The 83,424-nt window shown below is 71.6% G+C and carries 63 protein-coding genes, 2 tRNA genes, 1 pseudogene and 1 riboswitch; of the genes and pseudogenes, 20 read left to right on the top strand and 46 right to left on the bottom strand.

Features of this window, described 5'->3' with window-relative positions; genetic code table 11:
* Positions 1–242: 242 nt before the first annotated feature.
* On the top strand, positions 243–1,340 hold the full coding sequence (locus ACFWU9_RS13390) for a hypothetical protein (RefSeq protein ID WP_384317508.1): 1,098 nt from the start codon (positions 243–245) through the stop codon (positions 1,338–1,340).
* Here the strand turns inward: ACFWU9_RS13390 and ACFWU9_RS13395 are convergent.
* The gene (locus ACFWU9_RS13395) at positions 1,324–1,656 is read right to left on the bottom strand and encodes a hypothetical protein (protein ID WP_384317510.1); all 333 of its coding nucleotides are present in this window, start codon (positions 1,654–1,656) and stop codon (positions 1,324–1,326) included. The genes ACFWU9_RS13390 and ACFWU9_RS13395 overlap by 17 nt on opposite strands.
* Before the next feature lie 103 nt (positions 1,657–1,759).
* Here ACFWU9_RS13395 and ACFWU9_RS13400 point away from each other — a divergent pair, with 103 nt between their 5' ends.
* Positions 1,760–1,990: a DUF4287 domain-containing protein gene (locus ACFWU9_RS13400; protein WP_384317513.1), complete on the top strand. Its 231-nt coding sequence runs from the start codon at positions 1,760–1,762 to the stop codon at positions 1,988–1,990.
* Positions 1,991–2,067: 77 nt separating this feature from the next.
* Here the strand turns inward: ACFWU9_RS13400 and ACFWU9_RS13405 are convergent, their stop codons facing one another.
* The 4 genes from ACFWU9_RS13405 to ACFWU9_RS13420 form a co-directional block, all read right to left on the bottom strand.
* Positions 2,068–2,949, bottom strand: a complete 882-nt coding sequence (locus ACFWU9_RS13405) for a Bax inhibitor-1/YccA family protein (RefSeq protein ID WP_384317515.1) — start codon at positions 2,947–2,949, stop codon at positions 2,068–2,070.
* Positions 2,950–3,100: 151 nt separating this feature from the next.
* On the bottom strand, positions 3,101–4,129 hold the full coding sequence (locus ACFWU9_RS13410) for a hypothetical protein (RefSeq protein WP_384317518.1): 1,029 nt from the start codon (positions 4,127–4,129) through the stop codon (positions 3,101–3,103).
* Positions 4,130–4,133: 4 nt separating this feature from the next.
* A complete protein-coding gene (locus ACFWU9_RS13415) occupies positions 4,134–7,310 on the bottom strand; it encodes a hypothetical protein (protein ID WP_384317521.1) in 3,177 nt (1,058 codons plus the stop codon).
* Between the two features lie 1,343 nt (positions 7,311–8,653).
* Positions 8,654–8,737 (bottom strand) — tRNA-Leu (locus ACFWU9_RS13420).
* Positions 8,738–9,173: 436 nt separating this feature from the next.
* Here ACFWU9_RS13420 and ACFWU9_RS13425 point away from each other — a divergent pair.
* A complete protein-coding gene (locus ACFWU9_RS13425) occupies positions 9,174–9,935 on the top strand; it encodes an ABC transporter ATP-binding protein (protein WP_384317690.1) in 762 nt (253 codons plus the stop codon).
* 180 nt (positions 9,936–10,115) lie between these two features.
* Positions 10,116–12,656: an ABC transporter permease gene (locus ACFWU9_RS13430; protein WP_384317523.1), complete on the top strand. Its 2,541-nt coding sequence runs from the start codon at positions 10,116–10,118 to the stop codon at positions 12,654–12,656.
* Positions 12,657–12,805: 149 nt separating this feature from the next.
* On the opposite strand, the gene ACFWU9_RS13435 is transcribed toward ACFWU9_RS13430, so the two are convergent.
* The 12 genes from ACFWU9_RS13435 to ACFWU9_RS13490 all read right to left on the bottom strand — a co-directional run bounded on the left by ACFWU9_RS13435 (position 12,806) and on the right by ACFWU9_RS13490 (position 25,193).
* Complete coding sequence (locus ACFWU9_RS13435; protein WP_384317526.1) at positions 12,806–14,098, bottom strand: class I SAM-dependent methyltransferase; 1,293 nt, start codon at positions 14,096–14,098, stop codon at positions 12,806–12,808.
* Between the two features lie 272 nt (positions 14,099–14,370).
* Entirely contained in the window at positions 14,371–15,816 is a 1,446-nt protein-coding gene (locus ACFWU9_RS13440) for an NAD(P)/FAD-dependent oxidoreductase (protein WP_384317529.1), read from the bottom strand.
* A 443-nt stretch (positions 15,817–16,259) separates the two neighbouring features.
* Positions 16,260–17,186 carry an exopolyphosphatase gene (locus tag ACFWU9_RS13445; RefSeq protein ID WP_384317531.1) on the bottom strand — a complete coding sequence of 309 codons (927 nt, stop codon included), beginning with the start codon at positions 17,184–17,186 and terminating at the stop codon, positions 16,260–16,262.
* Positions 17,183–17,767 carry a DUF501 domain-containing protein gene (locus ACFWU9_RS13450; RefSeq protein ID WP_384317533.1) on the bottom strand — a complete coding sequence of 195 codons (585 nt, stop codon included), beginning with the start codon at positions 17,765–17,767 and terminating at the stop codon, positions 17,183–17,185. The genes ACFWU9_RS13445 and ACFWU9_RS13450 overlap by 4 nt, the downstream gene beginning before the upstream one ends.
* A gap of 23 nt (positions 17,768–17,790) precedes the next feature.
* Complete coding sequence (locus ACFWU9_RS13455) at positions 17,791–18,264, bottom strand: septum formation initiator family protein (RefSeq protein WP_384317535.1); 474 nt, start codon at positions 18,262–18,264, stop codon at positions 17,791–17,793.
* A 144-nt stretch (positions 18,265–18,408) separates the two neighbouring features.
* Positions 18,409–19,695 (bottom strand): phosphopyruvate hydratase, encoded by a 1,287-nt coding sequence (gene eno, locus ACFWU9_RS13460; protein WP_189109532.1) that lies wholly within the window; start codon positions 19,693–19,695, stop codon positions 18,409–18,411.
* 261 nt (positions 19,696–19,956) lie between these two features.
* Positions 19,957–20,682, bottom strand: a complete 726-nt coding sequence (locus ACFWU9_RS13465) for a transglycosylase family protein (protein WP_384317538.1) — start codon at positions 20,680–20,682, stop codon at positions 19,957–19,959.
* 3 nt (positions 20,683–20,685) lie between these two features.
* Positions 20,686–20,860, bottom strand: a riboswitch (cyclic di-AMP (ydaO/yuaA leader).
* A gap of 258 nt (positions 20,861–21,118) precedes the next feature.
* Positions 21,119–22,078: a transglycosylase family protein gene (locus tag ACFWU9_RS13470; RefSeq protein WP_384317540.1), complete on the bottom strand. Its 960-nt coding sequence runs from the start codon at positions 22,076–22,078 to the stop codon at positions 21,119–21,121.
* Positions 22,079–22,218: 140 nt separating this feature from the next.
* A complete protein-coding gene (locus tag ACFWU9_RS13475; RefSeq protein ID WP_384317543.1) occupies positions 22,219–23,475 on the bottom strand; it encodes a cytochrome P450 in 1,257 nt (418 codons plus the stop codon).
* Between the two features lie 111 nt (positions 23,476–23,586).
* On the bottom strand, positions 23,587–24,429 hold the full coding sequence (locus tag ACFWU9_RS13480) for a helix-turn-helix domain-containing protein (RefSeq protein ID WP_384317546.1): 843 nt from the start codon (positions 24,427–24,429) through the stop codon (positions 23,587–23,589).
* Positions 24,430–24,448: 19 nt separating this feature from the next.
* Positions 24,449–24,964 (bottom strand): DUF6879 family protein, encoded by a 516-nt coding sequence (locus ACFWU9_RS13485; protein ID WP_384317549.1) that lies wholly within the window; start codon positions 24,962–24,964, stop codon positions 24,449–24,451.
* Positions 24,936–25,193: a hypothetical protein gene (locus tag ACFWU9_RS13490; RefSeq protein WP_384317551.1), complete on the bottom strand. Its 258-nt coding sequence runs from the start codon at positions 25,191–25,193 to the stop codon at positions 24,936–24,938. Before ACFWU9_RS13490 ends, ACFWU9_RS13485 begins: the two co-directional genes overlap by 29 nt.
* Before the next feature lie 307 nt (positions 25,194–25,500).
* Here ACFWU9_RS13490 and ACFWU9_RS13495 point away from each other — a divergent pair, with 307 nt between their 5' ends.
* Positions 25,501–26,634: a methyltransferase domain-containing protein gene (locus ACFWU9_RS13495; protein ID WP_384317554.1), complete on the top strand. Its 1,134-nt coding sequence runs from the start codon at positions 25,501–25,503 to the stop codon at positions 26,632–26,634.
* Here the strand turns inward: ACFWU9_RS13495 and ACFWU9_RS13500 are convergent.
* Positions 26,617–27,306 (bottom strand): TetR/AcrR family transcriptional regulator, encoded by a 690-nt coding sequence (locus tag ACFWU9_RS13500; protein ID WP_384317557.1) that lies wholly within the window; start codon positions 27,304–27,306, stop codon positions 26,617–26,619. The two genes, ACFWU9_RS13495 and ACFWU9_RS13500, sit on opposite strands and share 18 nt — an antisense overlap.
* Before the next feature lie 101 nt (positions 27,307–27,407).
* Here ACFWU9_RS13500 and ACFWU9_RS13505 point away from each other — a divergent pair, with 101 nt between their 5' ends.
* Positions 27,408–27,974 carry a hypothetical protein gene (locus tag ACFWU9_RS13505; RefSeq protein ID WP_384317560.1) on the top strand — a complete coding sequence of 189 codons (567 nt, stop codon included), beginning with the start codon at positions 27,408–27,410 and terminating at the stop codon, positions 27,972–27,974.
* Here ACFWU9_RS13505 and ACFWU9_RS13510 read toward each other — a convergent pair.
* From ACFWU9_RS13510 to ACFWU9_RS13525, 4 genes are all read right to left on the bottom strand, one after another.
* On the bottom strand, positions 27,971–28,960 hold the full coding sequence (locus ACFWU9_RS13510) for a nucleoside triphosphate pyrophosphohydrolase (RefSeq protein ID WP_384317563.1): 990 nt from the start codon (positions 28,958–28,960) through the stop codon (positions 27,971–27,973). The genes ACFWU9_RS13505 and ACFWU9_RS13510 overlap by 4 nt on opposite strands.
* Before the next feature lie 76 nt (positions 28,961–29,036).
* Complete coding sequence (locus tag ACFWU9_RS13515) at positions 29,037–29,696, bottom strand: SurA N-terminal domain-containing protein (protein ID WP_384317566.1); 660 nt, start codon at positions 29,694–29,696, stop codon at positions 29,037–29,039.
* A gap of 136 nt (positions 29,697–29,832) precedes the next feature.
* Complete coding sequence (locus ACFWU9_RS13520; protein WP_384317568.1) at positions 29,833–30,255, bottom strand: GtrA family protein; 423 nt, start codon at positions 30,253–30,255, stop codon at positions 29,833–29,835.
* A complete protein-coding gene (locus tag ACFWU9_RS13525; RefSeq protein ID WP_384317693.1) occupies positions 30,252–31,238 on the bottom strand; it encodes a glycosyltransferase family 2 protein in 987 nt (328 codons plus the stop codon). Before ACFWU9_RS13525 ends, ACFWU9_RS13520 begins: the two co-directional genes overlap by 4 nt.
* A 124-nt stretch (positions 31,239–31,362) precedes the next feature.
* Here ACFWU9_RS13525 and ACFWU9_RS13530 point away from each other — a divergent pair, with 124 nt between their 5' ends.
* On the top strand, positions 31,363–33,849 hold the full coding sequence (locus tag ACFWU9_RS13530; RefSeq protein ID WP_384317571.1) for a YfhO family protein: 2,487 nt from the start codon (positions 31,363–31,365) through the stop codon (positions 33,847–33,849).
* On the opposite strand, the gene ACFWU9_RS13535 is transcribed toward ACFWU9_RS13530, so the two are convergent.
* The 3 genes from ACFWU9_RS13535 to ACFWU9_RS13545 form a co-directional block, all read right to left on the bottom strand.
* Positions 33,793–35,361: a protein kinase gene (locus ACFWU9_RS13535; protein ID WP_384317574.1), complete on the bottom strand. Its 1,569-nt coding sequence runs from the start codon at positions 35,359–35,361 to the stop codon at positions 33,793–33,795. The two genes, ACFWU9_RS13530 and ACFWU9_RS13535, sit on opposite strands and share 57 nt — an antisense overlap.
* Positions 35,358–35,918: a hypothetical protein gene (locus ACFWU9_RS13540; protein ID WP_384317577.1), complete on the bottom strand. Its 561-nt coding sequence runs from the start codon at positions 35,916–35,918 to the stop codon at positions 35,358–35,360. The genes ACFWU9_RS13535 and ACFWU9_RS13540 overlap by 4 nt, the downstream gene beginning before the upstream one ends.
* Before the next feature lie 488 nt (positions 35,919–36,406).
* Positions 36,407–37,816, bottom strand: coding sequence for a glycoside hydrolase family 6 protein (locus ACFWU9_RS13545; protein WP_384317579.1), 1,410 nt, complete (start codon positions 37,814–37,816; stop codon positions 36,407–36,409).
* A 496-nt stretch (positions 37,817–38,312) separates the two neighbouring features.
* On the opposite strand from ACFWU9_RS13545, the gene ACFWU9_RS13550 reads away from it, so the two are divergent.
* Positions 38,313–39,260, top strand: a complete 948-nt coding sequence (locus ACFWU9_RS13550; protein WP_384317582.1) for a lytic polysaccharide monooxygenase — start codon at positions 38,313–38,315, stop codon at positions 39,258–39,260.
* Between the two features lie 105 nt (positions 39,261–39,365).
* Here ACFWU9_RS13550 and ACFWU9_RS13555 read toward each other — a convergent pair whose 3' ends face one another.
* Positions 39,366–40,088 carry an HNH endonuclease family protein gene (locus ACFWU9_RS13555; RefSeq protein ID WP_384317696.1) on the bottom strand — a complete coding sequence of 241 codons (723 nt, stop codon included), beginning with the start codon at positions 40,086–40,088 and terminating at the stop codon, positions 39,366–39,368.
* Positions 40,089–40,144: 56 nt separating this feature from the next.
* Complete coding sequence (mfd, locus tag ACFWU9_RS13560) at positions 40,145–43,696, bottom strand: transcription-repair coupling factor (protein ID WP_384317585.1); 3,552 nt, start codon at positions 43,694–43,696, stop codon at positions 40,145–40,147.
* Between the two features lie 696 nt (positions 43,697–44,392).
* Here mfd and ACFWU9_RS13565 point away from each other — a divergent pair.
* The gene (locus ACFWU9_RS13565) at positions 44,393–45,373 is read left to right on the top strand and encodes a helix-turn-helix transcriptional regulator (RefSeq protein WP_384317699.1); all 981 of its coding nucleotides are present in this window, start codon (positions 44,393–44,395) and stop codon (positions 45,371–45,373) included.
* 80 nt (positions 45,374–45,453) lie between these two features.
* On the opposite strand, the gene ACFWU9_RS13570 is transcribed toward ACFWU9_RS13565, so the two are convergent.
* A complete protein-coding gene (locus ACFWU9_RS13570) occupies positions 45,454–45,735 on the bottom strand; it encodes a hypothetical protein (protein ID WP_384317587.1) in 282 nt (93 codons plus the stop codon).
* 2 nt (positions 45,736–45,737) lie between these two features.
* Positions 45,738–47,066 carry an amidohydrolase gene (locus tag ACFWU9_RS13575; RefSeq protein WP_384317590.1) on the bottom strand — a complete coding sequence of 443 codons (1,329 nt, stop codon included), beginning with the start codon at positions 47,064–47,066 and terminating at the stop codon, positions 45,738–45,740.
* 212 nt (positions 47,067–47,278) lie between these two features.
* Here ACFWU9_RS13575 and ACFWU9_RS13580 point away from each other — a divergent pair, with 212 nt between their 5' ends.
* Positions 47,279–47,455 (top strand): thiazolylpeptide-type bacteriocin, encoded by a 177-nt coding sequence (locus tag ACFWU9_RS13580; protein WP_189109547.1) that lies wholly within the window; start codon positions 47,279–47,281, stop codon positions 47,453–47,455.
* 123 nt (positions 47,456–47,578) lie between these two features.
* Here ACFWU9_RS13580 and ACFWU9_RS13585 read toward each other — a convergent pair whose 3' ends face one another.
* The 13 genes from ACFWU9_RS13585 to ACFWU9_RS13645 all read right to left on the bottom strand — a co-directional run bounded on the left by ACFWU9_RS13585 (position 47,579) and on the right by ACFWU9_RS13645 (position 68,143).
* Positions 47,579–49,594 carry a TOMM precursor leader peptide-binding protein gene (locus tag ACFWU9_RS13585; protein ID WP_384317593.1) on the bottom strand — a complete coding sequence of 672 codons (2,016 nt, stop codon included), beginning with the start codon at positions 49,592–49,594 and terminating at the stop codon, positions 47,579–47,581.
* Positions 49,591–50,415: an ABC transporter permease gene (locus ACFWU9_RS13590; protein WP_384317596.1), complete on the bottom strand. Its 825-nt coding sequence runs from the start codon at positions 50,413–50,415 to the stop codon at positions 49,591–49,593. The genes ACFWU9_RS13585 and ACFWU9_RS13590 overlap by 4 nt, the downstream gene beginning before the upstream one ends.
* Before the next feature lie 46 nt (positions 50,416–50,461).
* Positions 50,462–51,388: an ABC transporter ATP-binding protein gene (locus ACFWU9_RS13595; protein WP_384317598.1), complete on the bottom strand. Its 927-nt coding sequence runs from the start codon at positions 51,386–51,388 to the stop codon at positions 50,462–50,464.
* 39 nt (positions 51,389–51,427) lie between these two features.
* Positions 51,428–52,549: a site-2 protease family protein gene (locus ACFWU9_RS13600; protein ID WP_384317600.1), complete on the bottom strand. Its 1,122-nt coding sequence runs from the start codon at positions 52,547–52,549 to the stop codon at positions 51,428–51,430.
* Positions 52,546–53,583 carry a lantibiotic dehydratase C-terminal domain-containing protein gene (locus ACFWU9_RS13605; RefSeq protein WP_384317603.1) on the bottom strand — a complete coding sequence of 346 codons (1,038 nt, stop codon included), beginning with the start codon at positions 53,581–53,583 and terminating at the stop codon, positions 52,546–52,548. The genes ACFWU9_RS13600 and ACFWU9_RS13605 overlap by 4 nt, the downstream gene beginning before the upstream one ends.
* The gene (locus ACFWU9_RS13610; RefSeq protein WP_384317605.1) at positions 53,580–56,396 is read right to left on the bottom strand and encodes a lantibiotic dehydratase; all 2,817 of its coding nucleotides are present in this window, start codon (positions 56,394–56,396) and stop codon (positions 53,580–53,582) included. The genes ACFWU9_RS13605 and ACFWU9_RS13610 overlap by 4 nt, the downstream gene beginning before the upstream one ends.
* Positions 56,397–56,425: 29 nt before the next feature.
* On the bottom strand, positions 56,426–58,021 hold the full coding sequence (locus tag ACFWU9_RS13615; protein ID WP_384317608.1) for a nitroreductase family protein: 1,596 nt from the start codon (positions 58,019–58,021) through the stop codon (positions 56,426–56,428).
* 62 nt (positions 58,022–58,083) lie between these two features.
* Positions 58,084–60,000 (bottom strand): TOMM precursor leader peptide-binding protein, encoded by a 1,917-nt coding sequence (locus ACFWU9_RS13620; protein ID WP_384317611.1) that lies wholly within the window; start codon positions 59,998–60,000, stop codon positions 58,084–58,086.
* Positions 59,990–62,362 carry a TOMM precursor leader peptide-binding protein gene (locus ACFWU9_RS13625; protein WP_384317614.1) on the bottom strand — a complete coding sequence of 791 codons (2,373 nt, stop codon included), beginning with the start codon at positions 62,360–62,362 and terminating at the stop codon, positions 59,990–59,992. Before ACFWU9_RS13625 ends, ACFWU9_RS13620 begins: the two co-directional genes overlap by 11 nt.
* A 5-nt stretch (positions 62,363–62,367) precedes the next feature.
* Entirely contained in the window at positions 62,368–64,209 is a 1,842-nt protein-coding gene (locus tag ACFWU9_RS13630) for a BTAD domain-containing putative transcriptional regulator (protein WP_384317617.1), read from the bottom strand.
* Between the two features lie 10 nt (positions 64,210–64,219).
* The gene (locus ACFWU9_RS13635) at positions 64,220–64,543 is read right to left on the bottom strand and encodes a hypothetical protein (protein WP_384317620.1); all 324 of its coding nucleotides are present in this window, start codon (positions 64,541–64,543) and stop codon (positions 64,220–64,222) included.
* 238 nt (positions 64,544–64,781) lie between these two features.
* On the bottom strand, positions 64,782–67,358 hold the full coding sequence (locus ACFWU9_RS13640; protein ID WP_384317623.1) for an ABC transporter permease: 2,577 nt from the start codon (positions 67,356–67,358) through the stop codon (positions 64,782–64,784).
* Complete coding sequence (locus tag ACFWU9_RS13645) at positions 67,355–68,143, bottom strand: ABC transporter ATP-binding protein (protein ID WP_384317626.1); 789 nt, start codon at positions 68,141–68,143, stop codon at positions 67,355–67,357. The genes ACFWU9_RS13640 and ACFWU9_RS13645 overlap by 4 nt, the downstream gene beginning before the upstream one ends.
* A gap of 579 nt (positions 68,144–68,722) precedes the next feature.
* Here ACFWU9_RS13645 and ACFWU9_RS13650 point away from each other — a divergent pair.
* Positions 68,723–70,345: an MFS transporter gene (locus ACFWU9_RS13650; RefSeq protein ID WP_384317702.1), complete on the top strand. Its 1,623-nt coding sequence runs from the start codon at positions 68,723–68,725 to the stop codon at positions 70,343–70,345.
* 48 nt (positions 70,346–70,393) lie between these two features.
* Here ACFWU9_RS13650 and ACFWU9_RS13655 read toward each other — a convergent pair whose 3' ends face one another.
* The 3 genes from ACFWU9_RS13655 to ACFWU9_RS13665 all read right to left on the bottom strand — a co-directional run bounded on the left by ACFWU9_RS13655 (position 70,394) and on the right by ACFWU9_RS13665 (position 74,736).
* Positions 70,394–71,290, bottom strand: a complete 897-nt coding sequence (locus ACFWU9_RS13655) for a cellulose-binding protein (RefSeq protein WP_384317628.1) — start codon at positions 71,288–71,290, stop codon at positions 70,394–70,396.
* Between the two features lie 255 nt (positions 71,291–71,545).
* Positions 71,546–73,762 (bottom strand): SUKH-4 family immunity protein, encoded by a 2,217-nt coding sequence (locus ACFWU9_RS13660; protein WP_384317631.1) that lies wholly within the window; start codon positions 73,760–73,762, stop codon positions 71,546–71,548.
* On the bottom strand, positions 73,759–74,736 hold the full coding sequence (locus ACFWU9_RS13665; protein ID WP_384317633.1) for an SMI1/KNR4 family protein: 978 nt from the start codon (positions 74,734–74,736) through the stop codon (positions 73,759–73,761). The genes ACFWU9_RS13660 and ACFWU9_RS13665 overlap by 4 nt, the downstream gene beginning before the upstream one ends.
* Positions 74,737–75,156: 420 nt before the next feature.
* Here ACFWU9_RS13665 and ACFWU9_RS13670 point away from each other — a divergent pair, with 420 nt between their 5' ends.
* Together ACFWU9_RS13670 and ACFWU9_RS13675 are read left to right on the top strand one after the other, a co-directional pair.
* Positions 75,157–75,618, top strand: coding sequence for a YwqJ-related putative deaminase (locus tag ACFWU9_RS13670; protein ID WP_384317705.1), 462 nt, complete (start codon positions 75,157–75,159; stop codon positions 75,616–75,618).
* 7 nt (positions 75,619–75,625) lie between these two features.
* The gene (locus tag ACFWU9_RS13675) at positions 75,626–76,114 is read left to right on the top strand and encodes an SUKH-3 domain-containing protein (RefSeq protein ID WP_384317636.1); all 489 of its coding nucleotides are present in this window, start codon (positions 75,626–75,628) and stop codon (positions 76,112–76,114) included.
* Positions 76,115–76,138: 24 nt separating this feature from the next.
* Here ACFWU9_RS13675 and ACFWU9_RS13680 read toward each other — a convergent pair whose 3' ends face one another.
* Positions 76,139–77,482 carry a sensor histidine kinase gene (locus ACFWU9_RS13680; RefSeq protein ID WP_384317639.1) on the bottom strand — a complete coding sequence of 448 codons (1,344 nt, stop codon included), beginning with the start codon at positions 77,480–77,482 and terminating at the stop codon, positions 76,139–76,141.
* A 157-nt stretch (positions 77,483–77,639) separates the two neighbouring features.
* Between ACFWU9_RS13680 and ACFWU9_RS13685 the strand changes: the two are divergent.
* The 7 genes and pseudogenes from ACFWU9_RS13685 to ACFWU9_RS13715 all read left to right on the top strand — a co-directional run bounded on the left by ACFWU9_RS13685 (position 77,640) and on the right by ACFWU9_RS13715 (position 83,358).
* A pseudogene (locus ACFWU9_RS13685) lies at positions 77,640–78,499 on the top strand (hypothetical protein).
* Between the two features lie 20 nt (positions 78,500–78,519).
* A tRNA-Gln gene (locus ACFWU9_RS13690) sits at positions 78,520–78,590 on the top strand.
* 118 nt (positions 78,591–78,708) lie between these two features.
* Complete coding sequence (glmU, locus tag ACFWU9_RS13695; RefSeq protein ID WP_384317642.1) at positions 78,709–80,157, top strand: bifunctional UDP-N-acetylglucosamine diphosphorylase/glucosamine-1-phosphate N-acetyltransferase GlmU; 1,449 nt, start codon at positions 78,709–78,711, stop codon at positions 80,155–80,157.
* Between the two features lie 110 nt (positions 80,158–80,267).
* Complete coding sequence (locus ACFWU9_RS13700; RefSeq protein WP_384197005.1) at positions 80,268–81,245, top strand: ribose-phosphate diphosphokinase; 978 nt, start codon at positions 80,268–80,270, stop codon at positions 81,243–81,245.
* Between the two features lie 219 nt (positions 81,246–81,464).
* Complete coding sequence (locus ACFWU9_RS13705) at positions 81,465–82,055, top strand: 50S ribosomal protein L25/general stress protein Ctc (protein WP_384317644.1); 591 nt, start codon at positions 81,465–81,467, stop codon at positions 82,053–82,055.
* Positions 82,056–82,176: 121 nt separating this feature from the next.
* Complete coding sequence (pth, locus tag ACFWU9_RS13710; protein WP_384317647.1) at positions 82,177–82,773, top strand: aminoacyl-tRNA hydrolase; 597 nt, start codon at positions 82,177–82,179, stop codon at positions 82,771–82,773.
* 114 nt (positions 82,774–82,887) lie between these two features.
* Positions 82,888–83,358: a hypothetical protein gene (locus tag ACFWU9_RS13715; protein WP_384317649.1), complete on the top strand. Its 471-nt coding sequence runs from the start codon at positions 82,888–82,890 to the stop codon at positions 83,356–83,358.
* The last annotated feature ends 66 nt before the right edge of the window (positions 83,359–83,424 follow it).

Below are 83,424 nucleotides of genomic sequence, written 5' to 3' on the forward strand. Positions count from 1 at the left end.
GGGGCCGAGCGGCTGAGCTGAACCCGGTCGAGCCCCAGTCGTGACTCAATCTCCCCCAGGATGTGACCTACCTGCTGGGGGAGACCCATTTACGCTGTTCACGGCGGTAATGGGGCTGATCGTAAGGTCGAAAGACCTGTCCAATTCATGACGTAATGCACTGCCGACGTGCGCGCCCCCACGACAAGCTGATGTAGGAAGTCGGGGGACCATTGAAGACCGGGAGTAAGTCAGTGAGCGCCATGTCTATTGCCCTGCTGCTCACCACGGCCGCCGCCACGGCCGTGGGCGTCGCCGCCCTGCACGCCGCACACGGGCTGCGGCGGGAGGTCACCGCCCTGCGCGGCGAACTGTCCCTGGCCGGCCGGGACCGCGAGAGCGCGGCCGTACCGCACGCACGCTCCGGCGAACCGGTGCCTTCCACCGCCACGTCCACCGAGGACATACGGCTCGCGGTGGCCGAGGCCCTGGCCGAGGAGCGCGAGCGGGAGCTGGCCGAGGCGCGTGCCTTCTGGGCCGCGCAGGAGGCCCGCGACGCGACCGACGCGCCGTCGCTGCTGAGCGGACTCACCGGTCCCGGCGCCGACGACGGCCCCTTCTACGTACCGCGCCAGGCCGACTTCGTGGGTCTGGAGGCGCTGGACCTGGACGCCCTCGACCGCGCCGACCGGGCCCGCCGTGCCAGGGACGACGACTACGACGACCTCGCGGAGCTGGCGGAACTGGCCGAGCTGCGCGAGCGCGACGAGCTGGACGACAGCGCGGACTCCGACGCCGACGCCACGGGTCTCGCGGAGTACGACGACCTGGAGGACTCCGGGGAGTACGGACCCTTCGACGGGCTCCCGGGGCTGAGCGAGGTCAGTGAGGTCAGCGAGGTCGGTGAGTTCGCAGAGGACTCCCCTGAGCTGGCCGCCGCCCGCCGCAGGCACCCCTCGCACCCGGACTTCGTACCGGTCCGCACGCCGGTCGTCACCGACCACGAGCGCACGGTCGCCCGCCTCGAGGAGCTGGCCGACGCCCGTACCGCCCTCGCCGACGTCCGCCCCGGCCCGCTGGGCACGCTGGACGTGTACGTCTTCACGGACGGTACGACGCTCTGCATGACCCCGGGCCACCGGGAGACCGCCGAACGCCTCGCGGGCGCCCTGCGCGACGGGGGTACACCGTTCCTGCTGGGGGGCTCGGGCATCTCCGGGGCGTACGCCCTCACGTTCTCCTGCGGCGCGCCCGCCGGAGCGTGCGGGGCCGACGCGCGGGACGCGGACACGGCGGACGAGGACGCTCCCGTCGGCGACCACATCTACATCCTCGCCGACCGGGTCATAGCTTCGCTCTAGCCACGGCCCGCTCGACGGCCCGCACGGCCTCGTCCAGTTCCACGACGGACGGGGCCGTTCTCAATGCCTCGGCCAAGTCACCCGCCGCGACCGTGAGTTGATCGGCGACGGCGAAGACGCCGGCGTCCGGCATGATCCGCGGGGGCCTCGGCGGTTCGCCGTCCGGGGTCTCGATGCGCTGGGCGGTCACGGACAATTCCCTGGCCAGGGCCAGTCCTTCGGCCGCGGCACCGCGCTGCAACCTGCTCTGCGGGGCGGCCCGCAGTCGGTCGGCGAATCGGTCCACGGCGGCGGTGAGGCGCGTCGTATCAAGCACGCCGCGACCCTACGCGCCTCCCCGGAACTGTTGCCAACGGGCGAACGCTCAGGCACGGTGACGTGAAGGACCAGTACGCGCGAAGCTGCCTCCGGAGGCGCCGATGTCCCTTGTTTTCTCCGAAGAGACCCACCGCAACCTGCTGTCCCGTATCCCACAGTGCACCGGCCGCGAGATCTCCGACTGGCTCCGCGCGGTCGACGACGGTCCCGCCCTCGTGCGGTTCGACGAGAAGGTCGCCTGGCTCCGCGGCGAGCACGACCTCGCGTACGGACACGCCAAGGCGATCATCCACGAGCACGACCTGAGGCGGGCCGCCCGCCGTCTGGGCTGACCACCGACCCGGTACGTACGCCGAAGGGGTCCACGGGCTTTCGCCGATGGACCCCTTCGTCGTACCGGTCAGCTGTCCTAGTCGTTGCCGCTCAGGATCGAGAAGAGCCGCAGCATCTCCAGGTAGATCCAGACCAGCGTCATGGTGAGGCCGAAGGCCGCCATCCAGGACTCCTCGCGCGGCGCGCCGTACGTCACACCGTCCTCGACCTGCTTGAAGTCGAGCGCCAGGAAGCAGGCGCCGAGGATGATGCCGAGCACACCGAAGAGGATGCCGAGGCCGCCGCTGCGGAAGCCGAGACCGTCGCCGCCGCCGAAGACGCTGAACAGCAGGTTGGCGACCATGAGGAGCACGAAGCCCATCGCGGCGGCCATCACGAAGCCGTAGAAGCGGCGCGTGACACGGATCCAGCGCATCTTGTACGCGAACAGCACACCGGCGAAGACCGCCATCGTGCCCATCACGGCCTGGACGACCACGCCCGGCGAGAGGTACGTGCTCACCGCGCTGCTGATCACGCCGAGGAAGACGCCCTCGAACGCGGCGTACCCGAGGATCAGCGCCGGGACCGGCGTGCGCTTGAACGACTGGACCAGGGCGAGCACCAGGGCCACGAGGGCCGCGCCGATGGCGATGCCGTACGACTTGCCGAGGTTGCTCTCGTCGACCGGGAGCAGGACCCAGGCCAGGACGGCCGTGAGGACGACGGTGCCGAGCGTGGACGCGGTGCGCGTCACCACGTCGTCGATCGTCATGACCCCGGCGCGGGCGGGCGCCTGGGGGCCGCCGTGCTGACCGTCCGTCTGCGGGGCGTAAGGGTTGGCGGCGTACGGGTTGGTCGCGTACGGGTTCTGCGTGCCTACGGCGGGGCCCCCGGCCTGCGGCGCCGCGTGGAAGCCCGCTTGGCCGTTGTCGCGACTGAAGCCCCGTCGCGAGAAGACCGGGTTGCTGCTCCTCATCTCACTCCTCCATGGCGGCCGCCCTGCGCGGCCTTGAGCACAAGAGTAATGCGGGAGCAAAAGGAACACCCTAGTGCCCTGGGAGGATCTTTCCGCGATCGTGACGTCGGCGGGGCCCGGCCGTGGGCGGAATCAAACGGCCGTGCGGCGATCAGGTGAACGCCGGATCGTAGGCGCCGTATCCCCTGCGCTCGGGGTCGAAGCCGAAGCCGAAGTAGTTCCGGTAGAAGGTGAAGTGCCTGGTGAAGCGGCCGTTGACGCGCATCAGCGGGCGGGGGGCGCCGTCGGGCTCCGAGAAGGTGCCGATCAGACCGCCGAACGTGATCCGTCCGGAGGCGACCGCCAGCGCGTGGCTGTAGGAGTCCAGGATGTGCCTGCGGAAGAAGAGCTTCAGCTCACCGAAGGGGAGCTCCACCTTCCGGTGGTCGGGGAACCTCGTTCCCAGCATCAGCGAGAGGTTGGCCACGTTCGCCCGGGTGAGGTTGTCGAAGAGCAGGATCTTGGTGTCGGGCAGGCCCGCGGAGCGGTAGTCGGGGTGGTGCTCCATCTTGTGCAGGATCTCGTTGACCTGATGGTTGAAGGCGCATCCCCAGCTCCAGTTGAAGCCGTCGGGATGGTAGGCCGCGCGGAAGGCGGCGAACTCCGCGGGGCGCATGTTCACCTCGCGGAAGTCCTTCACGCGCGGGTCGTGGTCGTCGGGGTCGCGCCGGTCGCCCAGATCGAGGATGAGCTGTCTGACCCCGGCGGAGTCGGCCCGCTCCACCTGTCCGTCGTCGGTGCTGTCCACCAGGACCGGGCCGCCCGCGTAGCCGTGGGAGAGGAAGCTCAGCTCCATCAGGGTGCCGGGGGCGGCCCGTCCGATCGCCTGGACGGCCGCGTAGACCTCCAGGACCGACATCACACCGTCCTGCTCGTCCTTGAAGGCGTTCCCGTCGTAGTGGGCGCGGGTGATCCGCTCGAAGGAGCGGACCGCGGCCACCGTCTCGGTCTGCCGGCCTCCCGGGTAGGTGAACCTCCTGATGACCACCTCCCCTTTGCCCACGTCGAAGATCTGGAACACCAGGTCCTCCTTTGCCTTGTTGGCCACGAGATGCTGCCTGACCCGGTTCTCGCAGTACGCCCGGAACGGAAGTTGCTTGGGCGGCTTCTCGTACCCGGCCACCAGGACGAATTGCTTCACCGGCTCAGGCCTCGATCCACTCGCCGTCGGCGTTCTGTACCCAGCGCGGCAGGTCGTCGTCGGGGCGGAGCCGTACCAGATTGGTCGGGACGCGTACGGTCCACTGCTCGCCCTGGGGGATCTCGTCGCCCGGGCGGTCGAGACGTTCGGCGATCTCGTCGGCGATCGGCAGGAAGAGGGGGCTGGAGACGGTCGGGAGGGGGCCGCCGTTCCAGAGCTCGCCGAAGTTCATGAAGTGGTCGATGGCGCCCTCGAAACCGAGGCGGGCGGGGACCGAGACCCGGCAGTACCCGGCCTTGAGGAACTGGTTGAACTGCGGGTCGGGGTCGTCGTACGCCAGACGCTCGTCCCACTGGCTCTTACGGCCCCAGAAGTACGGATACGCGACCCATGTCAGATGCTCCCACTCGAAGGCCTGCTCGAAGAAGCGGACGTAGGCGCCCTCCGCCGCGGCCTCGTCGATGTCCATCTGCGGGGCCTCGCCGAGGCGTTCGCGCATCGCGTCGAAGAGGTCGAAGTGCTGCCTGCTCAGGATGGAGACGCAGCTCTTGCGCAGTTCCTGGGAGATCAGCTCCTGGTTGGCCAGGGGGTTGCGGCCCTCGATGGCGACACCGGCGGCGAAGGTGAGCGCGGCGACCTTCTCCTCGTAGTCCCCGAGGCGGGCGCGGTAGGCGGTGGTCAGCTTGGCGTGCGTCTCCGCCCGCCACTTCTCCATCGCGCGCTCGGTGCGCATGCACTTGATCTCGACGGCGACCGCCACCTGGGAGAGCCGGAAGCTGTCGACGGCGACGGGGATCGAGCCCTGCTCCTCGTCGAGCATGGTGATCCACACCCAGGGGTCCTCCGGGTGGAACCGGTGGGTCCTGCGGCCCACCGCGACGTCCAGGGAGTGCCGGCCCTCCCAGATGTTGCAGAGATGGGCGACCGAGCCCTGGAGCGCCTGGTAGCCCTCGTCGATGGTGACCTGACCCGAGTGGTTGTAGTTGGTCTTGCTGTCCCCGCCGCCCGCCTTGAAGTCGAAGGACTTGGTCAGATACATCTCGGGCGGCGGCAGGACGTCGGTCGCCTGGTAGAGCCGCACCCAGTACTGGTAGTTGATCTCGTTGATCTGGTCGGACCGGAGGGTGAAGGCCGGCGGTTTCTCCACCTGGACGGCGCCGGCGTGGGCCGACTGGAGGGTGTGGATGAGGAACGCGGCGGGCTCGGGGATCATGAAGTCGAACATCGTGCGCAGCCCGTAGTTGAACATCTGTGCCCGGTAGACCTTGTTCACCCACTGGTAGACGCCGGAGATGTGCTCGACGCCGGGGTTGTTGTCGAGCGTGTGGGTGTTCTTCTCGGTGACCTCGGTGGTGATCCGCAGGGTGGTGCGCTGGAGCACCCGCTCGGAGATCTTGCTGGCGCTGCGCTGGGTGACGTCCTGGGAGAAGGTGGACGCCGACTTGGTCGCCTCCTCCTTCGACCGGGAGACGGAGCCCTCGGCGGAGGCCGAGAACTCCACCGTGGGGCCGTACTTGCCGGTGACCGTGAGTCCGGCCTTCAGCGACGCGTCCTCCTTGATGACGGCGCTCGCCTCGCGGCTCATCTCGAAACGGTCGGTCGACTCCAGCTCGCGCTCCTCCGAGGTGGTCGTCTCCGTCTCGGTCACGGTGATCTGTTCGGTCTCCTCGCGCCGGGTGTGCTCCCGGAGTTTGGTCTCGCCCTTGAGGACGTTCTCGATATGGGCGATGTCGGCGCCCTCGTAGCCGATCAGCTGCTGGCGGACCACGAGGAGATCGGCGACGCCGGACGGCTTCACGCTGCCCCGGGTGGCCGGGACGGAGCCCGTCTCCAGCGGGATCTCCTCGACCGGGTCCAGGGCCCCGATGGTCAGGGCGTTCCAGACGGACGGCAGGGGTGTGGAGGTGGTGACGAGCGTGTCGCCGATCCGCCGCACACTGCGCTTGACGGGCTTGCCGAACAGTTTCTCCAGCTCGGTGGCCGTCCGGTCGGCCTCGCCCTGGAGGAGCGCGACGATCCGGTCCAGCGGCTGGGCCGAGACGACGATGCCGCGGGCCGTCAGCAGGGCGCGGGTGGCCTCCGACAGCTGCTCTACGGCGTCCGGGCCGAGGCGGAACCCCAGTTCGCCGAGGACCGCCGGGACGAAACCGGGGGTGCCGGCGAGCAGGTCCGGTCTGGCGCCGAAGACCTGCCCGGCGAGTTCCGCGGCGCCGGCCACGGGGATCTCCGGGGGCGTGGGGGTCGGTTCCTCGGCGGCGGCGCCCGGGGCCGCGCCGCCCGTTCCCGTACCTCCTCCGGCGAGGGCCCGCAGGTTGGCCTCCGAGAGGCGGCTGTGGAAGCTGATCTGCCGGGCCAGTTCGGCGTGGGGGGTGTACTCGGCCGGCGGCAGCACCTGTTCGGAGCCGCTCTGTGCGGAGATGCTGAAGTGCTCGCCGCCGAGGCCGGTGAGTTCGACGACCGCTCTGCGCAACTGCTGGTAGAGGCCGAGCAGTTGTTCGGCGCGCTCGCGGCGGATCCTGGCCGCCTCGGCCTCCTTCTCGCGCCGCACGCGCTCGGCCTCGACGGTGGACGTCACGGCTTCGAGGCCCGTCTCGTACGGCAGGCGGAGGGGACGTCTGCGGGCGCGCCGCAACTCCTGCGCGCCGGAGGGGAAGGCGGTCTGCGTCACCAGACGGGAGACGATCTCCAGGTGCCGGAGCTGGCGTACGAGTTCCTCCAGGGCGCGGGCGTGCTCCGACGGCAGGTACTTGATGGCCAGCACGCTGTCCCGGAGCCGGGCGACGGAGGTCTTGTACGGGGCGCTCTGCACGACGTCCGCGGGCGGGGCGCCGAACGCGTCCCGTACGGCCGCGATCACCGTGTCGCGCAGCGAGGGCGGGGCGGCGGCGGGTGCCGCTCCGGCCGCGGTCCGTGGTGAGCGGGGCGCGAGCAGCCGGTCCAGCGCGGCCACGAACTTCGCCGTCTCCCTCGCGAGCGGAGTCTGCTCGGGCCGGGCGATGAACAGCGGGCCCGCGACGTATCCGCCCACCACGCGCCGCAGTTCGGCACGTGGATCGACGGCACTCGACGCGGCGGCCAACGCCTGCTGGAAGTCGGTCTGTTGGGCCAGTTCGACGCTGGGGTTGTCGGGGTCCTGGGTGATGGCGGGCCGTAGCAGGGCAAGGCGGAAGAGCGGCTCCATGGTGAGCTCCTGTGGGAGATGACCGGCACGGTCGACGTCCCAACTCCGCGCCTACCGCTCTCCACAACTATGGAGCGTGCGCACCGCCGTGCCCAGAGCGGAATTTCACTCTTTCGGGTGATTCATCCCTCCGGGGGGAGGTGGCGTGCCCCCTGGCGCCCGCCGGGACGGGGCGTCGCCCTGCGGGGCGAGGCGCGGCCCCCGGGGGGCTCAGCCCGGGCCGGGTGTCGCCCCCCCGGAGGGAGTTCAACCCGGACGGATGCCCCCCTCCGGGCTGGGAGGAGCCACCCTCCCGACGGAGCGTCGCCCCCCCCGGGAGGGGGGCTCAGCCCTGGCTGGGGGAGGCGCCTCCCACCGGGAGGGAGTCCCGCCCGCCGGGCGGAGGTGTGCCGCCCTCCGGACGGAGTGCCACCACTGGAAGGGAGTTACAGCCCGGACGATGTCGCCCTCCCGGGGGAGGGGCCGCCCCCGGGAGGAGGGACGCGGACGGAAGCAGGGAGGCTTCTCAGCGACTTCGAGCTCGGCCGCACGCACCGGTCGGGGCGCGGAGCCTCCGGGGCCCCGGAGGCTCCGGGCAGGAAGTTCAGCCCTCCGGACGGGAGCTCAGCCCGGACGGATGTCGCCTCTGGGGCGAGGTGCCGCCCCCCTGGACGGGGCGTCGCCGCGAGGGAGGGGGCTCAGCCCGGGCAGGGGGAGGTGCCTCCCGCCGGGAGGAGTCCCGCCCCCGGAAGGGAGTTACAGCCCGGACGATGTCGCCCCCCCGGGGAGGCGCCGCCCTCCCGAAGGAAGCCCCGCCCGGACGGATGTCGCCCTCCCGAAGGGAGCGCAGCCCGCCGGGAGGAACTGCCGTCCGCCGGGGGGTAGGTGCCACCCTCCGGACGGAGTGCCGCCCCTGGAAGGGAGTTCAGCCCGGACGGGGCGTCGCCCCCACCCCGGAGGGAATCCCGTCCGTCGGAAGGCGGAGGCCCGTCGGGCGATGGGGAGGGTTTCGACGTGGTTTCGGGGGCGGTCGCGTGCGGGCGGTGGGGTGGGGTTCGTTCGTTCCCGGCGGTGGCCGGTTCACCGCCCGTCCGGGGGGCTCGCGGGGGCGCCCGGAGAGGGCCTCCGCGGCCGTTCGCCGGAAGCCTTGATTCAGGTGTTTGACGCGCACTCGACAACGTGATCATGGGCCCTGAGCTGCGGATTCATCGCCTCTTTGAGCTGACTATTCGTCAAGAAAGGTTCTTCGGAGCCGAGTTGGCCGTTCCGCTCGCCCTGCAGGCACGTTTCCGCAATACTGTGCCTCAGAGGCAAAAAATGGGGGGCGAATCGATCTTCGCAGGTCAGCACAGGTTCAGTGGGAGTGCCCGGAACCGGACTTGAACCGGTACGCCCCAATTGGGGCAGCGAGGTTTAAGCTCGCCGTGTCTGCATTCCACCATCCGGGCGTACGCGGCTCCGCGTCGGCTCACGAGCCTATCCGGGAGGACCCCTCGGACGGCCGAGTACTCAGCCGATCCTGTCTGATTTTATTGGCACCTGAGGGAGTGTCAGCCCTGGTAACACGCCGTCGGCACATGCCGGAAGCAGGACGAAGGTCTTGATACGGACCTTGGGATATGACGGAAACTCGCCGCTCTCTGTCTACTATTCGCCACTCCCCGCACACGGATCGCCCAGAGGCGTCGACGGTGCGACCGCCGGGTGACGGCAGTACTTGAGTCAGGGTCGACGTCATACCGGAGGAGGACGGCGGGGCTTTCCGGTCCGACCCGAGAGGGCCCCGGGAACGGGCATGCGGGCTGACGACCCGGAGCCGTACGGCGGAGAGGATGAAGTCAATCCACCGTCCACTCCTCGCAAGGAGCCCCGCCCGTGACGACCATGTCCCTCCTCCACCGCGCCAGCGCCGTGGCCGCCCACGCCTCCGGCTTGTCCAAGGTCTACGGGCAGGGCGAGACGCAGGTCGTCGCCCTCGACCAGGTCACCGTCGACTTCCGGCAGGGTGAGTTCACCGCGATCATGGGCCCCTCCGGGTCCGGCAAGTCGACCCTGATGCACTGCGTCGCCGGGCTGGACAGCTTCACCAGCGGCTCGGTACGCATCGGCGACACCGAGCTCGGCGACCTCAAGGACAAGCAGCTCACCCAGCTCCGCCGGGACAAGATCGGCTTCATCTTCCAGGCGTTCAACCTGCTCCCGACGCTGACGGCCCTGGAGAACATCACCCTGCCGATGGACATCGCGGGCCGTAAGCCCGACAAGCAGTGGCTCGACAACGTGATCTCGATGATCGGCCTCAAGGACCGGCTCCACCACCGTCCCACCGCCCTCTCCGGCGGTCAGCAGCAGCGCGTGGCCGTGGCCCGCGCCCTGGCCTCGCAGCCCGAGATCATCTTCGGTGACGAGCCGACCGGAAACCTCGACTCCCGGGCCGGCGCCGAGGTGCTGGGCTTCATGCGCAACTCCGTACGGGAGCTGGGCCAGACCGTTGTCATGGTCACGCACGACCCGGTGGCCGCCTCCTACTCCGACCGGGTCATCTTCCTGGCGGACGGACGCATCGTCGACGAGATGCAGAGCCCGTCCGCCGAAGGCGTGCTCGACCGGATGAAGGCCTTCGACGCCAAGGGCCGCCGGAGCTGACCTCCGCCGCCCGGCCGAGCTGACCACCCCTTCCGCCCCGCCCACCGCGGCCCCCGGCAGACCCGCCCCGCCCGCCGCACCCTCGGCAACACGCCGCCCCTCCCGGCCCCCGGTCCGTCCGCAGCGACGCCTCCGGTCGAGCCGTCCGTTCGCCCTGCCCACTTCGTCTGGACTCCCACCATGTTCCGTACCGCCCTGCGCACTGTGCTCGCGCACAAGGCCCGGCTGCTGATGACCGTGCTCGCCGTGATGCTCGGCGTGGCCTTCGTCTCCGGCACCCTGGTCTTCACCGACACCCTCGGCAACGCCTTCAACAAGCAGTCGGCCAAGAGCTACAAGGACGTGGCCGTCTCCGTCTCCACCTACGAGACCGACAAGCCGGGGCCCGACGGGAAGAAGCCGGAGCCCGGACTCGGCCCGAAGACCCTCGACCGGATCGGCGCCGTCGACGGGGTCAAGACCGTCACCGCGCGGGTCGACGGCTTCGCGGGCGTGGCCGACCCGGACGGCAAACTCATCGGCAACGGCTGGTCCAACACCGGCACGAACTTCTCCCCCGCCGAGAACGGCAAGGACGCCGCGTACGACTTCACCGAGGGCGCGGGCCCCACCGAGGCCGGCCAGGTCGCGCTCGACAGGTCCACCGCGTCCAGGGGTGAGTACAAGGTCGGCGACCGCGTACGGGTCTCCACGAACGGACCGGTGAAGGAGTACACCCTCTCCGGTGTCTTCACCACCGAGGACGGCGCGGTCAACGCGGGCGGCAGCCTGGTTCTCTTCGAGACCGCCGTCGCCCAGAAGCTCTACCTGGAACCGGGCTACTTCCAGAGCGCGACCATCACCGCCGAGCCCGGCGCCTCCGACAAGGCGATCCTCGCCGATGTCGAGGCGCTGCTGCCCGAGGACGCCGACGCCCAGACCGGCGCGCAGCTCGCCGACGAGCAGGCCAGGCAGATCGAGAGCAGCCTCAGCGGTATCAACCAGATGCTGCTCGCCTTCGCCGCCATCGCGCTCTTCGTCGGCATCTTCCTGATCTCCAACACCTTCACGATGCTGGTCGCCCAGCGCACCAAGGAACTGGCGCTGCTGCGCGCCGTCGGTGCCTCACGCCGCCAGGTCAAGCGCTCGGTGATGGCCGAGGCGCTGGTCGTGGGCCTCGTCGCCTCCGCGATCGGCTTCGTCCTCGGTGTCGGTCTCGCGGTCGCGTTGCGCTCGGCCATGAGCTCGTTCGGCGCGAAGGTGCCCGCGGGACCGCTGGTGATCAGCCCGGTCGCCGTGGCCGCCGCCTTCGGTGTCGGTGTCGTGATCACCCTGATCGCCGCCTGGCTGCCCTCCCGCAGGGCCGCGAAGATCCCGCCGGTCGCCGCCATGAGCAGCGTGCACGCCGTGGCGACCATGAAGTCGCTCGTCCTGCGCAACTCCATCGGCGCCGTGCTCACGCTCATCGGCGCGGCGGGGATCATCGCGGGCGCGGGGGTCGGGAAGGACGGCAAGCTGATCATCGGCGCCGGCGCCTTCTTCTCGCTCGTCGGCGTCATCGTGCTGATCCCGCTGCTCTCGCGCCCGGTCATCGCGCTCGTGCAGCCGCTGCTGAACCGGCTCTTCGGCGTCGCGGGCAAGCTGGCCGGGCTCAACTCGGTGCGCAACCCGCGCCGTACGGGCGCCACCGCCTCCGCGCTGGCCATCGGCCTCACGCTGGTCACCGGCCTCACCACCGTCGGCGTCACGCTCGGCCAGGCCATCGACAAGATGACCACGGACAACATCAAGGCCGACTACATGATCACCATGGCCAGCGGCCAGGGTCTCGACGAATCAGCGGTCAAGGCGCTGGAGAAGGCGCCGGGCGTCACCGCGGTCTCCCCGCAGCGGGCCTCGTACCTGTCGATCGACGGCGAGGACAGCTCCGCCTCCGGTGTGAGTCCCACGGACGTCCAGCGGGTCCTGTCCGTCAAGACGGTGAGCGGTTCGCTGGACACGCTGACCGACGACGCGATCGCGGTCGCGTCGGACACCGCGGAGTCCCGCGGCTGGAAGACCGGCGACACCGTCACGGTGACGTACCCGGACGACAGGACGGCGCGGCTGAGGATCGGCGCCACGTACGAGCAGAACGAGTTCGTCTCCGCGGCCCTGATCTCCACGGATCTGCTGGACCCGCACGAGGCGAGGCCGCACACGCCCGAGGTGTACGTGGCCATGGACGGCGGCATGACCGAGGCCAACGAACAGGCCCTGGTGGACGCGCTGGGCGACAACCCCGCGATCAGCGTGAACGACCGGCAGGACATCCGGAACATGTTCGGCGGCATGATCAACACCGCGCTGAACATCATGTACGGGCTGCTGGCGATGGCCCTGATCATCGCGGTGCTCGGTGTCGTGAACACCCTTGCGATGTCCGTCTTCGAGCGCCAGCAGGAGATCGGCATGCTGCGGGCGATCGGTCTGGACCGGCGCAGGGTCAAGCGCATGATCCGCCTGGAGGCCGTGGTGATCTCGGTCTTCGGCGCGGTGATCGGCGTCGGGCTCGGCACGTTCCTCGCGTGGGCGATCGGCGAGACGATCCGCGACTCGATCCCCGGCTACGCACTGGTCCTGCCGTGGGAGCGGATCGGGATCTTCCTGGTGCTCGCGGGGCTCGTGGGTGTGCTGGCGGCGCTCTGGCCGGCCCGGAGCGCGTCGAGGCTCAACATGCTGACGGCCATCAAGACCGAGTGAGCCCGGCGCCGCGCGCCGGCGCACCGGGCCCGGCGAAGGGCCCCGCATCCCCCCGGGTGCGGGGCCCTTCGCCGTGCCGACGTACCGCGAGCGCGTGCCCGGTACGGCGCGCGCGTGACGAGTACGGCGAATGGGCGCCGTGACTCGTGTCAGCGCCAGCTGCGGGCGCGCAGCGGAAGACCCGAGACACCCGACTCGCCGGGCTTGACCGCCAGGATCTGGTTGACGCCGATCCTGTTGTGCTCGAAGGAGAGCGCCGAGGCGGCCATGTAGAGGCGCCAGACGCGGGCGCGGCCGGGTGAGGTGAGCCGTACGGCCTCGGTCCAGTGCCGCTCCAGATTGCGCACCCACTGACGGAGCGTCAGCGCGTAGTGCTCGCGCAGGGATTCGACGTCCCTGGCCTCGAAGCCCGCCTCCTCCAGCGTGCCGACGGTGCGGCCGAGCGGGGCCAGCTCACCGTCGGGGAAGACGTAGGCGTCGATGAAGTCGTCGATGCGGTACTTGGACTCGTCCTTCTCGGGGCGGCGCCCGATCTGGTGGTTGAGCAGCCGGCCGCCCGGCTTGAGAAGGGCGTAGAGGTCGTCGGCGTACTCGCGGAAACGCACCGAGCCCACGTGCTCGGCCATGCCGATCGAGGAGATGGCGTCGTACGGTCCGTCCCTGACGTCCCGGTAGTCCTGGACCCGGATCTCGATCCGGTCGGTGAGGCCCTCGCCCGCGATGCGCTTGCGCGCGAACGCGGCCTGCTCGCGGGAGAGCGTGACCCCGGTGACCTGCGCGCCGTACTCACGCGCGGCGTGCATGGCCATGGATCCCCAGCCGCAGCCGACGTCGAGCAGCCGCTCGCCCTCCTTCAGCCCGAGCTTGCGGCAGACGAGGTCGAGCTTGTCGCGCTGCGCGTCCTCCAGCGGGGAGTCCGTGTGCTCGAAATAGGCGCAGGAGTAGACCATGGACGGTCCGAGGACCATCTCGTAGAAGTCGTTGCCCACGTCGTAGTGGTGGCTGATCGCGGCCCTGTCCCGGCGCTTGGTGTGCAGGGCGCCGCTTCTGCGCCGTACCTCCTCGGGGGGCGGCGGGGGCGGCGGCCAGGGTCCGACGATCTCCAGGAGGCGCTTGCCGGCGGCGCGCAGCCGCGGGTCGCGCAGCGGGTGGGCCAGCTCCTGGGCGTCCGCGCCCCGTTCCCAGAGGAGTCCGGCGATCCGGTCGAGAACGGCGTACAGATCGCCGTCGACGTCGATCTCGCCGGCCACCCAGCCGCGGGCGAGTCCCAGCTCGCCCGGCTTCCAGAGCAGTCGGCGCAGGGCCCGGCGGTTCCGGACGACAACGGTCGGCGCGCCCGGCGGGCCCGACTCGCTGCCGTCCCAGGCGCGGATACGTACGGGAAGCGGTGCTCCCAGCAGTTCCTCGGCAAGAGTGGTCAGCCGCAGTGCGGCATCGGCCATGGCGCACACCTCCGTGACGGTGGATCCCAGAAATGCTCAACAGACACGTAAACACCGCCGGGAGGGAGTCGCAGTCCCGACAGCACGCAATGGGTGGGCAAAAATAGCTGCACCCGCCACGTATTTTGTGACCAAATCTGCCAGTGCGCACCCTTGCGTGCCTTCACGTACCCACCTTCGACGCCGGAGGCACGCGAAAGGGCCGCCCGCACCACGGATGGCGGGCGGCCCTTTCGGGGTCGTCGGGGGCGGCCGGGTGGCCCCTCCTGCGGTCAGGAGGCCTTGGCGCCGGTGCCGGCCTTGGCCTTCGTGGCCCCCGGCTCGGGCTTCGACTCCGGCGCCGGGCCGGACTCCGGCCTCGCGGCGACGGGCTGACGCGCCGGGGCGGGCTTGGCCGCCTCGTAGAACTCCTCGCGCGGTGTCTCCATCGCGCCGAGGGAGACGACCTCGCGCTTGAGGAACGCCGAGAGCGTCCAGTCGGCGAAGACGCGGATCTTACGGTTCCAGGTCGGCATCGCCATGCCGTGGTAGCCACGGTGCATGTACCAGGCCAGCCGGCCACGGAACTTGATCTTCAGCTTGCCGACGACGACCATCGCGACGCCCTTGTGCAGGCCGAGACCGGCGACCGCGCCCTTGTTGGCGTGGCTGTACTCCTTCTGCGGGAAGCCCCGCAGACCGGAGATCACGTTGTCGCCGAGGACCTTCGACTGACGCAGCGCGTGCTGCGCGTTGGGCGGGCACCAGGCGTTCTCGACACCGGCCCGGCGGGCGGCCAGGTCCGGGATCTGGGCGTTGTCGCCGGCGGCCCAGATGTAGTCCGTGCCCTGCACCTGGAGCTTGGCGTCGGTGTCGACGTGACCACGCGGGCCGAGCGGCAGGCCGTAACGGGCGAGCGCCGGGTTGGGCTTGACGCCGGCCGTCCACACGATGGTGTTGGAGTCGACCTCCAGGCCGTTGCCGAGCACGACGTGGCCGTCGACGCAGGACTCCATGCCGGTCTTGAGGTAGATCTCGACGCCCCGGCTCTCCAGGTGCTCCTTGCCCCAGCTGCCCAGCTTCGGGCCGACCTCGGGAAGGATCTTGTCGGCCACGTCGACCAGCAGGAAGCGCATGTCCTCGCGCTTGACGCTCGTGTAGTACTTCGCGGCGTCGCGCGCCAGGTCCTCGACCTCACCGACGGTCTCGGCGCCGGCGAAGCCACCGCCGACGAAGACGAAGGTCAGCGCCTTGCGGCGGACCTCCTCGTCGGTCGTGGAGTCGGCCTTGTCGAGCTGTTCGAGCACGTGGTTACGGAGACCGATCGCCTCCTCGATGCCCTTCATACCGATGCCCTGCTCGGCGAGGCCGGGGATCGGGAAGGTGCGGGAGACGGCACCGAGAGCGACGATCAGATAGTCGAAGGGAAGCTCGTAGGCCTCACCGACGAGCGGCGAGACCGTGGCGACCTTGCGGTCCTGGTCGATGGTGGTGACTCGACCGGTGAGCACCTCCGCCTTCGGCAGCACGCGTCGCAGCGGTACGACGACATGCCGGGGCGAGATGCTTCCGGCGGCGGCTTCGGGGAGGAAGGGCTGGTACGTCATGTACGAGCGGGGGTCGACGACCGTGACCGTCGCCTCCCCGTAGCGCATCTTCTTCAGAATGCGACGAGCCGCGTACAGGCCTACGTACCCTCCGCCTACAACAAGGATCCTGGGACGCTCCGTGGTGCTCATGCCATCGAGTATCCACCTGCCCAGGAGGGGGTGCTCGTGAGCCCCTTCACAAGCACCTTCCCCACCTCTGCTACACTGCGCGGCCCGCATGATCGACACCGTCCGCCGGGGGCGGGACCACGGTGTTGGGCGGGACCCCTCGCACCCCTTCTGAGCTGGCCGTCGAGGCGTTCGCGGGTGCTGGACCGGGGGGTGGTTCACACGCCCGCAACGCCGCCGGAACGGCCCGTTGACCGACCGTTGGAAGGGGTCGGAACGGGCCCGGGCCTCCATGGGGAGTGATGTGCGTCCAGCACGGCGGTTTTCCTTGTGAAGAACTTCACGAACTTCGTTCCGGGGTCCGTCCGGGACGGGGTGCAGAGACCCCGTAAGACCGCCGTAAAGACGCGGGAGCGCACCCGGGAGGACACCCGTGAACGGCCTCGGTCACCCCCGCCGCCCGCTCAGGCGATCGACCAGGCGATGCCGTCGAGGATGTCGTGTTCGCTCACGACGACCTCGTCGGCGCCGGTCCTCTCCATGATCGTGAGGAGGATCAGCGCGCCCGCCGCGATCACGTCGACCCGGCCGGGATGCATCACGGGAATCGCCGCGCGCTCCTCGTGCGTGGCCGACAGCAGCATGCCGGTGATCTCCCGCACCCGCTCGAACGGGATCCGGGAGTGGTGGATCGCCGCCGAGTCGTACGCGGGCAGGCCGAGCGCGATCGCCGCGACCGTGGTCACGGACCCGGCGAGGCCGACGAGCGTACGGGCGTCGCCCAGCGGGACGCTCTTCCCGACCGTGCCGAGCGCCGCGTCAATGTCCCCGCGTATGGCGGTGATCTCGCCGGGGGCCGCCGGGCTGCCCGGCCGGTGCCGCTCCGTCATCCGTACGCAGCCGATGTCGACGGACCGCGCGGCGGTGACCCGGTCGGTCCCGACGACGAACTCGGTGGAGCCGCCGCCGATGTCCACGACCAGGTAGGGCTCGGCCAGATCGGTGCGGCCGGTCAGCTCCTTGGTGGCGCCGGTGAAGGAGTACTCCGCCTCCTGGTCGCCGGTGATCACCTCGGGTTCGACGCCGAGGATGCCGAGGACGCCGCGGACGAAGTCGTCGCGGTTCTCGGCGTCGCGGGACGCCGAGGTGGCGACGAAGCGGACGCGGTCCACGCCGTGCCCCTCGATGATCCGCGCGTACTCACGGCAGGCCGCGAAGGTGCGCTCCAGCGCCTCGGGGGCGAGCCTGCCCGTCCGGTCGACGTCCTGGCCGAGCCGCACGATCGTCATGCGCCGGTCGAGATCGACGAGTTCGCCGGTGGCGGGGTCGGCGTCGGCGACGAGGAGGCGGATGGAGTTCGTACCGCAGTCGACCGCCGCGACCCTGGTCATGCCGTACCCCCGGCGTGCTCGTCGGTCTTGGCCCCGGCTTCCGTCCCGGCGGCTTCTCCGGGCTTTGTGAACGGGATCACACAGGGCCCCTTGCGCCACCACTCGGGCAGCATCGCCAGTGCCTCGTCGCCCAGCGGGTTCACTCCCGGTCCCGCCGCGAGCGAGTGGCCGACCAGTACATGCAGACACTTCACCCGGTCCGGCATCCCCCCGGCGCTCGGGAAGCCCGCCAGCACCTCGACGGCGTCGCGCCGCGCGAGGTAGTCCTCATGGGCCTCGCGGTACGCGGCGGCCAACTCCGGGTCGGTCGCGAGGCGTTCGGTCATCTCCTTCATGACACCGTTCGCCTCCAGCGTGCCGATGGCCGAGGCCGCGCGCGGGCAGGTCAGGTAGTAGAGCGTCGGGAACGGGGTGCCGTCCGGCAGCCGCGGTGCGGTCTCCACCACATCGGGCTGCCCACAGGGACAGCGGTGCGCGATGGCGCGCAGACCGCGCGGGGGCCGGCCGAGCTGCTGCCTGAACGCGTCGACGTCCGCCTCGGTCGGTTCGGTGCGTGCGGTCTGCGGAGGGGGCGTGTGCATACCTGCGTCGTTTTCCTTGAGGTCTATCTGTCCGTCCGGTCGGCGTTGTCGACGCCGTCCAGGAGATTGGAGTACCAGGGCCGGTCCGCGGCGCCCTGGTCGGTACGGTGCTCCTCGGCCGCCCGGGGGTCGGCCATGATGTAGCCGGTCTCCCCCGGCATCACGTAGTGCAGATGCTCACGCGCCAGACGCTGGATGTACGCGTCGTCCTGGAGGCGGGCCCTCTCGTCCCGCAGCTCCTCGACCCGCTTCGCCGCCTCACGCGTCAGCTGCTCCTGCTCCGCGATGTCCCCGCGCTGGGACACGTACTGCCGCATCGGATAGGCGAGCGCCACGATCAGCGAGCAGACCACGAGCACCAGGAACGCGGCGCGTCCGGTGAGCCGGGAGCGGCGGGCCTGTCTGCGGGTCTGCGAGCGGTAGACGCGGGCGGCGGTCTGCTCGCCCAGGATCCTGATCCTGGTCGCGGTGGAGAACCGGTCCCGGTTCGCGGCCATGGTCCCGCCTCCCTCAGAGGCCCGGCGGACCTCGTACCTCTGTACTGCGTCACTGCCTCTGTACGCGCGTACGTCCCCGGACACGGTACGGGACCGTGGCCGGGGACGGCCGTAGGACGGGCGGGCCGATGGCCGGTGGCCGGGTCAGTCCTTGAAGCGGGGGAACGCGCTGCGGCCCGCGTACACCGCCGCGTCGTCGAGGATCTCCTCGATACGCAGCAGCTGGTTGTACTTGGCGACGCGCTCGGAGCGGGCCGGGGCGCCGGTCTTGATCTGGCCGCAGTTGGTGGCGACGGCGAGGTCGGCGATCGTGACGTCCTCGGTCTCACCGGAGCGGTGCGACATCATGCACTTGAAGCCGCTGCGCTGCGCGAGCTCGACGGCGTCCAGGGTCTCGGTCAGCGAACCGATCTGGTTGACCTTGACGAGCAGGGCGTTGGCCGAGCCCTCCTCGATGCCGCGGGCCAGGCGCTCGGGGTTGGTGACGAAGAGGTCGTCGCCGACGATCTGGACCTTGGAGCCCAGCTTGTCGTTGAGGACCTTCCAGCCGGCCCAGTCGTCCTCGAAGAGCGGGTCCTCGATGGAGACCAGCGGGTACGAGGCGACGAGCTCCTCGTAGTACTCGGTCATCTCCGCGGCCGAGCGGGACTTGCCCTCGAACTCGTAGGAGCCGTCCTTGTAGAACTCCGAGGCCGCGACGTCGAGCGCGAGCGCGATGTCCTTGCCCGGGGCGTAGCCGGCTTCCTTGATGGCCACGAGGATCAGGTCGAGCGCGGCGCGGTTGGACTCCAGGTTCGGCGCGAAGCCGCCCTCGTCGCCGAGGCCGGTGGAGAGCCCCTTCTCCTTCAGGACCTTCTTCAGCGTGTGGTAGACCTCGGCGCCCCAGCGCAGCGCCTCGGAGAAGGACTCGGCGCCGATCGGCGCGATCATGAACTCCTGGATGTCCACGTTCGAGTCGGCGTGCGACCCGCCGTTGAGGATGTTCATCATCGGAACGGGCAGCAGGTGCGCGTTCGGGCCGCCGAGGTAGCGGAAGAGCGGGAGGTCGGAAGCCTCGGAGGCGGCGTGCGCCACGGCCAGGGAGACACCGAGGATCGCGTTGGCGCCGAGCGAGGACTTGTCGGGCGTGGCGTCCAGGTCGAACATCGCCTGGTCGATCAGGCGCTGCTCGGTGGCGTCGTAGCCGACGAGCTCCGGGCCGATCTGCTCGATGACGGCGAGGACGGCCTTCTCGACGCCCTTGCCCTGGTAGCGGTTCTGGTCACCGTCGCGGAGCTCAAGGGCCTCGAACGCACCGGTTGACGCACCGGAGGGGACAGCAGCACGGCCGGTGCTGCCGTCGTCGAGGCCGACCTCGACCTCGACCGTTGGGTTGCCTCGGGAGTCAAGGATTTCCCGGGCTACGACGACGTCGATGGACGGCACGAGCATCTCCTTCTGGGATGTGACGCGTGGAGTGCAGGGTCTCATTGGCCTTGCGGCATGAGCCTAACCGGCTCCCGGTCGGCGGTCGGCAGATGCCCGCCCGCTGGGACGAAAAGAGTCCGCGATGCCCGTTCGGCCGCGAATGTCCAGGGGTTGGTGGGGGGCGGTGGGGCTGGTGGGGGCGGTGGGTGCGGGGACCGTCCGAACCCCGGCCCGGCGCGTCCGGGGGGAGTGAGGCGCGCCGTGCCGGGGTTCGGGGGGAAAGGGTCAGCTCAGGTGGAGCTGCTGACCCGGGAAGATCTCGTCGGCGTCCTCGACGATGTCCTTGTTCAGCTTGAAGAGCTTCTTCCAGCCACCTTCGACCTTCTCGGTCTCGGCGATCTTGGAGAGGGTGTCACCGGGCTCGACCTTGTACTCGCCGTCGCCCTTCTTGACCGGACCGCGCGTCTCACCACGCGAGGCGGGCTGCTCCTGCGCGGCACGCGGCGCGGAGCGCTCCTTCGGGGCGGCCTGCGGGGCCTGCTCGGGGGCGGACTGCTGGGCGGAGTCGGCCGAGCCGGAGTCGTTCGAAGCGGCGTCGTTGGAGCTGGCGTCGTTCGAGCCGGCGTCGTTCGAGGCGTTGGACAGGCCCACGCCACAGGTCGGCCAGGCACCCTTGCCCTGGCCCGCGAGGACCTTCTCGGCGATCTGTATCTGCTGGGACTTCGAGGCCTGGTCGGCGCTGGACGCGAAGGCGGTGCCGCCGTACGCGGCCCAGGTGGAGGCGGAGAACTGGAGCCCGCCGGTGTAGCCGTTGCCGGTGTTGATGGACCAGTTGCCGCCGGACTCGCACTGGGCGACGGCGTCCCACTCGGCGGTGGTGGCCGCGGAGGCGGAGGTGGCGCCGAGCAGCGGGGCCGCGACGGCGGCACCGGTGATGCCGGCGAGCGTGGCGTAGCGGACGGCCTTGGACGGACGGCGGTGCTTGCCCTTGCCGGATGTGGAAAACAGCATGCGAGATCTCCTCACCGACGCCTGCGAGGTGAGCTGTCGGGTTCGGGCCAAGTGAGTTGCCCGGCCGTGCGGCCCGGGAACGTCTTCACGTCCCCCTGCGCACGGCTGCACCCCGAGCCGGCCGTGATGACCGGCACTTACCTGGGTCCCCCGCTCCTGCCTTCGGCGCGTGACGCGACGAGTACTCCCCCCGACCGACGGCAGGATTCGGCGTGACGGTCGACGGTGCCCGCGGTGCGAGCGGTTCAGACCGTAAACACAGACATCCCGGATGTTCAAAGAAGGAACATCCGGGATGATTCACCCATCCCGCCCCGAGGAAACCCCTGTTTACGCAGGTCGGAACGGAGAGCGGGTGAGTTGCCGGGCAGATCGCATCAGTTGGGGCGAAGAGACGCTTGTCTCACTTGCACAGATGCGGACATAGCCCGCTTGACTACCCCTGATTCGGGGCCAGATCGAGCTTCTGTCCGGGCAGGATGAGATCGGCGTCGGAGCCCACGACCTCGCGGTTCGCCTGGTAGAGCGCGGACCAGCCGCCGTCCATGCCCAGCTGGTCGGCGATGGTCCACAGGCTGTCGCCGGAGCGGACGGTGTACGAGCCGTCGGCGGCGGCCTCGCCGTCGCCGTCCGCGTCGCCGTTACGTACCGAGGCGTCACCCCGTGAGGCATGACGGCCGCTTTCGCGCTCTTCGTCCGCGTTGCCGGTCTTGCCCGCCCCGGTCGATCCCTCGTCGGCGGCGGCCGACTCGCCCGGCTCGGGAGCGGCCTCGCCGCGGTGCTTGCCCTTCCCGGTGGAGGTGTCGGCGCCGGTGCCGGTCTCCGTGCTCGCCTCCGTGCCGGGCTCCTCGGAGCCGGACGCGGAGTCGCGGCCGAACTGCCCCGACGACGGCGTGGAGTCGGGAGCGGGAGGCAGCACGGCCTCTTCGGACGGCTCGGGCTCGGCGGACGCCTCGGGCTCCTCGGCGGCCTCGCTCGCCTCGCTGTCCGGAGCCGAATCCGTGTCGGCGACCACGTCCGCGTCGGCCGTGAGCCCAGTGACCAGCGCGCAGGTCGGCCACGCGCTCGGGCCCTGCGCTTCGAGGATCTTCTCGGCCACGGCTATCTGCTGGCTGCGGCTGGCCTGGTCGGCCGTCGGGGCGTACGCCGTACCGCCGAAGTCGACCCAGGTCTCCGCGGAGATCTGGAGGCCGCCGTAGTAGCCGTTGCCGAGGTCGGCGCTCCACATGCCACCGCTCTCGCACTCGGCGACGCGGTCCCAGGTGGAGGCGTCGGCCGCACTGGCGCCGGTCGCGCCGAGCAGCGGGATGGCGATCGCCGAGCCTGTCACCCCTGCCGCGACGACAAGGGCGGGGGCCTGACGGGGCCGACGGTGCCGGCCGTTCCCGGAGCGCATGCGGTTGCCTTCCGTGAGACTGCTGAAACGTCAATCCCGACGCGTGACTGCCGGGACGGTCGTGAACGTAGCCGCACTCGAACGCCTGTCACAAGTCGATGCAGCGGAGATCACGTGAAAGTCACAGTGTTGACAATCCTTCAGTCACGCACCGCTGTGAACTGCACCGGGAGCGTGCGCAGTCCCCGCATGATGAGCCCGCCACGCCACCTCAAATCGGATGGATCGACCGCAAGTCGCAAGTCGGGCAGACGGGTCAGCAGGGTGGCCAGCGCGGTCTGTCCCTCCAGCCGGGCGAGTGGCGCGCCGAGGCAGTAGTGGATGCCGTGGCCGTAGCCGAGGTGTTTGTTCTCACTCCGGGACAGGTCGAGACGGTCGGGGTCGGCGAACCGCTCGGGGTCCCGGTCGGCGGCGGCGAGTACGACCAGGACGGGGTCGCCCAAGGCGACGCTCTGCCCGCCGAGTTGGACGGGCTCGGTGGCGTAACGCCAGGTGGCGAGCTCCACCGGCCCGTCGTAGCGCAGCAGTTCCTCGATCCCGGTGGTGAGCAGCTCCGTCTCGCCCGCGGCGAGCGAACGCTGGAGCCGCTCGCGCTGACCGGGATTACGGAGCAACGCGTAGACGCCGTTCCCGACCAGATTCACGGTCGTCTCGAACCCCGCGAAGAGCAGGATGAACGCCATCGCGGCGGCCTCGTTCTCGGTGAGGTGCTCGCCGTCGTCGCTCGCCCGGATGAGCCCGGAGATCAGATCGTCCCCGGGCTCGTCCCTCTTGCGGTGGATGAGTTCGGCGAGATATCGCCGCATCTTCTTGACGGAACGCGCGACCCCGCCCCTCGGCCCGCCACCGTGCCGGATCATCATCCCGGCCCAGTCGCGGAAGTCGTCCTGGTCCTCGCGCGGGACGCCGAGCAGATCGCAGATCGCGTAGATGGGGAGCGGGAAGGCGAAGTCGTGGATGAGGTCGGCCTCCCCCTTCGCCGCGAAGGCGTCGATGAGCCCGTCCGTCAACTCCTGCACCCGGGGAGCGAATTCGGCCACCCGCCGGGGGGTGAACGCCTGCGACACCAGTCGGCGCAGCCGCGTGTGGTCGGGCGGATCGATGTTCAGCAGATGCGTCATCAACTCCGATCCCCGCTCCCCCGGGATCCCCGTCTTCCCCTTGGCGTGCGGCTGCTCGGCATGGTGCACCGGATTCTTCGACAGCCGGGGATCGGCGAGCGCGCGCCGGGCGTCCGCGTACCGCGTCACGAGCCACGCGTCGACCCCACTGGGCAACGTGGTCCGCCGCACCGGCGCGTGCTCACGCAGCCAGGCGTACGCGGGGTAGGGATCGGTGGCGAACTCCCAGGTGAAGAGCTCGGGACCGGAGGACGCGTCGGGGTGAAGGCCGTGCATGCGCCCGACAGTAACGGCACCGTCCGACTCACCCGACGGCACCGCCGGCGAGATCGTCGACGACCCGGTTGATGACACCCCGGGCGGTCCCGCCGTACGAGGCGACGGCGGTCAGGACTCCCCGGCGGCGGCGATCAACCGGCGGGCGTCGTCGCCCCGTACGGCATCGCGGGCAAGCCCGTCGAACGCCCTTGAGTACAACTCGACTTGGCTCGGCTGCACCAGCGTCACCGCCGCGTCCAGCGAGTCAGCGTGTACCCGCTCCGCGTCGAAGATGGTGAATGTCGGCAGCGGCCAGACGGTGCGTTCGGCGGAGAACGGAATCACTCCCAGCGCGATATGGGCGGACATCGTGGTGTCAACGAGGTGGTCGAGCTGTGCGGCCATGGTGCCGGGCTCGCCGATGCGGTGGCGGAGAACCGCTTCCTCCAGCAGGATCGAGAACCGGTGCTTGCCGTCGCGCACCACACGGTTGCGCCTCATACGTGCCGCGACGGCTTCTTTCACATCGTCGGGCGTGCCCCGAAAAGCGGCGATCGAGGCGAGCAGCGCGGTCGCGTACTCGGGGGTCTGGAGAAATCCCGGTATCACGTCGGAGCAGTACACACGGAAGCGCGAGGTGCGTTCGTACAGCGTCGCGCCGGATTCCTGTAGCCGGCGCAGACCGGTCCGCTGAAGACGTCTCCACCGCACATACGCCTCGGCCGACTGCCGATTCGCCGCGATCAGGTCGGCCGACTCGTCGTCGGCGTGGCAGGCGGCGCACCACGCGCGGAGGTCGGAGTCCGAGGGAAGAGTCCGCGCGTTCTCGATGCGCGACGATTTGGACTCCGACCATCCACACCTGACGGCCAGTTCACGCCCGGAGATCCCGGCGTCGAGCCGCAGCTCGCGCAGTCGGGCCGCGACCGTGTCCCGGGCTTGCTGCACATCGGCCGATGGATGCGGATACATGGCGGGGCGGGCCGTTCGGTCAGATCTTGTAGTCCTCGTGCGGGACAGCACGCTCCCACACGGTGTCGAAAGCCGCGACACAGAGGGCCAACGTCGCAGGGTCCTCGGTGATCTCGTCCTCGACCACGGCGCCGTCCCCCGAGAAGTGGTGCACCCGGAGCAGGGTGCCGTCGAACGCCCAGAAGTCGTTCGCCGGGAGGGCGATTGGGCCGGCCGACCTGCGTGGCAGCCAGCGCACTTGTTCGCCGGCCGTGACGTTGGCGTGTGTCACGTAGTGCTCCCACCGGATGTACTCGCTCACCGGTTCGGAGACGATCCGGGCCCGGCGGATCGTGACGCCTCGGGCCACGGTGTCGGCGATCAGCTGGTCGTACGGGTGCCACCACGACTGCCGGTCCGCCCAGTCGACGCGATCGCCGCGCCGCCACGCGTGGAACCGTTCCGTGGGCGCGTACGAGTCGCGCAGCTCCAAGTGCACGGCCGACGTGCGGCATTGACCCAGCAGCTCACCGAAGCTCGGCACGTTCGACGGCATCGCACGCCTCCCTGATCAGGGGCACCATACGTGCCGGAATCCTGACGAGTGCTTCGCTCGCCGGGATGGGACCGTTCGCCGGGCTTGTCGCCTCGCACTCAGCTGTTGTCGTGGCGGAACCGGGCTTCCAACCCTGGAAGAGGATCTCCTGCGCCTCGGCATCCACCCTGACCGTCGGGCAGTGGTCACGATCGGTGTGGGGATCGATGCCGATGAATTCGACTGACATGGTCAACCTCCGGACGGTTGCTTCTTGTTGCACTCCGCTTGCCCTTCGTAGTTAAGCGGAGCACGTGCCCCTTCGGAGTCCCGGAGGAAGGATTGGCGTGCAAGCTGCTGCAAGTTGGTCGAGATGTGTTCCGAGCCGATGCCACCGTTGCCAAGTCACGGGAGACGACGACAAGGAGGAACACCATGGCCAAGCACGAGAAGCCGCCGCCCGACAACGGGCAGGGAACGCCGCCGCCCGGGAACGCGGACGGGCAGGTGCCGAAGGAACCCGAGCCCGACGGCAAGCACAAGAAGTAGGGGACCTCGTGAGCTCATTCGATGAGTGGCGTAGCCGTCTGGCGGACGCCATGGAGCGGCGTGGCGACTGGCCCGCGCGGTCTCCGTGGGTGCGGGAGGCGGTCCATGCCGTGGCCCGTGATCGGTTCGTGCCCGAGCGTGTGTGGCGCTGGGACGGTGATGCCTACGTTCCCGTCGACCGCGCCGCCGATCCCGATCGGTGGGCCGCCGAGGTGTACGGGGACCCCAACGCGGCAGCCGTCACACAGGTCACGGACGGGCTGCCGTCCTCCAGCCTCTCGTGCGAGGGCGTGGTGGTCGACATGCTCGATTCGCTGCTTCTCGAACCGGGGCACCGCGTACTGGAGTTGGGGACGGGCACCGGCCGTAACGCCGCGCTGCTGGCGTGGCGGGCCGGGGCCGGGCGGGTCACCAGCGTGGAGGTGGACGCCGGGTTGGCGGCCCGCGCTCGGGAACGGCTCCGGGACGGCGGGTTCGACGTACGGGTCGAGGTTGCCGATGGCCGTGACGGGCCACCCGTCGCCGTACCGTACGACCGGGTCATCGCCACCTTCGCCGTCGACGAGGTCCCGTGGTCGTGGGTGACCCGGACCCGGCCGGGTGGGCGAATCGTCACCCCGTGGGGGCGGCTGGGGTACGTCGCGCTCACCGTCGCCGGGGACGGGCGTTCGGCGACCGGTTGGATGCAGGGGCTCGCACAGTTCATGCCCGCGCGGGGCGCCGGTCGGGGGCGGGTCTCCTTCCAGCAGGTACGGGCGGCGGCCGGCGGGCCCGTCGGGGAGTCACGTCCGGTCGGGCGTGAGCTGGAGCCGCTGCGCGACGACATCCACCTGCGTTTCGCGCTGCGGGTGGCCCTGCCCGACGTACACATCACCACGGCCGAGGACGACGACGGCCTCAACGCCTGGCTGCACGACGGCGGTTCCTGGGCGGCTCTGTCCGCCGTGGATGGCGGCCGCACCGTCGCGTACCAGGGCGGGCCGCGCCGGCTGGCCGATGAGCTGGACGCCATCTGGGACCGATGGCTCGGTGACGGCAGCCCCGCGCTGTACGACTACGGCATGACCGTGGAGCCCCACCGGCAGTACGTGTGGTGCGGCGATCCGGTCACAGGCCGCAGGTGGTCACAGGGCCGGCGGTGAGCAGTCGATGTCGGGGCGTGGCGGCCGCGGATGGGTGGGGGTGGGGGCGGGCGGGTCGGGGTCATCGCGGGTCGCGTGGATGCGGAGGAGGCCGTCGATGCCGCGTAGCAGCGTCTCCCCGGCCAGGGCCGGGTCGCCGAGGTAGCCCGCGCTCATCGCGCCGTCGCGGAGCATGACGAAGTGCCGGCCCGCGTGGTCGGACTGGGCGACCGTGATCTCGGCGAACAGGGCGGTGATCGTGCGCAGGAACCAGTCGCGGTGCGCCACCACGGCGCGGTGCACCGGGTGGGTGGGGTCGGGGAATTCGGCCGCCGCGTTGAGGAACGCGCAGCCGCGGTAGCCGGGTGAGCGGATCTGGTCGACCAGGGAGGCGCCGATGCCCCGCAGGATCGCGTCGGCCGGGGGGCGGGCGGCGGTCAGGGAGGCGATCTGGGCGCGGATCGCCCGGTCGACGCCTTCGATGTGGGCGACGGCCAGGTCGTCCTTGCTCCGGAAGTGGCGGTAGAAGGTCGCGTTGGTGACCTTGGCCTCGGCGACCAGACGGTCGACGCCCACGGTGTGGATGCCCTCCGCGTAGAAGAGCTGCCCGGCGGTGCTCAGGAGCCGCTCGCGGGCCGCCGAGACTCTCCTGCCGGTGCCTGTGCCGATGTCCGTCTCTGCCATGCCGCCCATTCTAGGGGTAGAACGCTCTCTCTTGTTTTTCGGTGAGCGGCTGTGCCAGACTCCCGCCAAGGGAGAACGTTCTCTCTACTTCATACCCACTGGAGAACCCCATGGCATCCACCGCCTCCATGGCGTCCGTCGGCGCCGCGCCCGCGCTGCGCCGGCTGTACGTCACCCGCTTCGTCTTCGCCGCCGTGTGGGCGGGGCTCCTGCTGGTGTCCGGCTCGGAGCTCACCCTCGGGGCCAAGCTGCTGCTGGTCCTCTATCCGGCGTTCGACGTGGTCGCGGCCGTGGTCGATGCCAGGTCGGCGCGTGCGGACGGGCCGGTCAAGGGCCTGTACGCCAACATCGCCGTCAGCTCGCTCGCCGCCGTCGGTATCGCCGTCGCCAGTACGTCGGGCGTCGCCGACGTACTGCGTGTCTGGGGCGCGTGGGCCGTCGTCTCGGGACTGGTCCAGCTCCTGGTGGGCGTCGCGCGACGGCCGATGGGCGGCCAGTGGGCCATGATCGCCAGCGGCGGTATCTCGGTACTGGCCGGCGCGAGTTTCGTCCGGGGCGCCGCACAGGACGACCCCACGCTGAACACCCTCGCCGGCTACGCCCTGCTCGGCGGGATCTTCTTCCTCGTCTCGGCGTTCCGGCTGTCCCGCACGGCCCGCCCCGCCCGCACGGACTAGTCCCCGGCGTGCCCCTCCGCCGCCAGGATCGCGTCACGGTAGACGCGGGCCGCCGCGCGGAGGGAGGCCTCGGGGTCGACGCCCGCCTGTTCCGCCTTCGCGGCCAGAGCCAGGAGCTCGTAGCCGATGCCCTCGCCCTCGGGGAGCGGGACGTCCAGGGGCGCGGCGTCGACGCGCGAGGCCAGCTTGGCGGCCAGGGCGAGGGCCGGCTGGCCCAGCGGGACGCCGTCCGTGATCGAGTCGCGCTGTTTCTCCGCCGCCTTCGTACGGAGCCAGTGGGCCTTCACGTCCTCCGGGGTCTCGGCCTTCTCGTCGCCGAAGACGTGCGGGTGGCGGTGGATCAGCTTCTCGACGATCGTGGCAGCCACGTCGTCGATCGAGAACGGCTCGTCGTCCTCGCCGTCCCCGCCCTCCTCCGCGATACGGGCGTGGAAGACCACCTGGAGCAGGACGTCGCCCAGCTCCTCGCGCAGTTCGTCGCGGTCCCCGCTCTCGATCGCCTCGACCAGTTCGTAACTCTCCTCGATGGCGTACTTGGCGAGGCCCTCGTGCGTACGGGTGGAGGACCAGGGGCATTCGGCGCGGATGCGGTCCATGACCTGGACGAGGTCGAGGAGACGGGCGCCCGGCAGGTCGTACGACCCGGGGAGCAGCTCCAGGTCCGGCATCCGGACGCGGCCCGAGCCCGCGAGGCGGGAGAGTCCGTCGGTGAGGGCCTGGTCGCCCTCGCCGGAGGGCAGGACCACGACCGTACGGCCGCCGGCGCAGGCGTCGACCAGTTCCTGGGCGGTGGGCGCGGCGAGCGCGACGGTGACTCCGGCCTCGCGCAGATACGGCAGCTGCGGGTGCGCGGGGTCCGCGCACAGGACCTGGTCGGCCTCGCGCAGCGTCTGCCAGGCGGGCCAGGACAGCACGCCGGGCGCGACCCGGTGGCTGACGGTCAGCAGGACGATACGGCCGGGGGCGACGGCGGGTTCTTCGGTCACCCGAGGAAACCTACCCCCGCTCCCCGGCCGGGCGGCACGCGCCCGGTGTCACGGGCCCGCCGTCACACGGCCGATGTCACGCGCCCGTCGGAGCCTGCTCCGGCGGGGCCTCCTTCGTGACCTGGGTCAGCCAGGGGGTCCTGGCCTCGCCGAGCCTGACCTGCTTGACGTCCCACGCTCCGTACCGCGGGTTGACGTCGATGCCGAGCTCCTCGGACGTCTTGACGAGCACGGCCAGGACCTGCTGCTGGCCCTCGGGCGTGGTGGTGTTCGCGCCCAGCGACTGCGCCAGCTTCGACATCAGCACCTCGCGGCGGATCGCGCTGTCGATCTGGTCCGGGGTGAGGGCGCCCTGCTGGAGCAGCATCGCCGCGAGCTGGTCCTCGCCGCCGGACTGCTGGGCCGCGGCCTGCCGGGTGGACTGGATGTCCTTGCGGGTGGCCTTCACACCGGCCTCGTCCGCGGCCTTCTGCAGGATGCGGTCGAAGATCATGCTGTTGAGCTTGACCTGGCCGAGCTGGCCGGTGTTCTTGATGAGTTCGGCCGCTTGCGGGGACGCCTGCTGCGCGTCGCGTACGTCACGGACCTGGGCCTGGAGCGCGGACACCTCGATGCGTTCCCCGCCGACGACGGCCGCGGCGCCGGGGTGGGCGTCGTTGCCGCAGGCGGTGAGGAGCGGGGCCGCTGCGAGGAGCGCGGCTGTGAGAGTGAGCGCTGTGCGACGGCGGCGGTGCAAAGGGTGCCTCCTGGATCGTGACAACGACCGTGCGTTGATCGATGTTAGGCAGTGGCGGCGGATCCGATCCAGTCACCCGGTCCTTTTACGAAAACTTCGCCCTCACCGGGAGGGATACGAGATCGCCCGCCCCGCCCTATCCCGGCCGGGGACCGGTCGACGCCGGCTCCGGCGCCGGCCGGTCCGCCGCGTCGGGGCGCAGCATGATCGTGCGGGAGACCACGAAGGTGATCGGGATCGCGGCGGCCGCGGCGACCAGGGGTGCGTAGGTGCTGCTGAATTCCATGACGTCGACGAGGAGATAGACGCCGCAGGTGGTGATGGTGAAGTTCGCCGCGTTGGTGAGCGGGAACAGCAGGAACTTCCGCCAGGTCGGCCGGGTCCGGTAGGTGAAGTGGGAGTTGAGGAAGAAGGAGCCGATCATGCTGAGCACGAACGCGATGACGTGCGCCGCGACATAGGGGAGCCAGTTCAGCAGCACCAGATAGCAGGCGTAGTACGAACCGGTGTTGACGACCCCGACGAGCGCGAATCTGATCAGCTGGCCCCGGACCCTCATGTGCCTACGAGCTCCTGCTCCTGGTCCGTCGTCGCACGTGCCCGGCGCGGCCGGTCCACGTCGGTCGCCGCCACCAGATAGTGGGGGCGCCGCTTCACCTCGTAGTAGATGCGGCCGACGTACTCGCCGACGACTCCCACCATCACCATCTGTACGCCCGACAGGGCGGTGACAGCCACCAGGAGTGTGACATAGCCGGGGGCGTCGACCCCGTTGACCATGGCGTCGACGACGATCCACGCCGCGTACAGGGAGGCGAGCGAGAGGAGCGCCAGCCCGAGGTAGAGCGCGGCGCGCAGGGGCTTGTTGTTGAAGGAGAGCATGCCGTCGAGCCCGTAGTTGAGCAGCTTCCCGAAGCTCCACTTGGAACGGCCCTGCTCACGGACCGCGTTCTCGTACTCGAAGGTGGTCGAGCGGAAGCCGACCCAGGCGAAGATCCCCTTGGAGAAGCGGTTGTACTCGGCGAGGCCGAGGACCGCGTCGACCGCGCGGCGGGAGAGGAGCCGGAAGTCCCCGACGCCGTCGACGAGTTCGACGTCGATGAGCCGGTTGATCAGCCGGTAGTAGGCGCGGGCGGCGAGGGTGCGGGTGACCCGGTCGCCCTTGCGCGTACGGCGGGCGATGACCTGCTCGTACCCCTCCTCGTGGAGGGCGAGCATGCGCCGGACCAGCTCCGGCGGGTGCTGGAGGTCCGCGTCCATGATGACGACGGCGTCGCCCTTCGCGTACTGGAGACCGGCCAGCATCGCCGCCTCCTTGCCGAAGTTACGGCTGAAGGAGACGTAACGGGCGCGGGCGTCGGCCGCGGCGAGCCTGTCCAATCGCTCCAGGGTCCCGTCCCGGCTTCCGTCGTCCACGTAGACCAACTCGAATTCATGCCCGAGTTCTGCTTCGAGCAGGGCGAGTTCATCGGTCACACGGTCGTGAAAGCGGTCGACGATCTCCTCTTCGTTGAAGCACGGGACCACTATTGAGATCAGCACCATAGAACGACAGCCCACAGGAATGTCACAGATGGATTCCCCTGGTGAATTACAAGCGGCCATCGAGTGAACTGAAGCGCTAACGCCCCTTATGTCGGGATCCACGCTGACATATTCGATCACTATGCCGATCCTGGAATCCGTACGTGGCCGGGCAGCCGCGTTCGCCGCGCTGATCACCCTGGCCACCGTCTCCGCCGGTGACGCGGCGGCCCGGAGCTTCCCCTTCGGCTCCGGCACGCGGAGCGTCAACGACCTGGGCAACCAGTTCGTCCCGTTCCACGCCAAGCTGTGGGACCTGCTGCACGGGCGCGGGGACGGCGGGCTGCTGCTCAACTGGCAGTCCGGGTACGGCACGGCCTTCCTGCCGGACCTGGGGACGTATCTGACCAGTCCGTTCGCCCTGCTGGTGGGGCTCTTCCCACGGGACCGGATCGATCTCGCCGTCTACGTCATCACCCTGCTGAAGATGGCGGCGGCGGGCGCGGCCATGGCCTGGCTGCTGCTCTCGACGGCCAGGAAACACCGCGACCCCACGCCCTGGTGGGTCGCCGGGGTGCTCGGTGCCACGTACGCGCTCTGCGGCTGGTCCGTCATCGAGGCCTCCTACAACCCGATGTGGCTCGACGGGCTCATCGCCTTCCCCCTGCTCTGCCTGGTCGGCGAGTGGGTGCGGGAGGGCCGCCGGCCGGTGCTCGGCCCGCTCGTCGTCGCCCTCGCCTGGATCGCCAACTTCTACACCGCGTACATGGCGACCCTCGGCGCCGCCCTCGTGCTCTGCGTCCAACTCCTGCTCGCCGACGGGACGGTGCGCGAGCGGCTGGGCGTCATGCTGCGCGGCACGGCCACCGTCCTGCTCGGCATCGGGCTCGCCGCGCCCGTGCTGCTGCCGGTGGTGAGGGGGACGGGGCACGCGTATCCCGGCTGGACGACGGAGTTCGAACCGGCGGGCTGGAGCGAGGTGTTCGCGCGGACGCTCCCCGCGACGTACGACTTCTTCACCCCCGCCGTCTTCCTCGGCGGCGGCGCCCTGCTGCTCGCCGTCGTGCTGCCGTTCAACCGCGCCGTTCCCCGGCGCGAACGGGTGGCGTGGGCCGGGCTCGCCGGCGGTGTCGCGCTGTCCTTGCAGTGGGGGCCGACGCATCTGCTGTGGCACGCCTTCGCGACGCCCAACGGCAGCCCGTTCCGGCAGACCTTCGTCCTCTCCGGGCTGCTGGTGATCGCGGCCTGGAAGTGTCTGGCGTACGGCTGGCCGGGCCGTCGCCCGCTGCTCGCCGGCACCGGCGTGCTGGTCGCGGTCGGCGCCCTCGCGGCCACCGACGCGCTGACCGGCCGCCGGGCCCTCGCGCTCTTCGTCTGCGGAGTGGCGGCGGCCGTGGCCGCGCTGCTGGTGGTACGGCTGCCCCGGCGCCGGTACGCGGTCCTCGCCGCGCTCCTGCTGGTGGGCGGGCTCGCGGGGCAGGCGGCGGCGACCACCGCGTACGCCGACCGCGCCAGGCTGGAGCGGCTCGACCACTACCCGGCGTGGGACGAGGCACACGACAGGCGCGCCGACGCGATCGCGGACGTGGACGGCTGGCCGCGCTACCGCACCGACCCGGGACGCACACAGATCACCGCGAACGACCCGATGCTGCTGGGCGGGCAGGGCTCCTCCTACTACAGCAGTCACACACCCGACGTGCTGACCCGGACGCTCGGCGCGCTCGGCGCCGGCTGGACGTCGAACGGGCGGGCGGTGCAGAGCCTGGACAGCCCGGTCGTGGACGCGGTGTTCGCGGTCGGCGCGCGCTTCCGTACGGAGGCGGACCCCGCCAACGGCGGGCAGGCGGGCGACGGGCCGCCGACGCTCAGCCGGGCGGACGTGCCGCCACTGGTGACCGTACGGCCGCCCGAGAGCACACCGCCGCGCTACGGACCCTCCCCCTTCCGCAACCAGGAGATGCTGCTCGGCTCGCGCGTCTACTCCGACCCCGTCGCCGGGTCCTGCCCGGCCGGCCGTGAGGTCTTCCTCTGGGCGCCCGACTACTTCGGCACCGCCCGGCTGGGCGACGGCGCGCCCGTCGCGCTGCGCGGCGACAAGCCCCGCTGGCGCGCGGCCGTGACCTCGCTCGGGACCGCCGAACGGGCGGGCGAGCGCGTCACGTTCGACCGCGAGGTGCCGGGCACGCGGACGCTGGCCTGTCTGGACCGGGGACGCCTCGACGCCGCCGTGGAGCGGATGAAGCGGACCGGCGCGGTCTCCGTGCGGGTCACGGACCACGGTGTACGGGCCCAACTGCCGCCCGGCAGCAGGGGAACGGCCGTCCTCGCCGCGCCCCGGATCGCCGGCTGGAGCTGTGCCGGCGAGCCCGCCGGCTCGTCGCTCGGCCTGGTCGCCGTCCCGCTGGACCCGGACGGCACGACCACGTCGGTCGAGTGCTCGTTCCGGCCGCCGGGGCTGCGCTCGGGCGCCGCCCTGGGAGGCCTGTCGCTGCTCGTGCTGGTCGCCGTCGGTGTGCTCTCGGTACGGAGGCGGCGCCGGGAGGGACCGGACTCGGGGACCGGGACGGGGCTATCCGCCCCGGGTGCCGCTCCCGAACCGCTGCCTGCGGTCGAGCCCGCGCCGTAGCTCGACGGGGAGCGGGTGGTGGAAGCCGTACACCCGCTCCGCGTCGTAGAGCAGATGCCGCAACTGCTGCTGCGCGCCCGAGTGGTCGCCCAGCGCCAGCAGCAGATTCCCGATGCGGTGTCTGATGTCGAAGACGCGTGACCGGTCGTCGCCCGGGCGCAGGGCACCTTCGTAGAAGGACAGCAGGGAGCGGTACTTGTCCAGCGCCGCGTGCGCCTCGCCGAGCTGTTCGAGGCAGAGCGCGATGTCGTAGCCGTACTGGAGCGTCTGCGGGTCGCCGGGGCCCGCCTCGGCCGCGCGGTCGTCGGCGAGACGGCGCAGTTCGGGCAGGGCGCGGCGGTACTGGCCGTCGTCCATCAGGGTCGTCGCGTACTGCTTGCGCAGGATGCGGACGACCGGTGAGCGTTCGCCGTGCTCGGCCGCGGCGGCGGGCAGGATGCCGCCGAGGATGTCCACGGCCTGGGTGATGCTGCCCTCGCCGAGGAGGCGCTTGGCCTCGTCGACGGCGGCGGCCACGTCGGGGCGCCGGCCCGGGACATGCTCCGGTCGCGGCGGTACGGGCGCCGGCGGAGGGGCGGTCGCGCGGTCGGGCCAGGGCGCGAGCGGGCGCAGGAAGGGGCGGGCCGGGCCGAGGGACGCGCCGGTGCCCGTGACACCCGGCGCGCCGACCACACCGCGCGTGGGAAGCAGCGGGGCGAGCGCCTCGTACACCTCCTGCGCGCCGTCGGGGCGGTGCTGCGGGTCCTTGGCGAGCAGCCGCAGGACCAGCGCCTCCAGTGCCTCGGGGACGTCCGGGCGGATCCGGCGGACCGGTACGGGCGGCTCGTACAGATGCCGGTGCAGGACGCCGAGGGCGGTCGTGCCGGGGAACGGCACGGTGCCGCTGAGGAGTTCGTGCAGGACCACACCGAGCGCGTAGAGGTCGGTGTACGGGCCGACGGCGCCGCCCATCACCTGCTCGGGGGCCATGTAGGCGGGGCTGCCGATGACGGAGCCGGTGTGGGTGAGTCGGGTGGTGTCGGTGTCGATGACGGAGGCCACGCCGAGGTCGAGCACGAGGACCGTGCCGTCGGGCTTGACCATCACGTTCCGCGGCTTGAGGTCGCGGTGCACGATCGGCACCGCGTGCACGGCGGCCAGCGCGGCGCACAGCTGGGCGGCGACGGACGCGGCCCACTGCCAGGGGTAGGGCGCGTGCGCGGTGAAGTGGGCGGCGAGGTCGGTGCCTTCGACGTACTGCATGACGAGATAGAGCTCGTCGCCGTCGCTGCCCGCGTCGTGCACGGTGACCAGACCGGGGTGGTCGACCTGGGCGGTGACCCGGCACTCGCGGACGAACCGGCGGCGCATGTCCTCGGCGGCGCTGTCGGCGGCCATCTTGTCGGGGCGCAGCAGTTTGACGGCGACGCGGCGGCCGAGGCGCTGGTCGTACGCCGTCCAGACCTGGCCCATGCCGCCCTGGCCGATGAGCGAGGCCATCTCGTAACGGTCCGCGACGACGCGGGCGTTCACCGTCTGTCGCCCTCGCCGCTGTCCCGGCGCAGCAGGTCGCTCAGCTCGTCCAGTTCGGCGCGGACCTGGTCGATCCGGGGCGGCGGCGTCGACGGGTTGGGGCCCCCCGGGGCGGGGGCGGGCGTCGCGGGGCCGGGCCCGGGGTACGGCTGGTGCCGGGGCTGCTGGGGGCCGGTCATCGGGCGGGTGGGACCGCCGTATCCGTAACCGGGGCCCGCGGGCGGCGGCTGGTACGGCGGCGCCGTGTGCGGCGGGTAGTAGCCCGCGTACGGCGCCGGGCCGACCTTGTAGTGCCTGAAGTCCGCGTACAGGTAGTAGGCGATGGCGGCGGTACCGGTCGACAGCATCCCGATCATGCCGATGTTGCCCTCGGGGCTGCTGAAGTCGTCGGTGTTGTCCTGCGCGAGATAGACGACCCACAGGATGTTGAGGGCCACGTTCCCCACGAACAGCCACCAGTTGAGGACCGTCCGGGTCACGACCGCCACCCGCAGCGTCGTCGCCCAGGCGAGGAAGCCACAGGTCAGCAGCGGCAACGCCACGAAGATCACTCGCATGAGGGCGAGCATCCCGGGCGAGGGTGTGGCGCTCGGCGGAGGCTGCGCTATTCCGGGGCCGTGCATGCTGCTCCTGACAGGCCGGTGGGGACGTCGGCGAAAGCGTATCGAGGGTATACAGCGGCACGGCCCGCCGAAGCCCCTCGTGCGAATCCCCCTGCCCCCCGTACCTGTCCCCATCGCTCAGATCCGGTGGCGCACCCGCACGTTGGGTCCGACGTGGACACCGTATCCGCGTGCGGCCTCCCGGCGCACGGGCTCGAACGCTCCGGGTACGCCGACGGGCCCGGGACGTCCGGCGAGGGTGGTGACGGGGAGGTCCACGCGGGCAGGCCAAGGGCCCGAGGCCCGGCGCCCCACCGCTTGTACGGCCTCCGGGACGGGGAGGCCGTCGGCTCGCGAAGGGGTGCGGGCCCGGTCGGAGACGGGGCCCGCACCCGCCCGCCCTCACGCGGCGACGCGGATGTCGCGACTGCTCGGGGCGTCGGTCAGAGCGCCGGGTAGGCGTTCCTCAGGAGCTCCTGGAACTGGGCCGGGAACCAGTGGCCGGAGAGCGGCGCGTCCGGCAGGGCGCCGGACATGTTGTTCCCGTTGAGGGCGTTACCGGTGTACGTCGGGTCGCACATCCGGTCGAAGCCCTTGCCCTCGTCGTTCGGGATCACCTTGCTGGCGCCGTCCGACTCACCCGGGGGCTTGACCCAGACGTATGCGTCGATACCGGGTGCCGGGGCCGCCTGGGGCCGTGCGCCGAGACCGGCGCCCTTCTGGTTGCACCAGTTGCCCAGGTGGATCCGGCGGTCGGTGCGGCCTCCGTTGACGTACGTGTCCGAGGTGGTCCTCGGGCCCGCGGCGGTCGGCCGGGCCGAGCCGCCCCAGCCGTTGCGGGAGGTGTCGATCAGCATGCCGACGTTCGAGGAGAAGCCTTCCTTCTGGACCTCGGTGCGGAACGCCTGGGCGAACGACTGCTCGTCGACGTAGCGGTTCCAGTCGATCCACTTGGACTTCTCGCGGATCGGGCCGTCGTTGGCGGTATCGCCGATCTTGAAGTACGGCTCGGTGGTGGCGCCGTAGTTCGCGGTGTTGGCGATGAAGCCGTGCACATTGGCCAGGGTGCTGCCCTCGGCCCTCGCGGCCTCGGCGATCTGCTTCGCGGAGGCGTTGAAGTTGTCGTCCCAGCCGATCCAGCCGTGGTGGCCCGCGTCGACGTAGTTGTAGGTGTTCGGGACCGCGCCCAGCTTGGCCAGCGCGTAGCCGACACCCTTGACGTAGTTTCCGTTCGCCTTCATCGTGTCGCAGTTCGGGACCGCGGTCGGGCGGGGCGAGACGTTGGTGACCAGGTTCGGCAGCGAGTCGATCTCGACGATGTTCACGATGCGCAGGTTGGCGTAGGCCGGCTTGGCCAGGATCGCCGCGATCGGGTCGATGTACTCGCTCTTGTACCTGGGGAGATCCGTCTGGCCGAGCTCGCCGTTCGAGGCGAGGGCGGAACAGTCTCGGCCGGGCAGGTTGTAGATGACCAGCTGGATCGTCTGCGCGCCCTGGCTGACGGCCCTGTTGAGATGGGCCTCCAGGCCCATTCCGCCGGCCACACCGTTGATCGCGGCGATGCGGTCGAGCCACACGGCGGTCGGCTGGTTGGAGATCCTGCTGCCGCCGGGCTCGGCCGCGGCCTTCGCGGACCACTCCGGGTTCACGTACACCTTGGCGCCCGCGTACGGGTTGTCCACGCGGGCGGCGGCCTTCGCGGGGGCGCCGGCCTTCGCGGAGGCTGAGGCGGGGGTGGTGGTGAGCTCGGTGACCGCGCCGCCGGTGAGCAGCAGCGCGCCGACGGCGAGTGCGACCGGACCGCGGCGGACTCGTCGTTCGGGTAAGGCGACTGAGGTGGTGTGGGGTGTCATGTGCGAACTACCTCCGGAGGATTTGGATCTTCATCCCTTGAGGGGAAGATGTGCGCTCTTGCCCGGTTCAGTTGCACGTTCTTAACGATGGGAGCGCTCCCATGGTCAATCTTTGACCTAGCCCTGTCAATGCTTCGACACGGGGGAAATCAGCAAGAAACGCGCCATCGAGCCCGGGACGACGGAACAAGCCAAGCTTTCAACAGACGCCGCGAGAGCATTTACTCCTCCACCCGCACGCGCTACGTTGCCGATGGGAGCGCTCCCACCAGCGCACTCCCATCAATCCCCCACCATCCGAGCCAGACCCTCTGTCAGGTTGACCGCCGGGTCCGGGACGACCCAGCACACGCAAGCGAACGCGCCTCACGGGCCTCTGCCCGGCTGCTCCGGCCTGCCCTCCTGGCCGGCTCCGGCAGCGCGGGACGACGCCCACGACAGGTCCCGGCCGATCGGTCAGCGCTCGAGAGAGAACCTCCACGAAGGAGACCACCTCATGGCCATCAACTCGGTCCGTGCCCGGCGCACGCTGGCCCTAGCCGGGGCCGCGGGCGTTGTCGCCGCGGTGCTGTCCGTGCCGTCCCCGGCATCGGCGCACGGCGTCAGCATCATGCCCGGCTCGCGGACCAACCTGTGCTACAAGGACCTGATCCAGAACGGCTCGACCCAGATGCCGTCCAACCCCGCCTGCGCCGCGGCGGTCCGGCAGAGCGGTACCAACCCGCTGTACAACTGGTTCGCCGTGCTGGACTCCAACGCCGGCGGCCGGGGCGCGGGTTACGTCCCGGACGGGAAGCTGTGCAGCGCGGGCGACAAGAGCCCGTACAACTTCTCCGCGTACAACGCGGTCCGCACCGACTGGCCGAAGACGCGTCTGACCTCGGGTGCGAACATCCAGCTCAAGTACAGCAACTGGGCCGCCCACCCGGGCAAGTTCGAGGTGTACCTCACCAAGAGCGGGTGGAGCCCGACCAAGGCCCTCGCGTGGGGCGACCTGGACCACCTCCAGACGGTGAGCAACCCGCCGCAGTCCGGTGGGGTGGGCACCGAGGGAGGCCACTACTACTGGAACCTCCAGTTACCGCAGCGGAGCGGTCAGCACATGCTCTTCGTCCACTGGATCCGCTCGGACAGCCAGGAGAACTTCTTCTCCTGCTCCGACGTCGTCTTCGACGGCGGCAGCGGTCAGGTCACGGGTCTCGCGGGCGGCGAGCGGTCGGCGGCCGAGGTCGAGGCGCTCGGGGCGGACTTCAAGAACACCGAGGCCGACCCGATCCACGCCGCCGGACACGCCGACCACGCGGCGGCCGGTGAGAAGCTGGCGGCCTCCGCCGAGGAGTCGGCCGTCGCCGTGCCCGCGGTGGTGGCGGGCCTGGGAGCGGTCGTCTTCGCCAGTGGCGCGATGGTCTTCAACCGGGGCCGCCGGGCCAGGCAGCACGGCTGATCCGACCCGGCGACGGGCCCCCGTCGCCGTCGACCGACCGGCGGCCACCCGCCCCGAGTCACGGCAGAGGACCCCGGCAGCGCACCGCCGGGGTCCTCCCGCCGTTCACCTCGCACCGCACTGCCGCAGCATCACCTGCCTGTCCGGGGCCGTCACCGGCATCTCGTACCTGAGGGCCACCTGCGCGAAGCGGACCGCGTAGGCGCACCTGATCCCTCTGTTCGGCGGCAGCCAGGAGGCCGGGCCCGAGTCGCCCTTGCCGCTGTTCGTCGGGCCGTCGACCGGCAGCAGGTTCAGGGGATCGTTCGCCAGCCGCTCGCGCTTGTCCTCGTTCCAGCGGGCCGCGCCGAGCTGCCAGCTGTAGGAGAGCGGCACCACGTGGTCTATCTGGACGGCCGTCGCCTCCCGCTTCTTCCACGCGATGTCCTTGCCGGTGTACGGGTCGCGCAGCGTCATCGAGACGATCACACAGTCGGAGCCGGACCGGAACTCGACGTCCTGGCCGTCGCGTCCCAGCAGGTCGTTACGGGTGTCACAGCCGTTGCGCGCGTACGGGACGCCGTCGGCCGTGTCCATCCACGCGTAGCCGAACTTCTCGCGGTCGTAACCGGTCCTCGGCCCGCGCCCCTTCACCTCCAGCGCGCCGATCACCTTGCGGGCCGCCGCCAGGTCCGCGTCCCCGGCGAGGGGCGCGAGACCGGGCGCGGTGCCGTCGGTGTTCCTGAGCGGGCTGGCCGCCCGCCCGTCCGGGGCGGCGCCGTCGGCGTCCGTGGTGTCGACGGCGTCGCACCCCGCGAGCAGCGAGGCGGCCAGGGCGACGACGAGCACGGGCCGTACGGGACGCGGGCGGATACTTCCTGCGGGGATCACACGGTTCGCGAGGGTCACGACCCCAGGATCGTCGTCAGGAACTCCCCCGTCCACGACAGCAGTTCACGTCCGACCACCGGCTTGCCGCCGATCCTGCCCGCCGTCGGGCGCGGCACGAGGATCTGATGGGCCGTCGGCTTGATCACCGTACGGGGGTGGAGGCGCTTGAGCCGCAGCTCCTGCGACTCCCTCAACTCCACCGGCGCGAAGCGGATGTTGGAGCCCTGGAGGACGATCTCGCCGACCCCGCAGGCACGGGCCAGCATCCGCAGCCCGGCCACCAGGAGCAGGTTCTCGACCGGTTCGGGGAGCTTGCCGTAGCGGTCGTGGAGTTCCTCGCGTACGGCGGCGATGTCGGCCTCCGAGTTGGCGGAGGCGATCGCGCGGTAGGCCTGGAGCCTCAGCCGCTCGCCGGGCGCGTAGTCGTGCGGGACGTGCGCGTCGACCGGCAGCTCGATCTTGACCTCCAGCGGCGGCTCCTCCTGCACCGTGCCGTCGACCGCGGCGCGGTAGTCCGCGACGGCCTCGCCGACCATCCGTACGTACAGGTCGAAACCGACGCCCGCGATATGGCCGGACTGCTCGCCGCCGAGCAGGTTGCCCGCGCCGCGGATCTCCAGGTCCTTCATCGCGACGTACATGCCGGCGCCCATCTCGGTGTGCTGGGCGATCGTCGCCAGACGCTCGTGCGCGGTCTCGGTCAGCGGCTTCTCCGGCGGGTAGAGGAAGTAGGCGTAGCCGCGCTCGCGGCCCCGGCCCACCCGTCCGCGCAGCTGGTGCAGCTGGGAGAGGCCGAAGTTGTCGCCGCGCTCGACCACGAGGGTGTTGGCGTTGGCGATGTCGATGCCGGACTCCACGATCGTGGTGGAGACGAGGACGTCGAACTTCTTCTCCCAGAAGTCCACCACGACCTGTTCCAGGGCCTGTTCGGACATCTGGCCGTGCGCGGTCGCGATCCGCGCCTCGGGGACGATCTGGCGCAGCCGCGCGGTGGCGCGGTCGATGGACTCGACCCGGTTGTGGATGTAGAAGACCTGGCCCTCGCGGAGCAGTTCACGCCGGATGGCCGCGCCGATCTGCTTCTCCTCGTACGGGCCGACGAAGGTCAGCACCGGGTGCCGCTCCTCGGGCGGGGTGGTGATGGTCGACATCTCGCGGATGCCGGTCACCGCCATCTCCAGGGTGCGCGGGATCGGCGTCGCGGACATGGTCAGCACGTCGACGTTGGCGCGGAGCTTCTTCAGCTGCTCCTTGTGCTCGACGCCGAAGCGCTGCTCCTCGTCCACGATGACCAGGCCCAGGTCCTTGAACCTCGTCTCGGAGGAGAAGAGGCGGTGTGTGCCGATGACGATGTCGACCGACCCCTCCCGGAGCCCTTCGAGGGTCGCCTTCGCCTCGGTGTCGCTCTGGAAGCGGGACAGCGCCTTCACGGAGACGGGGAACTGCGCGTACCGCTCGGAGAAGGTGCCGAAGTGCTGCTGCACGAGCAGTGTCGTGGGAACGAGGACGGCGACCTGCTTGCCGTCCTGGACGGCCTTGAAGGCCGCGCGCACGGCGATCTCCGTCTTGCCGTAGCCGACGTCGCCGCAGACCAGCCGGTCCATCGGGACCGTCTTCTCCATGTCCTCCTTGACCTCGGCGATGGTGGAGAGCTGGTCGGGCGTCTCCACGTAAGGGAACGCGTCCTCCAGCTCCCGCTGCCAGGGCGTGTCCGCGCCGAAGGCGTGGCCGGGCGCCGCCATCCGCGCCGAGTAGAGCTTGATCAGGTCGGCGGCGATCTCCTTGACCGCCTTCTTGGCGCGCTGCTTGGTCTTCGTCCAGTCGGCGCCGCCGAGGCGGTGCAGGGTGGGGGCCTCGCCGCCGACGTACTTGGTGACCTGTTCGAGCTGGTCGGTGGGGATGTAGAGGCGGTCGCCGGGCTGACCGCGCTTGGCGGGGGCGTACTCGACGAGCAGATACTCGCGGGTCGCGCCCTGCACGGTGCGCTGCACCATCTCCACGTAGCGGCCGACGCCGTGCTGCTCGTGGACGATGTAGTCGCCCGTCTCCAGGGTGAGCGGGTCGATCGTCTTGCGGCGCTTGGTCGGCATCCGTACGCCGTCCTTGCCCGCCGCCTTCTGGCCGGAGAGGTCGGTCTCGGTGAGGACGGCGAGCCTGAGCGCCGGGTCGACGAAGCCGTAGTCGATCGAGCCGCACGCGACGTGCACGAGGGCCGGCGAGATCTCGCCCAGGCCCTTGCCGCCGTGTGCCTCGGGGGTGTCGAGCCGGGCGGGGATGCCCTCGCCGCCGAGCACCTCGACGGTACGGGCCGCGGTGCCGTGGCCCTCGGTGACATAGACGGTGCGCCAGCCGTCGGCGAGCCAGCCCTTGGTGTCGGCGAGGGCGCGTGCGGTGTCGCCGCGGTACGTCTCCGGGGCGCGCATGCCCAGCTTGAGGGTGTCCTCCGACAGCTCCTCGTCGGCGGCGAACGGCGCCACCGACCACCACATCATCCCCAGCTCACGGGCCCGGTCCCGGACGTCCGCGATGCCCCAGAGCGAGGCCGCGCCGACGTCGATGGGCGCCTCGCCGCCACCGGCTCCGGCAGCCCAGGACGCCTGGAGGAACTCCTGGCTGGTGGCGACCAGGTCGGCGGCCCTGGTGCGGACCCGCTCGGGGTCGCAGACCAGGGTCATCGCGCCGGCGGGCAGGACGTCGAGCAGCAGCTCCATGTCGTCGACGAGGACCGGTGCCAGGGCCTCCATGCCCTCCACCGCGATGCCCTCCGAGATCTTGCCTAGCATCTCGCCCAGCTCGGGGTGGACCTCGGCGAGGGCGGCGGCCCGCTCCCGTACCTGCGGTGTGAGCAGCAGCTCACGGCAGGGGGGCGCCCACAGTCCGTGTTCGGCGACTTCGAGGGACCGCTGGTCGGCGACCTTGAAGTAGCGGATCTCCTCGATGTCGTCGCCCCAGAACTCCACCCGCAGGGGGTGCTCCTCGGTGGGCGGGAAGACGTCCAGGATGCCGCCCCGTACGGCGAACTCGCCGCGCTTCTCGACCAGTTCGACGCGGGCGTACGCGGCGGCCGACAGCGCCTCGGTCACCTCGTTCAGATCCGCGGTGCCGCCGCTGCGCAGCGAGACGGGCACCAGCTCGCCGAGGCCCTTGACCTGCGGCTGGAGCACGGAGCGGATCGGGGCGACGACGACGGAGACCGGTCCGGCGCCGGGGTCGTCCGCGCGCGGGTGGGCGAGCCGGCGCAGCACCGCGAGCCGGCGCCCGACGGTGTCGCTGCGGGGCGACAGGCGCTCGTGCGGCAGCGTCTCCCAGGACGGGAACTCCGCGACGGAGTCGGCGGGCAGCAGCGACCGCAGCGCGGCGGCGAGGTCCTCGGCCTCCCGGCCGGTCGCGGTGACGGCGAGCACGGGCCGACCCGCGTCGCGGGCGAGCGCGGCGACCGCGAAGGGCCGGGCCGCGGGCGGCCCGACCAGATCGACGTGATGGCGGTGCCCGTCGGCGGCGGCGCTGACCGCTTCGGCCAGCGCCGGGTCTCGTACAACGGCGTCGAGCAGACCGTGCAGGCTCATGAAGGGGGTTTCCGTCCGGATCCGGGGGTGAGGCGGGGGCTCTGTCACCGACGCGGGGCGCGGTGGCGCGCAACGCGAAGGACCCGACACGTCTCACGGGCCGGGGGCTCCCAGCGTACGACCCTGGAGGGACGGCTGCCGCGCGGGAGGGTGCGGGGGCTCCCGGGGCGTGGCTGTCGGACACGGCGAGGCTCATTCTGTCACTGTCCGTGACCCGCCCTGCGGGAGCGTGATCGGCCGCGGGCACCGTGCCGCGCCCTTCGCCGAGACGGCGGTGGCGCCGGATCCCGCCAGGCCGGCATTCCCGTCGTCGGAAGGTGATCCTCCGCCGATGCGTGCGGGTTACCGGCGTTTACTCCATGTACTACGCGGATTTCATCGGGGAGACTGCCGAGGACCGGACACCGGGAACCCGCGTACGGCCGCGACGCCCCTGCGCGGTCCGGCGCGCCGGACAGGCGGAGCCCGGTCGCGTCACACCCGGTTCACCCACATCTACCGCGCAGTTCCCCGCAAGATCAGTTACAGAGTCATGGGATTGCCTTTACTCTCTCCTGGGTCCCCCGGGCCGCGGAGCGAGTCCGGTGGGCAGTCCCTCTCGCTACGCCGCACCACACCGACCACACCGACACCCCCACCCCACTCCTCGGCGTGAACCGATCAAGTTGCGGAGGCCAAGTCTTGGGCGACAACGAGATGTCCGTCTTCGGCGTCACTCCCACCGAGGAAGAGATCTACCGCCATTTCCTCCGTAACCCGGACACCCCGGCGGACGACATCCATCTGCTGGTCCACACCGAACAGGACGACGCGAGACGCAGCCTCGACCGGCTTCGGGAGCTGGGTCTGCTGCACCCCGACAGCGATCACCACCGGGTCTCGCCCGCCGACCCCGGGGTGGCGCTGGCGCGGCTGACCGACGCGCGGCTCAACGCGCTCCACGAGGAGTTGCGCCTGGTGATGCAGGCGCGTGACCTGGTGGAGGGGCTACGCGCGGAACAGGGTTCCCGGCTGCTCCCGGTGCAGGGCATCGAGCAGTTGGAGGGTCTGACGGAGATACGGAACCGGATCGACGATCTCGCCTTCTTCGCGCGCGACGAGATCCTGTCCGTGGAGCCGTACACGAAGCTCTCGCCGGAGAACATCAAGCGCTCCCGCCCGCTGGACCTGCGATGTCTGCGGCGCGGGGTGGGCATCCGCAACGTCGTGCACACCGCCGCGCTGGACGACCAGCCGACCTACGACTATCTGCGCGAGCTGGTCGGACGCGGGGCGCAGATCCGGGTCGCGGAGAACATCACCGAGCGGATCCTGGTGTACGACGGCCGTACGGCCCTGGTGCCGGTCGATCCGCAGAACACCTCACGCGGGGCGCTGCTGGCCCACAAGAGCGGGCTCGTCGCCAACATCATCGCGCTGTTCGAGAAGATCTGGGCGCAGGCGGACGATCTGGTGGCCGTCGAGGAGGAGACCGCCGAGGCGGCGGGCGGGCTCAGCGAGATGGAGCAGCAGGTGCTGATCTCGATGTGCTCGGTGGGCAAGGACGAGGCGGGCGCCCGGGACCTCGGCATCTCGGTCCGTACGTACCGAAGACATGTGGCGGACCTGCTCCAGGCCCTCGGCGCCGCGAGCCGCGCGCAGGCCGCGCTGCTGGCCCGCGAACGGGGCTGGATCTGAACGGGATCCGGGCGGACCGGCGGGGAGAAGCCCAGGGCCGAGCCCGGGTGAAAGACAGCTGACGATCCGTCAGGCGAGTGTCAGGGCTGTTCCGTCCAGCCCCGCAGCGCCGAGTCCGCCAGGACCTCCCGGACCGTGCGGCGGATGTCGGTGTCGCTGGTGCCGCGCTCGCGCTCGATCCACAGCCGCACCCGGTCCCCGGTGACCTCGGGGACGCATCTCCAGTGCGGCGGCAGCAGACCGACCAGGCGGACGGCCGTCGTCTCGGCGGCCGGGGCCGTGCTGTCCTCGCGGACCGTCACCACCTCCACGTACCGGGCGACGTCCTCGATGTCCGTGAACCCGTGCCACTGCGCCGTCATCGTCAACGCGTCTCCTTGAACAGCTGCCTGGCGGCCGTCGCCATGGCCGCGATGCCGGCGGGCAGGGCGGTCCGTACGTCGGGGGCGAACTCCGCCGAGTGGTTGGGCGGTACCGGCCGGCCGCCCGAGCGTGCGGCACGCCACTGGCCCGGGGAAGCCGTACCGACCATCCAGTATGCCGTCCGCACACCACCGACCGCGAAGCGGGGGAAGTCCTCGGCCGCCATCGAGCCGGGCCAGTCCGCCACCCGGTGCGGGCCGAACTCCCGCTCGTGGGCCGCCCGTACGCTCGCGGTCGCCGCCGGATCGGGCAGCAGCGCCGGTGAGCGGGAGACGAGCGTGATGTCGGGGTCCCTGGGACAGCCGGAGGCCGCGCACTCGGCCCGTACGATCCGCCCGGCCGCCGACAGGGCCCGTTCCAGGGCGTGGTCGGTGGCCGCGCGGACAGTGATGCTCAGCTCCGCGTCGTCGGGGACGACGTTGCCGCGCCGGCCCGCGCGCAACGAGCCGACGGTCAGGACGACCTGGTCCGCGGGCGCGGTCTCGCGGGAGACCACCGTCTGGAGGCGCATGACGGTGGCGGCGGCGGTCACCACGGGGTCGACGGTGAGCTGCGGGCTGCCGGCGTGGCCGCCGTAGCCGTGGACGACGACGTCCAGCGCGGCGCTCGCGGCCATCATCGGGCCCCGGCCGTGCGCGAGGATTCCGGCCGGCAGGGGGGCGGTGTGCTGGGCGAGGACGGTGTCGGGGGTGCCGAACCGTTCGTAGAGACCGTCGGCGAGCATCGCCGCCGCCCCCTCCAGGGTCTCCTCGGCGGGCTGGCCGAGGGCCAGGAGGGTGCCCCGCCAGGAGTCCGGCTCCCGCGCGAGCAGGGCGAACGCGCCCGCGACGGAGGCGAGATGGAGGTCATGGCCGCAGGCGTGCATGGTGCCGGGGACGGTACTCGCGTACGCCAGGCCGGTGCGCTCGTCGACGGGCAGGGCGTCCAGCTCCGCCCGGAGCATGAGCGTGGGGCCCTCGCCGTTGCGCAGGACACCGACGACGCCGTGGCCCCCGACGCCGCGCGTGACGGTGGCGCCGTCCGCCTCCAGCCGGGCGGCGAAGCGCTCGGCGGTCCCGGCCTCGGCGCCGGACAGCTCGGGGTGGGCGTGCAGTTCGAGATAGAGCCCGAGTGCGTCCCGCAGCGTGTCGCGCGGTACGGCGGTGGACCCGGCGGCCGGGGACGGCGAGGGGGCCCGGGGCGGCGGGGCGACCGGGGAGGGGGGATCGGGCGTGGGCGGGGGATCGGGCGTGGGCGCCGGGGATGTGCCGTCGTGCGGCGCGTCGGTCATGCGCCTTCACCTCCTTGATTTGAGCGTTTCTTGAGGTACGAGCGTGCGGCAGGCCAGGCGCAGCGGAAGGCACATTCCACTGACACCTGGTGTCAGCGGGGTGACAGCGAAAGCCGGGCCGAACTGACAGCGGGCGGCGGTGGAATGGGGCCATCGCAAGGGAGCGCCGCCGGAGAAGCCGGTGAAGCCCCGGTGACCGAAGGAGAACCCCCATGGCCCCGAAGACCGGTCTCGCCACCCTCGCCGACGAGATCCTGGAGCTCGAGTCGGAGACCTTCGAGATCTCGGACTACTCGGACGCGGTCGAGGTCGTCCTCGCCGGTTCCACGTCGTCCTCCTCGACGTCGACCTGCTCCAGCACCACCAGCACCACCTCCTGCTCCGCCTGATCCGGCTGCGCAGCGAGCGACCGGCCCCTCCACCCGTACCGGGTGAGGGGCCGGTCGTCGTGGTGCGCGGCGGACCGCCCGGGGACCCGCCCGGGGGACGCCCCCGGACAGGTCCCGGAGGAGTCACGGGAACGGATGCGGAACCGCCTTGATCTCCCGCTCCGGCAGGTCGTCCCCGCGCCGCCCGGCCGCCCGCAGCGCCGTGCGCAGTCTGGGCATCAGCAGGGCGCGCTGCCGCGTCCAGCCGAAGTCCAGCGGCAGCAGACCGGGCACGGTCGTACTGACCGTGTGCAGCCCCATCCGCCGCTGCTCCGGCGTCGTCTGGTCGACGGCGATCACATCGTGGCCGGCACTCGCCAACTCGTCGCGCAGCAGCCGCAGATCGTCCAGCAGATCACCGGTGCGCGGCCGGAGGGGTGCCCAGTCGGCGTACGTCTCCCGAAGCGGAAGCACGTCGGTCGGCTCCAGGTACTCGCGCGCGTGGTGCGTCATCTCCGGCAGGCCGTACAGCTGCGCGTGGTCCTTGAGGTGCAGGACCTTGCGGTAGTCGGCCGCCATCTCGCGCAGCTCGCCCTCGCGTTCGGCGACCTGGTAGGGCAGATGCGGGATGTAGGTGAGGACCTCGGAGAGGGCCGCGTCGACGGTGCCCTCCGGGTCGAAGCCGGCGGCGGCGCTGAAGGAGAGCGTGCCGAGGCCGCCGTCCCCGCGCACCGCGAGGGCCGTGACCACGGGCACCGCGAGATCCATCCGGGTGTCGAAGGCGTGCACGTCGTAGCCGTGCAGCGCGGCCCGGTCGAGCATGGTGCGGATCGCACCGCCCCGGCACGATCCGAGGTCGATCTCGGTGAGCCGGGCGCGGCCGTACCAGGCGAGCAGGAACGCGTCGCGTTCGATCAGCTCCAGCAGCCCGAAGAGGATCGCCTCCTCCAGACTCCCGCCGGTGGCACAGCCGTTGGAGCACTCGAAGACGAAGTTGTCCGCGTCGACACCCGCGCTGTAGTGCGCCAGGCGCGCCGGGACGAGGATGGGCCGCTCGTCGCGCAGCGAGTGGCCCCACACCCAGGGGATGGGCCGGTCCGGGTCGAACGGGCTGACCAGATGGTCCTTCTCGTACGTGGCGTCCGCGTAGAAGCCGCAGTCGGCCGGGTTCAGGGCGTCGAGGGCGAGATTGTTGTACGAGTCGACGACCGGGCCGGTGCCACGGCGCCGGTGGGTGCCCGCGTAGCGTTCGAGTCCCTCCAGATAGGCCAGGGTCCGGCTGGTGGAGTAGCTGTTGGCCTGGCCGCTCCAGGTGACGTCGTTGAGTCCGGCGTAGCCGCGTACGAAGTGGGTGCCGGCGACGGGTGCCGTGGTCGTGGAGGCCGGGTTGATCCAGGTGTCCGAACCGAGCGCGCCGCAGACGGGGTTGGCGAGCGCGGCCGTCGGCAGCGGGTACGCGTCGAGGGGGCGCAGCCGGTAGCCGGTGGGGTCCGGTTTGGGCTGGGCGGTCAGCCGCATGCGTGCCGCGTTCGCGGTGTCGGGGCGCTCGGGGACGCAGGAGGGGCAGAGCGGTTCGGGCAGCAGCGGGAAGGTCGCGGTGGCGAGGGTGCCGAGGTCGACCCGGGTGACCTGCGGCAGCTCGCGGTCGGCCTCGGTGGTGGCGGGCGGGGTGAACTCCCCCGTACGGACGGCGAGATAGGCCGCCCAGACCGCGTCCAGGGCGTAGTCGGTGAGCAGCGGCCAGTCGGCGGCGCCGTGCGGTTCGTGGCCCAGCTCCAGCGCCTCCCGTTCGGAGCGGCTGCGCAGCCGCTGCCAGCGCATGGCGAGGCACTGGCCGCAGGCGGCCCCGGTGCCGCCGCCGAAGGGTCCGACGAGGGCGGCCCGGGAGGTGAGCTGGACGGTGGCGGCCGGGCGCACGGCGGCGTACGGGTCGGGGTGCCCGAAACCGAGGACGTCGGCGCCGCCGAGGGGGACCACGAGCGGGGCGGGCACGTCGGCCGTGCGCGGGCGCCCGGCCTCGTACCGTACGGTCAGGGCCTGTTGGAGACGGGCGCGGCCCCGCTCCAGGGGTGTGCCGTCGGCGACGGCGAGGCCCGGCACCCGGTCCGCCGTCTCGGCACCGGTCACCGCACCGGTCGCTCCCGCTGTCCCGGTCGTCATGACTGGTCGCTCCAGCGGAAGGTCTTCAGCGCGATCGCGCCGAAGACGACGGCGAAGGCGGTGATGCCTCCGCAGGCCACCAGGATGTCCCCACCGCCGCCGTCACCGGTGACGGCGGCCGAGATGCCGTCGTTGAAGTAGCGCAGCGGCAGCACGAGGGAGATGTCCTGCATCCAGCCCGGCATGGCGTCCAGCGGGAAGAACGACCCGGACAGGAACGCCATCGGCACCATCAGGCAGTTGGCGACGGCGGCGACGGCCTCGGGTGTCCTCGCGTACGAGCCGACGATCACGCCGACCGCGAGGAACGCGGTGATGCCGAGGAACAGCACGGGCAGTGCGAGCGGCCAGCTCCCGGCCGGTTCGAGGCCGAAGAACGGCAGCATGGCGACGAGGACGAACATCGCGGCCTGCGTGGTGCCGATGGCCAGCGCCAGCACGTAGCGCGAACCGAGGATCGTGGGCAGCGGCGTCGGCGTCATCCGGATCAGCCGCAGGATGTCGTCGCGGCGCCACTGCATGATGACGAACCCGACGCCGAAGACGGCGGCGTTGGCGACACCCCACGACAGCACGCCGGGCGCGATGTAGTTGATGTAGGGGCGTCCGCTCTCCTCGACGGTCATGCCGTGGAAGATCAGCCCGAAGACGACCAGGAAGAGGAGGGGGAAGGCGAAGGTGAAGAAGAGCGTGGTCCGGTCGCGCGTGTAGGCCCGGTGACCGGCACGGGTCAGCGCGGCGTAGGCGCTCGTGGCGCGTGCGGGTGTCGTGGGCGTGGGGGGCGAGGTGGGCGGGGTGCCCGATGCGCTCGTGGTGCTCATGGTCGTTGCTCCGTCTCTTGGTTCTCGGTCGCGCGTCGGGCGTCGGCTACGACTGGGCGCTGCCGGTCAGTTCGAGGTACACGTCCTCCAGGCTGGCGGTGCGTGTCTGTACGCCGTGCAGTCCGGCGAGGGCGTCGACGGCCGACAGCACCGGGCCCGGGTCCTCGGTCTCCAGCACGATCGAGTCACCGTCCTCGGTGGCCCGCAGCACCCCGGGGATGGCCTGCGCGTCGGTAAGCGGGAGCCGGTCGGCGGGGACGAGCAGACGGGTGAGGGAGCTGCTGGCGGCGACGAGCCTGCCCGGGGTGTCCAGGGCGACGATCCGGCCGTCGACGACGATCGCGACCCGGTCGCAGAGCGCCTCGGCCTCGTCCAGGTGGTGGGTGGTGTAGACGATGGTCCGGCCCGCCCCCTTGAGGGCGCGCAGCACCTGCCACAGCGCGCGGCGCGCCTGTGGGTCGAGTGCGGCGGTCGGCTCGTCGAGGAAGATCAGTTCGGGGTCGTGGACGAGCGCGGACGCGATGGCCAGGCGCTGGCGCTGTCCGCCGGAGAGGTCGTCGACGCGTACGTCGCGCTGTTCGGTGAGGCCGACGGCGGCGAGGCCCCGCCGGGCCGCCTCCCGGTCCGCCCCGTAGAGCGCGGCGACCGTCTCCAGGTGCTCGCTCGCCGTGAGCCGGACGAAGAAGGCCGACGCCTGGGTCTGCACGCCGAGCCGGGGCAGCAGTTCGGGGTCGCGCGGCCAGGGCCGGCGGCCGAGGACGGTCACCGAGCCCGAGTCGGGGCGGCGCAGACCCTCCATGATCTCGACCAGCGTCGTCTTGCCGGCGCCGTTGGGGCCGAGCAGACCGAAGAACTCGCCGCGCGGGACCGTCAGCGAGACGCCGTCGACCGCCCGCTTCTCCCCGTACCGCTTGTGGATCGTGTCGAGGACGACGGCGGGGCCGCCGTCGCTGCCGGTGGATGTGGGGGTCATGCGGGTCTCCTTGAGATCACGTGAGCGGCGGGGCGGGGGTCATCCGGTGAGGAGGTGGAGCGGGAGCGCGACGACGGCGGCGAGGATCGCGGCGAGGACGAGCAGCGAGCCGGCCGAGTAGAGGAGATAGGCGGTACGCGCCCGGCGCGGGTACGCCTTGGCCGCCGGGTCGCGCCGTACGGCGAGCCGTACGTACTCCCGGCTGGAGGCGGCGAGTCCGGTCGCGCCGCAGAGCTGCGCGGCGATCTTGTACCCGTCGAGCGGCGGGAACGGTACGAGCATGGCCAGCGCCTGCACACTGCCGAGCAGCAGCAGCCCGGCCAGCGCCTCGCCGGTCGCGTCGTCCACCGGCGCGAACAGCCACACCGCGCCGAACGGCAGCAGGACGGCCAGATTCATCACGGCGCCCGCGAGGGCGGTGGCGATCCGGTGCCAACGGGTTTGCAGATAGAGGTAGTTGTCGACGGTGCAGTACATGATCACGACGGGCAGGCGCCAGCGCAGCCCGATCTCGGTGACGTGCCCGCCGTACCGTCTGGCCACCACACCGTGGGCCAGCTCGTGCAGCGCCGTGCTGAACCAGAGCAGCGTGGCGGCGCCCGCGAGCAGCACGGGGTGGGTGAAGAGCACGACCGCCCCGTCGAGGAGTTCGCCGAGCCGTGCGACCGCGACCACTTCCATGGCGGTGATCAGGAGCAGCAGCGGGAGGACGAAGGGCGCGGCGAGCAGCGGGCCGACCGCGCGGTGGAGCCGCCCGGCGGTCGCGTCGGCGTCGGCGACCAGGGGGAGCGCCCCGCGCAGCAGGGTGCGCGGGGGCGCCGGCGACGCGTCGGCGGGCGCGTCGGCCGGGCTCTCGGGGCCGCCCTCCAGCAGCCCCCGGGCCCCCAGCATGCCCAGCAGCCGCTGCCAGTTGGCGTCGCCGAGGCGCTTGCCGTACTCCGCCGCGTACTCGCCGCCCAGCTCGTCCAGACCGCGCGTGCCGTCCATGCGCGCGATCAGGAAGTGCTCCTTGACCCCGACCTCGTACGACTTGCCGCTCCGCGGGTTCTTGACGAGGTGCACGGTCCTCGCGCCGAGCAGATAGGCGTCGCTGACGAGCACGCCGGGTCGCAGACTCGGCCGGTACCGGTCGGTCGTGAGCCGGTCTGTGGGCGCGGTCACGGCGCGGCCACCGCCTCCCGGAGAGTCCGGCCCAGCACATGGGAGAGGTAGGCCTCGTCGCGGATGGTGACATGCAGCCGGTTGTTCGTCATATGCATGTACGGGGAGAGCAGCAGCGGCAGCGCGACCGCCGGGTCCGTCACCCGCTCGTCCCGCTCGCCGTCCCAGGACCGGAAGACGAGTTCGCCGGCGAGGGCCAGCTCGCGGGCCCGCCGGTTCAGTTCGGCGCAGTGCTCGGCCCAGCCCGCGAGGAAGGCGGGCAGCCGGCCGGGTTCACCGGCGCCGACGGCCGACCGTATTCGGGCGAACCGGTCGGTGAGGCCGGGGGCCATCGCCGCGTAGTTCCTGTCGTACTCGACCGTGCCGATGAAGCCGGTGCCGGGGAACGCGGTGTGCCAGAACTCGTAGTAGCTCTCCAGGTACTCCGTCAGCTCCCGGTCACCGGGGAGGAAGGTACCGGCCATCACCATCATCAGCTGGGCGGAGGTGCCGAGCAGCACGGTCCGCAGGTGCAGGTTCTTGGTGCGCAGGGCCTCGATGACGAGATCGCTGGAGTGCCTGAAGTGCCACTCGGCCAGCTCGATCCCGGCGGGGCCGCCGTACTTGCCGTACTCCGGCTCGTAGGGCTCGGCGCTCCGCGAGTTGTTGGGGCGCAGATTCATCCGCCCGTTCTCGTCCATGTAGTGGCCGCGCTCGCTGCCGGGGAACTCGATCTCGAAGAGCGTGTTGTAGAAGTCGTTGAGGAAGCCGGAGTCCACCTCGTAGAGCGCGGGCCGCTCGGCCAGGAAGGCGTCGACGGCCTGCTCCGTGCGGGTGCGGACGGTGTCGGCGACGGCCTCGGAGACCGGCTTGACGCGCAGCCGTACGTGCGGGCCTTCGAGCCAGTAGTTCATGAAGAAGTAGGTGTCGATCAGGCCTTCCGCCTCCAGCTCGGCGACGAGCGGGCGCACGCACTGGAGCAGGAAGGGCCGCGGGTTGGCGGCGTAGAAGACGTGTGTGGCCTGCCAGGTGCCGGGCGCGGTGGTGCCGCTCATGAGGCGTCCTTCCGTGCGGACAGTGCGAGGGGTTCTGGAGCTGCGGGAGTTGCTGGGGCCACTGGGGGTGCGGGCGGGGTGGCCGGGCGGGCGCCGGCCAGCGTCTCCACGGCCAGTTCGGCGACATGACGGCCACGGCCGGAGACGGCGTGCAGCCCGTCCTCGTCGGGGAGCATCTCGCGGAAGACGACCCGTGCCTCGGCCGTCTTGAGCAACGCCTCGAACGCCGCCAGCGAGAGAGCGCTGTCGAAGTCCAGATACTGGGGCTTGGCGCCCGTCGCGCCCCGCGCCCCGCTGTCCGAGACGGTCACGAAGACCCGGTCGGGCAGTCCGGTCGCCCGCCGGAAGCGGTGCCAGCCGAGGAACCACTCGTCGTCGGGGACCCCGGGCGCGTGCAGCGGAAGCGCGGTGGCCGCCGCGCTCCAGCTGCGCCGGCTCAGGACGACGCTGCCGTGCCGTACGCGCGGCCTGCGGCTGACACCGCCGACCGGCGCGCCCTCCGGGACCCCGCCCCACACGTTGAGCGGGGCCATCGAGGTCGGTGAGAGGAGCAGCAGGGTGCGGGGCAGTTCGGGCAGGGCGAGCGGGACGAGATAGCCGAGGTAGACGGGGACCACCTCGCGCCCGAGCCGTGCCGAGCGCAGGACCAGCCGGTCGGCGCCGCCGGTGTCGGCATGCTCGATGTAGAGGTCGTCCAGGTCGATGCGGTACCGCTCCGGCAGCGTGCCGCTCTCGCCGGGGCAGACGATCTCGTACTCGGTCAGCCGCCCGTGCAGATTGAGATTGCTGGTGACCGGTCCACCGGTGACCTCGGCGAACACCGCGCCCTCCGGCTGCACCCGGGCCGCGCTTTCCAGCAGCGCGGTGTCGAGCCCCTCGAAGCACTGGGTGAAGCGGCTGAAGGGGAAGGACAGTCCGCCGTAGGAGCGGTTGAGGACGACGAGCGGGTCGCCGGGGCGGTCGGCGAGCTGGATGTGGTGGCTCATGGGGGCGAACGCGGGTGCGGCCGGGGCGAGTTCGGCGGCGACGTCGGCGAGGAGACCGGCGTCGAGATCGATCTCGTCGCTGTCGCCGTCCGTGGCCCAGAGTGCCCGCATCCGCTCGATGAACAGCTGCCGGGCGGTGTCGACGGCCCTCAGCTGCGGCAGCCCGAGCCAGTTCACCTCGGGCACGTACCGCCCGTCGGCGTCGAACGTCGTACGGCTCCCGGTGAACGTCATGTACTGGTCGAAGAAGTCCTCGTGGAAGTCGTGGACCAGCTTGAGGAGGTCGTCGCACCGCCCGCCCCGCCCGTACCGCGCGAGGAAGAAGCCCTTGAACGTCACCCGCTGGGGCAGCGTCAGGTCGAAGGCGGGCAGCACGCCCTCCACCCTGCTCAGCGGCCCGGCCGTCAGCTCGCGCCAGGCACGCAGGTCCATCACCGTCCCGCGTCCGGCCGCCGCGTCCTCGTAGAGCAGCGTCTGCGGTACGCGGGCCTTCTCGGCGCCCAGTTCCGACTGGACGGAGTGGAGGGTGGCCCTGAGCGCGGCGATCACCTCGCGGCGCTCGGCCGGTCCGGCTCCGGCGAACCGGTCGGTCAGCGCGACGGCGTCGTCCAGCCGCCCGGCGAGCTTCGTGGCCCAGGGGCGGCCGAGCTCGCGCAGCGAGTTCTGGAAGGCGCGCAGCGGGTCGGTGTCGTGCACGGTCGTACGCAGCGCGGGTACCTGGACCATGCCGAGGTCCAGCAGCGCGGCGAGATACTGCTCGGCCTCCTCCGCCCCGGCGCCGGCGTCCTTCGCCAGCCAGGCCGCCAACTCGCCGTAGCGCGGGGCCGGGCGCTCCTCGAAGAAGTCGAGCAGCCGCTCCAGGGTGCCGCTGCGGCGCAGGAAGAACAGCCGGTCCTTCACCGCGTCGAAGGTGACGGCCGTGTCGTCGTCGCCGGTGGTGACCCAGCGGCGTACGTAACGCACCCGGTCGTCGTCCCTGCCCCAGCCGGAGGCGGGCGCGACGGGCAGATCCGCGCGGCGCCCGGGATCGGCGATCACGCACTCGGCGAGCCGGCCGAGCGCCACGACGTTGAGCCGCGCGTGCCCGGTCCACTCCTCGGCGACCCGTACCTCGAACCCGCCCTCCGTGGCCGCCCCGTCCTCGAACTCGCCGAGCGCGACCCCGGTGAAGGTCGAGAAGGGGCTGGTCTTGCAGACGGTGCGGTAGAGGTACGACAGCAGCGACCGCTCGATCTTCCTGCGGCGCTTGTCGGGCCTGGCGTCGTGCCGGCGGTCCGCGCCCTGCCGTACGTAGGCGTCGATCTGCGCGTCGAGCGTCGGCGAGGCCAGCAGCAGCCCCTTGCGCAGCCGGTCCTCGCCGGCGATCTCGCGCAGCGCGGCGCGCGCGCCGGCGCTCTCGTCCGCGAGGAGCGCGGCGCCGGTGGCCCGCAGCGCGGCCAGCTCCCGGCGGTCGAGCAGCCAGCGCGAGAGGGCCTCGCCCGTCGCCGCGTCGCGCCCGGCCACCAGCTCCAGAGCCTCGCCCGGCCGGCCGGGCAGCCGGTTGTTGAACACCTCGCGGCGCAGCTTCAGCAGCGCGCGCCGGTCGGCGGCCTCGCCGGGCGCGGCGTCCGCGCCGTCGCCGGTGCGGCCGACGAGGTCGTGCAGCAGATCGCCGACGCGCTCCCCCGCCGCGGTGAGCCGCTCCTCCTCGGCGAGCACGGTGTCCGCCCAGCGGCGGCCGGCCGGGCAGCGCAGGGCGCGTACGGTCTCGATGGGCAGCCCGGCGACGCGGAGCATGAACGCGCGTCTCGGGTCCTGTTCGTGCGTCTGGTACGCCTGGTCAGGCATGCCTGTCCCCCTCCGGATAGGTCATCGGCTCAGGCGATCTCGTACCGGAAGTCGGCGGGGGCGGGCCGCTCGTTGCCGACCATCATGATCAGGAGCGGCGCCTCGCCGGTGGCGTCCAGGCCCAGTTCCTCGATGTACGAGACGTTGTCGAAGCCCAGCGCGACCCCGCAGCCCAGCTCCAGCGCGGAGCACGCGGTGTAGAGGGACTGCGCGACGGCGCCGATGGTGGCGTTGACGAGGCGGTAGCCGCGGTCGCCGACGGCGTCGAGGACGGCGGAGGTGCGGACCGTGGGGACGAGTACGGCGCCGGCCTGCTCCAGGTTGTAGTTGGAGAGGAAGTAGTTGCGCTGGAGGAACTCGCCGGGGCGGCCCGCCTTGACCAGCCGCAGCTCAGGGGCGTCGGGGTCGTAGGCGTACGCGCCGGGCTCCAGGCCCTCGACGTGGTTGACGAACGCGTACAGCCTGGTGAGCCGTACGCCTTCGCCCCTGTCGGTGCCGGTGTCGCCGCCGAGGTGTGAGCCGGCGCTCGACGCGGCGAGACAGGCGGCCAGTTGCCCGCCGGTGACGGGACGGCTCGCGTCGAAGCGGCCGAAGCTGCTGCGGCGGCGGCGCAGCGCGGTCCGTACGTCGGTGGGCAGGGGCTCCGCGGCGGGCAGCGGGGCGAGGGGCAGGTCCGGGTCGGCCGGGGGCGCGGCGGCCGGGGCGAGCGCGCCCGGGGCGGGCCGCTCGGTGGCGTGCGCGGCGGTCGTCGCCTGCATCCTCAGCAACGCGTCGAAGGTCAGGACCTCGCGCGACCGCTCCACGTCACGGCGCCGTACGGAGACGTTCCCGGGGACCGGCCGGCTCGCCGGACTCCCGTTGTCCCCGGCCCACTTGAGCGGGATGACGGCGAACACGCCCTCCTCGTCGGCCGGTACCCCGAGCAGCCTCTGGAGCCGGGCCTCGTCGAACCACATCGCCGGTTCGACGGAGAGCCCGCGCGCCCCGGCCCACATGCGCCACGTCTGCACGGCGGCGCCGAGGTCCATGCTCACGGCGTGGAAGGAGAAGCTGTTGTACTTGAAGGAGTTCTGCCAGTACTTGACGCCCAGGACCAGGTACTGGTCGGTGTCCGTGCCATGGCCGCCCAGCGCCGCGCGCACCTCGCCGGAGACATCGCCGGTGAGCAGACGCTGCATGGTGTGGTGGCGGGTGGAGTAGTAGTGCACGCCCGGTGCGAGGGGGCCGCGCGGTCCGGAGACCCAGTAGACGCTCACGGGGTAGAGGCCGCCGCCGGAGGCGGAGCCGCGCGACCAGTTGGCGAGCGGGTAGAAGGGCAGGGCGCTCAGGTCGGTGTTGGCCTGGACGCCGAGCCGGCGGCCGGTCAGGCCGTACGAGTCGAGAAGCATGCCGGAGAGCGACGTGAGATCGAACGGGGCGTCCGCCGTCCCCGTTTCGCCGTGGAACGCGCGGTCCAGGCTCGCGTCCGCCGGATAGCCGGCGGCGGGCAGCGGCAGGCTCTCGACCCCCGGGTAGTACTTCGCCTTGCGCGGCCCGTCGGACCAGTCCGGCACGAAATCGGCCGGTGCCATCGGGACCCGGCCCCGCTGCATGATCGCGGCGGCGTAGTCATGGGCGTACCCCATGGTGGGACTCCTCTCGGGGGTTCGGGTCAGGGTTTCGGTCGGGCTTCGGGTCAGGCTTCGGGTCAGGGGAAGGGGTGCGGCGCCAGGTTCAGGTCGGCGTCGGTCAGGTCGCTCTCGCGCATCCCCGCCTCGCGCAGGGCGGTACGCAGCCGGGGCATTCCGAGCGCGCGCTGTCTGCTCCAGCCGAAGTCGATGGGCAGCAGGCCGGGGACGAGCACGGAGACCGTCGTCAGGCCCAGATCACGCTGTTCGGGCATGGTCTGGTCGACGACGACCACGTCGAATCCCTTGTCGGTCACGGCGCCCACGCACCGGATGAGGTCGTCGCGCAGATCGTCGGAGACGGGCGGCAGCGATCCGTCGCCGTACGCCTCGGCCAGGGAGCGTGCGGGCGGCCGGGGCGCGCCCGGCTCGCCGATCAGGAAGTGGGCGTTGTTCCCCATCTCCGGGATGCCGTAGGCGAGCGGGTGGTCGTGGAGCGCGACGACCTTGTCGTAGTCGGTGGCCATGGCGCGCAGCCTCTCCTCGTCCCGCTCGGTGCGGCCCCGGAGGTTGACGGCGTCGGTGGCGATCTCGCACAGCGCCCCGGCGAGCGCCGACTCCGGGTCGAGCCCGGCGCCCGCGCCGAAGCACATCCGGCCCCGGCCGCCGTCGGGGCGGACCGCGACACCGGTGACGACCGGGATGGGGAAGCTGATCCGGGTGTCGAAGAAGCGGGCCTCGTAGCCGTACATCTCCAGGCGGTCGACCATCTGCCGGGTGGCGGCGCGGGTGCTGGTGCGCGGGTCGAGTTCGGGGAGGGCGGCGCGGCCGTACCAGGTGAGGAGGAAGGCGTCGCGTTCCACGACCTCCATGAGGCCGAAGTAGACGGCCTCCTCCAGACAGCCGCCGGACGCGCAGCCGTTGGAGCTCTCCTGCACGAACCGGTTCTCCAGACCGGGCGCGTGATAGTACGTCAGCACCTCGGGGACGAGGATCGGCCGGTGGTCCCGGAGCGAGTAGCCCCAGACCCAGGGAAGTTCACGGTCCGGGTGGAAGGGGGTGACGCGCGGGTTGGCGCGGTGGAACTCCTCCGAGTACAGGCCGACTTCACGCGGATCGACGGCGTGTTCGCCGGCGGCCCGCAGCCCGGTCAGCGAACCGTGCACACCCGCCGCCTTGGCGCGTGAGCGCATCCCGGCGTACCGCTCGAGTCCCTCCAGCACCCCGATGCGCACACTTCCCGCGAACGTGTCGGCGTGGCCGCCCCAGAACGTCTCACGCAGATAGTCGCCGGAGCGCATCGAGAAGCAGCCGATGGTCGCCGAGGTGGACGTGGAGGAGATGTCGTGCACGACGGAGGGGCCGAGGGAGCCGCAGACGGGATTGGCGTACGGCTCGGAGGGCAGTTCGTACGAGCCGATGTCGCGGAGCCGGAAGCTGCCGGGCCGGTGCTTGGGCGCGGGTTCCAGTGTGAGGACGGCCGCCTCGGGGGTGTCCTCCTCGCCGCGTCCGCAGCGCGGGCACTCCGGGTCGGGTACGAGCGGGTAGTGCCGCACCTGAAGCGTTTCGAGGTCGACCAGGTGGACCGCCGGGAAGGAGCCGGTCGACGGCCCCTGCCCGGCGAGCCGGGCCGCGACGATCCCGGCGAGGGCGTCGGCGGTGAACGGGGTGATGTAGGGGGACTCCCCCGCCGCCCTGGTGCCGGAGCCCAGCTCCAGCGCCTCGCGCAGGGCGACGGAGCGCACGCCCTGCCAACGGCGGGCGAGACAGCGGACGCAGGGGCGGTGGGTGTCCGCGCCGGGCCGCCCGAAGGGGCCGACCACGGCGTGCCTGCCGTAGAACCGTACGGGCACCCCGTCCCGTACGCCCTCCTCGTCGGCGAACGCGTCACGGACACCGAGCGGCGCGACGTCGAGCGCGGGGCCCGGGGCGCCGAAGCCTCGGCCCATCAGCGCGGCGAGGTCGCGGGCGGACCGCTCCCAGGGATCAGCCGGCATCGGGTGTCCCCTCCGCGCCGGTGGTGAGCAGGACGCGTGCCGTGCTGACGCCGCCGGCCGGCAGATCGGCCGGGGTGGTGTCGACGTACAGCACGTCGCGTCCGGCCTCGCGCATCCGGTCGAGCACCGCGTCGAAGGTGGTGGCGGTGGCGTCGGCGGCGACCGGCTCGTCGGTCAACAGGACGGCGGCGGGGGCGAGTTCGCCCATCAGCGGGTCGCCGGGGTCGACGGTGGAGTCCGGGTCCTCGGTGCCCAGCTGCACCTGGCCGAGCAGATCGCGCAGCGCGGCGCAGGCGGCGGTGGTCCGGGAGAGCCCGGCGGCCACGGCCCAGCGGCCGTCGCCCTCCTCGCGGGCGAGGACCACATGGGCGCCGGAGTGCTCCTGCTCGCCGAGGTCGACGAGTTCGGCCCGGATGCCCACGTTGGGCACGGACTTGAGCAGGAAGACCAGCTCCGGGTCGGCGTCCGGCTCGCCGGCCGCCGGGGAGGTGACGAGCGCGCAGCGCGCCTCGCCGCGTACGGCCCGCAGCAGCGCGCCGTGTGCGAGCGCCGACAGCAGACCGCGGCCGGCGGCCTCCTGCGCGGTGGGGCCCGCGCCCGCGCCGGCGCTGGTCGGCTGGTGCAGCTTCCCGGCGTTGTACGGGCCGAACGGCCGTACCGCGGCGGCCGGTACGCGCACCGACTCCTTGGTGAGGAGGGACGCCGCGGTGACCCAGGCGCCGACCGCCTCGACGCCCGCGCCGGTGCCGCTGCCCGTGGTGAGCCGGCCGGGGGCCACGGCGGGGGCGGTCGTGTCGCTCTCGGGAGTGAGGGGCACGACGTGCTCGACGTACGTCTCGGCCGCCGCGTACAGCGCGCGCAGCCGGGCGCCCGCCAGGTGGTGCACGTCGAAGGCGGCGATCCGCCTGCGCGGTCCGTGGCCGACGGCCATCTCCACGCGGCTGATCTTGAGGGGGGTCTGGGTGAGGCTCTCGTCGTCGTACCGGGCGAAGATGCCGGTGAAGGGGCGCACCAGCGCCGTACTGATCCGGTTGAGGTCCTCGACCAGCGCCTCCGCCTCGCCCGCGCTCTCCACGGTCGGGGTGACGGGGAGCGTCAGCCCGCCGGGCAGGGCGGGGCGCCGGGTCGTGGCGGCGGGCGCGCAGAGCGCGCAGCGCGGATGGGGCTGGACAGGCTCGGCCATGACGTCGAGCGATTCGAGGTCCTGGACGAGGACCTGTCCGTCGGTCTCGGCGGGCAGCGCCCCGGTGGTGAGGCGGAAGATCTCGTAGCCGAGGAGATTGCCGGACATCGCGGCGAGGGGGCCGGTCAGCGGGGAGACTCCGGCGGCGCGGCCGGTGGCCCCGCCCGCGACCTCGCTCCAGATGTCGGCGGCGGCTCCCGCGTCGGTGTTGCCGCCGAGGCGCAGCACCGCGCAGGACCAGCAGCCGGCCGAACCGGCGGTGCTGAGCGGCCCGGTGACGGACCGGCGGCCGAACGTCCAGGCGGGGATGAGCGTCTTGCCCTCCGGCACGCCCGCGAGAAGCAGCGCGTGGGTGCGGAGCGAGGCGTCGGCCCCGGTGACGACGACGATGTCGTAGCCGTCCAGGGCCGACCAGTCGGACCCCTCGGGGAGGGGCTCGACGGTCACCGGACAGTCCTGGGCGGCCAGTTCGGCGATCTCGGCGAGCAGGGCCGGGTCGCTCTTCGTGTCCCCCTCGACGGCCGGCCGGGCGCCGCCGTTACGGACGAGGCTGAGCGCGCACCAGCGGGCGACGGGGCCGGTGCCGAGGATCGCGACGCGGGTGGTGCGGTAGCGGTGGAAGCGGGCGAGGGCGCCGTCGGCGTAGTGGTCGGCGTACGCGATCTGGGCGGCGAATCGGGTGGTGACGGCGGTGGGGAGGGCGTGGGGGACGGGGGTGGCGGCGGTCCCGGGGGCGGACCCGGGGGCGTTCTCGGGGGCGGACCCGGGGGCGTTCTCGGGGGCCGTCTCCTCCTCGGGGATGTCACGGGCGAAGCCGCGCTCGTACAGCGTCTTGACCAGTTCGGCGGCCATGGCCCGCTGGGCGGGGCCGAAGCCCTGGCAGATGTCGGCGAGACGGTGGTGGCCCGCGAGGTGCGGGACCATCAGCGAGGCGAAGCGGTAGGCCGTGCGGCCGGTGAGGTGGAAGCCGCCATCGGCGTTGTGGAAGAGGACACCGCCGGGCGTCTCGGTGAAGAGCACGTCGCGGCGGACGCGGGGCCGGGTGCCGGCCAGGGCGTCGAAGGCGGACACGACGGGAGCCGCCGGCGCACCGGCGGTCCCGGCCGCCGCCGGTGCCTGCGCGGTCTGCGCGGCCGGAGGCGCGGCGGCCGTCGGGGTCGCTGTCGCTTCTGCTGCCATGGGATTCACACCTTCTGTATCGGTCGGGATCGATACGGCGCGGTTCTGCGCGCGTACACACGGAGCAGTTCGTGCACCCGGTACGGGCCGGGCGGCCCTTCTTCCAGCAGTCCGGCGTCGGCGAGCCGGTCCAGTACCTCGTCCGCCTCGACGGGCGGCATCCCGAGCACCCGGGCGCCGTCCTCGGCCGTGAAGTGGTCGGGGATCTGCGCGGCGACCTTCAGGAAGACGTCGGCGAGCCGGGGGTCGAGCCGGTCGAGCGCCCCGCCGAGCACGCGGTGCACCGACAGCTCCGGCGAGTCGGCGAGCGAGAGCCGGGCCAGCGGGTCCTCCGCCAGCCAGGCGACCGAGTCGGCCAGCCTGAGCGCCGGCCGGGTGAGCAGCCGGGCCGACATGATGCGCAGGGCCAGCGGGTGGTGGCCGCAGGCCTCGGCGAGCCGGCGGGCCGCGTCCGGCTCGGCCTCGACGCGTTCGGCGCCGAGGACGGCGACCAGCAGCCCGTACGACTCCTCCGAGTCGAAGGTGCCGAGCCGCAGCACCCAGCCGCCGTGGGTGGCGACGAGGCCGGCGAGGCCCCGCCTGCTGGTGACGATCGCCGCGCCGTCGCCGCCGGCCGGCAGCAGCGGTCTGACCTGTTCGGCGTCGATCACGTCGTCCAGCACGAGCAACGCGCGCTCGCCGCGCGTCTGGTCGCGCAGGGCGGCGGCCACCTCGGCCGCGGCGTCGTCGGGGCCCCGGGGCGTACCGTCCGGGGCGACCATCCGCACCATGAACAGCCCGGCGGGGAAGCTGTCCTTGACCTGGTGGGCCAGATGCCGGGCCAGCGCGGTCTTCCCGATGCCGGGGGCCCCGGAGACCAGGAGGGTGACCGGTTCCTGGCCGGGCGCGGTCAGCCGCTCCAGCAGCGCGGCGGTCTCGGCGGCGCGCCCGGTGAAGGAGTGCACGGCCGGGACGGGCACCACGGTGGCGGACGGCGGCGCGGCCGGTACGGCGGCGCTCCCGCGCTCGCCGGAGCCGGAATCGGAACCGGACCCGGCTCCGGAGCCGGACCCGGAGCCGGACCCGGAGCCGGACGTGAGGGCGGCCGGCGGCCGGTCGTCCGCGGGCCCGAGGTCCTCGCCGCGCAGGATGGCCATCTCCAGCCGGCGCAGCGCGGGCGAGGGGTCCACGCCCAGTTCGTGGAGGAGATACTCCTTGACCATCCGGTACTCGGCGAGCGCCTCGGTCTGCCGACCCGTGCGGTACAGGGCCTCGATGAGCTGCTCCCGGAAGCGCTCGTGCCCGGGGTGGGCGCGGCTGGCGCTCCACAGCTCCACCAGCGCCTCGCCGCACCGGCCGAGCCTGAGCTTGAGGTCGCAGGCGCGCTCCAGGGTCCGCAGCCGCTCCTCCACGAGCCGGGGGACCTCGTCGCGGTGGAGCACGTCGGAGCGGACATTGGCGAGGACCGAGCCCTCCCAGAGCGACAACGCCCCTTTGAGGACGCGCAGTTCACTCTCCGGATCGGTGATCTCCGCGGCGCGCCGTACCTCGTCCCGGAAACCGATCAGGTCGAGATGCCGGGGCCCGGCCGTGATGCGGTAGCCGCCGGGCACCGCCTCGATGGGCGTCTCGGTGACGCCGTGCTTGGTGAACAGCCGGCGCAGCCGCAGTACGCAGGTCTGGAGCGCGGCCCGTGAGGTGGCCGGCTGTTCCTCGCCCCACATGGTGCGCTGCAGGTAGTCGGCGGAGACGACCGAGTTGGCGTGCAGGAGCAGCGAGGCGAGGAGGATGGTGGGTTTGGAGGGCTGGAGGACGACGGTGTCGGGGCCGTCGGCGATGCTGAGCGGCCCGAGGAGCTGAAACCGCACCGGCTACGCCTCAGTCCCAGCCGTTGACAAGCTTGCACAGGGCGACGGCTTCGCCGGAGACCGGGGCGGTGAGGGAGTCGGCGGCCGGGGCGGCAAGGGAGTCGGCGGCCGGCTGGCACGCGCTCACCGCGCCGGCGGGCGGGGCGACCCGGCCGGAGGCGGAGGCGGTCCCGGCGGAGAGGGTCAGCGCCGCGGTGCAGAGACCGAGGGCGAGAGCGGTACGCGCGGTGCGGGCGGTGCCGGCGGTTCCTCCGGTACGAGCGATACGTGCGATACGTGCGGTGCGCGAACGGGCCATGATCTTCGTGGCGTGGCAGTGCGGTACACCGAGCACAATTCCCCCTGTTGAATCGTTCCGTCGTCCCACCGGAGCGCTTCCGGTGGGACGACGATGACAGCGGGTGTCTCGAAATGGGGGTCGCGGGCGTGTCAGCTTGCTGCATCTACGCGCGCAGCTTGTTGTCAGCGCCTCCCTGACCAGGGAAAACGAAATCGGCCCCGATGGGTGCGGAGGACACCCACCGGAGCCGAAAACCTACGTTGGCCCCCTACTGGCGGCCGTTCGGCCGTCCCTAGTCCGTGGCGATCGCATTCAGGACGTTCATCCGGCCGGCCCGGAAGGCCGGGACGAGCGCGGCGAACAGTCCCACGAAGGCCGAGGCGACGAACACCCCGATGATGGTCGGCCAGGGAATCTCCAGGACCCCCAGGCCCTCCAGGGCGAGGATCTGCTGGGCCGCCGTGCCCCAGCCCATGCCCAGACCGAGGCCGAGCAGCGCTCCGAAGAGGGCGATGACCATCGACTCCAGACGGATCATGCGGCGCAGTTGACGGCGCGACAGACCGATGGCCCGCAGCAGTCCGATCTCCCGGGTCCGCTCGACGACCGACAGGGCGAGGGTGTTCACCACTCCCAGCACCGCGACGATGATCGCCAGTCCGAGCAGCCCGTAGACGATGTTGAGCAGCTGCCCGATCTGGTCCTTCAGATCCTGCTTGAAGTCCGTCTGGTCCTGCACCTTGTACTGCGGGTACGGGGAGAGCGAGTCCTTCAGCGCCGCGTACGCCTCCTTCTCCTTGCCGTCGTCGGCCGCCGCGAACATGATCATGTTCTTCGGCAGCTTGTCGGCCGGCAGGTACCGCGCGGCGGTGTCGATGGAGAGGTACTTGGCCCCCTGGTCCACCGACACGTCGTCCGACGTGATCGCCGCGAGCGTGAGCTCGGCCGTCTCGCCGCCCTTGAAGGCGACGGTCAGCTCGTCCCCGACCTTGAGGCCGTACTCGTCGGCGAACTTGTCGCCGACGGACATGGCGTCCTTGCCGTACGCGGCGGACAGCTCCCCCGCGACGGTCTCGCGGCGCAGGTCCTGCGCGTACGTCGGGTCGGCGGCGGCCAGTTCGTCGCTGACCGTCTTCCCGTCCGGCGTGGTCAGCTTGGCGTCGATCGACTTGTACTGGGTGATGTGCGAGATGTGGGGCGCCTTCTCCAGGGCGTCCTGGGCCTGCGGCACGATCGGCTGACCGCTGCCGGACTGGATGATGAAGTCCGCCCCGACCGACTTGTCGAGCTCGTCCGTCGCCGACGCGACCATCGACGAACCGACCACCGACAGACACGCCACCAGGGCGAGTCCGATCATCAGGGCCGCGCCCGTGGCTCCCGTACGCCGCGGGTTGCGCAGCGCGTTGCGCTCCGCCATCCGCCCGACGGGTCCCCAGGCACGCAGGACGAACAGGCTCAGGATCCGGACGAAGAACCCGGCGAGCAGCGGGCCGATGACGACGAAGCCGATCAGCGTGAACACCACGCCGAGGCCGAGGAACAGGGAGCCCTCGCTCGCCTTCTCGGCACCGCCGGAGGCGAGGAGCGCGGCGAAGCCGCCACCGGTGAGGAGCACGCCGATCGCGCCCCGGATGCGTCCGGCGCGGCCGTCGGCCGGTGTACCGGCGTCCCGCAGGGCCGCCATGGGCGAGATCTTCCCCGCCCGGCGGGCCGGGATGTACGCGGCGAGGACGGTGACGATCACCCCGAGCGCCAGCCCGACCACGGGGGTCGTCCACTTCACGGTGAGGTCGTCGGTGGACAGCTCCATACCGATGGACGACATCAGTTTCATCAGGCCGACGGCGAGCCCGACGCCCGCGGCGACACCGGCGACCGAGCCGACGATGCCGAGCAGCACGGCCTCCAGCAGCACGGAGCGGTTGACCTGCTTGCGGCTGGACCCGATGGCCCGCATCAGGCCGATCTCCCGGGTGCGCTGGGCGACCAACATCGAGAAGGTGTTGACGATCAGGAAGATGCCGACGAGGAAGGCGATCCCGGCGAAGCCGAGCATCGCGTACTTCATCACGTCCAGGAACGAGCCGACGCTGTCCCGGCCCGCGTCCGCCATCTCCTTCTGCGTCTGGACCTTGTACGCCCCGTCGAGGGAGCCCGCGACGTCCGCCTTGAGCTGGGCGTGGCTCACACCCTGCTCGGCCACAACGTTGACCTGTGTGAACAGGCCTGCCGCGCCGAGGAGTGAGCGCTGGGCGGTGTCGGTGTCGAAGTAGAGGACGGTCGCGCCCGGGTTGGTCACCTTGAAGGTGGCGATGCCGACGATCCGGGCGTTGATGTCGCCCGTGACCACGATGGTGCGCAGCTCGTCGCCGAGCTTCAGGTCGTGCTTGTCCGCGGTGTCGGCGTCGACCATGACCTCGGTGGGTCCGCGCGGGGCGTGGCCGGAGGTGATCTCCATCGAACGGAGGTCGTTGCGGGTCCAGTTGCCCGCGATCGTCGGGGCGCCGCTGGTCGCCCCCACGTTCTCGTTCTCGGAGTCGACGACCGTGACGCTCATGCTGCTGACCGCGCCCTCGGCGGACTTCACGCCCGGCGACTTCTCGACGCGGGCGACGACGGAGGCGGGCAGCGACTCGGGCTTGCCGGTCTGCGACGGCATCTCGTCGGCGGCAGCCGCGCCCTTGGGAGTCACGGTGACATCGGACGAGGTCGAGGCGAAGAGCTTGTCGAACGTGGTGTTCATGGTGTCGGTGAAGACGAGCGTCCCGGAGACGAACGCCACCGACAGCAGGACCGCGACGGCGGAGAGCGCCATGCGTCCCTTGTGCGCGAGGAAGTTGCGCACGGAGGTCTTGACGACGGTCACGACGTCCGCCCCCGAGCGTCGAAGTTCTTCATACGGTCGAGGACCTGCTCGGCGGTCGGGTTGCGCATCTCGTCGACGATCCGGCCGTCCGCGAGATACAGCACCCGGTCCGCGTACGAGGCGGCGACGGGGTCGTGCGTGACCATCACCATGGTCTGCCCCAGCTCGTCCACCGACCTGCGCAGGAAGCTCAGCACCTCGGCGCCGGCCCGCGAGTCCAGGTTTCCGGTCGGCTCGTCACCGAAGATGATCTCGGGCTGGGCGGCGAGCGCGCGGGCGACCGCCACCCGCTGCTGCTGACCGCCGGAGAGCTGGGTCGGCCGGTGCTTGAGCCGGTCGGCCAGACCGACGGTCTCCACGACCCGCTGGAGCCACTGCCGTTCGGGCTTGCGGCCCGCGATGTCCATGGGCAGCGTGATGTTCTCCAGGGCGTTGAGCGTCGGCAGCAGGTTGTAGGCCTGGAAGATGAAGCCGATCCGGTCCCTGCGCAGCTGGGTGAGCTTCTTGTCCTTGAGCTTGGTGATCTCGGTCTCGTCGAGGTAGATCTCCCCCGAGGTGACGGTGTCGAGCCCGGCGAGGCAGTGCATCAGCGTCGACTTGCCGGAGCCCGACGGGCCCATGATCGCGGTGAACTGCCCACGGGCGATGTCCACGTCGACATGGTCGAGCGCGACGATCCGGGTCTCCCCCGAACCGTAGGCCTTGACGACCTGCCGCCCTCGCGCGGCGACGGCCAAACGCCCTCCCGTGCCCCCGTGCTTGGGGATGGTTACAGCCGTTGTCACGGTAAGTCTCCTAAGTCCGTTGATAATCAGGCGTCGTGAGGCACGGATGCGCGCCTCGCGCTGTGTGGTGGTGCGGTGCTGTGCGCGGCGCCGTTCGCGCCGTGCGTCCGTGCCGTGTGGTCGTCCCGGCCGCTGCCTTTGAGTCTGCTCGCCCCAGGCACCCGAGCGCGCTGGGGAAAGGCTCAGACTTCTCCTGGGGTTTCCCTCAGGATTTACGGGTGGTAGCCCCCCCTCGGGCCCGTCCCCCGTCACCGGCCGGCCCCCCGGCCGGCCCCCTGCGGTGTAGGACCAACTTAAAGAAAGCGGTCCTCCCTTCTCGTCCTCCGGCGGGACGAACCGGCCCCGAGCGGAAGTAGGGAGGACCACCTAAGGGCTCTCCACCCTGAGATGGAGCGACCCTGAGGGCCGGCTCCGGGAAGTGCGCCCCCGCCCCGCGCCCCGTGGCCCGCTCCGGCCCGCGCCCTGCCGCGGCGCGAGGGTCGGGTGAGATGGTGTTCCCGGGGGATACCTGCATAGGGAAGGAATCCAGTGACCACCGTCATACCCGAGCCACGCCGCGGTCCCGTCGTCGCCGCCCTGATGCTCGGAATGGCCCTGGCGGCGCTGGACGGGACGATCCTGTCCACCGCCGTCCCGCAGATCGTCGGAGACCTCGGCGGCTTCTCGATCTTCTCCTGGCTCTTCTCCGGCTATCTGCTCGCCGCGACGGTCACCCTGCCGGTGTACGGGAAGCTCTCCGACACCTTCGGCCGCAAGCCCGTACTGATCGCGGGCATCGTCCTCTTCCTCGTCGGCTCCGTCCTCTGCGCCACCGCGTGGAACATGGGCTCCCTGATCGCCTTCCGGGTCGTCCAGGGCCTCGGCGGCGGCGCGATCCAGGGCACGGTGCAGACCATCGCCGCCGACCTGTACCCGCTGAAGGAACGCCCCAAGATCCAGGCCAAGCTCTCCACCGTCTGGGCCACGTCCGCCCTCGCGGGACCGGCGCTCGGCGGGCTGCTCGCGGGGTACGCGGACTGGCGCTGGATCTTCGTGATCAATCTGCCGGTCGGCGCGCTCGCGCTGTACCTCACCGTCCGCCACCTCCACGAGCCCGGCCGCGCGTCCACGCCCCCGGCCGACGCCCCGGCGGAACACGCCACGCGCCGTGAAGCGGTCCCCCGCCCGAGGACGGGCACCGGGCCCCGCCCCCGTATCGACTGGGCGGGCGCGTTCGCCGTCTTCGCCACCGGCACGCTCCTGGTCACCGCCCTCGTCCAGGGCGGAGTCGCCTGGCCCTGGCTCTCCGCGCCCTCGATCGCGCTGCTGGCCGGCACGGCGCTGCTCGCCGTCGTCACCTTCGTCGTCGAACGGCGCGCGGCCGACCCGATCATCCCCGGCTGGGTCTGGCGCCGCCGCCCCATCGCCGCCGTCAACCTGGCGCTCGGCGCGCTCGGGCTGCTGATGATCGCCCCGACGGTCTTCCTGCCGACGTACGCGCAGTCCGTCCTCGGGCTCGGGCCGATAGCCGCCGGCTTCGTCCTCTCCGCGATGACACTGACCTGGCCGATCAGCGCGGCGCTCTGCGACCGCGTCTACAACCGCATCGGTTTCCGCCGTACCGCCATCACCGGCATGACCTGCGCGCTGCTGGTCCTGAGCGCCTTCCCCCTGCTGCCCTACCCCGGCGAGGCCTGGCAGCCCGCGCTGCTGATGCTGCTGCTCGGCGCGGCGCTCGGGCTGTTCCAACTCCCGCTGATCATCGCCGTACAGGGCACGGTCGGCTGGTCGGAGCGCGGGACGGCGACCGCGTCGATCCTCTTCTACCGCCAGCTCGGCCAGAGCGTGGGCGCCGCGCTCTTCGGGGCACTGGCCAACGGTGTCCTCAGCGGCAGGCTCGCCGACTCACCCGGCACCGGCCTCCCGGGCGACCTGGACTCCGTGTCGGGCGCCCTGGACGACCCGGGGGCCCTCACCGACCGCGCGGCCGACTTCCTGCGCCGCGCGGTGGACTCGGCCGTCGACGCGGTCTTCGTGGGGTCGGCGGTGGCCGCCGCCCTCAGCCTGCTGGTGCTCCTCTTCGTGGCGCCGCGCCGCTTCCCCGTCCACCAGGAGATCGCCGCCCCCGGCCCGGCCCCGGGCACGCAGCCCCGGAAGACGACGGACCCCGCGAGCGGTCCCGCCACCGACCCGGCCAACGACCCCGCGCCGGGCGCCCCGTGAGAGCCGCGCCCCGGGGAAGGACGCGGCCTGCGTCGGGAAGGCCGTGGCCTACGTCTCCGCGTCCGCGGGCGCGCGGCCCGTCAGGGCGGCCAGGCTGTTGCGGACATGCGTCATCCGCGCCCGCACCTCCTCACGGATCTCCGTGTGCTCACGCAGGATCCGCTCCGTCTCCCGTACGGTCCGCTCCTCCACCGCCCGCGCCCGCGCGATCAGGTCCTCCGCGCGGGCCGCCGCGTCCTCCCGGATGTGCCGGGCCCGCTCCTCCGCCTCCGTGAAGGCACGCTTCGCCTCCGCGAGCCCGGCGTCCGCCCGGGCCCCCACCTCCGTACGGATCTCCTGCGCCTGCGCCTCCCGGCCCGCGAACTCCCGCTCCGTGGCGGCCAGCCGGTCCGCGTGCTCCCGTGCCAGGTCGGTGAGCAGCGCCTCCGTACGCTGCCGGATCTCGTCGAAGCGGGCCAGGGCCGCGTCCCGCAGCTCCTCGGCGTCCCGGCGCGCGGCGGCCCGCAGTTCGTCGGCGTCGCCCTGCGCGTCCTGGGCGGTGCGCGTCGCGTACTCCGCCACGTCCGCCGCGACCGCGTCCATGTACGCGCGGGCCGACTCACGCGTCCTGCGGGCCGCGTCGTCGGCGTCGTCCGTCAGCGCCTGCGCGTCACCCCGCGCCGCCGCACGCGCCCCGTCCGCCTCCTCGACGACCAGGGCCAGTATTCTGCGGGCGCGCTCGCCCAGTGACTCGTACGTCTGCGGCGGCAGCGCCTCGACCTGCTGCCGCAGCAGCTCCACCTCCAGCTGAAGGCGCTCCGCGGCGGCGGCGAGCCGCCGCTCCTGCGCCTGCGCGACCTCGCGGTCCCTCGACAGCTCCGTGACCCACCGGTCGACCTGCTCGGGGCGGTAACCACGCCCCCGCACGGAATCGAAGCCGTGAGCCGATGCCCGTGCAGCAGCCATGACAGAAGCCTCTCTCCGCCTACGGTGACAGGACAGGCGTCCCCGCGAAACGCCCCACCCGTCCATCCTGCTCAAGGATGCGGCATTTGACGCCGGGGGCCTGATTCCTCTTGCGTTCCGACGGCCCGGCCGACATGTTCAAGCCATTCCCGGACCCACGGCGCGCGAACGCCCCGGGGCGCCCCCGTGGTTCACGGAGGGCGGCCCGGGGCGTTCCCACAGAGCGGAACTCGCCGCCGGATCAGGGACGTACGGTCAGAGAAGCCCGTCCCACATCTGCTCCAGGAGCACCGACCACCAGCTCTCCGGCGACGACAGGGCCGCCGGATCGATCGCGGCGAGCTGTGCCTGGAAGTCGACCGTCCAGCGGCCCGCCTGCTCGGGATTCAGGCCGAAACGCAGCCGCCACATGCGGCCGAGCAGCGCCATCGAGCGCGTGAACTCCGGCAGCCCGGTGTTCACGAACTGCGGCGGGACCGGCTGACCGCCCGGACCCGTCTCGACCGAGACGGCCATGATGTGCGCCGTGCCGTACTGGACGCAGATCGCCCGGCCGAAGTCGCTGCCCATCACCAGATACGAGCCCGCGTCCGCCGCCGGCTGCACCTGCCGCTGCGCGGCCAGCTCGGCCAGCGTCGGCACCACCGGCTGCGGGGGCTGGGCCCAGAAGAACGGACCGAAGTCGCCCGGCAGACCCGCCCATACGAGCGTGCGCGCCACCAGCTCCGGTACGCCCTGACGGGACACCGCGCGCTGGTCGAAGCGGCAGATGCCCTGCGGGCCGAACGCGGCCGCGAGCTCCTGCGCGATCGCCTCCGGCGGCACCGGCTGCGCGGGCGGCACCTGCGGCAGCGGGGCGCGTACCGGCGCCGGCCGGGCCGGGCCGTCCGCGACCTGGTGCAACTCGCCCTGGTGGGTGAGCAGATGCCGCATGCCCTGCTGACGGCTGGAGTGGTCCCTGCCGTACGGGGCGACGCTGGTGATCCGTACCTGCGGCCAGGTCTCGCGGATCATCCGCGCGCAGTAACCGCCGGGCAGCTCGCAGGACTCCAGCTCGGTGTGGAGTTCGAGCACCTGCTGCGGCGGGACGTTCATCGCGCGCAGTTCGTGCAGGATCTGCCACTCCGGGTGCGGGGTGCCGGGCGCCGAGCGGCGGATGAGCTGGGCCTCGGAGCCGTCGGGCGCGCGGAAGCGCAGGACTGCCTGATAGCCGGGGCCCACCGTCGGCATGCCGGTGGGCTGCTGCGGATAGCCGTACGTGCCGGGGGGCGCGCCGGGAGGGCCGGGCGGACCGGGCGGCGGACCGGGTGGGCCACCGGGTCCCGCCAGCATCGTCGCCGCGTGGTGGACACCACCGGGCGGAGGCGCACCGGGCACGCCTGGAGCACCGGGCGGACCCGGCGGCACACCCGGCATCCCCGGAGCACCCGGCGGACCAGGAGGCCGCGGACCACCCGACGACGGCGACTGACCACCCTGACTCGGATCCGCCAACATCGTCGCCGCATGATGCACACCACCGGGCGGAGGCGTACCGGGCACGCCCGGAGCACCCGGCGGAGGCGGCGGCGTACCGGGCCCGCCGGGACCGAGATGCGAGGCGAGCTGCGTCGGCTGGTACCCACCGGCCGGAGCGCCGGGCGCGCCGGGACCGGGCGGCTGTGCCCCGGGCACCCCCGGGGCACCGGGCGGGGCCGGCGGACCACCGGGCGCGCCGCGCGAGGGCGCCTTGCCCGCCGCCGCGCCGGCGATGTCACCGGGACCGCCGGGACCGCCGGGAGCGGGCGAGGCCGGGCCGAGGCCCGGCGCCACCGACGTACGCGGCAGCTGACTGCCGCCGGACATCAGCGCCGTGGGAGCCTCCGCCGCCAGTCCCGGCGGCGGCGTGCCGTCGTCGTCCGCGCCGGACAGCGGCGGCGCGAAGACCGTCGCCGGGAGACCCACGGACGCGTCGTCGTTCGCGGCGTTGGTGTCCGTACCGGCCCAGGGAGTCGCCCCCGCCGGAGCGACCGACGGTTCGGGCGAGGGCACGGGAGAGGGCGCGGGAGCCGGGACCGCCGGGCCGGCCGGAGCCGCGCCCGGGGCGCCCGGGGTCCCCAGCTTGTCCGCCGCGTCCTGCAACCACTCCGGCGGCGTCAGCAGGAACGACGTCTGATTCAGATCGATACGCTGCGGCGCCCGCGGCGGCTCCGGGGCCCCCGCCTGCGACCCGTACTCCTCCTCGTACCGCCGGATCACCTCACCCACCGGCAGCCCCGGCCACAGCGTCGCCTCACCGCTGTCCCTCGCGATCACCAGCCGCTGGACACCGCCGTCCGACCGCGGACCGTCCGCCCGGTCCTCCGCCCAGACGACGAAACCCAGCTCGAACTCCCGCACCCGCACCTCACGGTGCTGATACGCGGGCATGTCGCCGTTGACCCACTCGTCCGCGCGCTCCTGCGCCTGAGCGAATGTCACCACCGCGCTCATCCCTCCACCGGGACGGCGCGGGCGAAGCCGCCGTCCACCATCAGGTTCGCCACCGTGTCCAGCTCCGGCGGATTGCCCGCCAGCCTCGAAAGGAAGGCGTCGAAATCGGCGCCGCAGGGCAGCAACAGCCGCTCCACCCGCTCCCGCACGCTCCAGCCGTCGCGGTCGCGCGCGTCGTCGTACGCGCAGAACCAGACCGAACCGGCCTGCTCACCGCGCACCTTGAGAGCCAGGATGCCGCCCTGGACGAACGCCACGCCCAGATAGTCCTTGGTCAGATGGTCCCGCAGACACTTGTTGACGTACAACAGGTCGTTGACGGCCGCCTCTTCACGCACCGTGAAGAACGGCTGGTCCACCAGCAGCCCCAGCTCCGCGTCCAGCGCCGCGCCCACCGGGGCGCAACCGCCCGCCGCCTTCAGGAAGGTGCGGTACGGGCCCGGCAGCCGGTAGCCGAGATCCTCCTCCACACCGAGCAGTTGCTGCTCGGTCACCGACACCGACCCCTTCGGCAGCCCGAAGTGCACCGGCCGCGTCTCCTGGAGAGGACGCGTCCCGCGCTTGCCGTGATCCACCACCGTCGTCGCCAGCCCGCCGTGATGGCGCAGCAGCGCCTTGACCTCCACCGGCACCAGCAGCAGCCGGCGCGAGCCCGGCGCGTGGTGCCAGGTCCAGCCGTGCGGGGTGGCCACGGCCGGGATGGTGTCCCACAGCTCGTGACCGGAGGCGTTCAGCGCGGCGTTGGCGGACACGTAGTCCGTCAACCGCAGCTCGTCGACGCCGAACCCCTCGGGAGGCTCGGCGATCTCGGCGGCGGCGCGCGCGTACGGCGAGAAGTCCGGGAAGCCGTTGCCGTCCACCGGCACACCCCTGGGGTGGCGGGAGGCCCGGACCGGGTCCGGGAAATGCACGACCTGCCCGGCGTAGGCCGCATTCGGTGGCGCGGCTTGCTGCCCGAGCCGACCTGTCGTCATGACGGATGCCCCCTGCTGGCTTCTGACTGGTTCGGCACAGCCTATGCGGTGGGGCAATAGGGGACGCCGCCCCTCCGCCCGCCTCCCGGCCGTCGCGACAACGCCCGTTCGGGTACCGGTGACAACCGGTCACCCCAGGTCACGCAGCGACGACGGCGCGCCCCGATACCGCCCCGACTTCCCCACGGCATGTCACATTTGGCAGGCTGTCCCCCGCAACTCGGGGGATTGCGTGGGGATTGGGCAGAGAGGAACGGCGCTTTGCACACAGCACAACACGACACTTCGGGGGAGCCGAGACTCGGCTCACCGGACCGCCCGGGGCCACCGTCACGGCGCCCCGCCACCGGCACCGCCGGTGACGGGCCCGCCAGGACGAGCGCCGCGGGCACCGCCGGTGAGACCTCCGGAGACCCCCGCCTGAGCTGGAGCAGCACCGAACCGCACCGGCCGCCCCCGCTGCGTCAACGCCGCGACGGCATCCTGCCCGCCGTCGCCGCCGCGCTCTCGGTGCGTGGCGAAAATCTCACGTGCACGGCGGGCAAGGCCGACCAGCCGCCCGCCCTGCACCCCCTCGTACAGGACTTCCTGGACACCCTCACCAGCGGTCAGCGGGAACGATTCACCGGCCGCTGCCCCGAGGCGATCCTGCTGTCCCGGCACCTCGCCGCCGTCGAGGGCTCCCGCTCCAAACGGGCCCAGCGCAAGCCCCTGACCCACGGCGAGGCCCGCCGCTCCCTCAAGCACGGCAAACTCACCGCACGCCGCATCCGGGAGGACGGCGACCCGCTCCACGGCAGCTACGCACCGCCCTGCCTCTCCTGCACGGCGATGCTCGCCCACTTCGGCGTACGCCCCGTCGACCCGACGCAGAACGGCTGACCACCCCGTGCCCGACCTCACCACCACCCGATTCCCCGTCGCCGTCGACGTCGCCCTGCGCGAGGCGGGCTGGCAGCCGGGCCGCTGGGACATGCGGCAGGCCGAGGAGTGGGCCGACACGCTGCGCGCCCATGTCACCCCCGCGGGGCACGAGCACGCCGTGTTCGCGGCCGTCGTGGAGATCTGGGCGGAGTTCGGCGGGCTGTCGGTGACCGGGCCCGGACCCGGGCGCCAGATCGCGCCGACGACCGTACGGTTCGACCCGCTGGCCGGCATCCACTTCGCCCGTACGCTCGGCGACCTCGGGCGCTCGCTCGACACCGAGATCAGCCCGATCGGCGAGGAGGGCGACGGGCAGGCAGTCGTCGCCGTCGACGCCACGGGACGCGTGTACTCCATCGATCACACGGGCGACTGGTTCCTGGGCCCGCACATCGACCACGCCCTGGCCGCGCTGGTCACCGGGGCACAGCCGCAACGGCTCACCTCGGACTGAGCGCCCGCCGCGCACAGCGGCGAACTACGCGGCGGCCCGGTCCGGCAGCACCGCCGACACGCGGAAACCCCCCGCGTCCGTCTCCCCCGACACGAACACCCCGCCCAGCGCGTGCACCCGCTCCCGCATCCCCACCAGCCCGTTGCCACCGCTGGGCAGCCCCGCGTCGGCGACGCCGTGCGACGGGCCGTTCTCCACCTGCATCGCGAACTCGGCCTCCCGGTGCGCCAGGCGCACCATCACCTTCGACCCCGCCGCGTGCTTGTGGACGTTCGTCAACGCCTCCTGCACCACCCGGTACGCGGTCTGCTCCACCTCCGGGGCGTACGCCCGCGACACCCCCTGCACCGCGAACTCCACCACCATCCCCGCGTCCCTCGACTGACCCACCAGCGCCTCGATGTCCCGCATCCCGGGCCCGTCCTCCGCCGCGGCGGCAGCGGCGGCGGCCGCCGCGGCACCCACCGAGGCGAGCGGCACCGTCGAACCCCCCGCGCCGCCCGGCCCGGCGCCGGTCGCCTTCCGCGCCGCCTGCTGCTCCCCGGCCCGCAGCACCCCGAGCATCTCCCGCAGCTCCGTCAGCGCCTGCCGCCCCATGTCCCCCACCAGCGCGGCGTTCTTCACGGCCTTCTGCGGATCCTTCAACGCCACCGCCTGCAACGCGGCGGCGTGCACCACCATCAGACTCACCCGGTGCGCCACCACGTCGTGCATCTCCCGGGCGATCCGGGTCCGCTCCTCGGTACGCGCCCACTCCGCCCGCTGCTCGGCCCGGTCGGCGAGCAGCGACAACTCCTGCTCCAGACTGTCGGCACGCTCCCGCAGGCTCTCCATCAGCCGGCGCCTGGCCCCCACGTAGAGACCGAGGAGTACGGGCGGCAGGGCCAGGCTCAGCGCCATGAAGACGGCTATCAGCGGTATGTACCAGCGCGTTGCGGATGAGAGGTCCGAGCCCACGACGTCCTGCCGCGTGCGTACGAAGGCGACGATGAGCGTCCCCACCAGCGACATGCCGGCCAGCGCCCCGATGATCCGCCGGGGCGCGTCGGACGCGGCGAGCGTGTAGAGCCCGACGACGGCGAGCATCACGCCCATCTCGGCGGGGGTGACGGAGACGGAGACGAGCACGACGGCCATCGGCCAGCGCCGCCGCAACAGCAGCACGGACCCGACGAGCACGCCGAAAACCACCCCGAGGGGCACGGGCAACTGGGCACTGCCCGCGAACCGGATCCCCTCGAAGGCACACTCCAGGGCGGACAACCCGGCCAGCCCCACGTCCAGCACGACACTGCGCCGCCGTCTCCACCACCAGAGCCCGCGGTCGGTCAAACCCTCGGCCTCCTCGTGTGCCCCCGTTGTGGTCATGCAGTCCAGCCTACGGGCGCCCGCCAGACATTTTCCTACGAGTGCTATCAGCAGCCGAACGGGCCTCACGCAAGGGGAACGGCCGTCGCTCACCCGATCCGGCGAACCGTCCATGCATTCGAGCCGGACGTTCTGATTTCGGATGATTATCTCCCATATGACAGCAATCACGGGCGAATACGGGGACTTCGAGTCACTCGGGGCCGGGCGGTGGCGCTGCGACGGGAGGGCCTGAGCCGTCGGCAGATCCGCGACCGGATCGGGGTCCACAACAACGACATCCTGAACCGCCTACTGGAAGGCGAACCGGCCCCGGAGTGGACGAAGCGCCCGAACGCGAAGGACGACCTGCGGGCCAAGGCCCGGGAGCTACGCCTCAAGGGCCTCACATACGACCAGATCCAGCTGCGGCTGGGCTGTTCGAAGAGTTCGATCTCGTTATGGGTTCGGGATCTCCCCAAGCCGCCGGGGCGCACCCGCGTGGAAGCCTCGGCGATCGCGCGGCGGGGCTGGGAGGCGACGCTCCGGCGACGCGAAGAAGAGCGCCGACAGACGAGACGCACGGCCGCCGAGAGCGTCGGCCCTCTGTCAGACCGTGAGCTGTTCCTGGTGGGAGTCGGCCTGTACTGGGCCGAGGGAGCCAAGTCGAAGCCGCACAGGCCCCAGGAACGTCTCTCCTTCATCAACAGCGACCCAGACATGATCAGGGTCTTCCTCAGATGGCTGGACCTCCTGAATGTGGACGGGGAGCGGTTGCGGTACCACGTACACATCCATGAGACCGCCGACGTGGCAGGCGCCGAGCGCTTCTGGGCGGAGGTCGCGGGCGTCGCCCCGTCCCGTCTCGGCAAGACCACCATCAAGAGGCACAACCCGAAGACGAACCGCGAGAACATCGGCGAGGGCTACCACGGTTGCCTCAACGTTCGCGTACTCCAGGGTGGGGATCTTTACCGTCGCGTCGAGGGGTGGTGGTGCGGCATAGTAGGGGCTGCGCTTTCGTCCGACCTGAAATAACGGACGTAAGCCGCAAACGATCCCGGATCGTCTAAGGGCAGGACAAATGGTTTTGGTCCATTGAATGAGGGTTCGAATCCTTCTCCGGGAGCCGCGTGGTTCGGGTCCTGACCTCTTCGGTCGGGACCCGCCTTCGTTTCCGTCCCGAAACCCCCCGGTATCCTGCGGATGTCCGTCACGCCAAGCATCCGAAGCCGAAGGGCATTCCCGTGAGCGCCAACCGCCCGGCCGCCGTCGTCGTCCTCGCAGCGGGTGAGGGCACCCGCATGAAGTCGAAGACCCCCAAGGTTCTGCACGAGATCTGCGGGCGCACGCTCGTCGGTCATGTCGTCTCCGCCGCGCGGGAGCTGGAGCCCGAGCAGCTCGTCGTCGTGGTCGGGCACGCGCGGGAGCTGGTCGAGGGGCATCTGGCCGGTACCTACGAGGGTGTGCGGGCCGCCTTCCAGGCCGAGCAGAACGGCACCGGGCATGCCGTCCGGATGGCCCTGGAGGAGCTGGGGCAGGCCCCCGACGGGACCGTCGTCGTCGTGTGCGGCGACACCCCGCTGCTCTCCGGTCCGACGCTCGCCGCCCTGGCCGAGCGGCACGAGAGCGACGGCAACGCGGTCACCGTGCTGACGGCCGAGGTGCCGGACGCGACCGGGTACGGGCGCATCGTGCGGGACGGGGCGAGCGGCGCGGTCACCGGGATCGTGGAGCACAAGGACGCGACCGACGCGCAGCGCGCGGTGCGGGAGATCAACTCCGGAGTGTTCGCCTTCGACGGGCAGTTGCTCGCGGACGCGCTCGGCAAGGTCCGCCGGGACAACAGCCAGGGCGAGGAGTACCTGACCGATGCCCTCTCCATCCTGCGCGAGGCGGGGCACCGCGTCGGCGCCTCGGTCGCGGAGGACCACCGCGAGATCCTGGGCATCAACAACCGCGTACAGCTGGCCGAGGCGCGCCGGCTGCTGAACGAGCGGCTGCTGGAGCGGGCGATGACGGCCGGTGTGACCGTGGTGGACCCGGGTTCGGTGCTGATCGATGTGACCGTGACGTACGAGCCGGACTCGATCGTGCACCCGGCGACGCAGTTGCTGGGCTCGACGCATCTGTCGGAGGGCGCCGAGGTGGGCCCCAACTCCCGGCTGACGGACACGATGGTGGGCGCGGGCGCACGGGTGGACAACACGGTGGCCGTGGACGCGGAGGTGGGCGAGGGGGCCTCGGTGGGCCCGTTCGCGTACCTGCGTCCCGGTACGCGGCTCGGTGTGAAGTCGAAGGCCGGGACGTTCGTGGAGATGAAGAAGGCGACGATCGGCGACGGTTCGAAGGTGCCGCACCTGAGTTACGTGGGTGACGCGACGATCGGTGAGCAGACGAACATCGGCGCGGCGAGCGTGTTCGTGAACTACGACGGCGAGTCGAAGCACCACACGACGATCGGCTCACACTGCAAGACAGGTTCAGACAACATGTTTGTGGCGCCTGTCACTGTCGGGGACGGTGCCTACACCGCCGCGGGGTCGGTCATCACGAAGGACGTGCCGTCGGGTTCGCTGGCCGTCGCGCGGGGCCAGCAGCGGAATATCGAGGGTTGGGTGGCTCGTAAGCGGCCGGGCAGCGCCGCCGCGCAGGCCGCCGCCGCTGCCGCCGAGGAGCTCGCGCTCGAAAGCTGACCGGAAACAGGCGCTCCGTTCAGCGCGTACCGTGATAGATGCTCACGTTCGGCTGGCTCGCAGGGACGCGCGGGTGCAGCAGCAATCAACACGTCTGAGGAGACTGTGCTGTGACCGGGATCAAGACGACCGGCGAGAAGAAGCTGATGCTGTTCTCCGGCCGCGCCCACCCCGAGCTGGCCGAGGCGGTCGCCCACACTCTGGGCGTCGGGATTGTGCCGACGAAGGCTTTCGATTTCGCCAACGGTGAGATCTACGTGCGCTACCAGGAGTCGGCGCGGGGTGCGGACTGTTTTCTGATCCAGAGCCACACCGCTCCGATCAATAAGTGGATCATGGAACAGCTGATCATGATCGATGCTCTGAAGCGGGCCTCCGCCCGGAGCATCACGGTGATCGTTCCCTTCTACGGATACGCCCGGCAGGACAAGAAGCACCGTGGGCGTGAGCCCATCTCGGCCCGGCTGATCGCGGATCTGATGAAGACGGCCGGCGCGGACCGCATCCTGACCGTGGATCTGCACACGGACCAGATCCAGGGCTTCTTCGACGGCCCGGTGGACCATCTGTTCGCCCTGCCGATCCTGGCGGACTACGTGGCGACGAAGGTCGACCGTACGAAGCTGACGGTGGTCTCGCCGGACGCCGGCCGGGTACGGGTGGCGGACCGCTGGTGCGACCGGCTGGACGCGCCGCTGGCGATCGTGCACAAGCGCCGTGACAAGGATGTCGCCAACGAGGTGACGGTCCATGAGGTCGTGGGCAATGTCGAGGGCCGGGTCTGTGTCCTGGTGGACGACATGATCGACACGGGCGGCACGATCTGCGCCGCCGCGGACGCCCTGTTCGCGCACGGCGCGGAGGATGTCATCGTGACGGCCACGCACGGTGTGCTGTCGGGCCCGGCGGGCGACCGGCTGAAGAACTCGCAGGTGAGCGAGTTCATCTTCACGGACACGCTGCCCGATCCGAGCAATCTGGAGATGGACAAGATCACGGTCCTGTCGATCGCGCCGACCATCGCGCGCGCGGTGCGTGAGGTCTTCGAGGACGGCTCGGTGACCAGCCTCTTCGACGAGCAGGCGTAGTGCCGGGGCGTCCCCCGCCGGGACGCCCGTCGGCGTGACGCAGAAGATCGATTTCTGGGGCGGCCTCCCCGCCGGGTAGACTCGACGAGTTGCTCGGCGAGGGAGGCCGCTTTCATTCGCGGCTCTCCGTTATCGACGCGCTCTTCGTAGCAGGCCTGTCGTGGCCGGGTGACCACCAGTTCCGTCGTCACCGCTGATTCATCTACGAGGAGTGCAACCATGGCTGAGATCAAGATCGCCGCCGAGGTCCGGTCCGAGTTCGGCAAGGGCGCCGCCCGCCGTACCCGTCGTGAGAACAAGGTTCCCGCGGTCGTCTACGGCCACGGCGCCAACCCCGTCCACATCTCGCTGCCGGGTCACGAGCTGATGATGGCCCTGAAGACCGCCAACGCCCTGCTGAGCGTCGACATCGAGGGCCGCAAGGAGCTCGTCATCCCCAAGGCCGTCCAGCGTGACGCGCTCAAGGGCTTCATCAAGCACGTCGACCTGCTCGCGGTGAAGCTGGGCGAGAAGGTCTCGGTCGAGGTCGCGGTGCACACCGAGGGCGAGCTGGCCCCGGGCCCGTTCCTCCTGGAGAACGTGCTGAGCACCCTGACCGTCGAGGCCGAGGCCACGCACATCCCCGAGTCCGTCACGGTCTCCGTCGCGGGCCTGGAGGCCGGTGCCTCCATCCTGGCGAAGGACGTCCCGCTGCCCGACGGCACGACGCTGGTGACCGACGAGGACGCGGTCGTCATCCAGGTCCTGGCCGCGCAGGCGGAGGAGCCGTCGGCCGAGGACAGCGCCGACGAGGCCGCCGCCGAGGCCTGAGCCCTCGCCCGGTCCTGAGTACGGGCCCGGCGACGGGTCCTGAGAATCGCTTTGCCCGACGGGGTGGCGGGCCTGTGCCCGCCACCCCGTTCTTCTTCGTCCTCAAGGAGACGCAGCGCAGATGACGACCGATGCGACCGCCCCGTGGCTGATCGTGGGCCTGGGCAATCCGGGCCCGGGTTACGCGGCCAACCGCCACAACGTCGGTTTCATGGTGGCCGATCTCCTCGCGGGCCGGATGGGGGGCTCGTTCAAGCGGGCCCAGAAGGCCCAGGCACAGGTCCTGGAGGGCCGGGTGGGGCCGATGGGGCCCGGGAGCCGGCGGGTGGTGCTGGCGAAGCCGCTGTCGTTCATGAATCTGTCCGGTGGCCCCGTCGCCGGACTGCGGGACTTCTACAAGGTGCCGACGGCCAACATCGTGGCGGTCCACGACGAGTTGGACATCGACTACGGCACGCTGCGGCTGAAGCTGGGCGGCGGGGACAACGGCCACAACGGTCTGAAGTCGATGACGAAGGCGATGGGTCCGGAGTACCACCGGGTCCGGTTCGGGATCGGCCGGCCGCCGGGGCGGATGCAGGTGGCGGACTTCGTGCTGAAGGACTTCTCCTCGGTGGAGCGCAAGGAGCTGGACTATCTGGTGGACCGCGCGGCCGACGCGGTGGAGTCGCTGGTGACGGAGGGGCTGGAGCGGGCGCAGAGCTCGTACAACTCCTGAGCCGTACAACTCCCGACACAGGCGCACATACTCCGCCCGTTCCATGTCCACTCGACAACCATTTGTCTGCCACAAGTTGACCGACCGCGTCCGGATGGCCAAGGATCGCGGTCCATGAAGCGGAGCTCGTCGCAACTGGCCGTGTCGGTGGGCCGTCGTGCCGCGATGGCGTTCGTCGCCGCGCTGCTGCTCGTCGCGGGCGTCTGGACGTCCTGGGGTACGGCGCAGCATGTGCTGCTCTCCAAGGGGCGTGAGCACGGGACGCTGGCCGTGAGCCGGTGCGGCGAGTCGACCTGCACGGGGACGTACGACCCCGAGGGGCCCCCGGGTCCGCGCGCCGACGCGCCCATCGAGCGGTCGGTCGCGGTGAAGAAGGGCCAGGAGTACGAGGTGGTGAGGAAGCCCGGCAGCGAGGAGCTGGTCCGGGCGGGCACGTCCGGCGGGCTGCTGGCGTGGGTGCCGCTCGGCGGCGCGCTGCTGCTGGCGGCGCCGGTGGTCGGGGGCGGGCTGCGGCTGACGCGTACGGCGTGGGGTACGGCGATCGCGGGTGCGGTGCTGCTGGGTGCGGCGTTCTTCGCGCTCTGAGGCGCCCCGCCCTCGCGCTCACCCCCGCCGGGTGAACGTACGAGCGCCGGACAGGTCCCGGGGACC

Source organism: Streptomyces sp. NPDC058653, from assembly GCF_042716895.1.
Taxonomy (GTDB): Bacteria; Actinomycetota; Actinomycetes; order Streptomycetales; family Streptomycetaceae; genus Streptomyces.

What these genes read in the sequence shown, in the direction of transcription:
- ACFWU9_RS13605 (WP_384317603.1), bottom strand. Translation starts at nt 53,583, where the DNA reads ATGAGCGGCACCACCGCGCCCGGCACCTGGCAGGCCACACACGTCTTC.
- ACFWU9_RS13575 (WP_384317590.1), bottom strand. Translation starts at nt 47,066, where the DNA reads ATGACCGACGCGCCGCACGACGGCACATCCCCGGCGCCCACGCCCGAT.
- ACFWU9_RS13490 (WP_384317551.1), bottom strand. Translation starts at nt 25,193, where the DNA reads ATGTCAGTCGAATTCATCGGCATCGATCCCCACACCGATCGTGACCAC.
- ACFWU9_RS13585 (WP_384317593.1), bottom strand. Translation starts at nt 49,594, where the DNA reads ATGACGACCGGGACAGCGGGAGCGACCGGTGCGGTGACCGGTGCCGAG.
- ACFWU9_RS13680 (WP_384317639.1), bottom strand. Translation starts at nt 77,482, where the DNA reads ATGACCACAACGGGGGCACACGAGGAGGCCGAGGGTTTGACCGACCGC.
- ACFWU9_RS13390 (WP_384317508.1), top strand. Translation starts at nt 243, where the DNA reads ATGTCTATTGCCCTGCTGCTCACCACGGCCGCCGCCACGGCCGTGGGC.
- ACFWU9_RS13665 (WP_384317633.1), bottom strand. Translation starts at nt 74,736, where the DNA reads ATGACGACAGGTCGGCTCGGGCAGCAAGCCGCGCCACCGAATGCGGCC.
- ACFWU9_RS13520 (WP_384317568.1), bottom strand. Translation starts at nt 30,255, where the DNA reads ATGAGGGTCCGGGGCCAGCTGATCAGATTCGCGCTCGTCGGGGTCGTC.
- ACFWU9_RS13660 (WP_384317631.1), bottom strand. Translation starts at nt 73,762, where the DNA reads ATGAGCGCGGTGGTGACATTCGCTCAGGCGCAGGAGCGCGCGGACGAG.
- ACFWU9_RS13540 (WP_384317577.1), bottom strand. Translation starts at nt 35,918, where the DNA reads ATGCGAGTGATCTTCGTGGCGTTGCCGCTGCTGACCTGTGGCTTCCTC.
- ACFWU9_RS13715 (WP_384317649.1), top strand. Translation starts at nt 82,888, where the DNA reads ATGAAGCGGAGCTCGTCGCAACTGGCCGTGTCGGTGGGCCGTCGTGCC.
- ACFWU9_RS13650 (WP_384317702.1), top strand. Translation starts at nt 68,723, where the DNA reads ATGCTCGGAATGGCCCTGGCGGCGCTGGACGGGACGATCCTGTCCACC.
- ACFWU9_RS13590 (WP_384317596.1), bottom strand. Translation starts at nt 50,415, where the DNA reads ATGAGCACCACGAGCGCATCGGGCACCCCGCCCACCTCGCCCCCCACG.
- ACFWU9_RS13550 (WP_384317582.1), top strand. Translation starts at nt 38,313, where the DNA reads ATGGCCATCAACTCGGTCCGTGCCCGGCGCACGCTGGCCCTAGCCGGG.
- ACFWU9_RS13435 (WP_384317526.1), bottom strand. Translation starts at nt 14,098, where the DNA reads ATGGCCGATGCCGCACTGCGGCTGACCACTCTTGCCGAGGAACTGCTG.
- ACFWU9_RS13425 (WP_384317690.1), top strand. Translation starts at nt 9,174, where the DNA reads ATGTCCCTCCTCCACCGCGCCAGCGCCGTGGCCGCCCACGCCTCCGGC.
- ACFWU9_RS13450 (WP_384317533.1), bottom strand. Translation starts at nt 17,767, where the DNA reads ATGCACACGCCCCCTCCGCAGACCGCACGCACCGAACCGACCGAGGCG.
- ACFWU9_RS13500 (WP_384317557.1), bottom strand. Translation starts at nt 27,306, where the DNA reads ATGGGCGGCATGGCAGAGACGGACATCGGCACAGGCACCGGCAGGAGA.
- ACFWU9_RS13570 (WP_384317587.1), bottom strand. Translation starts at nt 45,735, where the DNA reads ATGACGGCGCAGTGGCACGGGTTCACGGACATCGAGGACGTCGCCCGG.
- ACFWU9_RS13440 (WP_384317529.1), bottom strand. Translation starts at nt 15,816, where the DNA reads ATGAGCACCACGGAGCGTCCCAGGATCCTTGTTGTAGGCGGAGGGTAC.
- ACFWU9_RS13580 (WP_189109547.1), top strand. Translation starts at nt 47,279, where the DNA reads ATGGCCCCGAAGACCGGTCTCGCCACCCTCGCCGACGAGATCCTGGAG.
- ACFWU9_RS13485 (WP_384317549.1), bottom strand. Translation starts at nt 24,964, where the DNA reads ATGCCGTCGAACGTGCCGAGCTTCGGTGAGCTGCTGGGTCAATGCCGC.
- ACFWU9_RS13545 (WP_384317579.1), bottom strand. Translation starts at nt 37,816, where the DNA reads ATGACACCCCACACCACCTCAGTCGCCTTACCCGAACGACGAGTCCGC.
- ACFWU9_RS13470 (WP_384317540.1), bottom strand. Translation starts at nt 22,078, where the DNA reads ATGCGCTCCGGGAACGGCCGGCACCGTCGGCCCCGTCAGGCCCCCGCC.
- ACFWU9_RS13620 (WP_384317611.1), bottom strand. Translation starts at nt 60,000, where the DNA reads ATGCCGGCTGATCCCTGGGAGCGGTCCGCCCGCGACCTCGCCGCGCTG.
- ACFWU9_RS13705 (WP_384317644.1), top strand. Translation starts at nt 81,465, where the DNA reads ATGGCTGAGATCAAGATCGCCGCCGAGGTCCGGTCCGAGTTCGGCAAG.
- mfd (WP_384317585.1), bottom strand. Translation starts at nt 43,696, where the DNA reads ATGAGCCTGCACGGTCTGCTCGACGCCGTTGTACGAGACCCGGCGCTG.
- ACFWU9_RS13505 (WP_384317560.1), top strand. Translation starts at nt 27,408, where the DNA reads ATGGCATCCACCGCCTCCATGGCGTCCGTCGGCGCCGCGCCCGCGCTG.
- ACFWU9_RS13595 (WP_384317598.1), bottom strand. Translation starts at nt 51,388, where the DNA reads ATGACCCCCACATCCACCGGCAGCGACGGCGGCCCCGCCGTCGTCCTC.
- ACFWU9_RS13565 (WP_384317699.1), top strand. Translation starts at nt 44,393, where the DNA reads ATGTCCGTCTTCGGCGTCACTCCCACCGAGGAAGAGATCTACCGCCAT.
- ACFWU9_RS13400 (WP_384317513.1), top strand. Translation starts at nt 1,760, where the DNA reads ATGTCCCTTGTTTTCTCCGAAGAGACCCACCGCAACCTGCTGTCCCGT.
- eno (WP_189109532.1), bottom strand. Translation starts at nt 19,695, where the DNA reads ATGCTCGTGCCGTCCATCGACGTCGTCGTAGCCCGGGAAATCCTTGAC.
- ACFWU9_RS13625 (WP_384317614.1), bottom strand. Translation starts at nt 62,362, where the DNA reads ATGGCAGCAGAAGCGACAGCGACCCCGACGGCCGCCGCGCCTCCGGCC.
- ACFWU9_RS13455 (WP_384317535.1), bottom strand. Translation starts at nt 18,264, where the DNA reads ATGGCCGCGAACCGGGACCGGTTCTCCACCGCGACCAGGATCAGGATC.
- ACFWU9_RS13480 (WP_384317546.1), bottom strand. Translation starts at nt 24,429, where the DNA reads ATGTATCCGCATCCATCGGCCGATGTGCAGCAAGCCCGGGACACGGTC.
- ACFWU9_RS13655 (WP_384317628.1), bottom strand. Translation starts at nt 71,290, where the DNA reads ATGGCTGCTGCACGGGCATCGGCTCACGGCTTCGATTCCGTGCGGGGG.
- ACFWU9_RS13465 (WP_384317538.1), bottom strand. Translation starts at nt 20,682, where the DNA reads ATGCTGTTTTCCACATCCGGCAAGGGCAAGCACCGCCGTCCGTCCAAG.
- ACFWU9_RS13430 (WP_384317523.1), top strand. Translation starts at nt 10,116, where the DNA reads ATGTTCCGTACCGCCCTGCGCACTGTGCTCGCGCACAAGGCCCGGCTG.
- ACFWU9_RS13475 (WP_384317543.1), bottom strand. Translation starts at nt 23,475, where the DNA reads ATGCACGGCCTTCACCCCGACGCGTCCTCCGGTCCCGAGCTCTTCACC.
- pth (WP_384317647.1), top strand. Translation starts at nt 82,177, where the DNA reads ATGACGACCGATGCGACCGCCCCGTGGCTGATCGTGGGCCTGGGCAAT.
- ACFWU9_RS13530 (WP_384317571.1), top strand. Translation starts at nt 31,363, where the DNA reads ATGCCGATCCTGGAATCCGTACGTGGCCGGGCAGCCGCGTTCGCCGCG.
- ACFWU9_RS13415 (WP_384317521.1), bottom strand. Translation starts at nt 7,310, where the DNA reads ATGGAGCCGCTCTTCCGCCTTGCCCTGCTACGGCCCGCCATCACCCAG.
- ACFWU9_RS13615 (WP_384317608.1), bottom strand. Translation starts at nt 58,021, where the DNA reads ATGGGGTACGCCCATGACTACGCCGCCGCGATCATGCAGCGGGGCCGG.
- ACFWU9_RS13405 (WP_384317515.1), bottom strand. Translation starts at nt 2,949, where the DNA reads ATGAGGAGCAGCAACCCGGTCTTCTCGCGACGGGGCTTCAGTCGCGAC.
- ACFWU9_RS13610 (WP_384317605.1), bottom strand. Translation starts at nt 56,396, where the DNA reads ATGCCTGACCAGGCGTACCAGACGCACGAACAGGACCCGAGACGCGCG.
- ACFWU9_RS13445 (WP_384317531.1), bottom strand. Translation starts at nt 17,186, where the DNA reads ATGACCAGGGTCGCGGCGGTCGACTGCGGTACGAACTCCATCCGCCTC.